Below are 113,589 nucleotides of genomic sequence, written 5' to 3' on the forward strand. Positions count from 1 at the left end.
TAGTCTCGAAGCTGTGAGGGCCGTCAAACAGGGGATCGAGCTTCTGAAATCCGCCAAGGAGGTCCATGTCGGGATCGTCGATCCGGGCACGAACGATGGCGAACCGGCCGGTGAGGTCGGCACCTATCTTTCGAGGCACGGGGTCAACTTTACCGTTGACGTGTTGAGGAGCGACGGCAGGACCGTTGCCGAGACGCTCAACCAGTATGCGGATGACCTTGCAGCGGATCTGATCGTCATGGGAGCCTATGGCCACTCCCGTATGCGGGAACGCATCTTCGGCGGCGTGACCCTGTCGATGCTGAAAAACCCTAAACGCGCGGTTTTCCTGGCAAGATAGGGTGAATTCGATAAAACAACGGATGCAATAACGGCGCCGCGAGATTTTCACGGCGCGGGCAATTCCGAGTGACGTGAGACCAGTCCGCCAGGGCAGACCGGTCGAATCTAGCAACCGGCGTGGGGCTAACACGCAACCATAAGGATTTCCTTACAAAAGAATAAACTTCATAAAACGGTTAGTCCTGAGCGATTTAGTAACTTCCACCGACGGCGGCTCACACAAGCGCCATCCATCGGACAAAAAACGAGCGCATCGCTTACCTGTATCGGCGCATAAGTCAGCACTTGGTATCAAGACGATGCCGATGGCCGGCATACAGAATTGGATTGTCGCGAGCTTCCGAGGGCTGCCGACCTTCCTCATCGCGAGCAGATCTAAAATGGATATCCTACCAGGCATCATCTCAGCTCTTCTGGCTTTGCTGGTTGGGACGCAATTTGTCAGCATAACTCTAGCGGTCTTGCGAAAGGTGTGTTGGAGAAGGTCCGCGAGTGACGTTCGTGCCGGGGTGACGATCATAAAGCCGGTATGCGGACTGGAAAACAACCTGCGCCGTACACTGCAAAGCAGTTTTGCGATCGATTATCCGCACTACGAAATTCTTTTCTGCATAGCCTCGCCCGACGACCCGGCAATACCACTCGTTGGCGAGCTTCTGGCGGCCCACAACATGGCTGATGCGCGCCTGCTCATGGGCGACGACCATTTCTCCCAAAATCCAAAGCTGAATAACCTCTGGAAAGGCTGGCGCGCTGCGAAGTATGACCGCATCGTCATTTCCGACAGCAATGTCCTTATCCCTCCCGGTTATATCGATGATCTCCGCGAGTGCTGGTCTCCGGTAAACTCATTCGTCTGTTCGCCGCCCATTGGAACTGAGACACAAGGGCCGGCGGCAGCTCTGGAGGCGGCGTTCCTCAATACATATCAGGCGCGTTGGCAACTGGTGGCCGACTTCCTGAGGATCGGGTATGTTCAAGGCAAGACGATGATGCTTTCACGCCGGGAGCTGGAGCATTCGGGTGGATTGTCGGCCCTCGGAAGCGAGATTGCCGAGGACGCAGCCGCGACAAAGATTGCTCGTCGCACTGGCAAAAAGGTTGCCGTCGTTCGTGAGCCTTTTCAGCAGCCACTGGGTCACCGAACCTACTCTCAAGTTTGGACCAGACAGCTGCGTTGGGCGCAATTGCGGCGGTCGTCCTTTCCCTTGGCCTATTCGGCCGAAATTCTAACAGGGGTGCTACCGGCGGTGGTTCTGTACAGCATCCTGGCGATGACGGACGTGATGCCGTGGATCGGACTTCCAGTGCTGATCGCATGCTGGTATTCCGCCGAAGTTGCCCTTGCGGCGGTTTATCGGTGGCCGCTGGGTCTCACGTCACCACTTGCCTGGATATTGCGCGACTTATTATTGCCGCTCGTATGGATTCTGGGTTGGTTCACGCGCGGTTTTGTTTGGCATGGCAATAGCATGACCTCGCTCAAGCGTTTGAACCTGAAACGAGAACTGTCGAAGTCCCAGACATCATGACCACCCGTCGCTCGGGTAATATCGAGCGAGGGCATCGCCATGTGTGTCTTGAGACTGTCGCGAGCATTGTTTGAAACAACTCCCGTACTGATCTGTCCTTCAGCGTTAGCACAATTACAGAATGCAAAGACGGTAGGCTGCTCACCGCGCCCGTTCCGCGAATCTTGATTTTACTGCAGCTCAGAGGATGGGTTGGCCTACCCACACCAGGCGACTTGAGGACAAACGACCTCGATCGCGGCCATTGATCTTCCGCAACGCAAGCGATCGATAAAAGAGCGAAGATTTCTTTAACAACGAGCGAGAGGAGGAACTTATGAGTGATCTGTTGATCCGCCAGGATGTGCTGACCGAACTGGAATTCGAGCCCAGCGTGAACGCGGCAAATATCGGCGTCGCAGTCGAGAATGGCGTCGCCACGCTGACCGGACATGTTGAAAGTTATGTGGAGAAGGCGGTCGCCGAAGCGGCGGCCCGCCGGGTGACGGGTGTCAGGGCAATCGCTGAGCATATCGAAGTTCGCTATCCCGAAAGAAAGAAGCGGGCTGACGACGAGATAGCCGCCCGCGCGCTCGACATCATCTCTTGGGACACGGCGTTACCCGACGGTGCGATCGATGTAAAGGTCGAGCGGGGATGTGTGACATTGAGCGGCGAAGTACGCTGGCATTTTCAACGCCTTGCCGCCGAAGCGGCGGTTAACAAGCTCGGAGGCGTCACAGAGGTCCGAAACCTGTTGACAATCCGGCCGACCGCGCAGGTCCCGGACATCAAGGGCCGTATAGAGCGGGCTCTGGCGCGCAACGCGGAAGTCGAGGCAGAGGCCATTCGGGTTGCTGTTTCCGGTCATACGGTGACCTTGGAGGGGACAGTACATGGGGTAAAGGAACGGCAGGTCGCCGAATACGCGGCATGGTCGGCTCCGAGCGTCACCGCTGTCGACAATCGGCTGACTGTGGCCTAGCGGCGGTCGCTCTGCGATTTCTCCTGACGTGCCTCAGCCTCGGTGCGATCCTGGCCTATACAGGACGCCGTATCCTCAAAAGCAGGTCTTCGAAAACGGATCATCTCCCCGGGATCGTCTTCCCACGAAAACACGGGACCACATAAGCCTCGAGTGATCCCTACCCAAAAGTTCCGCCCGAGCTGGCCACATAGTGTGCCTCTTTCCAACCCCAAGGACAGGAATTCGACATGTTGCCGCTCATGAGATTTTCGGCCCTTCTTATGGCGAGCCTTTTCGCCGTTACACTACCCGCCTCGGCATCCCCGCAAAATACCATTGCGCCGATCGCAAGACAGGTGATCCCGACAGTCGTCACCATCTCCGTACGTGGCCAGGTGCAGGAGGATATCGATCCGTTACTTAGTAACCCGACCCTGAGGGAATTCTTCGGTCTGCAAATAGACCCGGCGCCGTCGAAACATGGCTTTCGGACATCCGGTTCGGGGGTCATCATCGACGCGGCGCGGGGTTACATCGTCACCAATCACCATGTCATTGAGAATGCTGATGACATCGTCGTCACGTTGGCCGCCGGCGGCACTTTCCATGCGAAGGTGGTCGGAACTGATTCTGAGACTGATATTGCTGTCATTCAGATCACAGCTCACAAACTGAAGGCCATCGAACTTGGCGATTCCATGCGGCTACAGGTTGGCGACTATGTTGCCGCCGTCGGCAATCCGTTTGGCTTGGGCCAAACGGTGACGCTCGGGATCGTCAGTGCTTTGGGCCGGGCCGGGCTCGGGATCGATGGATACGAGAACTTCATCCAGACTGACGCCTCTCTCAATCCTGGGAACTAAGGTGGCCCGCTGGTGGACATGGATGGCAAATTAGTCGGCATCAATAGCGCAATCGTTGCGCCGTCCGGCGGCAATATCGGCATTGGCTTTGCCATACCGGTCTCGATGGCGAAAGACGTGATGGACAAGCTGATCAAGGACGGCTCGATCCGCCGCGGCCGTCTCGGCGTCGTCATTCAAGATCTCTCTCCTGAATTGGCCAAGGCTCTCGGCGTGACGGCCGACGCGGGTGCAGTTGTAAGCCAGGTCAATGGTGGTTCATCGGCGGCCGATTCTGGATTGAAGGCAGGGGACGTGATCATTGCGGTCGATGAGGATGCCATCCAGAACGCGGCCGTCCTTCGGAACATCGTTGGCGCTCACGCTCCTTCCGAGCGAGTCCAGATCCGGTTTCGGCGCGGCAAAGATGAACTGCATGTACAAGCGACCCTCTCCGACCAAGATCGATTTCCGATACCAGAGGTCAAGAAAGAGAGCCTGCAGGGGGAAGGGTACCTTTCCGGCGTCGTGCTCGCGTCTCCCGACGCAAGTAATAACCCCGAAGGCATTGCGGACGGCGCAATCGTTGTAGCTGTGGAAGACAACTGCGCAGCAGCGGATGCAGGTCTGCAAGCGGGGGACATCATCGTCGCGATCAATCAGAAATCTATCCACTCACCCATGGAGGTGGTGCGTACGGCGAAACAGGAGCGTGATGTTCTGCTCCTCAGCGTGCGACGAGACGGACAGACGCGGTTTGTCGCGATCGGTTCGTGATTTTAAAGTGAAGCGGGACACGGCCATGATTGACTCTCAGTCAGGCGATAAGCCGGTGGGAAAGCTCATCAAACCGATAAACATCACCGTCCGTCCCACCTTGCTGATATTGCTGGGCTGGGTGCTGGGAATCGGCGGGCTTGTATGTCTTGTCTATTTCGTGCTGCATTTCAACGACCTGGAGCTATTTCTCTCCTTGATCGAAAGGGCGGATGCCATTTGGCTCGGCGCGGCGCTGATATGCCAGGTCCTGACCTATATCTTCGCATCCTTGGTCTGGAAGATCGTTCTCGATCATGCACATAGCAGGCTGCCCTTCGCCACGCTCCTGAAGATCGGCTTTCTTCAGCTGTTCGCCAACCAGATATTGCCGACGAGCGGCCTCAGCGGCACGATCATTGTTCTTGGCGCCCTGAGGCGGCGCGGGATCGATGGGCCGGTGGCGCTGTCAGGCCTTCTTGTCGATACGTTGTCCTATTACGCAGTCTATCTCGTTCTTGCGCTAATCGTATTCGCCTTCATCTGGCAGCGTCACCTGACCGGAGACGAGTGGCTTCCCGTCCTGCTTGCCTTCGTCCTGCTGGCCGCAGCGATACTGGCCTGTCTTTCTCTTGTCGACCGGACCCGGGATCGGATTCTGCCCCGATTCCTGTTACGCTGGAGGACGGGTTCCTATCTCGCCGTTTGGCTGCAGGAAATGGATCCTCGGGCAATTCGCGACTCCCGGATTATCTTGTGGGCGTCATCCTGCCAATGCGCGGTGTTTCTTCTCGATGCCGCAACACTTTGGTGCATCGCCCGTTCGATCGGCGTCGACCTCGGCGCGGCCGCTGCACTAGCAAGTTTTCTGATTGCCTCGGTGATTGCCACCCTCGCTCCCTTGCCACTGGGTCTCGGCAGTTTCGAGAGCGCCAGCATCATGGCTTTGCATCTTTTTGGCGTAGGCCCGGAGGCCAGCCTTGCGGCGACGTTGATGCTTCGTGGGCTGACGCTCTGGTTGCCGATGTTCCCGGGCCTTGTCCTTATGCGCGTTGAGATGGCCCATCGGACCGAGGCATAAACGACAGAGAACGGGGCGGCAGGCATGAGGTAGAGGTGCCCGGCACCTCTGATCGGCGATCTTCCCGCGGTCTGGTGTGAAAAGCTGAATGGCGAATTAAAGCCCCACGGGTCGAAGGAGCAGACCATGTTTACCAATCGCAACGAGGCGGGACGGCGGTTGGCTCAGGCCCTCAAGGCTTATCAAGCCTCACCCTGCACAATCTTCGCTCTTCCCCGTGGCGGGGTCCCAGTTGCGGCGGAAGTCGCCAAGGCGCTCAAGGCTCCGCTCGCAATGCTTCTCGTGCGCAAGATAGGCCTGCCCGGCAACCCCGAAGTGGCGATGGGAGCCGTTGTCGATGGCCAAAAGCCGATCGTCGTTCGCAACGACGACATCATCGCACATGCAGGGATTTCTTCTGACGTGTTCGAATCATGTTGCCGGCTGGAGCTTGACGAAATCAACCGCCGACGGTTGGTCTACGCCGGTTGCCTTGCTGAAGGAAGCCTCAGCGGCCGGACCGCCGTCATTGTCGACGACGGACTGGCGACGGGTGCAACCGCGACGGCCGCGATCAGGGGACTCAGGGTCCGGAACCCTACCAGGATCATATTGGCGGTTCCGGTTGCCCCGCCTGAGGTCGTCGCCCGGTTGAAAGGCGAAGCTGATGAGGTAATCTGCCTGGAAACGCCGTGCGACTTTGGCGCCGTCGGCGACCACTATCTCGACTTTCGGCAGCTCACCGATGAAGCCGTTCTTTCTGCCTTCCTCAGGGACCGTGGGTAAATCGGCTGTTTCCGGCGAACCTTAGTCGTCCTGTTCGGCTGGACTTATCCAAAGGGCGCGCAGGGCGTTCAGGATCACCGCCACATCGATCACCTCCTGGAAGAGAGCACCCTGGATCGGTGTCAGGTAACCTGATGCCGCGGCGGTCATGCCGCCGATCGACAGGCCGATCCCCGCAAGCATGCTCTGTATCGCGATCCCGCGACAGCCTCTGGAAATCTGAATCCCCTGCAGAACGCGGTCGAGCCTTTCCACGAGCAGCACCGCATCCGCGGCTTCAGCGGCTCCGGCCGAGCCATGAGCACCCATGGCGAGGCCAATGTCATCCGCAGCAAGCGCGGGAGCGTCGTTGATGCCATCGCCAATCATCATCACCGGCCCCGCGCGTTTTCTCGGCTTTGACGATGTCGCCTTTCTGCTCGGCGGAGAGTTCCGACCTTACCTCATCGAACGGTAATCCGGAGCTGATCAGACGGGCGACATCGCTACGGTCACCCGTCGCAAGGATCATGCGCGCGATGCCGAGCCTCTTGAAGCTTGCCAGTATCCGGTCGCTTCCATCCCGCAGCTTGTCCGAGAAAAGCAGGACGCCGGCGAATGCTCCATCGACGGCGACGGCCGCCGCAACGGTCCCGGGGCGATCAGCGTGGTTGATCGTGAACCCGAACCTGGAGGCAATGTAGGCGATGCCGCCGATAGCGACCCGGCGTCCGTCAACCTCCCCAGCAATTCCTTCTCCCGGCTTTTCCGAGACATTTGTGGGATGGACGAGCTTGAGGTCGCGGGCCCGTGCAGCCTCGACCAACGCCTTTGCTGCGACGTGGCTTGATGCCTGGTCGAGCGATGCGACAAGGCGCAGCAATTCGTCTTCTGGAAGGGCCGAGTCGATCGCATGAAGGGTGGGTGTCCCTTCCGTTAGCGTGCCAGTTTTATCGATCACGAGGGTGTGGATATTGCCTAGCGCCTCCAGGACACGCGCGCCTTTGACCAGCAAGCCGATCTGCGCGGCACGCGATACGCCTGCTGCCCAGGCAATGGGGACCGCGAGGATGAGCGGACAGGGCGTCGCAACGACGAGGACGGCGACTGCCCGGACCGGGTCGCCGGAAAAAAGCCAGGCCGCGAGCGCGAGGATAACCGTTATGATCAAAAAGAAGACCGCGTATCGATCCGCAAGCCTTGCCATCGGCGCCTTGCTTCGCTGGGCAATCTCGACCAGTCTCACAATTCCGGCATAGGTGCCTTCCGACGCGGGTTTCATCGCCACCATGCTGAAGAGGTCGCCGGCATTGGCTGCTCCGCTCATGATGGCATCCCCCTTTTTTCTGGTGGCGGGCAGGGGCTCGCCCGTCAGTGCCGATTCGTCGAGGGTGGCGACATCCTCATGAACAATCCCATCGACCGGCACGAGGTCTCCCCGTCGCACGACAATGATATCGCCTACTTCGATCGCATCGGCGGGAACCTCTTGCAATTCCCCTCCACGGCGTCGGATTGCCTGATGAGGAGCCCGCGATAGGAGAGTTGTCATTTCTCGGCGAGCGCGACCTTCGGCAAGACTCTCGAGATATTGACCGCCGGAATACATCAAAGCGACGACGCCGGCGGCAAGATATTCACCGATGGCGAGTGCCGAGCCCATCGACAGTAATGCGATGATATTGAGACCGATTTCCCCTTTTCTCAGACGCACAAGGATCTGGGCAATGAGCGCCAGCAGGACCACAAGCGTGGAGACCGTGAGAGAGGTGGCAAAGAGATCGGGAAATCCGCCATGCAACCCACGAAGGCAATGGTTATCCCCAGGGCCGAGGCCCCAAGAAGATAGGGACGCAAAGAGCTTAGCCATTCATCCATGGATCATCCCGAGGCCTCGTCCAATGAGTGGGTTCTTGAAGTTTAAGAGCCTTGCTCTGATCGTTGATCTTCGCCGGAGCGGAGATTCCCAGGCGATAGACCCACCAGTCAAGATTTGCTTTGACGTGGTTGTCGGCTGATGCGATCGGCTTCAAGCTCCTCAGCGGCGTCGAACATCATCTCGTTCATGACAGAGCGCAGATCTTCCTCGGTGATCTCCTGCCCCACGCTTCGAAAATCCGCCAAAACCTTTTGAAGGATATCATCGTCACCGGGAGCGGCGCGCCCAGCGCTCCTAACCTCTTCAAGATAATCAGCAGGATCTTGTCGACCGAGTTTTGTCGCCGCCCACGTGGCGAAGAGCAGGTCCCGGCGTGTCCGCGTTTTGAAAAGCATTTGGAAGTCGAGGATATATCTCTCTTCAAGCGCGCGCCGTCTGGCTTGGTCAGCAGTCATTTTGAACCTCGTGCGTGTCGTTGAGCAACGCCTCTTACAAATATAATCAATACCGACAGTCCTTTGCCTTGCGATCGATCAAACAAGTGCTGTTGCAGATCGCTATCCTTGTACTGAATCTGCGGCGGGAGGTGAAAATGACGGACAAGACGTTGCGAAGCAGGATTCGCCGCTTTTTTCTTGATCACCTACTGCTGTGGATGCTTCTTGCGATGGTCCTGACTGTCCTTGGGATCATTTTCATCGCGCCGCGAGGTAACATCTATAATCACATCGACAGCTCGTTTCACTGGCCGGACGCGGAGAGCCGATAGCGTCAGCTAAGCAGCGCGATCCCGCAGCCCCGTTGACGAGAGTCAATGGCGATCGCGTTTCAGTCCCTGATCATCGCTTTGCTCATGATGAGCGTTAGAAGGAGAAATATCATGGACGATAGTACTCTGCGGCAGAACATCATCGATGAACTCGACTTCGAGCCGAGTATCGATGCGGCCAACATCGGCGTTGCGGTCGATGCAGGGGTCGCGACCCTCACCGGTCATGTCCCGACCTATGCTCAAAAGGCCTCGGTCGAGGCGATTGTGCGGCGAGTGAAGGGCGTGAAAGGCATCGCCGAAGAAATCGAGGTGCGCCCGTTCGGTGCCAACCCGACGGCTGATGACGAAATCGCCAAGCGTGCCATTAACACGATCAACTGGAACACGGTCATTCCGCGTGACGCCGTCACGGTCCAGGTCCAGAAAGGCTGGGTGACACTGAAGGGCAAGGTCGAATGGCAATACCAGAAAGAGGCCGCAGCCGATGCCGTGCGCGCCTTGACCGGCGTGATGGGCGTCAGCAACCAGCTTGATGTCACGCCCAAGGTCTCAATCAACGATGTGAAGAAGCGTATTGAGGACGCCTTGAAGCGGAATGCCGAGGTGGAGGCGCAGAAGATTAAGGTCAACGTCGCCGACGGCCGGGTGACGCTGGAAGGCCATGTCGATGCATGGTCGGAGCGTCAAGCCGCCGAGCGCGCCGCCTGGGCGGCAGCCGGCGTCCGCTCGGTCGTCGACCATATCCGGGTATCTTGAAACGTTGTGCCGCGGGCTGGCGTTGCCGACTCGCGGCACTTTCTTTTGGGGCTCCCATGAAAGCAATGATCCTATACGAAGTTGGAAAGCCCCTCACGCTCGTCGAACGGTCGAATCCTGTTCCGAAACCGAAGGAGTTGCTCATCCGGGTTGAGGCCTGCGCGGTATGCCGGACGGACCTACATGTCATCGACGGAGATCTCAAAAATCCCAAGCTTCCGCTCGTGCTTGGCCACGAGATTGTCGGAATCGTCGAAGCAGTCGGCAAGGGGCAGGCTGCGCCGCGCATCGGCTCCAGGGTCGGAATTCCTTGGCTCGGTCATACCTGCGGTCATTGTGACTATTGCCGTTTACACGCGGAAAATCTGTGCGATGAACCTTTGTTCACTGGCTACACGCGGGATGGCGGCTTTGCCACCCATGTCGTCGCCGACAACGATTATGCGTTTGATCTGCCACTGGATGCCGATCCCGTTTCGCTTGCGCCGCTTCTGTGTGCCGGACTGATCGGCTGGCGCGCGCTGAAAAAAGCAGGATCCGGCAAGCGAATAGGTCTCTATGGCTTCGGTGCGGCTGCCCATATCATCGCCCAGGTCTGTGTATGGCAGGAAAGACAAGTCTATGCGTTCACGCGGCCCGGAGACCGCCGAGCACAAGCTTTTGCGCTGGATCTCGGCGCAACCTGGGCCGGCGGTTCAGACGAGGGCCCGCCGGAAAAACTCGATGCGGCCATCATCTTTGCGCCGGTTGGCGATCTTGTCACCTCCGCGCTCCAGGCGGTGCGCAAGGGCGGAAAGGTCGTTTGTGGAGGCATCCACATGAGTGACATACCGCAGATGCCATATTCGCTGCTTTGGGAAGAAAGGAGTGTTGAATCTGTCGCGAATCTCACCAGGCAGGACGCTGAAGAGTTCTTTCCAATCGCAAACGAAGCAAAGGTGACGACTTATACGACCGTGTATCCGCTCGCCGATGCCAACCAGGCGCTGGCGGATCTGCGCGCGGGGCACTTGAATGGTGCCGCGGTTCTGGTGCCTTAAGAAGGCACCGAATGTCTGGGACCAGAGCCCCAGGTGCTTCCTCCACGAACGTGGGGGTACAGCATGAGTTGCTCCGCCAGTCGATATAAATCGGCTTACAGCCGTCCATTTGCCATGTCTCTTCCATCGATCGATGCTGGAACGGCGACCTCCTCCATTGGATTGCTCGGAAGCGGAAGGTCGACTTGCTGAGGAACGGCGACGTGGCGTTCTTCCGCCTCGCGATCGGCGCTTTTCGTGAGAATGAAGCCGCTAATCTTCGACTTGAGGAAACGGATAAAACTTCTCATGATCTCCACCTGATCTTGGGCGACCGCGGAACGAATTGGTCGCGATCGCGCAAACAGAGACTGCCAAGACCTTGGGGAGGCGACATTGACACGGCTCAAGCCGTTGTTCGTCTCTGGAGCAGGGTGCGGCGAGATGACGTCCGGGTAACGGCAGCCGGTCTTTTCAGCCCGTGTGAACCGGACCCGATGAAATGTCCGATCTGTCTCGTGAGACGGATCGGCGCGCTTTCCCCGGCGGGATTCTTAGAGACCGTATGTCTCATCTCCGACCGGCATAGCTTCGCGAAAACACGCGACGACTTCGCAGGCCTCAGGGTTGGGACCAGCAACGCCGGACAAGAATCGTGCCGAAAGTGAAGAGCGTCCTTACCGACGGCACATGTCAAAGCTGATGATGTGGACCGCCGCCGGTGGTGGCCTCGTAGAAACGTCTCAGTTATCTTCGCTGAGCGCCCGCCTCATCCTCCTTAAAATGACGTTTCGAGCCTTCACATCGGCTGCTTTGACCAGCGAATCCTGCAGGTCGAGAACCAGTGTCTGAAAATCGTTATGCCAGTCCGCACGCCCGACCTGTGAAGCGGAAAGCCGGGGCAGTGTCTTATCGGACGATGCAATGACAGCTTCTCGACTGCCGAGCTCGTATGTGACGTCGATGGCGGGTTGTATTACTGCAACCCCAGGCAGGCTTGCCGAAATGCGCGCTTTCAATCCCGCAATTGCCGGCAGTTCCCCATGCACCAGAAAAATGCCGCGCCGTATCGGCTTGCGCGCCTCAATCCATACCGCGAGCTCGGGTCCATCGGCATGACCGCTATAGACATCGAGCTTGCGAATGCTTGCCCGAACGGCGATCTCGTCACCCTGGATCCGAACGGTCGACGCGCCATCTTCCAAAAAACGGCCCAGCGTTCCATTTGCTTGATAACCAACCAGAAGAACGGTCCCCTCCTGCCGCCACAGCCAGTTCTTCAGCCGATGACGAATGCGACCGGCTTCGCACATGCCGCTTGCCGCGATAACGATGTGGAAGCCCCTGATGTTGTCGACCGCTTTCGATTGTTCAGCACTTTCGGTGAACCGGACATTCTTCGCCTCGATTGCGTGCCGCAGGAGATCGCCGTTCTCGAGCTCTCGCGAATGCTTCTTGAACACCTCCGTCGCCCGTGATGCCAGCGGGGAGTCGATGATGATGGGGCACTGGCTGATCTTTTTCCGATCCATCAACTCGACAAGGTCCGCCAGCAATTCCTGTGTTCGCTCGACGGCAAATGAGGGGATAAGCAGTGCCCCGTCGGGATGACGAGCCGCAAGGCAGACTTCGTCACGCAACATGTTTCGCCGGTTTTCTTCTGAAGGATCGTCACGATCGGTGTCTCCGTAAGTGCTTTCGCATATGACGTAATCCCAACCGGATGGTGCTGTCGGGTCGAACTGGAACAGCTTGTGATGAGGACCAATGTCGCCCGAAAAAAGAACTCGTTGACGGTCTGTGCCTGGACCGATCTCGAGCTCCACGGAGGCTGAGCCGAGGAGATGACCGGCGTTCCAGAATCGGAAACGGACGCTCGGTGAAATTTCGACCCATTGTTCGAAGGGATGCGCTCTCATCTGCACCAGAGTGGCCATGGCGTCGGCGGCGGTGTAAATCGGTTCGACAGACTTTCGGCCGCGACGCTCGTTTCTCCGGTTGAGCTGCTCAACTTCCATTTCCTGAATATGCCCTGAGTCAGGCAGCATCACAGCGCAGAGATCCATCGTTGCCGGAGTGCAGCAGATGGAACCTGCGAAGCCATCCTTGACAAGTTTCGGGAGGAGGCCGCTGTGATCGATATGGGCATGAGTAAGGATGACGGCATCCAGCGAGGACGGCTGGAATGGAAACGGCCGGTAGTTCAGCTCCTTCTCGGTCTTCGAGCCCTGAAACATCCCGCAGTCGACAAGGATGCGGTTGGCGCCAACCTCGAGGAGGAAACATGAGCCGGTAACGGTGCCGGCTGCTCCGTGGAAAGAAATCCTCGGGCTTGGACCTGCGTGTGGCATTTGCGGACCTTTTTGGATTAATGACTGTCGGAACATTCTATAGCCGCGGTTCGGGAAAGCAGAGTTGACAAGAATCAAGGTGAGCGATGGGCAGATCACCTACGTCTCCGTCAATATTGGGAGGAATGGACGATGAGCTTTTCAACAATCCTAACCGCGGTGAGAAGCGACGCTGGTGACGAGGAAATCCAAGCAGCAGCAAGATTAGCGCGATCTGCGGTCGCGCATCTTTCCGTTCTGCTGATCTCAATTGCTGCGCCGCCGCCGGTTGGCGCCCATATGGTGACTGTTTCAACGGCCTGGCGGAAGGAACGGCAAGCCGACCAGGCGAAACTTCGCTTACGTGCTGATGAAGTCGAAAAGCTACTGGCCGACGCGCTGACGCCGCATAACGTCACTGAGTGCTACACAGAGTTGTTCCACGTCGACAACATCGTCGGCCAAGATGCTCGCTATGCCGACCTGATGGTATTGGGGCCAGGAACCCTGCAAGACCCTGCTCTAAGGAATGCTGTCATCGACGGTGCTCTGTTCCACGCAAACCTGCCTGTTTTACTTGTTCCGAACGAGACGATTGCGACGATCGAGCCCGAAAACGTCGTGATCGCGTGGAACGGTTCGCTTGAGGCAATCCAGGCCGTCAAACGAGGTCGATCATTGCTGAAATCGGCACGTGAAGTCACTATCGCCATCGTCGACCCAGATGCAAATAATCAACAATCCGCCCAGGAACTGAGCGCCTATCTTTTGCGATCTCATGTTGATTCCCGGATCGACGTCTTGAGGAGCGACGGTCGCACAACTCATCAGGCTCTGGACGATTGCGCGCATGACGTTGGCGCGGATCTGATCATTATGGGCGCCTACGGTCATTCTCGCTTAAGAGAGCTTATCTTTGGAGGCGTGACTCGATCCATGCTCGGCAATCCCAAACGGCCGATTTTCCTGGCACGATAGCCTGCCTGCGAGGGACAGACGGAAGACGTGCCGCAAAGCCGTTTTGGGGGCAAGCCAGACAGGCATGCCGGGATAGGCGCCCGCCGTCCCGATCGGCGCAAAATCCATAGGCGGTTATCGCGGGTTTCATCTCTTGCAACTTAGATCCGACCTCAACGATCCGGAGTTACGCCGACCTTCGTCCGCTCTCGCCGCTCGGCTTCGGCCACCTTGCGCTTCACCGCTATAAAACTGTCGGGACTGACGGAAATGCTGTCAATGCCGCACTCCACCAGGAAACCGGCAAAGTCGGGATGATCGCTCGGCGCCTGTCCGCAGATGCCGATCTTGGCGCCCACCTTACCGGCCTCGGTGATGACGCTGCGGATCATCCATTTGACGGCCGGATCCTGTTCGTCGAACAGGTCCGCGAGGTCGCCGGCATCGCGGTCGACACCGAGGGTCAACTGCGTCAGGTCGTTGGAACCGATCGAGAAGCCGTCGAACTGCTGTGCAAATTCCTTCGCAAGGATCACGTTCGACGGAATTTCGCACATGACGTAAATTTCCAATCCGTCCACGCCACGCTTCAGGCCGTTCTCCGCCATGACGCTGAGGACCTTTTCAGCTTCGCCGACCGAACGGCAGAACGGGATCATCACCACGACGTTCCGGAACCCGAACTCATTGCGCAGCTTGCGGATGGCGCGGCATTCCAGCGCAAAGCCTTCGCGATAGCGTGGCGAATAATAGCGGGACGCGCCGCGGAAGCCGAGCATCGGGTTCTCCTCCTTCGGCTCGAATTCCGCCCCGCCCAGCAGGCCGGCATATTCGTTGGTCTTGAAGTCGCTCATCCGGATGATGACGGGCTTGGGATGAAACGCTGCCGCGATGCGGGCAAGGCCGCGCGCCAGATTGTCGACGAAATAGTCCGGTTTGTCGTCATAGCCTTGCGTGAGTGCCGCGATTTCCTTTTTGGCGGCCTCGTCCTTGAGATTGTCGTAGCGGACAAGCGCCATCGGATGGATGCGGATGGCATTGCTGATGACGAATTCCATGCGTGCGAGCCCGACGCCGTCGGCCGGCAGGCGCCACCAGCGGAATGCCGCGCCGGGATTTGCGAGGTTCAGCATGATCTGCGTGCGGGTGGCGGGCAGGTCGGCAATGTCGAGCGTCTTTTCTTCGTATTCCGCCATGCCGTCGTAGATGAAGCCCTTGTCACCTTCGGCGCAGGAAACCGTCACCTCCTGGCCGGTATGAAAAATTTCGGTGGCGCTGCCGGTGCCGACGACGGCCGGCAGGCCCAGTTCCCGGCTGACGATCGCGGCATGCGAGGTACGCCCTCCGTGATCGGTGACGATGGCGGCCGCACGCTTCATCACGGGCACCCAGTCCGGATCGGTCGTGGACGTCACCAGCACGGAGCCATCGATGAATTTGTCGATATCCCTGGCCGTCTCGATCAGGCAGACGCGGCCCGAGACGATCGCATCGCCGATCGACAGACCCTGCGCCAGTTTCAGGCCTTTCCGCTTGATCGCATAGCTTTTGAAGGAACCTCCCTGGCGTGTCGACTGCACGGTTTCAGGCCGTGCCTGGACGATAAAAAGCTGGCCGTCTTTTCCATCGCGGGCCCATTCCATGTCCATCGGGCAGCCGTAGTGCTCCTCGATGGCCACGGCCCAGCGGGCGAGCTGCAGGGTCGCCTCGTCTTCGAGAACGAATGCAGCCCGCTCGACCTTCGAGGTGGGCACGTTGATCGTCGGCGCGGCCCCAGAACCGTAGATCATCTTCTTGTCCTTCGCGCCGCAGGTCTTGGCGATGATCGGCCGCAGCGAGGTGTCCTGCAGCAGGGGCTTGAAGACCTGATATTCGTCGGGATCTATGATGCCCTGCACGACATTTTCGCCCAGCCCCCAAGCGGCGTTGATCAGCACGACCTTGTCGAAGCCGGTCTCGGTGTCGATCGAGAACATGACGCCGGAGCCGCCGAGGTCGGAGCGCACCATCTGCTGGACGCCGATCGACAGCGCCACCTTCATATGGTCGAAGCCCTTCGTCTGGCGGTAGGAAATAGCCCGGTCCGTGAATAGCGATGCGTAACAGCGGCGGCAGGCGTCGAGCAGCGCCTTTTCGCCCTTTATATTGAGGAAGGTTTCCTGCTGGCCTGCGAAGCTCGCGTCGGGGAGATCCTCGGCCGTCGCGCTCGATCGAACCGCGACGGCAACATCGTCGCTCCCGGCACGGCGGGACAGTGCGCCATAGGAGGCGACGATGGCATCCGCCGTTTCCTTCGGCCAATCGCCATGCAGGAAGAGCTTCCGGATTGCGGCGCCGGTTTCGGCAAGGCTGGCCTTGCCTTCCTGCCAATCGGCGACGAGCGCTACGATCGACTGTCGCAAGTCATTGGCCTCGAGATAGTTCCAATATGCATCAGCGGTCGTCGCGAAGCCTGCCGGCACGCTGATACCTTTCTGCGACAAGGTCTGGATCATTTCTCCAAGGGAGGAATTCTTGCCTCCCACCTTCGCGACATCGCTGCGGCGCAGCTCCTCGAACCAGATGACAGCTTGCATAGCATTGCTCATCGCATTTTCCTTCGAGATATTGGGATCGGATCTTGGCATATCCGACGATGTCCAAGATTAGCGGGGGAGGCCGCGCGGGCGTTGATCCTCGTCAAGGTGCATTTGCGGATGGCTGTCAATGTGGAGCGAAGTTGACTTCACAGGGAGGCGTGACATGTCGATGTCTTCGGCCCGACATGCAGTTGTCGGTGAAATTGGGTGCCACCATCTGCGTTTTGCCGTCGCTGATGTCGATGAGCTGATGATTGATCATCTCGTTAACTTCAAGACCGAGGATTTTACCTCGGTTCAGCAGGCACTCTTTTCCTATCTGAAGTCCCTGGGGACGCCCCCTAAGATCGTGAGCCTCGCGATCGCAGGTTCGGTTGAGGGGGATCGAGCCCATATTTTCAATTCGCCAAGGACGGTCAAGAAACGGGAGCTTCAATCGGCACTTTCACTCGACCGCGTCGAGGTCGCCACCGATGCCGAAGCCATTGCAAAGGTCACGGAACTGCTGTCCGCTCACGATCTGCACCAGATCGCCGGTGCGATCCAGACCGGGGGTGGCCCGAGAACGGTTGCCATCATCGGGGAGGGGGTTCGGACGGCTGTCGCCATTCCCGCAGGGCAGCAGAACCTTATCCTGTCGACCAGGGCAGGGGACATGTCTTTCGGTGCCGCGAATGATGAGGACCTTTGGTTCCTGGAGCAGGTGCATGAGGATATAGGCGACAGGACTGCAGAAAGCCTCTTGGCGGTGGATGGATTGATGGCGCTTTATAACGTAGCGTCGCGGCAAGCAGGCACAGCGCAATCCAGTTCGACGGTTCTTGATATATTGAGCGCCGCTTCCGTGCATGGCGATCCTGTCGCGATCGTCGCCTTGGAGCGCTATGCTCTTTGGCTCGCACGCTTTGCACGCGATGTAGCGCTCGCGACCGGCGCACGGGGCGGTATTTATCTTGCCGGGGATTTGCCTGCAAAGCTCGTGCAGTTTCTGGATGGCGCTGCTTTCAAGACAATCTTCGAGGCCGCACGAGGTGCATCCCACAGGATGCCCGACGCCCCAGTTTACCTCGTAACGGGCCCGAGTGCTGCGTTGCGGGGGGCTGCAATGGCCATCGCCTGAGAGGACGAGCAGGACGGCCAGCCCTGCACGTCTTGCTCTGCCTACATTCCGATCGGAGCAGGAGCTTGGGGAATGACCGGTTCCGGAATTTCGGTCATGGTGGCCTCCGTCAGCAGAAGCACGCTTGCGACCGAGACGGCATTCTCCAGGGCGACGCGCACGACCTTGGTCGGATCGATGATGCCTTCCTCCAGCAAGTCGACATAGCGGTTGCGCGCTGCGTCAAAACCGATGGCGCCTTCGCTTTCGAGCATCCGGGCTATTACAACTCCGCCATCAACGGCCGAGTTCTCGGCAATCTGGCGCGCCGGCGCTTCGAGCGCCCGCTTGAGGATCTGCACGCCCGTCCGCTCGTCGCCTTCGCAGAGATCTTCCTCCTGTTCCACGACCTTCACGCAACGTAGCAGGGCCAGGCCGCCTCCCGGAACGATGCCTTCCTCCACGGCCGCCTTGGTGGCGCTGATCGCATCGTCGAGGGCGTCCTTTTTTGCTTTCATCTCTGCTTCGGCAGGCGCCCCGACGCGGATGACGGCAACACCACCGGCGAGTTTTGCCAGGCGTTCCTGCAGTTTTTCCCGATCGTAATCACTGGTAGTTTTTTCGATTTCCTTGCGGATCTGGTCGGATCGGCCCTTGATGATCAGCTGGTTCCCGCCGCCACCGATAATTGTCGTCGTCTCCTTGTCGATAAGGACGCGCGCTGCGCTACCGAGTTGGTCGAGGGTGACGCTTTCGAGCTTGAAGCCGAGATCCTGCGAAATCAGCTGGGCGCCAGTCAGCGCTGCAAGATCCTGCAGCATCTCTTTGCGGCGATCGCCGAAGCCCGGTGCCTTCACGGCGCAATTGTGCAGGGCGCCGCGGATCTGGTTGACGATCAGGGTGGCGAGCGCCTCGCCCTCGATATCCTCTGCGATTACGAGGAGAGCCCGTCCGGATTTCGCGATCTCCTCCAGCAGACCGACCAGGTCGCCGAGAGCTGAAATCTTCCGGTCAAAGAGCAGAATTCTTGCATCCTCCAGAACGGCCTCCATCTTCTCGGAGTCCGTTGCGAAATAGGGCGAGATATAGCCCCGGTCGAACTGCATGCCCTCGACGACGTCGAGACGGGTTTCCATCGTCTTCGATTCCTCGACGGTGATGACGCCTTCCTTGCCGACCCTGGCCATGGCTTCGGCAACGAGCGTGCCGATGGTTTCGTCGTTGTGGGCGGAAATCGCTGCGACCTGCTGTTTCTCCTTGTCGGTCGTCACCGGTCGCGAAATCTCGTGGAGAGCCTTGATCGCCCGTGTGAGACCCCGGTCGAGGCCGCGTTTCAGGTCGATCGCATTCGCACCGGCGACGACGTTACGGTGACCGTCTGCCAGCATTGCATGTGCCAGGATGGTCGAGGTGCTCGTGCCGTCACCGACGACTTCGCCGGTCTTCTCCGCCGCGGCGCGCAGCATTCTTGCCCCAAGATTCTCCTCAGGATCCTTGAGGTCGAACTCTTTCGCAATCGTCACGCCGTCATTGCAAATGATCGGCATTCCCCATTTTTTCTCGATGAGAACCGACTTGGATTTCGGGCCAAGGGTGAGGCGAATGGCGTCCGCGAGCTGCGTCGCTCCCCGAAGCACCTTTCCTCGGGCTTCAGTTCTGAAAAGGACTTGCTTGTGCGGCATGATCGGCTCCTGTGGTTTTAAGGGCTACCGGGACACGTGTTGCCAGATATCTCTGTACGCCCGCTATACCGTCAGATTGAACTCACCAGCGGCGCGGGTCTTTGACCACTGTCAACGCCTCTCCGCTCGCGCGATTGACAAAGATCATCGCGCTTCGAAGCCGGCCTGATACGCTTACGCTTATAATCAACCAGGCCTATTGGAGGAATCCTCATGTCGTTCAAAACCATACTTGCCGTCGTCGGTGCCAAAGATGCCGTACCGGACATCAGCAAGGCGATTGAATTGAGTACTGAACTCGATGCTCATCTCTCGATCCTGGCGATTGGAACAGCTCTGCCACCAATCGCATCGGACTATCCCGTTGCGACCGCCTGGATCGAACAGAGGCAAGCTGAGATTAACGCACTGCTCGACGTTCGACAGAACGCGGAGGACATGTGTCGGGTGAACGGAATTTCTTTCGACACCGACTATCTATATGATGATCGCTTCATCCTCGAAAACAATCTGAGCATGCGGGCTCTCTACGCCGATCTCGTCTTGCTTGGGAATGGTGCCCGCCGAGATAGCGACATCAGGAAGGCGGTCATCGCTGGCACCGTCTTCGATGCACATGTCCCGCTTCTATTGGCGCCGGCAAAGTGGAAATCAAGCCTGAGGCCGAAGAATGTCCTTCTCGCTTGGAACTCGCGAGCCGAAGCAGCACGCGCCGCCAAGGAGGCGCTGCATATGCTGATTGAAGCCGATGCAGTGCATGTGGTGATCGTCGATCCCGATAGCTCTTATTTTAAGAATGGTGGAGAGCCGGGTGCTGACATCGCGGCATTCCTCGCCCGGCATGGCGTCAAAGTCGTTGTCGAACAAGTTGCGAGTGGCGAACGGAGCGTCGAAGACGTCCTTCGACAACACGCGCTCGAGATCGGCTGTGACATGATCGTCATGGGCGCTTATGGTCATTCGCGCCTTCGGGAGAGAGTTTTCGGTGGCGTCACAGCCTCGATCCTTGAAGACTGCGAATTTCCGGTGTTTTTTGCACGGTAATCAAGCCCGCGTTTGCGGCGCGGCTTGGATCGACAGGTCACGCAGCGAGTGGCGAACTGACGGCGATCAACATGAAAGGGTCATGTGATGAACGGAACAATTATCCCTTATAACGCGAGAATTCTTGTTGCGGATGCAAGAAAAGCTCTCCTGCTTCGCAATACCGGGACTGCCTTTAATCTGATACTCGAGGTTGAAGAGGTCATTGAGGCGCCAGACAATGCTCCAGCCCGCGAGCAGGGGACGGACAGGCCGGGCCGGGCCGCTATGGGCAGTTATCGCAGCAGCCTCGGCCAGACCGACTTCCATGAACAGGAAGAGGATCGGTTCGTCTCGATGGTCGCCGAAAAGCTGGAGGCCATTTGCAAAGAAAAGGCTATTCACCAGCTCTTCGTCGTCGCTCCGCCAAAGGCGCTTGCCGATTTGCGGCGAGCCATGCCCGAGGCGGTCAAGAGCCGGATCGTGGCGGAATATGACAAGGATCTCGTTAATCTTTCGCTAGGCGATATTCAGAAACATCTCGCGGCCTGATTTCCGGGCCGCGACGACCGCATGACTGCGGCCGGACTATCCGGCCGCAGATTCATGACACTGAGCAACGGCATCTGCGATAAGAGCCGCTACGGGAATAACGGTCAGCCGTTTGTCGCCGCGATGAAGCTCTCCGATATTGACGGTATCGGTAACAAGGATGCCATCGATGAAGGGTGCCGCAAGGCCGACCGCGGCATCCTTCGAAAACAGGCCATGCGTGGCGCAGAGCCAGATTTGAGCGGCGCCGCGTTCCGCGCAGGCCTGTGCGGCACGCGCCATCGTCGTTCCCGAGCTGATGATATCGTCGAGGATGATGACGACCCGTCCTTTCACATCGCCAGCAAAAAGGTCGCCGCTCACCACGCCCTGGCTACGCTGCTTTTCGAGAAATGCCTTGCCGATCGGCTGGTGAAGAGCCTTTTCCAGCACCTCCCGGAACATGTCCGCGCGTTTTGCTCCGCCGAGATCCGGAGAGACGACGCTTACCTTTGCCGACCGGGGTAAGTTGGCAAAAAAGGCTGCGAACGCTTCGTAGGCCGTCACGTGCATGGTGTGGCATCGGAAAGCATTCTGGAAGGCCGCCAGATTATGTGTCTCCATCGTGATCAGGCAATCCGTTCCAACTGTTTCGAAAAACCTGGCGACGTAGGCGGAGTTGAGAGGGTCCTGTTCCTTCGTCTGCCGGTCCTTGCGCATATAGGCCAGATAGGGGACGACAGCAGTCACGCGTGCCGCGCCGTTCGTCTTCAGGGTTGCGATGAAGAAGAGGAGCTTGCAGAGCCGGTCGTGCACGCTCAGGCTCCCGGATCGTTCGAGACCAGAAACGACATAGACTTCTCGCCCACGAACATGCGCCAGCGGCCGGGTCTTTTCTTCGCCGTCCTCGAAGACGCGCTCCTCGATCGGGCTCAACGAGAGACCGAGTTCCGCCGCCACACGCTCGCCGAGGTGCTTGCTGCTTTCGAAGGCAAACAGAAGGGGGGTCGGCTGTATCCAGTGGGGGACGGTTTTCGTCGCGGCCGATGCGACTTGCCGCGAGCTGACGCAGGACAAGAAGGCGTCGATATTCTTTCCATTGCTGGAAAGCGGAGCGACAAGGAGTTCCACATAGACGGATTTGCCCTCCGCCGATTTTGTGCCGAACAACGCCAGGATGGGTTCCCCGGTTTCTCCGACCAGGTCGAACAACCGGCGCAGACGCACGGCACCCCGGCGGTTCCTTGCCGTTTCCAGATGGTCACCCGTCGAAACCTCGCCGATCAGGACTTCCGCAGAGTTCGCTCCGGAGGTGAGCAGATAACGCCGCGGGGCCGACGGATCTCGTTGGAAGATGAAGCCCTGATCTGCGGCTGAGGAACCCGGGAATATCAGCGCCTTGGGAGACGGTGCGATCAATTGCTGGCGCCGGTCCAGCCATTCCTGGAGCACCGCCGATAGGCGTTCATCCACAGGGCTCGGCGCACTGTCGAGGCGTTGGAACAGGCGGGTTAGGGTTTTGTTGAGTTTCGCCATCATGGTCATGGAATGCTCCTTCTCGTCCGGAGCAGGGTAATCTGCCTGGAAGCGGCCGCGATGACCAAGGTCAAGTGACGTGTGCCCAGAGGCATTGAGGAACGTCAAGGCGCGCAGTGGCGCACAGATTAACATATCACATCATCGATCATGGAAGGGAACCAGATGCTTTCTTTGGATGAAAAGGTCGGCTTCCTGAGCAGCTCGGAGGCGTATCCGGGAGGGCGCCTTCCGGTGACGGCGCTGGAGACCCATATGTCTTGGGTCTTCTTGCGGGGGGATCGTGTCTACAAACTGAAGAAGCCGGTGGTCCGTCCCTTCATCGATTTTTCAACCCTTGCCGCACGCGAATTCAACTGTCATGAGGAGCTGCGCCTCAATCGGCGCCTGGCGCCGGATACCTATCTTCGGGTTGTCCCGTTGGTCAGCCAGAAGGATGGCAGACTTGCACTCGACGGCCAGGGAACGGTCGTGGAATGGCTGCTGGAAATGCGGCGCCTGCCGGAACAATTCATGCTGGACCGGCTTATCGAGGCTGGTGCCGTTACCGACGATCATCTGGACAAGTTGGTTGACCGCCTAGCAGCTTTCTATCGTGTCGCAGAACGTCCGGCGATCGATCCGCTTGAGCATTTCCGGATGCTGGAATGCGAGAACGAGGTCAACAGGCAGATATTGAGGCACGCGGAATTCGATGTCGATCACCAGGCGATCCGGCACCTTCTGAACGATCTCGACTGCGCTCTTCATCGCTTTCGCGAGGAGATCACGCAGCGGATCCAGGAGGGGCGTTATGTCGAGGGACATGGCGACCTGCGGCCGGAACATATCTGCTTCTCCCAGCCTATCGCGATCTTCGACTGCCTTGAATTCGACCGCCGGCTTCGCATGATCGACCCCTTCGATGAGATTGCGTTCCTGGGAATGGAGTGCGCCTTCCTGGGAGCGCCGGCTATAGCCGAGACAGTCTTGCAGCTTCTGCAGCAAGCGCTTACGGACCATGTGTCGAGCGGATTGCGGTCTTTCTACACGGCCTTCCGTGCCACGTTGCGGGCACGCATGTGTTATTCACATCTGCTGGACGGTTCAGCGGTTTTGCCCGCGCTTTGGGAGGACAGGACGAGCAGGTATATATCCTTGGCCCGTGTCGCGCTGCATCGTTGCGGGAGCCCGTAACGTACGCTCGTCAGGTCGTTTCTTGAATGGGCTGTTGTTCGAGAGATGGCATATAGCGCGATGAAAACCCGATTCCGCGGGAGATTCACACCGTTGTGTGTCCCCCCAAATTTTAATTGCATCAAAGAGACGTTCGCCGACGGGAAAGGAGGAGTATTTTCTTGCCGCATCAAATAATCAACTTCGCCTCTGATGCTGCGAGAACGAAGCTCGCGCGAGCAGCATCGTTACCTATTTGCCGGCGTATAGCTGCTGAACAGATGTCCCTCGCTGTTTGATACTGAAGGCCGCTCTTACAAGGCCACTTGTTGGTCAGGAATCGAAGCGCTTCCGCTGAAGTCTGGATCTTTTCCGGCGCGCGGCGGCCAATCTGCACGGTCACCGGCTCCATCCATTTCCCATGGTTGTCCGCGCTTGACCGCATCATTCTACCTGCTCAGTCGATCGACTGGCGCGTAACCAGCTCGATACCTGACCCAGAGGCGCGCAGCCGCGCGAGGCTTGGCTATAACAGAAGCTCAGGGTGACACGTTGCGCAGGCAATGCTTGTGGCCAACGTCGTCTCACAAGACATCCTTGCCCGCTATTCCGACAAACTCGGTTCTGAGGCCTTGATCGTGTGCTGCTTTCACAAAAATGTTGGCGCTCACTATGTCGACGACGATTGCATCGCCCACACATTGCCTCAACGGTGTGCATAATTCTTCGCGAATCCAGGCGCGGGCGGGATCCGATAAAGCGACGATTTGCCACTCGTCTTGCGTAATTCGCACAAGCCGAAAATCACAGTCCTGATGTTGCGGGAGGGCACATCCGGCACCGGCAAGCAACGCTTCATCTGTTCGCGTGGGGCTGGCGTTCATGGTTGATGCCTTTTCTCAAACCAGGCCCGTCCGACCGTCGCCTTCAGGGAGGCCTTGACCTGCCGTTCAACGTCATCCTGCAACCGCGCGTGGATCAGAACGCAGGGGACCGACTTTTTGCTGGCCTAAGTCGGATGTCTGTCGCTGCAGCCTTATCTTCCTTCTGTCGGCCGCATTATCAGCGGTCCCGGCAGACATGGACGGTGCGCATCAACATGGTGCGCACCGTTGGTTCAGAATGCGATCGTTTCACGCGGCCTTGATTTCGACTCTGCGTTCGTTCTTCTTTGCCTCGGCGCTCTTCGGGAGCTTGACCTTCAGGATGCCCTTCTCGAAGGTGGCTTCCACCTTGTCGGCGTCGACGCCCTCGGGAAGCTGGAAGCTGCGCTGGAAGGAGCCGTAGCGTCGCTCGGACACATGATATTCCTTCTGCTTGTCTTCCTTTTCTTCCTGCTTTTCTCCGCGGATCGTCAGGGCGCCGTTGGAAAGCTTGACTTCGAGGTTCTTCGCATCGATGCCGGGAATTTCCGCCGTCACTTCAAAGGCCGCGTCCTTTTCGACGACATCCACTGCCGGCGCCAGCGACCATCCGTTCAGCGGTGGGACCACCCTGCCGAACAAGGCCCGGTCGAGCGACGACCGCCAGGAGGAGGGGGTGAAGTCGTCGAACAGGCGATCGATCTCGGTACGAAGTGCTTCGAAGGGTGACCATGGGGTCCCCGCTGGCTGTACCGGCTTTTCTTCTTTCTTGACGGGCAGTTTGGTTGTTACTTCAGCCATGATTTTCTCCTGTTTCTGAAGAGGATACTGCATCAAAGCGTCGCAAGGGACCTAGTGCAGTCCACTGATTGCTCATATCGAGCGTTTTCATTAAAAATCCGATGCTGCATCGTCGCATTGACGCGCATCAAGGGCCGCATCGTAGCCTTCTCCAACACCCAACATTCCGATGCAAAAGCCGCCCGCAAGAAGGCGGTATGGCCGATACACGGACCCGACAATTCCCCGCACGACAAGGCATTCCGGGAAACGGCAGTTGTGCAGGCGCGATCGATGTGATGTGCTGCGGGGGGACTTATTGCTCACCTTTGATGCCGGGAAGCGGTGCGCAGGTCATGATCCTTGCATCCGCGGCGGCGTCGATGAAAGCCAGGCGCGCGGTGGCGTTGGATATCTGGCCCAGCACGGCGGCCGCACAAATCTCTCTTGCGAATTCGTGTTTCGTTCGGGATCCGACCCAGTCGTTCGCCAGGAAAGCCAGTGCCTCTTCCGGGCCGCGGATGATTTGAGGCGAGCGCATATCGATCTGCACATAAACCGGTTCGATCCACTCTTTAGTAATATCTGTTGCCGGGATCATTGCCGTGCTCCTTCAAGCGATTTGGTTTTGGGGATAGAGGCCCGCGCGAGAGCGGGCGCCGTCGGCTTTTGCAGCGGCGCGAAGTCCGCAGGGGTAATCGTTTCGCGTTCGAGCAGCATGTCTGCACCTTTGCACAGATCGTCGCGGTGGGAGCTGAGGATGCCTTTGGCGGTCCTGTAGGCCTCATCGATCATGGTCCGGATAGCGATGTCGACCTCGCGGGCCGTTGCTTCCGCATAATCCCTCGGGTGCAAGCCCGGTTGCTGGTCGTTCAGCCATTGCATGCGTTGCGGTTCCAGTATGGCCTGACCAATCGACGGATCCATGCCGAAACGCGTGACCGTCTCCCTGGCGATATCGGTTGCCTTGGCGAGATCGTCGGCCGCTCCGGTGGAAATTTCCCCGAAGACCACATCTTCGGCCGCGCGTCCCGCCATCAGCGCGACCATTCTTTCCTTCAGTTCTCCCGTCGTGATCAGGAACCGGTCTTCGGTCGGCCGCTGGAGCGTATAGCCGAGCGCTCCGATCGACCGTGGAATGATCGAGACCTTCTGGACAGGATCCGTCGTGGCCAGATTGGCGGCGGCGAGCGCGTGGCCCATTTCGTGATAGGCGACGCGCTCGCGCTCGGCCGGGTTCAGGAGCCGGCTGCGGCGTTCCGAACCGGCAATGATTCGCTCAACGGCGGCGACGAAATCCTCGGTGACGACGTTCTCGCCGCCGCGCCTCGTGGCGAGGATCGCAGCCTCATTGACGAGATTGGCAAGGTCCGCTCCGGTGAAACCGGGCGTGAGGCCTGCGATGTCGCCGAGCTTCACGTCCTTCGAAAGAGTGACCTTGCGGGTATGGATCCCCAGAATGTCTTCGCGTCCCTTCCGGTCGGGCCGGTCGATGACGACCTGGCGGTCGAAGCGGCCTGCGCGAAGCAGGGCGGCATCGAGGACTTCAGGCCGGTTGGTGGCCGCAAGCAGAACGATACCGACACGCGGGTCGAAACCGTCCAGCTCGGCAAGCAGCTGGTTGAGCGTCTGTTCCTTCTCGTCGTTGCCGCCGTAGCCGCCAATCGCGGACCGGGCGCGCCCGAGCGCATCGAGCTCATCGATGAAGATGATGCAGGGTGCGGCCTGGCGGGCCTGTTCGAACAGATCGCGTACCCGGGCAGCGCCGACGCCCACGAACATTTCTACGAATTCCGAGCCGGAAATGGAGAAGAAGGGCACGTTGGCCTCGCCGGCAATGGCGCGGGCGAGCAATGTCTTGCCCGTTCCCGGCGGGCCGACGAGCAGGATGCCTTTGGGGATACGGGCGCCGAGGCGACCGTACTTGTCGGTTTCCTTCAGGAAGGAGACGATTTCCTGCAGTTCCGCCTTTGCCTCGTCCGCCCCGGCGACGTCGTCGAAGGTGACGCCGGTCTTCCGTTCGAGATAGACCTTGGCCTTCGACTTGCCGATATTGATCAGCCCTCCCATGCTCTGGCCGCCGGCGATGCCGCGGAACATCAGCGCCCAGATTCCGACGAAGAAGGCGGCAGGAAGGATCCAGGAAAGAACGGTGGTCAGGATGTTGCTGTCCGTACCGCCGGAGACTTTCACGCCGGCCTTCTGGAAAAGCTCGGCGGTCGCAGGATCGACGCGCGCGGCGATGAAGGTCGTCTTGCCGTCCTGCGGCGCCTTGAACTGGCCCTCGATCATGGTTTCCGTCAGCGTGACGGACTGGATCTTGCCGTCAGAAACCATCTGCATCACGTCGGTATAGCTGAGCTGTGCGATGTCGCGATAACCAAGCCATGCTTGAAGGGCGAAGAAGAGCGTCAGCGCTATGATAATATAGCCGATATTGAAGGTTTTGCTATTCACGGCGGCCTCCGGTCATCGAGTAGACCGCAATTTCTCATGGGTACACCACCCGTGCTTTGATAAATCGCAACAAAGGGGGTGTCGGCGTAGAGATTACCCTCAGGTCACCGGTGCCGTCGACTCGACCAGCGCATCTTTCACAGCCTGTCCGAGATTGCGAAGGATGTCCCAATCGGCGGCAAGCCGTCGCGATGCCACGTGCCACCGCGTGTCGTCCTGGCGCTGTTCCGGAGGCCAGGCCGAAACCTGTGCCTGATAGAGCAACAGGGTCTGGTTGATGGTGAGCTTCCGGTCGAAACGGCGTGCCGTCCGACGGGCCGCTTCGATGAGTGCGCGGCAGTCGCCCGCGTTCCGGGAGCGTAGCCAATGCAGGGCGGCCGCGAATGCCTCCGTTGGGGCCTCGGCGGGCAGAAGCCGGCCATTCTCACCATCTCGAACCATTTCCCGCGCGCCGGGCGCATCGAGGGCCACAACGGGAACGCCGGCCGTCATTGCCTCGGCAAGCACCATGCCTTGCGTTTCCGACAGCGACGAAAAGGCGAAGACGTCCATCGCGGCATAGGCATCCGCCAGTTCCTGTCCGCGCAACACGCCCATGAAATGGACACGTTTCGCAAAGTTGGAGGAATTGAAGGAAGCGGTGAGGTGATCCTTCATCTCACCGTCGCCAGCGACCAGGAAATGGGCATTCGGTTCGCTCGACAGGAACTGCTCCACCGCATTGGAGAGATAGGTGAGGTTCTTTTCCGGCGCCAGGCGTCCCACATGCCCCACGCAGAAAGCCTGTTGCGGAATACCGGCAGCGGCTCTTCCGGACAAGCGGTCCCCCTTGCCGAAAAGCATCGGTTCGACCCCAGTCGGAATCACCTGGATGGGTCTCTCGACGCCGTTCTCGGTCAGGAAATGCGCCATGCTCTCGCTCGGGGCGATGACCGCGTTGCACAGGTCGCAATAGCCGATCATGAGGCTCACCACCAGTTTGCGAAGCGGCTGAACATCTTGGGCGACGTAATGTCCGTAAAGTTCGTAGCGCGTGTGATAGGTATACACGATCGGTAATTGCCGAGAGGCCGCCACTCTCAATGCCGCATCTCCGAGCAGAAACGGATGATGGGAGTGCACGATATCCGGACCGAAGGCGTCGAGAGCCTGATGCAGTGGGGCGATCAGCGGCAGGGGCAGCGAGAAGTCCGTATCGTTGATGTGCTTTATGGCCGGGACCCGGATTACATCCGCCTCGTCTGGGGGCATATCCGGGAATTCCGGCGCAATCACCAGGACGCGATGCCCCAAGTCTCGTAAGCCCGCCGAAAGCGAAGCGACGCTGTTCGCCACGCCGCCGACATGCGGGGTGAAGGTGTTCGTGAACATGACGATGTTCATGGCGCGTAAGCGTCTTCGCTAGATGGCGACATGGGATTTCCTATCGGCGCGCGATGGCGGGCCAGAGCGACCTGAACGGGGCGGGCAGTCCGTCGATGAGCTTGGCGGTCAGGCCGGGATCGAGTTCCTTCCACAGCAGGTCGAAAACGGCCTCCGCGGTTGCTTTCGGATCGCGCGGAAACTGGGGTGGCAGGTGCTCTGCCACATGCTGCATAAATTTCTCGACGTTTCGCGCATCGTGTCTTTCGGTGCCGAGATGCCAACCCTCGAAATAGATCCCGCGGACGAGGATCGGGAACTGGGCGGATAGGTGAACGGCCTGTTCGATTGTAAGCTGGTCGCGCAAGGCCTGGAGCACCGCGCGAAGCGCGCTATAGGCCTGATGGCGATCCTGGAAATGATGCTCGTCCTCGAGTTTCTTCAGCCAGAGGTTTGTCTGCTGAATGGTGTGATCGAGAGCCGCAACTTGAGTATCGCTCATTTTAACCTCCGGTTTTAGAACGCGCCGCATTGGCCGAGACGAGAATGCGAATACTATTGGACACGACTGCGCCAGTTGCGGACGTCCTCGGACGTCACGCGAATATGGCCGGTCGGATCGAATTGTTTTCCGTCGAACTTGTCGCTTGCGATCCGGCTGAAGACTTCGATATGTTCCTGCAGCCTGAACTCGTCGGCGCGCGGAGGATCGGCAATGGCCTCCAGCGCATTGTGGGTAACCACGACAACTTGGTCGCCGATCCCTGTATCCATCAACAAACGCCCCTCCTGTCCGGAGGATGTCAAAAATCCTGACTTCAGCTTTAGCGGCATGGTGACCTCCCTTTTGGGTTGAAAGGTCAGACTACGCGCATCAGCGGCGTCATCAGTGATCAAGATCAATCCGGGCACTTAAATCGAGTGGTCACGGATGGGATGCACGGCGAGGTCTCGCGCAGATCGGTGAGGGCGCGCGACGCGGCGCCGCTTATGGCGCGGGCGGGAGCGCCGGTGGTCCTCCAATCGGAAGAACCACCGTTTGGTTAGCTCCGACGCAAGGAGGTAGAGAAGGCTGATTGCGACGAGGCCGGCCATCATCGATGCCGGAAGAGGGACGAAGCTGAACCAGTCGGCGATGGGCAGGAAGGGCAATGCGAATGCGACCGCCACGACCAACGCCGTCAGCCCGGCAAGAATCCTCGCCGGGCGGCTCCGCCAGAAATGCTTACGCGTGCGTATGATGAAGACGATCAGCAATTCCGTCAGTAGGGATTCGATGAACCAGGCGGTCTGGAAGCGTTCTTCACCGGCGCCTGCGATCAGTATGAGAAAGCCGAAGGTCATGAAATCGAACAGCGAACTGACCAGGCCGAAAGTAACCATGAAACGGCGCACGGAGCCGATTTCCCAATGGCGCGGCTTGCGCCTGTCTTCCTCGTCAACATTGTCGGTGGCAATCGCGAAGGACGGAATGTCGGAGAGGAAATTGTTGAGCAGGACCTGCTGGGCGAGCAGCGGCAGGAAGGGGAGCGCCATTGAGGCCAGCGCCATGCTGATCATGTTGCCGAAATTGGCGCTGGTGGTGATCGAGATGTATTTCATCGTGTTGGCGAAGGTCGTACGGCCGTCTTCGACACCTTTTATCAGAACGCCAAGATCGCGTTTCAGCAGGACCATGTCCGCGGCTTCCCGCGCGACGTCCACGGCACTGTCGACCGAAATGCCTATGTCGGCTTCATGCAGTGCGGGGGCGTCGTTGATCCCGTCGCCGAGATAACCGACGACATGGCCACGCGAGCGGAGTGCGGCGACGATGCGTTCCTTCTGGTTGGGGTCGATCTCGACGAACAGGTCGACATGCCCGGCCTTCGCCGTAAGCCCGGCCGACGAAAGCTGCGACACGTCCGCGCCGGTCAGGATCCGGTCCGGCGGAAGACCGATCGAGGCGGCGAGATGCGCCGCGACATAGCGGTTGTCACCGGAGATCATCTTGACCTCGATGCCGCGCGCGGCGAGGTCCTTCAGGCATTCCCCTATCCCTTGTTTCGGCGGATCGAGGAAAAGCAGGAAACCTTCGAAGCAGAGACCAGCCTCGTCCGCCCGGCCATAGGGACCTGGTGAGGAAAGTTTCCGGGTTGCAAGGCCGAGTACGCGAAAACCCTCTTCGCTCCAGATGCGGAACTTTTCCTCGATCGCCCGTCGTTTCTCCTCGTCGAGCGGTATTTCTCCCTCGGCGCTGCGGGACATGCCGCAAATCGCCAGGACATTGGCGACGGCCCCCTTGCAGATCAACATCGTTTCCCCTTCCGGCGAAGTGACGATGACCGAAAGACGCTTGCGGAGAAAGTCGTAGGGCACCTCGTCGCGTTTCAGGAAGGCAGGTTCCCGCGGATCGATTGCCGGTGCGGCGACGATGGCCTCATCTAGCGGATTGGCCATTCCGCTCTGCAGGGTGGCGTTGAGGCGGGCAAGCAGCAGCACTCCCTCCGACGCCTGCCCGTCCGAATCCATCCATCCATCGAGATGGATGACCCCTTCGGTCAGCGTCCCGGTCTTGTCGGTGCAGAGGATATCCATGCTGCCGAGGTTCTCGATTGCCTCCAGCCGGCGCACGATGACGCCGTTGGCGGCCATGGTGCGGGCGCCGCGGGCGAGCGTGACGCTGATGATGGCGGGCAGCAATTCGGGCGTTAGCCCGACGGCAAGCGCCAGCGAAAAGAGGATGGAATCGATCAGCGGACGTCCAAGCAGGGCATTGGTGAAGAAAACCACGATGACCATGACGAACATGATCTCGGTCATCAGCATGCCGAACCGGCGGATGCCTTGAGCGAACTCGGTCTCCGGAACCTGGCGTTCGAGGCTTGAGGCGATCGCGGCGAATTCGGTGCGGATGCCGGTTTTCGCGACCAGCACCGATGCGGTGCCGCTGCGCACCGAGGTGCCAGCGAAGACGACATTGTTTCGCCGGGCGAGGGGCGCGCCGGATTCCGCGACACCCGGTGTCTTGACGACCGGGAAGGTCTCCCCGGTAAGAACTGCCTCGCTGACGTTGAAATCACGCGCTTCGAGGATGACGCCGTCGGCGGGAATCAGGCTGCCGGCGGAAAGATGCAGCACGTCGCCCGGCACGACCCCGTCGGCGAGGATGACGGTTTCGACACCGTCCCGGACGACGACGGTCTTCTGCGACAGCCGCTGCCTCAGTTTCTCGGTTGCCTGCGATGCACCGTATTCCTGGAAAAAGCCGAGCAGGGAACTGGCCAGCACGATGATGGAGATGATGATCGCTTCATGCGCCTCGCCCACCGAGGCGGAGATCGCCGCGGCCGCGACCAGTATCAGCACCAGTGGGCTCCGGAACTGCCGGCCGAGAACCCTTAGCGCCGAGAGGCTTCGGTTATTTTCGAGCGAATTCGGTCCGGTGCTCTTCAGTCTCCGAGCCGCCTCGGATGCCGACGGGCCAGCCGCCGAAGCCTGCAGCGTGGCCAGGACCACGTCTTGCGGCAGCGACCAGTATGGCGGTGTCCCGTTATCGGCGCCCGTTCCCATTCCCCAATCCTTCCCGAAGAGACTCATGACAGACTTTGGAGATGATCATGCGGAGAAGGCTACATCGCTTTGACGTTCGTCAAAGGTAGAAGCCGGGCGGCGGCACGGGCATATCCAGAGGCTGAACGACCTCGATACTGTCGTCTACCCGCTTCACGCCGGTGGTGTTTTCCGCCGCGACCCGCAGAGCCGTCTTCTCCCGCCCTTCGAGGGCCACCACACCCTCGGCGACGCGTATGGCTATCGCATCGCCCCAGCGATGCTTCGCCAGTTCCGTTTCGAGCGCATTTCGGATGTCCGCATCGGCCTTCGTCGCGGAATATCCGGCAAGTTCTCTGATGAGAGCGCCCATGATTTCGGCGGCGACCTCGACCGTGGTTTCGGGCTCCACGCTGACGGCAGGGGAGGACATCACCTCTCCCACGTCCTTTCCGAAGGACTTGGCATAATCCTCCGCCAATGTGCCGCGCGAGGGAAACAGGGTTCGCCGGAGCCCGTGATGGGCGCCGGTGTGAAACTCGCCCCGCCGCAGGACGTCGCCCACGACCGGCAGTCCGTTGACGCGCCGGTCCAGCATCGTAGTGGCCGCCTCCCAAATCTTCGCCTCCGGCCCGATCGTCGTCGGGTTGGGTGTCATGATGGATCGAACCGACAGCATCCTCGCTCCTCCTGTTCCGGGACAGCGCGAAAGATGTGAGCCGTGATCGGTCGCATGACATTGACCGGTGTCAACTGGCCCGGGTTGACCCCAGTCAATGTGTAGCCGCCGGAAAGCCGGAAGATCAAAACTAAAAATGGCTTGCCCGATGTCCGCGAGCCAGAGGTGGAGCGACGATATGGAATTGGATTATAAGGTAGGGGTTCTGGGTGCCGCAGACGTCTATCGTGCCTTTGCAGTTATCCAGCATGTCTTCTCCGATCTCGATCTCGAGAAATGGAAGGCTTTGACGGCGACGGCAGAACTGCGCAACGATTGGCTCGTCGTGAAGGATGCCCGTGGTTATATCCGCGGCCTTTGTTACGTCTTCACGCGCAGTCGCGGCGTCTCCGGATTGCAAATGGAAATTCCGATCTTCGCCTCTGTTAGCCTTTTCGACGAGCAAGGCGTCGCCAGGCGGCTTTTCGAATTTGCCAAGGCTCGCGCAAAGTTGGAAGCCTGCTCCATGATCCACTTCTGGTCCGGGGGATCAAAGAAGTGGAGCAATCTTGCCGCGCTCATTGAGGCGGATTGCTTGAACGATGGGCTGGTTTACGATTTGAGCACTGATAGCCGCAACGCGCTTCACCCGATCTTGCCGGTGAAGATGTAACCGACGCCTCGCACCGCCTTGATGAGTTGGGGGCGTTTGGCATCCGTCTCGATCTTGCGGCGCAGGCGCACGATCTGGGCGTCGATCGTCCGGTCGAAGGCTTCGAGCTGCCGGCCGCGTGTCTCGTCCATCAGGAAATCGCGGGTCAGCACCCGGCCGGGATGTTGGGCGAAGGTGGCCAGCATATCGAAGTCGCCAGTCGTCAGCTCGACCTCGTGGCCCTCATCGACATGCAATCGGCGGCGCGACAGATTGAGCGTCCAACCCTCGAAACAGATGATCTTTTCGTCGATCTCCTCGGCCTTCGTGGCGGCCGGCTGGCGTCGCCTGAGGATCGATTTTAGCCGCGCATGCACCTCGCGTAGATGGAAGGGCTTGGCGATATAGTCGTCCGCGCCGATCTCGATGCCGATGATCCGGTCGATGACGTCGCCGCGGCCGGTCAACATCATGATCGGGATGTCTGATTGGGTCCGGATCTCGCGGGCGAGGTCGAGCCCGTCCTGACCGCCGGGCAATGAGAGGTCGAGAAGGACGATGTCGACCTCGTTCCGCTTGAGATGGCGGTGCATTTCCTGGCCGTCGGAGGCGGTGCTGACGATGTATCCTTCGCCCTCGAAATAGCGTGTGAGCAGCTGGCAGATTCTCGGGTCGTCGTCGACGACGAGGATATGAGTGGAATTGGTCGGAGAGGAGCTCATTGATCGAAAACCGCCGTTACGGACTGTTACACAATCGAACCGTCTTTCACACCCTTGGCATCCGCATGTTACCTTCGCCGGATCAACTGCCGCCATCAAAACCACGGAGGCGGTATTATGTTCGCGGCAAGTTATACTGGTGCTTCACATACGCCAAAGGCAGTCCATGTCTATAGGACAAATTGCCTACACGCTCTCTTCTCCAAGCAGCCTGCCGAACATCTGATGGCGGGGCAATCGCTGTTTTTCGAGGGAGACGATGCAAACCACGTTTTCGAGGTTCTTGACGGGACACTAAGAATTTTCCGGATCATCTCCGACGGCCGGCGCGTCATTACCGGTTTTCTGGATGCGCGGGATGTCATTGGCGTGTCGCTTCGCGCACGCTACCTCTATAGCGCGGAAGCCATTACCCCTTCGACCGTAAGACGGTTGCCTCGCCGGCATTTCGACGCTGCGGTCGTATCCAACGACGAGTTGCGGCCTGAAGTCTTTGCCCGGGTATCCGATGAGATGGCGGCGGCCCAGGATCAAATGGTGCTTCTGTCATGTAAGAGCGCCGAAGAACGTCTTTGCTCCTTCCTTCTCAAATATCTGAAGCGGATCACTATTCCGGGTGAACGGCAGGCCACCTTAGAGCTCCCGATGAGCCGCCTGGACATGGCCGATTATCTTGGCCTGACGATCGAGACTGTATCCCGAACGGTGACAAAACTGATCAACAAAGGCGTTCTCAGCATCAAGGATCCCGGGGTTCGTCATTCGATCCGGATCGAGAAGCCGCGAATGCTCGCACAGCTTGCCGGCGACAGCGACGAGCATGCAGACGACTGACGGGAAGGGTCAATCCAACGGAGCGATGCCTTCACCAAATCAAAGTGAAACAGTCAAATCGACGCCGCTCACTACAGGCCTTGTTTTTCTGGTCTTTCCGCTCCAAGCAAGACGTCAGTGGATCCGGGCCGGGCGAGCGATTGTTGCACTCGTCAATGCCATCCCTGTGGAACACCTTGTATCTCAGTCACGCCGTCGACTATATCCGCAGCCGGGGCATCGTCATCGCCGACGACGTGCCTACCCAGGTCACACCACCGCCATGGGCACGTATCGCGCTGACCGCAGGCTACCTCTGGTGTCCGTCGTCGAGTGATTCAAGATTTTTTGAGCTTCGGAATGTCCGGGCCGGAGGTTAGCTCCGGCACGTAGCCGGCGAAAGCTGCCACCAGGGTGAGCACGATGCTGGCGAGAAGGGCAAGGATCTTCAGGCTGGTTCTCATGTCTCGGTCCTTTTCAGTTGGCCGGTTTCATCATCATCTGTGTGGCCAGGACGCCGGATGATGTCTCGTCAGAGCTCGGAATGTTGATCGCAGTGTGCGGTTCGACCCGGGTCGGAACGGCATCGGGCGCAGGCGACGGATCGCCGAGCGCCATGCGCATGGCGAATTTCCTGCTGCTGGTCGACGATGATTTCCTGCGCGATGCGCTTGAGCCGCTCGTCATTACCGTAGCGTAGATAGGAGCCTTTTCTTTCCTGTAAAAGGGGAACGAATGCGTAGCGATTGATGACGGCCATCAGAGTCATGATGGCGACCAAACCAATTTCCATGAGAAGTTTCGACGGGTGAGGCGATTGCCAATCGGTCGGCAGATGGCCAATAACGAGAAAAGTATTGGCTGCGCCGCTTGGGAGAACCAGCGCAACAGCAATGTGTCCCAACGTCGAAAATCTGCGCATCGTCGAGGCCGCATGACGGCGTAGCTCAGTCAGCTTATCTAGTCGCTCGCATTGTGGGCGGGCCTGACCATCGCTCACAATTAATTGGAATCCATCTGCTTCTTGGGTGCTAGGATCGAAATGAGCTTCCAGCCGAGCAGCAGAGCGGCAAGGGCAGATAGGATCAGCCAAGTCACGTTGCCGAGGAGGTCCGCGACCATCTGGACGCTTTTGCTGAATGCAAGTCCGAGCCCCATATAACCGGCAACCCAAACCGCCTCGCCCAAGATACCCCAAGTTGAGAACCGGATCCACGAATAGCCGTTCATCCCTGCAAACACATTGATCCAGGGACCAAGGGGGCTGAGCAACCAGCGGCTCAGGAATATGCCTGCATCTCCCCATCGATTTTCAAACTTCTCGGCTCCTCGGAGCGCTTTCTTCAGCCAGCCGGTCTTTTCGGCGGTCTCGAACAAACGGGTCGAGGCCATGCGGCCCAGGAGATATCCGCCCTGATCACCTGCGGCAGCGCCGGCAAGTCCAGCTGCGAAGAAAGGCAGAAACGTCAACTCGCCTTGCTCGACGAAAGATCCGATCGCGAGCATGATGAGGGAGGTGGGGAAGGGCACTCCGAAGCAGTTCACCATGAGGATCAGGAACAGGGCGACAGCGCCTTGTTCATTGACGAGGATGACCAGTTGCTCCGCCATTCTATTGCCCAGTGCGATCGCCGCCGGTTTCGGAAGCCTGCTTGCGATCGGCGGCGATGGCTGCTTCGAGTGCCTTTCGTGCCTCCTCGAATGATTTGCCTTGCTCGGCGGCGACTTCGCTCAGGGGACGTGGGTCGCGGATGCCGATCGGAAGCCCCAGCGCGGTCTGAAGAACGACCGGGGAGATCCCATAAGAATGAGCCACATAACCGAGCGGCATCCATCCTTCGATCGGCTCGTTTTGGTGGGCCGACCAATAGATCGTACGGACAACGAGACGCACCGCAAGTACTCCGGAAACGGTTGCTGCCAGCAGGAAAGCTGAAAGCAAGACCACGAAAAGTTTCCGTTCGCGAGGACCCTTCACAGATATCACCCAATCGGCTTGCGCAGCGTCAATTGAAACCGCGCAAGCGCTATCAATTTTCGTCCCGCTGCTGGACATATCCGGTCAAGACTGCACACACGCCGTTCAGAACCCGCGGTCGCGGCGATGTTCCCAAGGGCTGACATAACCATCCTTGTCCGCATCGGCAGCCTTGTGGCGAGCTTGTGCCGCGTCCATAAACTCAACTTTGCTGACGGCGTCGTTCTTGTCCGGATCCATCTCGGCGAAACGGGCTTCTCGTCTCGCTTGTATTGCAGACTGGCGCTGCTGGTTCCAACCCCACTGGGGCCCCATTCGCACGGCAAGATATTCTTCCTTGGTGATCTGGCCGTCGTCATCGGCATCCATCGCGATGAAGACGTCGTCTGCCATTGCGGCCGCTTCGTCATCGCTGATCCTGCCGTCGTCATTCTGATCAATGATCATACCACGGCCGAAGCCGGGAAACCGGCCACCGGATCCATCCATCATGCCTGGCCCCATGTGCCAGCCGTTCCATGGGCCGCCCCATTGTGCAAAGGCACCGGTAGCGGCAAAGACTGCAAACGCGGTAACGGATACGCGGATGACGTTCTGAACGTTCATGTGCTTTCTCCTTTTCCTGGTTGGTTTCCGGAAGAAGAGAGCATCCCTACGATCACCACATTGATGTTGATCAACCAACAGAAAGCTTGCCTGTTTGTACGTATTCTCCGTTTGCGATTGATCTGAATCACGGAAGAAGCAGCGATGTTTCGCTATCGTCTTCCGATGATCCCAATAAGGAGACTCGAAATGAACGGCCATCCCTCGGCCTGGCCGCACCGCGAAGATCCTGCTCAATCCCTGCAGAATTTTTGATAGAGGATTGCCATGATCTCCATAACCGCGGGATCGGCGATGAAATAATAAAGTGTGCGGTGATCCCGGCGGAAATCCACGATGCCCTCCTTCTTCAATTTGGCGAGATGCTGTGACATGGACGTCTGCGGGATGCCGGTCGCCTCTATGATCGACGATACATTGCGTTCTCCATAGGCAAGTTGGCACAAAATGAGCAATCGGTGCGAGTTTGCCAGCCCACTGAGGAATTCAGCGGCATCATCCGCCTTTTCGGCGATGGCCTCGGCAATTTTCATGGAAGCCTCTTTACATTTCATATTTGATTAATATCATAAAAACATGAATTAAATATCCGGTCAAACGACATCGTTTGCCTGAACATCATTCAAATGTAGGGCCAGCTCGGCCCAGGCGGAAGAACGTGGGACGTAATCTCGGTTGACCGGCGTCAAGGCGGTCGACGATCACGTATCCGAAGCTTGAACAAGAATATCGAAGCGGGACAGTGAACGCTGTCACGGCGACGGCGTGTGTCTGCCGTCTGGAAGATGCAACAGAAAACGAGAGAAAAGAAAATGACCCTTGATCGTTCGGTTCTCGCCTTTGCAGGCGTCATGGTGCTCTTGTCCGTCGCCCTGACCTACTGGGTGTCGGCCTACTTCGTCTGGCTGACGGTATTCGTCGGAGCCAACCTGCTGCAGTCGGCCTTTACCGGTTTCTGTCCTGCAGCCATCGTGTTCCGCAAATTCGGCATTCGCCCCGGGACTGCATTTTGAGGCTTCGCTCATGCGACTGCTGATCCTAACCGCCACCCTTCTGCTAGCAGGCACGGCGAATGCGGAGACCATGAAGGCGGAGCCCGTCACCATTACCGAGTGGAAGGCGGTCTACGGCACGATCGAGGCACGTAACATTGTCCCGGCTCGCGCCCGCCTGGGCGGCACGGTCACCCAGCTTAGCGTGACTGAGGGAGATGTCGTCAAGGCAGGACAGAAGATCGCAATGGTCGAAGACGAAAAGCTGGGCTTCCAGATTGCGGCCCTTGATGCCCAGATCGGCGCGCTGCGATCCCAACTTACGGCAGCTCAGGCCGACCTGGCGCGCGGCGAAACCCTCGTGGAGCGTGGCATCGTCACGCAGCAGCGGCTTGATGAGCTTCGCTCACAGGCAGGAGTCCTGCAGAATCAGATCACGGCAACCGAGGCCCAGCGTTCCGTTGTCATTCAGCAGCAGTCGGAGGGGGAGGTGGACGCACCCGCGGGCGGGAAAGTTCTGACCGTCCCAATGACCCGGGGAGCAGTCATCATGGCTGGCGAGCCGGTCGCTACGATCGGAGGTGGCGGGCTGTTCCTTCGCCTGTCCATCCCGGAGCGCCACGCAAGCGCGCTCAGCCAGGAAGCCGAAATCAGGGTCAATATCGATGGGCGGCAGATCGCTGGAAAACTTGCGAAGATCTATCCGCAGATCGAGAACGGACGGGTCACTGCGGATGTCGAAGCCGGCGAGCTCGATACCGCCTTCGTCAATGCGCGCGTTCTCGTGCAGGTTCCGATCGGAGAGCGGCAGGCCCTGCTCGTGCCGGCAAATGCCGTCGTCAACCGCAACGGCGTCGATTTCGTCTCGGTGCATGAAGATGGCGAGACCGTTGAACGCGCTGTCGTTTCCAGCGAGACGATAGGTCGACCCGACGGCGCCTATCGGGAAATTCTGACCGGACTTGCCGTCGGCGACGAAGTCGTCCTGCCATGACGCCGGAACCTCATCGTTATGGCATAGCCGGACGCCTGACCGGCGCATTCATCCGTTCCCCGCTGACGCCTCTCTTCCTGTTGGCTGCGCTCGCTTTCGGGTTGATCGCTCTTGTGACGTTGCCCCGCGAGGAAGAACCCCAGATTTCCGTTCCAATGGTCGACATTCATGTCCAGGCGAACGGCCTCAAGGCGGAGGACGCGGTCAAGCTGATCGCCGAGCCCCTGGAAACGATCGTGAAGGGCATCGATTCAGTCGAGCATGTCTATTCGCAGATCCAGGACGACCAGGTCCTCGTTACGGCACGCTTTCTGGTCGGCACTTCGCCCGATACGGCGGTGCTGCGTGTTCACGACAAGATCCAGGCCAATATGGATCGCATTCCGGTCGGCATCCCGGCACCGCTCGTGGTCGGTCGCGGCATCGATGACGTTGCGATCCTGTCCTTCATGCTTTCACCGACGGCGGACGCCGCCGGCCGCATCACGCCCAACGATCTGACGCGTGTCGCAAGGGAAGTCCGCACGGAATTGTCCAAGGCCGAAAATGTCGGCCTGACCTATCTGGTCGGTGAGGCGGATGAGACGATCCGTATCGCACCCGATCCGCAAAAGCTCGCCCTTTACGGCGTCACACTGCAGCAGCTTGCCCAGAAGGTTTCCGGCGCCAACCAGGCCTTTCCGGCCGGGACGCTGCGCGACATGGGCGAACAGATCGGGCTCGTTGCGGGCGAGACCCTGGAGACGCCTGCGCAAATTGGCAACCTGTTGGTCACGACCCGCGACAACCGGCCGGTCTATGTCCGCGATGTGGCCGATATCGGGCTGGCGTCGGATTCGAACGAAAGCTTGGCGTTCCGTCTCGTCCGTGACGACGCGAACCTGAAACGTCTTCCGGCCGTCACCGTCGCCATTGCCAAACGCGCCGGCTCCAATGCCGTCGACGTGGCGGGCGCCCTCATCTCGCGGATCGAGGCCCTCAAGGGATCGCTGATCCCCGGGAACATGACGGTCAGCATCACCCGCGACTACGGGGAAACGGCGAATGAAAAGGCCAACGAACTCCTCCTGCATCTCGGGCTGGCAACGGTATCGATCATCGTCCTTGTCGGCCTCGCCATTGGCTGGCGGGAGGCTGCGGTCGTGGCGATTGTCATCCCGATCACCATTCTCCTGACATTGTTCGCCTCGCAACTAATGGGATACACGCTCAATCGCGTCTCCCTCTTCGCCCTTATCTTTTCGATCGGCATCCTGGTCGACGACGCCATCGTGGTGATCGAGAACATTTCGCGACACTGGGCCATGGCGGACGGGCGCAGCCGCCATCAGGCGGCTATCGAGGCGGTCGCCGAAGTCGGCAATCCGACGATCGTTGCGACGCTGACGGTCGTCGCAGCCCTTCTCCCGATGCTGTTCGTTTCGGGCATGATGGGCCCCTATATGAGCCCGATCCCGGCGAATGCGTCCGCCGCCATGATTTTCTCGTTCTTCGTCGCGGTGGTCGTGACGCCTTGGCTGATGGTGAAATTCGCCGGCAGGACCACCGCGCATGGCGGCGACAGTCATGCGCAGGGAGGCGTGGTCGGCCGGATCTATTCGGCGATGGCCCGCCCGATCCTCGGCTCCAAGAGGAGAAGCTGGATCTTCCTTCTCGTGATCGGCGCCCTCACGCTCGGTTCGCTTTCGCTGTTCTACACGGAAGACGTGACCGTCAAGCTGCTGCCCTTCGATAACAAGTCGGAGCTTTCCGTCGTGATCGACCTGCCGGAGGGTTCTTCCGTCGAGGCGACGGATGCCGTGGCGCAAGCCGTGGCGCGGACGGCTATGGAGTTTCCGGAGGTGCATTCGGCCGGAACCTATGCCGGAACCGCGGCGCCCTTCAATTTCAACGGCCTCGTCCGGCACTACTACCTGCGCGCCGGCAGCGAGCAGGGAGAAGTGGCGCTCGAACTGCTTCCGAAATCGGACCGGCCGCGCAACAGTCATGATCTCGCCGTCGCGATCCGCCAACGCCTGGCCGGGATCGCGGTGCCCGCCGGCACGAGCCTGAAGGTTGTCGAACCGCCGCCGGGGCCGCCCGTGATCTCAACTCTGCTGGCGGAAATCTACGGCCCGGACGCCGAGACCCGGCGGCAGACGGCTGCCAGGGTGGAAGAGGCGTTCCGCGCCGTTCCCTTCATCGTCGATGTCGACAATTCCTATGGAGAGCCGGCACGGCGCCTGAGGGCGACCATTTCGACCGACGATGCGGAGTTCTTCCACGTAGAGGAAGCCGACGTGCTGGATACGCTTTCTATCCTCAACGGCGGAAGGACGGTCGGCTATTCCCATCGTGGCGGCGGCAGGCCGCCTATCCCGATCCGTCTGGAATTGCCCAAGAGCAGGCGGATCATGGACGAACGCTTCCTGACGACGCCCATTCCGGCGAACGTGCTGCCGGGTGAGCGCGGCGTGGTTGAACTCGGCGATGTCGTCAAGCGCGAGGAGGAGAAGGCGTCCTATCCAGTCTTCCGGCACAACGGCCGCGCCGCCGAGATGGTGACGGCGGAGCTGGCCGGGACCTACGAGGCGCCTCTTTACGGCATGATCGCCGTCCAACGGGCCATTGATGCTCAGGACTGGGCCGGCCTGACGAAACCGACCATCGCGCTGCACGGCCAGCCCCTGGACGAATCCGGGTCTACCCTTCTGTGGGATGGGGAATGGGAAGTGACCTGGGTCACCTTCCGCGACATGGGAGCCGCCTTCGGCGTTGCGCTTCTCGGCATCTATATCCTCGTCGTCGCCCAGTTCGCGTCGTTCAGGCTGCCATTGGTCATCCTTACCCCCATTCCGCTAACTTTCATCGGTATACTGTTCGGGCACTGGCTCTTCGGCGCCCCGTTTTCGGCGACCTCGATGATCGGCTTCATTGCGCTTGCGGGCATCATCGTGCGCAACTCGATCCTGCTCGTCGACTTCATCCGTCACAGTGCGCCGTCGGGAAGGCCGTTGACGGAGATACTGATCGAGGCGGGAGCGATCCGCTCCAAACCGATCCTGCTCACTGCGCTGGCGGCGATGATCGGCGCCGCCGTCATCCTGACGGATCCCATCTTCCAGGGACTGGCGATTTCACTTCTCTTCGGGCTCGCCTCGTCGACGCTGCTGACAGTGCTCGTCATTCCGGCGATCTATCGCGTACTGCGGACATGAGGGCGCTCGATTGCGCTTCGATTGATCATAAAACAACCTTCACAAATCGGAGATAGCTGAGACTTCAGAGCTCCCGGATCTGACACCAGCCCTCCACCGGCCCGGCTTAAGGAAATCGACGCTTGCTGCCATCTATCTTGCTCTTTCTGCGCTCCCGCTAGGCCTCGCCGCGATTGCGGAGGCGTCTACGGGTGACTCACTTGCGGAAGGAGCCACAGCGGCAGGAATGGTGGGAATGGCGATAATGGTCGCTCAATTGGGTAGCAGTGGGCGTTTCACGTTTATTTCATGACGGGTGGGGATCGACGTGACGACGGCGTTCCATAAATGGGCCGCTCCTGTCGGTCTGCTTCGGCTCGCCGCCCATCCGGTGCTTTTGGCGGGACCTTTCGATTCCGCCAATCCTATCCCCGTGTTTGCGCGTTTGTTGAACTTGATGACCGCGCCGAAAGTTGCAAGCGGGTGCTCTCGCACTTGCCCTTTTCTTCATGCTCACAATCACTGCAGTCCTGCGCGACCGTTTGCCAATCGGTTACGGACTATCGCGGCTCAGTCACGGTGCTCTTGCTTTGGCTGCGCTGGTTCTTTCGTTGCAGCATATATTGCCTTTGGGAGCCTATGCCGATGTGCCATCGCGCCTTTATTGGCTTGGTCTAACGCTTGGTTTTATTCTGTTCTGGCTATCGAGGCATTTTATGGTCTGGTGTTGATTTCCGCTTCGAATTGACCAGGTTGTGGGTTTCGCAATGATCCAGAAATGCCTCGAATTAGTTATCTGTTTCAGATGCTTCCGGAGGGCAGCCCGGATCAGCGCCAAGTGAAAATTCGGATCAATTCGAAGCGGAAATCAACATAACATAGTAATATCTTGATCGCTTGGCAGACCGAATTCCTCCGCCAGTTCGCTCAGTGCTGCGATGAACGCCTTCTCGGCGGTCGAGCCAGGCAGACGCTCCAGGCGGCGGGTTGAACGCCTATCTCGTTCATGTCCTGTCGCCGGCCGACCTCGGCGCAATCGCCACGACGGGCCGCGCGCGGGCGCGCATAGCCAAAGATGGCCGCGCTAGAAATACAACCTGCGATTTATCATCGATTAACCAGAAGATGCTGTCATTCGGGGAGGTTTGGTTTTGCGTCCTTTTAGACTTGTTGTCACGGAGAAGGATAATGCGCAAATTCCAGGGTTCAACGAGAAGCCCCGAATTCATTCCAGTTGCCTCGATGCGCAGGGTCTTTTTTCATCCATCGCCGATCGGGGCGGCTTGCACGTGGTTCTTTTCGTCAAACTCACCCATGCGGGTGCGAACCGGATGTGAACCAGCCACCAGATGGTACAATCTGCGCCTGCCGCGCGTTGCGTTGATTGGCTGCTTGATGACTGGCGCCGCATACCCTGCCTTGGCGCAGACTGCCTGGACCGGCGCAGCAGGGAACGACGATTGGTTCGACGCCGGAAACTGGGACATGTCTACCGTGCCGGATGCCTCCACCTCTATCGAAGTCGACCCCGGCAACGCAGTGATTTCCGGCAACGCCGCTGAAGGCGACAATGTCTCTATAGGATCTGGAGGGACGGTGACCGTAACAGGAACAGGATCCACGTTGACGACCACGGAAACCCGTACGGATGGGGGAACGTTCACTATCGAGGATGGCGGCCTTGTCACCAACAGCAGCGGCGTCGTAGGTGGCATTGCTACTATCTCAGGCACCGACGCTGGCGGCAATGCATCAACCTGGATCAACAACGACTATTTCGCAGTTGGCGATGGCGGGGCCGGCACACTGAATATCCTCGACGGCGGCAAGGTTATCGTCAACACCGATGCTATCCTTGGCCAATTATTCCACGGCAATGCATTGGTCTCAGGGCCCGGGTCGTCCTGGGAAAATACCGGACGGCTGACCATCGACAACGGAAGTCTGCGTATCGAAGACGGCAGCAGTGTCTCGAACACATTGGGTATCGTCGGTGATTCAGACACTGGTGATGTAGTCGTGACTGGCCCAGGCTCGAGCTGGATCAACACGGGACAGCTGACGGTCGGGAGCTTCGCTACGGGTACTATGCGCGTCGAGAACGGCGCTGCCGTCATCAGCAACCAAGGCTATGTCGGCGCCAGCGTCGGCAGCGATGGAAGTGTCACCGTGACGGGGAATGGCTCCAGCTGGCAGGTGACGGATTTTAACCTCACCCTGGGGAATTTCGGCGTCGGCTCGATGACCATTGACGACGGGGGGCGGGTGTTCGCAAAGACCGGGGTTCGGCTTGGTGTTTCGGCAACTGATGCAATCGGAACGCTGAACATTAATGGCACGCCGGGTGCTCGCGGTGTATTGGAAACCGGTGGATTTCGGGGCGGCATGGGAACCGCCGATCTCACGCTCGATGGGGGCATCGTGCGAGCCATCGATGACAATGCCGCGTTCTTTTCCAACTATGGCACTCAGCAGGTGCAGTTGGGAGCTGGTGGCGGCATCATCGATACCGATGGCCATGACATCGGCATCGCTCCTGTAATTACCGGCGTCGGCCGCTTGACCAAGGACGGCCTGGGCACCCTCACCCTGACCGGCGAAAACATCTATGGTGGCAGCACTACCATCACCGCCGGCACGTTGCAGCTCGGTGAGGGCGGAACGACGGGCTCTATCCTTGGCGACGTGACCGATAACGGCATCCTGGCCTTCAACCGTTCGGATGTCGTGACGTTCGGCGGGACGATTTCGGGAATGGGGGGCGTCTATCAGATCGGCACGGGGCAGACTATCCTCACGGCCGACAGTTCAGGCCTCACCGGTGTTTCACAGGTCCAGAACGGCATCCTTTCGGTCAACGGCATTCTTGGCGGCGCGATGGAAGTCAGAGGCGGGCGGCTTCAGGGCATCGGCCAGGTAGGAGACACCACCAACTTTGCCGGCGGCGTGATCGCACCCGGCAATTCCATAGGCACGCTGACTGTTTCCGGCAATTATATCGGCAATGGCGGTACCCTGGAAATCGAGACGGTGCTGGGGAATGACAGTTCGGCCACAGACAAATTGGTCGTCACCGGAAACACGTCCGGCAACACCAATGTTCACGTGATCAATCTTGGCGGTCTCGGCGAGCAAACTAGCGAAGGCATCAAGATCGTCGATGTCGGCGGAACCTCGGGCGGAGGCTTCACGCTTTTGGGCAGTTACACGTTCGAGGGCGATCCGGCCGTGGTCGCAGGCGCCTATGCCTATCGCCTCTACCAGGGGGGTGTGAGCACTCCCGCCGACGGTGACTGGTATCTCCGTACGGCGCTTCTGAATTCCGGCAGTCCCTGGACCCCGCTCTACCAGGCGGGCGCTCCCGTCTACGAGGCCTATGCCGGGGTGTTGCAGAGCTTCAACGAGCCCGACACGCTGCAACAGCGTCTCGGCAACCGCTCGTGGTCCGACGGCGCGGTCGCGGTGAACACGCCGCCCAATGCCGACAGTGCCGGAATCGGGATGTGGGGGCGAATCTTGGGCCGCCGTACCAGCATCAATCCGAGGGACTCGACGACCGGGGCCAACTATGACGCAGACATCTGGCAATTTCAGGTGGGGGCCGACGGACAGTTCTATTCCGGAGATGCGGGCGATCTGATTGGCGGTCTCTCGGTGCGCTACGGTACAATTTCCGCCGGTGTGTCTTCGATTTTTGGCGACGGTTCGATTAGCAGCACTGGCTATGGTCTGGGCGGATCGATGACCTGGTACGGGAAAACCGGCTTTTATCTCGATGCTCAGTCGAACGCCACCTGGTACGACAGCGACCTTTCCTCTTCCACCGCCGGTACCAGCCTGATTTCGGGCAATAATGGCTTCGGCTATGCATTCGGACTGGAGGCAGGACAACAGATTGCGCTCGGCGCCAACTGGTCAGTTACCCCACAGGCACAGCTGAGCTATTCGGCAGTCAACTACAACGACTTCACCGACCCCTTCGGCGGTGCGGTTTCCCTGACGGACGCACATAAGCTCAGGGGGCGTCTAGGGATCTCTGCCGACTACGAGGACAGCTGGGCCGACAGAACGGGCCAGACAAGCCGTCTCCATGCCTATGGCATTGCGAACCTCTACTACGACTTACAGTCGAACTCGGATGTCAGGCTTTCCGGTGTCAAGTTCACTACCGAGCAGGACCCGCTCTGGGGTGGCCTCGGTCTTGGGGGCACTTACAACTGGGGCAATGATAAATATGCCCTTTATGGCGAGGCCACGGTCGACACTAGTCTGAACAATTTCGGGGACAGCTATACCCTGACTGGAAGAATTGGTCTGAATGTCAAATTCTAGGCTGCAAGGGCTCGGTGCGGAGATAAAACCTCCTGAGCGGCAATACGAAACTGTGAAACGAAGGTGCAACAGCCTCAGGCCATCAACGCCACCAATACCCCACAGCAGCGATGCTGCCGACACCAGCACCGAGGTCTTGCAATTGAAAACTCGCAAGATTGGGAGCATTTCCTCTGCTTGGCGTAGGATTTCGCCCCCTCCCGCAAACGACCCCAGCATGTTCAATTCTGTCGATCTCACGCCGCTCCGGGATTTGGACCCCGAAGCCGAGCGTTTCATTGTCGAATAGGTCCAGGACGCGCATCGCAACATGCGCTTCGACATCATAGTACAAGTTCCAGGCAGGAAGCCGGAGCCGAGGCAGTCCAGACGATGCAACAGGCTGTTCGATACGATTTCAAGGATCGCATCGCTCGTACCAGCCGGGAACAGCGCGAGCCTCTTCGGAAAGGTCGGCGTGCACTTCTTGTCGGAGTTCTGACCTGCTACTGAGAATTGCGGCAAGCCAGCTCATTATGAACATGCGGGCCCGGCGACGCTGACCAGAATTTTCAGCAAAAGTCTCCTCATTTCGGCTGGATCGCGCATTGGCGACCACTCGAAATCTTCTTCGATTCGGCGCCGCTTGTCGCAGCGTTTGGCAACAGCCCAGGTAAAGGTCGTTTCAGTGTGAGGTGCGGCTAACATCGGGCTCCAGCCCGGGAAAACAGCGCCCGTCAACCTACTATCAGAAAATTCTGATGACTCATTTCATTACGTCCTCCTTTCGGGAGATTGACTTGTGACAAACGCAAACATCGCGGTTGCCGCTAACTTGTCTGCGTGGAACCTGAAGATTGTGTTGGGAGCGTCCGTCATGAAAATTCTGATCGCAGCATTGATCGCCTGCTCGGCAATGGGATGCACACAGACAACTCGATATGTGACCGTGCCCGGTCACGCTTACAAAACCGATCCTGCCTGCAAGCGCAGTCAACCTCCGTCCAAGTTCGACGAGCGTTGCGATTGCCCAAAGCTTGGCATCAAGAACTTCACACCTCCCAACGGCTGCTGGGGCGCATAGGGCCGGCGCAAGCAGGCAAACCTCGCCAGGCTCCTGCGGACACTATGATCTGACGTCATGCTTGAGCAAGGCCACGGCCAGATCACAGATGCGGATCATGTTGGAGTACCGAACCTTTTCGTTGAGCGTAATGTCCACCTGCGGATCATCAAGCGAAGGTGCGCTGAAAATGTGCTCGCCATCTTCAATCTCCTGTAGTCTCCGCCGAAAACGCTCTAACTGCGTTGCAACAAATTCATATTGCTGCTCATGATTGGGATTATTCATACGTGCCTCCGCTCGCTTTCCCCCTGTATTCGGAAAGAGCCGTACTGCTTTAATAGTATCTCGAAGCTGATCTTGAATTTTGTTATTATATCTCTGAACGCCTGATGATGCGACAAAAATGCTGCATATGGGAATAACGTGGATCCAAGAATATGCTTAGCACCGGCTAGCGGTGGATCGCAATTTCGCAGAAAAATACAATGTGGGCAAATGCTTGAAAGCCTTCTTCAGTTCTGGCATCTATGATTTAGCGCACACGGTTTAGGACACTATTATTCAGATAAGGAAGTACGCTCTGCTAACGTCAATACTATTTTAGCAAATTACATTGTGTTAGCGCGGAGCCAATGCCTCACGCGAGCAATTCGGACCGGCCGCTGTCGTTGCAGCACGCGCTGCACCGACACGCCCAGGATATTTACCGCGAGGTCTTCGCACGTTCCGGGCCTACGCTTGGGATGCGCGTCAAGAAGACGTTGCACACCGAATTGCGTAGGTTGCCCTCCAGCGGTCCTAAGATCGGCGACATGTGGACAGCCCGTTAAGAGACACTCGTTTTCGACGCAACTTTGGTGAACGGGAATTTGACATGGCGCAATTCCCGTCCGCTAAAGTTACCGCAATATGTGTCGGCGGCGGGAGAACGGCCTCTTCGGAGCTTGTCGCGCTCGGCGCAGAAAGATGGCTGACTATGGCACATGAGAGATCTGTGGCTTTGAGCGCTCGCGATTTGACAAAGACCTATAATACGGGTGCGACGGAAGTGAGGGCACTGAACCACGTGGACCTTGATCTTTATCAGGGTGAACTGGTTGTGCTTCTCGGACCGTCTGGCAGCGGCAAATCGACCCTGCTTAACATCCTGGGCGGCCTGGACAAGCCGACTGCTGGAGAAGTGCTTTTCCGAGATCACGATCTCACCAAGGCGAGTGATCGGGAACTCAACCTCTACCGGCGGGACCATGTCGGCTTCGTATTCCAGTTCTACAATCTAATTCCGAGCCTTACTGCGCGGGAAAACGTCGCTCTGGTCACCGAGATCGCGCCCAACCCAATGTCGCCCTCTGATGCCCTAAACCTTGTCGGCCTGCATGATCGGCAGAACCATTTTCCAGCACAGCTCTCAGGCGGCGAGCAGCAGCGGGTGGCGATCGCCAGGGCAATCGCGAAGCGACCGGATCTCCTGTTCTGCGATGAGCCAACAGGTGCACTCGACAGCAAGACCGGCATTCTGGTGCTCGATGCCATTCTGCGCATCAACAGGGAAATGGGGACAACCACGGCGCTGATCACGCATAACGCCGGAATTGCGGATGTGGCAAACCGCGTGATTTTCTTCGCCGATGGACGGATCGTCAACATAAAGGTCAACGAGACGCAACGCTCGACATCAGAACTCGCGTGGTGAGCCATGCGCAGCCTTGATCGAAAACTTCTGAGGGATTTGTGGCGGCTTAGGATGCAGGTTCTAGCGATCGCTCTTGTTGTCGCGTCCGGCACTGCTCTCCTGGTCATGGCGCTGACAACGATCCAGGCGCTACAGGAAACCACTGCCGCCTACTATGAGCGCGCACGGTTCGCCGAGATTTTTGCGCAAGCGAAGCGGGCACCGGAGCGCCTTCTCCGGGACATTACGAGCATCCCTGATGTGGCGAATGCGGAAAGTCGGGTCGTGCACGGCGCCATTCTCGATATCCGGGATTTCAATGAGCCGGTCATCGGCCAGTTTATCTCGCTTCCCGAATACGGGCCGCAACTGCACAACATGCTGGTGCTTCGCTCGGGACGTCTTCCCACAGCCGGCGCAGAGTACGAGGTTGTCGTCAACGAGCCCTTTGCAGATGCGCACGGCCTCGTTGCCGGTGATCACTTCGATGCCGTACTCGGTTCTCAAAAGCGGACCCTGAGAATTGTCGGTACCGCTCTAAGCCCGGAATTCGTCTATGCCATTGCTCCGGGCGGTTTGATGCCGGACGATAGACGCTTCGGGCTCGTCTGGATGGGCCGGGAACGCCTTGCAGCTGCACTGGACATGAAGCAATCCTTCAACAGCGTCACGCTGACGTTGCTCCGCGGAGCTGATCCGAGGGAGATCATCGCCCGTCTGGACACACTGCTTTTTCCCTATGGCGGCACGGGTGCCTACGCCCGGGAGGATCAGATTTCCAACTGGTTCCTGCAGAGCGAGATTCGTCAACAGATAAACATGTCGCGGATCATGCCGACAATTTTCCTCGCCGTCGCAGCTTTTCTGACCAACATGGTAATGGCCCGCCTTATTCAAACGGAAAGGCGAGAAATCGGTCTCCTGAAAGCATTTGGCTACAGTGACTGGGCCATCGGCTGGCACTACGCGAAGATGGTGTTGGTCATAGCCTCGATCGGCGTCCTTCTCGGCTGGGGGACGGGGGCGGTGCTGGGCCATTGGAACACCAGTCTCTATGCCAACTTCTATCGCTTCCCCTTTTTGCTTTACCGGCCCGGCCCACAGGCTTTTCTGACCTCCGCCGCCATCAGCCTCGCGGCCGCACTGGCCGGATCGCTAGCGGTGGTGATCAGGGTCATTCGGCTTCCGCCCGCAGCGGCGATGGCGCCGCCCAGCCCACCGGCATACGGTCGGGCGTCAGCGGCTTTCGATGTTCTCGACGAACCGACAAGGATAATCATGCGGCGGCTCATCCGGTGGCCGTTGCGCGCTGGGTTAACCACTTTGGGATTGGCGATGTCGGTCGCGGTGCTCGTGCTGGCTTTGCAATGGATGGATGCGATCAATCATCTTGCCCGCACAGTCTTCGAAACAGCGCAGCATCAGGACGCAACGGTCGCTTTCAGCGATTTCCGACCGGCGGGGGCCGAAATCAATTTCCGATACCTGCCGTCGGTGCTTGCCACCGAGCCTTACCGCAACGTGGCGGCGCAATTATCCAACGGTCATCGGGTCGAGCGTCAAGGAATTGTGGGGCTGCCGGAGGACGCGCGGCTCAGTCCGATCTACGACAATGTCGGAACGATTGTACGCCCTCGCAAGGATGGATTGGTGATGTCGACGAAGCTTGCCGAGCTTCTGCACGTCCAGGTCGGGGAAACGGCGCGAATACAGATACTGGAAGGAGCCCGCCCGACGCTCGACCTGCCGGTTGTCCAGACATTCGAGACCTACATCGGTACACCCGTCTACATGGAGATCGAGGCGCTGAACCGGTTGATGAGGGATGGAAGGGTTATTTCGGGCGTGCATGTCAGCCTTGATGACGCAACGCAGACTGAACTGTTGACACGGCTCAAGGAACTTCCAGGCATCACCGCTATCCTTTTCCGAAAGGCTGCTATGGACATGTTCTTTGCGACGATGGGCGAAACGATCGTGATCTTCATTGGCTTCTTTGTTACCTTCGCGGTGATCCTGTCCTTTGGTGTCAGCTACAATTCCATCCGTATCGCCCTTTCCGAGCGCTCTCGGGAGCTGGCGACGCTCGCCGTTCTCGGCTTCAGTGGGTGGGAGATCTCGTACATCTTGCTGGGGGAGATCGGGCTCCTGGCAATCGCCGCGATCCCGCTCGGTTGCCTGATCGGCTATCTGCTGTCCTGGTACATGGCTTCCGCCTTTGCGACCGAACTCTATCGGGTTCCCCTCATGGTCGAGGCGGCGACCTACGGCCAGGCCTCCATCATCACTGCCGCGACCGTGATCGCCTGCGCTGCTCTGGTTCGACGACGCCTGGACCGGCTGGACCTGATCGGCGTCCTGAAAACGAGGGAATAGTCTGGTGAACGTGGTCGGAAAACGCATCGTCATCTGGGGTAGCCTGTTCGCCGTCCTCTCGGGCGGAATTGGCTATTCCTTGCGGCCGCAACCAATCCCGGTCGACCTGGCAACGGTGCGCCGGGAGACCTTGAGAGTTGCCATCACAGACGAGGGTGAGACGCGCGTCCGCGATATCTACACACTCCATGCGCCGTTACGCGGGCATCTGCATCGCCTGACGGCGGAACCCGGCGATCCGGTACAGGCGGGCGAGACGACGCTGGCACGGATAGAGCCGGCCGCGCCCGATTTCCTCGATGTCCGCACCGAAGCCGCACAGCGGGCAGCCGTCGAGGCGGCGGCGGCGGCTCGTGAACTCGCTGTGGCAGAAATGGAGGGTGCAAAGGTCAACCTGGAATATGCCAAGGCAGAGCTTGCAAGGGCGCGACTACAGAGCGAACATCAGGCTATTTCGAAGCGAACACTCGAGGAGGCTGAGCGCATCTTCCGGGTTGCCGAAACCGCTCTCGCGACCACCGAGGCAGCACTGGAAGTGCGCGAATATGAATTTAACCGAGCCCGTTCGCAGCTTCTATCCCGCCAGGAGATCGACAGCCGTAGTGCTGCCTGCGAGTGCGTGCAGGTAAAGGCTCCGGTAGGCGGACTTGTTTTGCAGGTTCTCAGACGCAGTGAGGGCGTTGTTGAAGCCGGAACCCCCCTCGTTGCGATCGGCAATCCGCAAGATTTGGAGGTGGTGGTGGACCTCCTCTCCGAGGATGCCGTCACCATCAACGCGGGACAACGCGCGCTTGTCCACGACTGGGGAGGACCCGATCTCGAGGCCCGCGTCAAACGTATCGAGCCTTTTGGGCAGACCAAGGTTTCCGCCCTCGGTATCGAGGAGCAACGGGTCATGGTGGTTCTGGAGCTGGTCTCGCCACCGGAAAGCTGGCGCTCGCTCGGACACGGTTTCAGAGTGGATGTCGACGTGATCCTGTTCGAACGCGCTGTGCCCCAACTATCCCTCGGCGCCTTTTTTCGCGAAGGAGACGACTGGGCGGTGTTTGCCTCAGAGAACGGCCGCGCGCGGCGGCGCAAGGTTTCGGTCGGACATCGCAACACACGCGCCGTCGAGATTCTGTCCGGCCTTAACGAGGGAGATCAAGTCGTGCTTTATCCCAATAGCCAGATCGAGGACGGTTCGAGGATCGAGTTAAGAGGGCGCTGAACGCTAACGCCGCCGAGCATTCCTACCCTGGAGAGCGGCGACGAGCCGATGACCGGCGTACAACGGTCCTATCTAAAGACCCTGCCGACCAAGCACATCAGCTCGAAGCCTATGCTGTACGCTTCACCAAGGCGGAAGCATCCAAGAGAAATCGCGAAACTGAAGCCGTCGCTGCTTTTGGGATCGCCGCCGCCTTGCATTTATCAATTCGTGGGAGCCGGAGACCGAGATCTGAACCTCTTTGGGGTCAGAACAAGAGCAGTCCGAAATCGTACGCTAAGGCCGAACGGAACAGGAACGATGTTGTAGTTCGGACCTGCAGCATCCGATCTCTGTGGATTGCCATCGACATGCGCCAGTTTTGATTTCTCTGTCCGGCCCGACTCGACAACGCTCGACGTAGATTGGTCGTGAATGGAGTCGGGCGATGGCAAAGCGCAAGCTTCTCAAAGATCAAGATCGCCGGAGGCTTGTCGATATCCCAGTCGACGAGGACAGCTTAATCCGACACTATTCGTTGTCATTGGCGGATCGCCTGGAGATCGAACTGCGGAGACGTAATCACAATCGGCTCGGCTTTGCCATCCAGCTATGTCTAATGCGATACCCGGGTCGAGTGCTTGGAGCAGAAGAAACTCCGCCTCGCGCCATGCTGAGATATGTTGCTGATCAGATCGGCGACGCTCCAGACGAATTTGCCCTCTATGCACGCCGTGAAGAAACCCGTCGGGATCATATGGCGCGGCTAATGGTGTATCTGGATACGAGAAGCGCGACGCTGCAAGATCGCCGCGCCGCGCTATTGGCGGCAATTCAAGCGGCGACCATATCCGACGACGGTGCTGCGATAGCCAGTTCGGCTGTCGCCGCGTTTCGCGAACGCGGAGCTCTTCTGCCGGCGATCGACACGATCGAACGCATCGGCCTTGCCGGCCGTGCCATAGCCCGGCGCCGGGCAGAAAGAACCCTGATTGAAGACATCCCCCTCGATAGGCTTCAATCACTGGATAGGCTGTTAGAGGTTGACCCGTCGATCGGCCAGACGCGCTTTCATTGGCTGCGTTCGGCGCCAGAAGCGCCGGCTGCGTCGAACCTCGTCGGGCTGACCGAGCGGATAGCTTTTCTGCGGCGGCTGGAGATCGATCCGGAACTGCAGGCGCGCGTATCATCCGGACGGTGGGACCAGATGATCCGGGAGGGCAACGCAACGCCGGCCTGGCTTGCCAACGACTTCAACGCCAACCGTCGCCACGCTCTGATCGTGGCTCAAGTCATCAAGCTTTCCCAGAAGCTCACGGACGATGCGGTGACGATGTTCATCAAGCTGATGGGCAAGTTGTTCTCGCAAGCCAACAATCGAAAGAAGCAGCGACAGATGGACTGCAGAGCGAATACCGCCAAAGCGCTGCGCATGTTTCTGGATACGATCACCGCCCTGCAATCCGCCAACGACTATGGTCGGAACGCATTGGATGTTCTCGACCAAAGAGTCGGCTGGGACCGGCTGCTTCGGATGAAGCCTGAGCTTGAGTCGATGGTCGACGACAACGAGGCACCGCCGTTGACCGTGGCAGCCGAACAATACGCGACCGTCCACAAATACATTGGTGCATTCCTTCAGGCCTTCACGTTTCGCTCGGCGCATCGCCACGACCCGCTTCTGGCGGCAATTGCGCTGCTGAAACGGCTTTATGCCGAGAAGCGGCGGACACTCCCGGATCGCGTGCCGCTCACCCACCTCAGCCAAACTGATCGACGGCTTATCTTCGAACAAGGGAAACCCGATCGCCGTCTCTACGAGATCGCCACGCTAGCGGCTTTGCGAGACCGGCTTAGATCTGCGGACATTTGGGTCGACGGCAGCCGATCTTTCCGGCCGATTGACGAGCATCTGATGCCGCGGTCGACATTCATCACGATGAAGGAAGAAGATCGTCTCGGTTTGGGTGTCCAAGGTGACGGCGCACAGTGGCTTGCCGAAGTCTGTCAGATGCTCGAGTTCAACCTGCAGCGTCTCGCGCACAGAGCACGATCCGGAAAGCTCGAAGGAGTTCGTCTTGAGGCCGGAACGTTGATCGTCACACCAACCGTCGGCGAAGTCCCCGTGGCAGCAGAGGAACTGAACGCCGAGATCAGCGACATGTATCCGTTGGTCGAGGTTCCCGACTTGTTAAGGGAAGTGCATGAATGGACCGGCTTTGCGGATCACTTCACGCATGTTCGCACCGGCGACATCCCGAAAAATGTCTCTGCCATGCTCGCTGGTGTACTGGCCGATGCGACGAACCTCGGCCCGAAGCGAATGGCGGGCGCATCCAAGGGGATCAGCGCTCACCAGATTGGGTGGATGCGTACATTCCATGCTCGATCCGAAACATATCGTGCTGCGCAAGCATCTATTACCGATGCACATAGCCGCCATCCGCATTCCCGCCTTTGGGGCAACGGCACGACATCTTCGTCAGATGGCCAATTCTTCCGAGTGAGCGACCGAGCCGCAAAGCGTGGCGACATCAATTTGCATTACGGCAGCGAGCCTGGATCGAAATTCTATAGCCATCTGTCAGATCAATATGGCTACTTTAGCATTTTGCCCATCAGTCCGACCGAGAGCGAGGCGGCCTATGTGCTCGATGGGCTCTTCGATCAGGACACGGCCCTCGACATCCATGAACACTTTACCGACACGGGCGGTGCCAGTGATCATATCTTCGGGCTGTTCGCCTTGATCGGAAAGCGGTTCTCACCGCGACTGCGCAATCTCAAAGATCGGAAGTTCCACACGTTCGAGAAGAGCGATGCATATCCGACCCTGTCGAACCATATCGGGGCGCCGATCAACACCACCCTGATTCTCGACCATTGGGACGATCTGCTCCATCTCGCGGCGTCGATCACCACGCGGTCCGTGGTGCCGTCTACGATCCTCAAGAAACTGGCCGCATCTCCGAAGCAAAGCCATCTCGCGAGGGCGCTCCGCGAACTCGGTCGGATTGAGCGTTCGCTCTTCATGATCGAATGGTACTCAAGCCCGGCACTACGGCGGAGATGCCAAGCCGGTCTCAACAAGGGCGAGGCCGCGCATAAGCTGAAACGCGCTGTCTTCTTCCACGAGCGAGGCGAAATCCGTGACCGGTCGTTCGAAAGTCAAGCATTCCGCGCCTCGGGGCTCAATCTCGTCGTCAGTGCGATCGTGCATTGGAATACGGTCTATCTTGATCGCGCGGTCACACAGCTGAAACGAGTAGGACGAGACATTCCTGACGCTCTGTTGAAGCACATCTCACCGCTCAGTTGGGAACACATCAACCTTACCGGCATCTACACCTGGGATGCGGAACATCAGATGCCGAACGGATTTAGATCGCTCCGTCTGCCAACTGGGCTGCAGCGGGTCGCATAAGTTCTCATTCCGTTCGCCCTTAGCGTACGATTTCGCACTGCTCTTGTTCTGACCCCAGATAGCGTTTTCAACCTCAACCACGTTTGCCCCAGGGGTCGCGACGGCGCACCATGGAGCCGCCGGATAGTCGTCGGCGTAGGCAATGGAACTGTAATCCGACGATCCAAGTTCAGCACGGCCGATATCACCGATGCGAGTAATGCGTCCCTGACCATCGTTCTTGACGATGATATCGCCGAACTGTTCCGTCGTCTTAAGACGGCCGAGCGCTTCCACATTGATCTGGTAAGCTGCGTCGGTCGTTATAGGTGGCGCATTAAGCACTCCTCCTGAGACCTGCGCATTTTGTGCGCGAAGCGACTCTACAATATCATTCGCGGTGATGCTTCTGGCGGCAGCCTTGCCGGGATCGATCCAAATTCGCATGGCGTACTGGCGTTCACCGAAAACTTGGAAATCTGCTACGCCTGGCAATCGCGCTACCTGGTCACGCAGTTTTAGCATGTAGTTTGAGATGTATTCGACGCTTCTCGTTCCATCTGGTGAGTATAGATGCACGCACAGGAGCAAAGCTTGGATAGTTTTCTTGACTTGCACACCTTGCGCCTGAACTTCTACCGGCAGCCTCGACAAGGTATCCTGGACGCGGCTTTGTGTTAACAGCAACGCAGTGTTAGGATCGGTCCCGATCTTGAAAATGACGCTAGCTGTCAGTTGCCCGTTTCCGGTCGACTGGCTACTGATGTAGTCCATTCCTTCCACCCCGTTGATCGCTTGTTCAAGTGGAGTTGCCACCGTGCGGGAAACAACCTCCGCAGATGCTCCTGGATAGCGGGTGGACACCTGAATGGTCGGTGGGACGATGTCGGGATATTGTGCAACGGGCAGAAAGGACGCGGCAGCAGCACCGAATATCACGATAAAAACGTTGATGACAACCGCGAACCGCGGATGATCAATAAAGAAGTGAGAGAGTTTCATTTGCGCAAGGCCTCCATGTCCTCGGCTTAGTCACTCAAAGACGTGAGGAACTTGTTTCGACCGGGGAGTAACAACGGAACCTGTGCGGATCGTTGGTAGTCCGTCGATAACCACGTTATCACTTGGCTCTAGACCGGAGCGGATCACCCGCAAACCTTCCCACATATCGCCGATGTCAACTCGCCTCGACCTCACGACATTATCTTTATCGACTGTCCAAACGACGTGTTCTGATTGGTCAGGCATCACCGCTGAGTCGGGCACTAGAAGGGCGGGAGCTACTTGAGAAACGGCTAGCCTGAGACGCGCAAACCCACCGGGCGTCAATAGGCCATCTGGATTATCAACGGTGGCACGGGCATGTATCGTTCCACTTGAACGGTCTAGAACATTGTCAACAAAATCTAACATTCCGACGTGTTCGAGACCCTCCTCATCCGCCAGAGCGAACTTCACCTTACCGACCAGCGAACCAGTCTGCTTCCGCCGTTCACGCTGAAACGCGAGGTAATCGTTCTCGCTCATATCAAAATTAAGAAAGAGCTTGTCGGTTGAAACGATCCTCGCCAACAAAGTCGTCCCGTTCGTGGACGCTCGGCTACCTGCGATAAGATTGCCTTCCGAAACAAGGTGGGTGCCGATACGGCCGGTAAACGGCGCGGCAATGCGGGTCCGATCGAGATCAAACTGGGCATCGCGGATCCCGGCTTCTGCAGAGTCAAATGCCGCTTGTGCCGACCTCTGTTCCGCGGCCCTTTGGTCTGCATTTTGGGTTGTCCCGCCCCCAGCCCTCTGCAGGGCACTAGCGCGAGTCAGTTCGATGTTTGCGAGTTCCAGGCGTGTGCGTGCTAAGCCTAGAGCCGCGGTAGCTTCACTGAACCTAATTTCGTAGGGGGTAGGGTCGATCTGAAAAAGTAGGCTACCCTTCTGAACGATCTCTCCATCCTTGAAACCAATCTGGGTCAAAATGCCCCCAACTTGAGCTCGAATTTCGACCTCTCGGCTCGGCGAAAATTGACCGAGTAATGTCAGTCGCTTGTTGATGTCGAGTTCGATAGGAGGACTGACAGTAACCTCGACAGGTTGTGGAACGGGTGCCGCCTCGGTTTCTTGAGGTGCCATGTGCAAACTTAAGGCAATCCCACCGATCAGTGCTGAGCTAGCGATTAACAAAGCACTCGAGATCTTCGAAGATCGGGGCCCTGGCTTATTGCAAGTGTTCGATTTGCGGTTGGTGTCGATCATTTGAGCGCATCCCGCAACAGCGTCAACGGCTCGGGCGAATTTGAAAGCGGCATTGCAAATCTCCATCGGCGGACATTGGTCCTGAATTCGGTTGCGACAGGCGGTCTGACGGAGCACCATCATTAGGCGATATGAGGTGAGGGATAAACAGGATGCATTTCCGAACATTGCGGACAAAAAGGATGCCAACCATTCAAGCGCCGTTAGTTCGTTACTTTCGAACGAGCGTTTTAATTATGACCGCCTTTAAGGATCTGGGTCAGTTACTCATGCTTTTGCCATATGATTGCCAAGACAGCGGACGACGCCCTATCGAACGGCGAAGCTGGCATGCTCGACCAGCACTTCCATTTACCGAGTGGTTTAACGACGAAGGGCTTGGTTCAGGCGAGCAGGCTGACCCCAATCCGTAAGTCTCTGACTAGACTGGCTCATCGGCGATCACACGAACTGCTCTGGCAGAACGAAAATTGAAGTTTTTGATGTCCCGCGCTGATCAAAATTTGAATGAAAATCATTGTCAATAAACCGACAATGTCTACGATGTCATTCAGTGATCAATGTCAGAACTGTGCCCTGGAGACGAAACATGATTGTGCGCGATTTACAGGACCTAGCCCAGAGTGATCGGCACGTGCTTACCCCTGACTGGGAGAGCACGCGTCTCATCGTAAAGTCGGACGAGATGGGCTATTCTGTGCATCATACTGTGATCCCAGCGGGGCATGAGGTTCGTTGCCACTATCAACATCACTTCGAAACAAACTATGTGATCGCGGGCAGGGGAGAGGTCTATCACGTCGAGAGCAACAAGACGTATCCTCTAGGCGTGGGCTCCGTCTACGCCCTCGATAAACATGACGAGCATATCGTGCGGGCCATAGATACAGATTTACACCTTGTATGCGTATTCAACCCGGCAATCATGGGAAATGAAACCCATAACGCTAATGGAGGTTACGATTCGCCGGTTGAGACCGTGGATGGGCCGGTGCGCTAAGAGCCCGCAGCCGGCAGCGCCAAAACGGCTCAATGCCAGCGTCATAAAACGCTGGCATTGATTAATGGCCGGGACACTTCGTCAGTGGTAGCAACTGCCGACGATGCACGTTAGGTTCTCGGCGGCCTAATCCAAAGCAATAACGGCTTCGATTTCAACCATAGCACCGCGCGGCAGTGCGGACACTTCGTAGCAGGCGCGTGCTGGATAAGGAGCTTTGAATGCCCTGCCATAAACTTCATTGAAATCGTTGAAGCGTGAGAGATCGGTCACTAGTACGGTCGTCTTCACAGTCTTGGAAAGGCTCGTCCCGGCTGCAAGGGCGATAGCCTCGACATTTTCGAGGCATTGTTGCATCTGGTGGAGCATATCCTCCTGCATTTTTCCGGTCTTTGGGTCAATTGGTAACTGGCCAGATACGAAAAGGAGATTACCTGTCCGCACTGCCTGTGAATACGGGCCAACCGCTGCAGGGGCATTTTCTGTTGTTATCGCTTCCATTGTCATCCTTTCTGGATTTTTAGGTAAGATCTCTTTCGCCACTCCGGTGGGGTGCTGGCGCGGATGCTTTCGCTTGGGTGGCCCGATGTCGCCTGGATGTCCATACGGGGAAATCCCTTGCGCTTATCGTTCGGACTGCCAAAGACAAACGTCTGTGTCGCTTCTACGAGTTGTGGCGCATAAAGGCGCTATAACTTGGGGCATCAGGCTTAAGTTCCCCATTCTCATCCCAGTCTTCCCACCCATTGAATCGCAGTGGCTGGAGAGTATCAATGCGCTCGATGTAACGGCGAAGCTCGTCTTTGTAGGCGTTGAGCCGTTCGCTTTCTGCTGAGATCCCCGCGTAACGGATCGCCGCCGCGACACCGTAGGCGGCGAAGTGAGGGAGGACGGTGTAACCCATGTAGTGCAATGTGAAATGTAGAGGCCAGAGGATCAGATCAATATCGCCATTCCGTCCTCTCGGGCTGAACGTCGATTCCGGTCCGCCAGCTGTTACCGAGACCATGGCTCGCCGCCCGGCAAAAACCCCTTCATTGTATCGCCGCCGGCTCGTGAAAAGACCGTACACGAGAACCCGATCGATCCATCCCTTAAGGATTGCCGGCATCGAGAACCACCAAATCGGGAACTGGAAGATCACTAGGTCGGCAGAAAGCAGTTTATCGAGCTCGGCTTGCACGTCCGGGCTCGATAATCCGCCTTCGTAGGCATGACGCTGCTCTGTTTGCACATCGAACACATCGGGTCGCTTGCGGTGTTGAAAGTGCTTGGCTCCCTCTACCGGGTCGAAGCCCATTGAATAGAGGTCTGAAGCCTCCACTTGGGCGCCCTGTCGAATAAGCTCGGCAATCATTGTGTCCTTGAGCTGCCCGTTAAAGGACTTTGGCTCCGGGTGCGCATATACTATGAGAGCTTTCATTCCATTCCCTCCCTTGCGGTATAGTTATTCGTTCCTCAAAAGATCGCTGTTCATTACGGCGCCTTTTTCGGAAGCGTCCGCGCAGCTCGACGTTGAGGTGGCTTTCGGTGATCTCTGATCGAAATCAACGACTGCGATCAAGGCAAACTTCGATCACTAAAGTTGCGACGACGTCGCAGGTCAGCCTGCGTCGTATCCGCCGTCTGGATTATGGCGCTCGGCTCCGGCCAAAGCGGGGTTGAAAACGCATATGAGGTGGAGTGTACCTTTCGTCGCACGGAGCACATGCTCATCGTGTTTGTTGAGCGCGTACATCGTGCCAATCCGGATCTGATGAACTGCCCCGGTCTCAACGTCCAACACTTCACCTTCTCCGGCAATGCAGTAGTTGGTTTCCAGGTGATCCTTATAGTGGCAGGGTATTTCTGTCCCTTCCTGCACCAGCGTGTGATGGACAGAATAGCCCATTCCATCGGCCTTAATGATCAGCCGTGTGCTCGTGAATTTGTCGGTTGACACGAACTGTTCTGTGTTCCTCAAGTCGTCTATGTGACGTACAATCATTGGCTTACTCCATGTCCTCACCTGATCCTCGAAATGTCGCCTCGAGCGCTCTCGAGACCTTGAGCAGTCGTCGATCCTCTCCCTTTCGCCCGGTGACCATCAGGCCGATTGCCTTCGTGGGATCAGGTGCGATGGTCACGCTGGGAGCGTCTACTCTGTTGGCGATTTCGGTCAGTTGAAACGACAACCGATTGAAGCGTGGATACGCTTCGTCCGTCTCCGCCTCCTGAAAGCGGGGCGGCAGAATTGGGATCGTCGGTGTCAATAGACCATCAAAATTTGCCAGCCGATGATGATAGTGTTCGCTGAGCTCAGAAAGTTTCTGAAGCGCGGACAGGTAGTCGCTAGCGCGGACGTCGGCCCCGAGCGCAATTCTCGGCCCAACTCGTCGGTCGTAAAGGTGCGCCGATCGCTCCAGCAACGGGGCATGCCACGCATAACCTTCAGCAATGATTATACCGCCGTGGACGGCAATCTGCCCGTAGGTTCTCAACTCGGGGAAATCCAGTTCGACGAGCACCGCCCCTGCTTGCTTGAGCGAAAGAAGCGCATCCGCGAAAGCGGTCGCGACCTCCTGATCCGCGCCTTCCTGAAAAATATCTTTTGGGACGAGAAAACGCATACCCTCGAGTGGCAGCGCCTCGGTGAAATAAGTCTCGCCTGTAATGATCTCATCTACGCGCTGAAGTGTCGTTACGTCACGAGCAATGAAACCGGGAACGTCGAAGCTCGGCGCGAGGAAAAGCATGCCGCTTCGATCGTACCTGTGGTGGCTCGGTTTGAAACCGGCTAGACCGCAAAAGGCAGCAGGTATTCGAATGGAACCACTGGTGTCGCTTCCGAGCGCCACATCAGCAAAGCCGAGGGCAACCGAGACTGCTCCTCCCGATGTTGAGCCGCCAGCGATACGCTCACGTTTGGGATCGAGCGGTGACCGTGGTGTTCCAAAGTTGGTATTGATGCCCAGAGCACCGAACGCAAATTCGGTCATGTTCGCCTGATTGACCACTACAGCTCCGTTCTGTCGGAGCTTCATAACCAGGCCACTGTCAGCCTCTGCGGCTTTTTCGGCCTCAAGTACCCGCGAGGCGGCTGTCGTGACCCAGCCTTGAACGTCGAAGCATGCTTTGACACTTAACGAGATCGGAAGTCGCGGTGCAGATCCCGATGATGCAAGCGTTTCCCAAGCTTCAGCTTCGGACAATGCCGCGTCATCTCTTCTTTGAAGAACAGCTAGCTTTGCGTCGTCAGCGAGCTCATTCATCAGTTCTAGCTGCGCACGAATTCGCTGATGAAATCCTGTGGTGGTGAGCGGCTGGAGCGTCTGCATTGTTATCTCCTGGTCAGGCGAGGTGGACGGCACGAAGGAAAGCGCGCGTTCGCTCGTTTTTTGGCTGCGAAAGAAGGGCTTCCGGTCCGCCTTCCTCCACGACGCAGCCACCCTCCATGAAACAGACGCGGTCGGCGATGGCACGCGCAACTCCCATCTGATGGGTGACGACAAGAACGGTTAGGTCACGCGCGCTGGCCAAATCGCGCATTACACCCAGGACCTCGCCCACCAATTCGGGGTCGAGAGCGGACGTTGCTTCGTCAAACAGCATGACTTTCGGCTCGAGGGCCATCGCCCTGGCGATTGCAACACGCTGCTGTTGACCTCCAGAGAGCGTCGATGGGTAATTCGAAAGCTTCTCAGACAGTCCGACCTGAGCCAATAAGGCTGCCGCTCGCGCCTCGGACTCTTTTTTCGACAGGCCTAACACATGCCTTGGCGCGGCTGCGACATTCCCCAGAGCCGTCAAATTTGGGAACAGGTTGAAGTTCTGGAAGACCATCCCGACCAGTGACCTCATATCCCGAAGATGTCGCCGCGTGGGCTTAACTAAGTGTCGGCCGTGGTTCACTTCCCAGAGAGGTTTCCCATCAATTGAGACCTTGCCATGGTCAATATCCTGCAACGCCATGATGATACGAAGAAGCGTCGACTTGCCCGATCCGCTTGGACCGATGATCGCGACCTTCTCTCCCCTCATGACTCTAAAATTAAAGTCATTGAGAATGACGGTTTTTCCGAAGCTCTTGCAGACATTCTCAAAGGTGATCATTTCTGTCATCTGAATCTCCCGAGATGGTTCCGCAGTAGGTGGATAAACCCTGCGGCGACCGCGCTCATGATGAGGTAGCCTATCGCTGCCATAGTTATTGGCTCGACGTAGCGGAAAGATTGTGATCCCGCGTCGTTAGCCTCGAACATCATCTCCGGCACCGTAATCGCTGCTAGAATGGGCGTGTCTTTGAGCATCGTGATGAAGGTGTTTCCCAGCGCTGGAATCAGAGGAATGATCGCCTGGGGTAGGATAAGGTAACGAAGTGCTGCGTAGCGCGAGAACCTTAAGCTCTCGACGGCATCCCATTGTCCGCGAGGCACGCTGTCAAAGCCTGCACGATAGGCTTCCGCAACATAGGCGCCGTGATAAAGCCCAAGGGCGATGATGCCGGTGGTCACCGGCTGCAGGACGAGCCCAACCTCGGGCAGGACGAAAAACAGAAAGTAGACTTGGATAAGGAGCGGTGTCGAGCGCAATATTTCGATCAGGCTCTTACCAATCAGGGCAATCGGCCGGGATGATGATCGATACAGACCACACAGAATGGCTCCTACCGCCAGCGAAGCCAGAAATCCACCAATAGTCGCACTAAACGTGACGACGGCGCCTCTTAACAAGGCGGGCAGGACTTCAAGCGCAAAGTCCCAAGAAAAGATCTCCATTACTTCACTCCTTCCGCTATGCGTCCTCGGGAGAGTGAGGTCTCAATCCGCTTCATCACGGTCGAGGTGATCAGGGAAATCACCAAGTAAATCGCCAACGTTGTGAGGAGAACGCTCCCGGAGCTATAGCTCTTGGTAATGACCGCCTTCGCCTGGAAAGTAAGGTCAGGGATCGTGATTAGCGAGACAAGCGATGTCGCCTTGATCAGCTCGATCAACAGGTTGGTGAACAACGGCATCATCATGATGAGTGCTTCTGGCAGCACCACGATACGCATTGTCTGAAACCAGCTGAAATTGAGGGCAGCAGCAGCATCGAGCTGCCCCTTCGGAACTGCCTCAATGCAGGCACGAACCACTTCAGCACCATATGCTCCAAAGCACAGTCCGAGACCGAGCACAGCACATTGCGTTGGCGTAAGATCGACGCCCATATACGGAAGCACGTAAAACAACCAAAATAGTTGTGCCAGCGCAGACGTGCCGCGGAAAAACTCGATATAAACTGAAGCCGATATTCGTATCGCCGGGTTACGTGAATATCGTGCGATGCCGAAAAACATCGACAAAACTAATGCCAAGGAAGCCGACATCATCGACAGCTTTAGCGTCCACCATAGTCCGACTAGTAGATCAAACCGGTATTGCCAAATAAGTGCCATTCTCCAACTCCGCAAATTTCTCCTGGGATATGCGCGAGTGAGTAGTCAGTTCCAAAGCTTGAACTGTTGGGTGATCCTGCTCATTGATGTAGCCAATTGCACCGCCAACCGATCGTCGGACTGAACGTGTCGGCGGGAATTTTTGGACAATGTGAGTAGATTCGCTTTCATGGCGTACGTTCCCCATGCCTTAAATGACATTTGGACGAACCATACACTTTGCATGATTTATTGCAATAGATTGTATGGCTTTTTGTGTGTTAGGATTGAGCAACGGTCATACAGGTATCCAGGCTGTGTCGGCCTTTCATCGTCCTGATCATGTCTTGTCCGTCTTCTTTCCTGCGTTTATGGTGCTTTGATAAGCCGGAGTCGCAATGAATAACGTCAAAGATTACATGGGAAGTGGTGGCCAATGGGTTCCTCGGCTGGAGAGAGGATCATCCTCCAAACATCAAGCAATCTTTGATGCACTAGTTGCAGATATCGCCAATGGGCAGTTGCGCCTTGGAGATCGTTTGCCGCCGCAAAGGGCGATTGCGGCCGCTCTTGGCGTTGATTTGACCACCGTCACGAAAGCTTTTTCCAAAGCGCGAACCGATGGAATCATTCGGGCAACAACTGGACGTGGATCATTCGTTGCTATAGGCGCGGTCGACGAAAGCCGTGGGCCATATGCGAACTTCGTATCGCATGACCTGAGCAGAAATAGCCCCCCCAGACTGGCGAAAATTGATCAGGCATTGGCAAAAGAAGTTGATACCGCCCTGTCTCTTGGGACGCTTGCGGGTGTGCTGAATTATCAAGATACCGGAGGTAACTGGGCGAACCGCGCAGCCGGAGCCAACTGGCTGGCGAAGCGGCAGATCGCCAGTTCTCCAGAACGGATCGTATTAACATCTGGTGCCCAAAGCGCGTTGTTTGCGGTATGCCACCTGGTTACCAAGAAGAGCAACCATGTCTGCGTAGGTCGATTTGCGTATCCAGGGATACATACGGTGGCCTTCCAACAAAGACTCCAGCTCGTGCCCCTTGCGATGGATGGAGAAGGCATCTCTCCTGAGGCGTTCGAGGACGCGTGCCAACGTGCTCCTATCGCAGCGCTATATATCACGCCAACTTTGGATAATCCGACGACGGCGACTTTGCCTAGCGACCGTCGTCAGCAGATTGCCCGCATCGCCCGCCAGTATTCCGTCGCGGTAATCGAGGACGACCCATATCACGACCTGATACCGGGCGCCCCCTCCCCGATCGCCGCGATTGCGCCAGATGTTACTTGGTACGTCGCGACCCTCTCGAAGTGTCTTAGCCCAGCACTGCGCCTTGGATTTGTATCTGTCCCCAGCGCTGAGGCAAGCACCCAAATCGCGGCGACCTTACAAGCTATGACGATGATGGCATCGCCATTGTTCGCTTCGATTGCATCGCGATGGATTTATTCCGGATTCTTGCGTGAAGCTGCGGACGAACTCATGCATGAGAATGAAGAACGTCAGAAAATTGCAGCTCGTCTGCTGTATGATCAGCAGTATGAAACTAACAGGCATGGATCGCATTTATGGCTAAAGTTGCCGGAACCGTGGAGGGCAACTGACTTCACCAACCAATGTGAACGATTGGGTGTGATCACGCTCGGGAGTTCGAGCTTGTCGGTGAATTCCCCATTCGTGGAAGCTGTAAGGATTTCTGTTGGCGCGGCCTCGTCACAAGAATCTCTTCGGGACGCTTTGACAATCCTCCGCTCTGTAATTGTTGGCGGGCAGTCAAATGCAAACAGGGCCATGGTATGATCGTGATAGAACAAGGGAGCTGTTTCTGGCTCCCTTGTTTATATGATGCTCCATCAATCGACGATAAAGCTCTTTGCACCTTTGTCTGTGTATGAGCGATGCGCAGCATCACCGAAATCGGAGACCTCGTAACTCATGCCTGGAGTGAAGTGAAATTCACGTCCGTCCTTGAGCTCAATTGTGATTTCCCCCTCTAGGATATAGACGACATGGCCTCTGTCGCACCAGTGGTCGGCCTTGTATCCAGGAGAATATTCAATGATACGAACCCGAAGGTCCTCATTGTTGAATGTCCTCCAGTCGCAGTAACCGGTTTCACCCGGATGGCGGACAGGTTCCACTTTGGCCCAATCAATGGAATTAAACGACAGCGCCGGAATTTTCATTTTCGCTCCTTGGATAGCTACGGCATCACGCGCCACGCTTCAAATTTATTTGCAAAGATCCGCAGTGGTTGGGCTGCCTGAGGGGATGTCTTCTTTCGTGAAGCCGTAAGGCTCACCAATTTTCAGGACCTCACCGGACTTCAAAATCGAAAGAAGGTGCTTGTCGAATTCAGTCACGAAGTCTTTGTCTTCGAGACGGAACGCGTAACTTCCGATTCCCTGCACAGTCTTCCCGTCGATAATCGCCTGCTGGAAAGGCATAGCACGCTCTATCGTCGGATCATTTGCGGTCTTTAACGTGGACTGAGTGGTGACAGCGGGATTCAAGAACGCATCGACGCGGCCAGTCTTAACGGCTGCCAACAGAGAAACGATGTCGGGAAGAGTAACCAATTGCTCTTTCGTGACGCCCATTGCAATCGCGTGATCGGCGATCGGGCCACCTCCGACGAGGTAGCCGATCTTCAACAATGGATTCTTTGCTACGTCCTGGAAGCTGTGAATGCCTTTCGGATTTCCTGCTTTGACGATCAGCCCGTCATTGACGAAGTGTGTAGGCTCCGCGAAAGCGACGAGCTTGCAACGATCTGGCCTGATATAAAGGTCGGAGGCGATGATATCAAAGCGCTTCGCCTGCAAACCAGGAATGAGCGCGCCGAATTGTGTCGGCACCGCTTCCAACTTCGCATTAATGTTCATTTTCGAGAGAACCGCCTTGAGGAGATCAACCTCATACCCGGTCAATTGACCGTTCGGTCCAGTTACGATGAAAGGCTCCTGCTCGGCGAAACCGACACGAATTGCCTTGCCCGCTTTGGCGTCTTCCATCAGTCCCGCTGACGCGACCCCAACCGTCGATGCAAGTAGGCCGAGAGCAAGAATGGTTGTTCTAAGCATTATATTCCCCTTTTCTTAGTGAAGAATTCAACCATACACTCTGCATGAGGTTGTTCAAGACAATGTATGCCATGTTTGTGCGATTTTTTTGCCTGCCCATCATACAAACGTCGGGTAACGCTGATGTCCCAGTGATTTGGTTGCTTCAACCACACCCATCAGCAGGTGCCGCAGTTTCTGCGGGTTAGTTCCCTTCCCACTTGCCGTCGTTCCAGGCGTGTAGAAGCCCATGGTGGAGTCACCCGCACCGCAGGTGACATAGCCACGTTCCTCGACGGTTTCGAGCGTCGATTTGGCTTCGGCCGCACTCACCATGGCGGCGAGGGCGGAGGCGGCCAGAAGGCCGGTTTTCCAGGCTGATATAGACATGCGCGTGTTCCCTTTTTATTGTTTTCAGTCTCGGTGATGTTGTCAGGCTGTACGGGCGATCGGCTCCCGGGCGGCGATCGCGTCGATAATAGGCTGGAGGTCGGCCCAGAGGTCGTTTTCGTCCTCGAGCCCGACACTGATGCGAAGAATGGTGCCGGAATGGGCGCCGTCCGAGGCTTTCGGGGTGATCGTCATCGGTGCAAGTAGGCTGTGCGTCCCGCCCCAGGATGCGCCGATCGAGAAGGTTTTCGCAGTGGTCAGCAGGTCCGGCAGTGCGTCTTCCGCATGCGGCGGAATGACGACGCTGAAGACGCTGCTCGATCCCGTAAAATCTCGTTTCCAGAATTCGTGTCCGGCGCATTCGGGCAGAGCCGGATGCAGGACGAGGCCTGAAGGGACGAGGCCGGCGATCCGCTTTGCAAAGCTGGTGGCAATCTGCCCGGAATGCGCGAGCCGCAAGCCCATCGTTTCCATCCCACGCAGCGCAAGCGCGCAGTCATCCGGCGAGACGCCGATGCCGATCATCCGCATCGTGTCCTTCAGCCGACGATGCAGGCCGATATCCTTCACTGCGATCGAACCCATCAGCAAATCAGAATGACCGCCGACATATTTCGTCAGCGCCATCGACGAGAAATCCATGCCGTGGGCGAGGGGCTTGAAGTAGAGTGGCGTCGCCCAGGTATTATCGCATCCCGTCAAGACACCGCGCGCCTTGGCCACTGCGACGATCGCCGGGATATCCTGTATTTCCATCGTCGTTGAACCGGGCGATTCCGTCCAGATCAGCTTGACGCTCTCGTCGATCAACTCTGCGATGCCGCCGCCGATCATTGGATCGTAAACGCGGTAGCCGATGCCGCGGGGGTTCAGGTAATTCTCGCAGAAACGGCCACCGGCGGATAGGCCGTATCTGGAATAAGCACGCTATCGCCCGGCATCAGAACGGAAAGAAAGACAATCGTGATCGCAGCCTGGCCGGAGGGGACGAGGACGGTGCGTTCGCCCTGCTCCAACGCCGTTATTTTGGCCTCCAGCGTCCGTGAGGTCGGCGTTCCATGCAGGCCGTAGGTGTAACCATCGGGGCCGCGCTGGCTGCGCTTTGCGTAGGCTTCGGCGCTGTCGAACACGATCGTCGAAGCTCGGTAGGTCGGAGTCGCAAGGCTCGCAAAGCCTTCGTGGGAGACCGGGGCCCGGTTTACGCACAGCGTCTTGTCGCGCATGTTCTGTCCCTCAATGCAAGATCATACGCAATATTGACGGAGCCAGCCTAGACAAACAATTGACCAGAGCGTCTAACTCTATGCGAAAAGCTTATAGGAGGCGCAGAGTGAACTTCCGGCAGATCGAAGCCTTTCGGGCCGTGATCCTCAGTGGCACGGCCTCACGGGCGGCGGAATTGATGGGGGTTACCCAGCCGAACGTCAGCCGCCTGGTCGGCGAGTTGGAAGAGGCTGTGGGCTTTGCGCTGTTCGACCGCGTCAAGGGCCGGTTGATCCCCACACCCGAAGGTCAGGCTTTTTACCGCGACGTGGACCAGAGCTTCAGGGGCCTGGACAAGCTCCGTTCATCTGCGGCGCGTATCCGCGACTTCGGTTCGGGTCATATCCGTGTCGCAAGTCTTGCCGCCGCCGGCACGACCATCGTCCCCGGGCTGTTCGCAAATTCCGTGAAAGCTTTCCCTCCGCGGTGGTGACCCTCAGGATCATGACATCCGCGTCGGTGCGCAATCATATCGTCGATGGCGAATACGACCTGGGGCTTGCCGCCGACGAGGTCGATCTCTCCGGCGTCGAGCACCAGGTCTTCGGCAGCTTTCCGGCGCTCTGCGCTTTTCCCGCAGGTCACCCCTTTGCGACCAAAGACATTATCCGTCCGGAAGACTTCGATGGTGTCAATTATGTCGCATTGTCGCCCGAGGATCGCGCTCGGTTGCAGTTCGATCGCTTATGCGAGGCGGCCGGGGCCAAGGCGAACCTCGTCATCGAAACGCCGTATGCGATCACGGCCTGCGCATTGATCCTGGAAGGTGTCGGCGTCGGCATCGTCAATCCGCTGGCGATCGACGGTTTCGCCGAGCGCGGCGTGGTATTTCGGCAGAAGGCTCGGCTTGTTCGAGCCTTCGTCTCTGCACTGCTTGACGTCAGGAACACACGTCCGTCGCGACTACTATAAAAATTAAGGACCCAACCACACTCTCGGTCTTCATATTGAAGCGGCCAAGTTCCTAATCCAGACGAATAAAGGCTGGGGTTGACACTGTGCCTCAACACTGGCCCCAGGTCCGGAGGTGCCTTTCCTGTTGACTAGAAGGCTCGGAAGTGGCCGTGGGTGAGTCGAATGCCTCGCAACCCGGACGCCATTCCTGGAAAAGGGTGCGCGTCTTTCATTTGACGCCAAGGGTCAGAGGCGCGACTAGCGGGCCGACTAGGGCATTCGCGCTGCTTAAAAGCTTTTTGATCGAATGCCCTGCGCTTGGGGCTTGGAAACGTTCCGGGCAACTCTACGCGAGTGCCCCCAAACAATTACTATTGCTTATCACCGTTATCCAGGCGCCACATCCCCGGTGGCCCCTTAGAGTATAATGTTGATCGTTTTGCTCTCGCAGTAAGTCAGAAGCTCGTCGCGGCCTTCCTCGCGGCCAACTCCGCTGGTCTTCATCCCACCAAAAGGAACGCCGACATAGTGCGCGCTCGAGCCGTTAACCCAGATGTGGCCCGAACGGATCTTGCGCGCCATGCGAAGCCCAACCTTCATATCATTCGTCCAGACCGCGGCGGTCAACCCGTATTCGGTGGAGTTGGCCATCGCAACCGCCTGATCGAAATCCCGCCAACGGCTAACCGCCAGTACCGGTCCAAACACTTCCTTTTGCCAAAGACGCATGTCCGGTGTCACGTCGGCGTAAAGCGTCGGCTCCAGCCAGAAGCCGCGCTCGAATTGAAGGCCCGCAGGTCTGTCGCCGCCGTGAATGCGGCGTGCGCCGTCGGCGTCGGCGTTACGGCAATGCTCGAGAATGCGCTCCATGTGGCCGCGCGAATTGATCGGCCCGACATCAGTATTGTCGCTGAGTGGATCGCCCATCCGCAGCGCCTTTACGCGAGCAGCGACGGCTTCGAGCACTCGGTCGTGGATGTCATCATGCAGCAACAGGCGCGATAGCGAGCCGCAGGACTGGCCTTGCCAGGCAAAGTTCATGCCTTGGATCGCGGCTGCGGCGATCGTGTCCGGATCGCAGTCGGGGAACACGATCATCGGGTTCTTTCCGCCCAGCTCAAGGCTGACATGCTTGACCGTAACCTCTGCGGCGGCACGCTGAATGGCGCGGCCGGTATCCGGCGAGCCGATAAAGGCGATACGTTTGATGCCGGGATGTCGCACGATGGCATCACCGGTGGTGCGGCCATCGCCGGTCAGGATGTTGAACACGCCGGGCGGCAGGATTTCTTGGGCTATTTCGGCGAGGATCATCGCCGACAGCGGCGAGGTTTCCGGCGGTTTGACGATAACAGCGTTGCCCACGGCCAGCGCCGCCGCTGTCCGCGCCACGGCGAACATGACCGGGTGGTTGAACGGTGCAATGCGCGCGACGACGCCATATGGCTCATGGATCGTCAGATGCAGGTGGTCGCTCGTCGCGGGGATCGTGTCTCCGCGCAGATCGGGCGCCAGCCCGGCAAAATAGCGCAGCGATTCCACCGCCGTCGGCACGTCGATCATGCGCATCGGGCGAATGGTGTTGCCAGTGTCGCTGACCTCGACGCGCAGGATTTCGTCAGCGCGTGCGGCGACAGCATCGGCGAACCTGTTCATCACCCCGGCGCGCTCCATCGGCGTGCGCGCAGCCCATTTCGGCCATGCTTCTTCGGCAGCCGCGACGGCACGATCCACGTCCGCCTTCGTCGCAATCGGTGTGCGCCCGATCGGCTCCTCGTTGGCCGGGTTGATGGAAGTCGTCCACTCGCCAGTCTCGCCAGCGACGAGTTCGCCGCCGATGAGCATGCGCTCGGCTTCGGTTACACGGTCCATGGTATCTCCTCCCTGAGTTCCGGCTGGCAGATTAGCAGCGGCGTCGAGAGCGTCAAATATATCGAGCGCCGTCTTTCATATCCGCTACGCTATGGAAGCGTCGCGGTTTTCCTGGCGTGCGCTTGAACGGCAAGTATTGCCTATCGTGAAAGTTCGAAGCGAGAGAATGGATTATTTAAGAAGTTTCTTCGCTAATATTGTGCCCGAGTTGGAGGAGCTCGCATATGAATACGCATTCTCGCATGATCGCGCCCGGTGAACTCGAAGCGCTTGACACAATAGTGATCGGAGCCGGACTGGGTGGCTTAGGCGCCGCAGCCAAGCTGATTGAGGGCGGACGCGACAAACTCATCGTCCTTGAAGCTGAGAATAAGGTCGGCGGTGTATGGCGTGAGAACCGCTATCCAAACGTTGCCTGCGATACCCCGATCGACCTTTACGCCTACAGCTTTTATCCAGGCGACAAATGGTCGAGCAATTTCGCGCCGGGCAACGAAATCCTCGCCTATCTGCACGAATTTGCAGACCGTTTCGGGGTGACTCCGAAGATCGTTTTCGGCGCGCGTGTTGCCGAGGCGGTCTGGGACGATGCGAAGGCACTTTGGCGTGTGGCGAGCACGGACGGTCGCACATGGATGGGCCGCTACCTTGTGTGGTCGGGCGGCCTGTTTTCTCAGCCGACACTGCCGAAGATCAAGGGTCTGGAGGGCTTCACCGGTGAATCCATCCATACGACCGAATGGCATGATGGCATCGACCTGACGGGCAAACGCGTGGCGGTGGTCGGCGGCGGAGCCACCTCGATCCAGGTCGTGCCCTACGCCGCCGAGCATGCCAAGGAGCTCACCGTCTTCGTGCGCACGCCATCCTATGTGCTGCCGCGCCCGGACATCAATTTCGGCGCGAAGGACCGGATGAGCCCTGATTTCGCTCTTCAGCAAAAGGCGCGCCGTACCGAGTGGTTCAACCGCTTCGAAATCATCGCGCGCTCCCGCTTCCCGATGAATGGCCCTGTCATCGCCGAACAAGAGGCGGTGTGGAAAGAGCAATTCGACAATCAGGTGCACGACCCGCACGCACGCGAGGTGCTGACTCCAAACTACCGCTTCGGCTGCAAGCGGCCGCTGTTCAGCAGTGCTTATTACCCGGCGCTGGAACAGGACAATGTGACTTTGGTAGGTCGCGGCGTGTCACATCTGGCCGGCGATACCATTGTCGACGTCGAGGGCGATGCCTATCCTGTCGATATGGTGATCTGGGCAACCGGCTTCGAGCCATCCGGCATGCTTGGGGGGCTGGTGATCCGCGGCCGTGACGGACGCGAGCTGGAAGACGAGTGGCGCGCCATTCCGCATGCCTATTTTGGCACGATGGTGGAGGGCTTTCCGAATTTCTTCCTGATTAACGGGCCGAACGCGGGCGGCGCGTCGGTGACCGACGTTGTCGAGGCGCAGGTGGGCTTCATCCTCGCCAACATGGTTGAGGCCGATACGCGTGGCGCATCCATCGTGGAAGTCGATGAGCAGACCTACCGCCTCTTCAACGAGGACATCCAGGTCCGCGCGGACGCCAGCGTGATGGTACGCGGCAACTGCAATTCCTATTATCGCGTCGGCGGCACCGGCAAGGTCTTCACGCACTGGCCGGACACCGTCGAGGCCTTCCAGCAACGGATCAGATCGCACGCACCGTCTGGCGTGGTGTTCCGCACCGCCGAAGCCGGGCGTTAGGAGGGAGCGATGTCACTGCACCCGGTAGTCCAGGCGATCTGGGACAACATCAAGGGGAAGGGTTTCAATGGTTACTCGGGCGTCGAAGTGGGGGCTGCCCGCGCCCAGTTCTCGCAAGCCTCGCAGGTCTTCGGCCCCGGGCCGGAGATGCATGAAGTCCGAGAGGTCTCCATCCCGGTAGATGGGGACTCGATCGGGGCACGTCTCTATCTGCCGATCGCAACGCCGGTCGGGCTCTGCGTCTATTTTCACGGTGGGGGCTGGACGCTGGGTACACTCGACGATTTCGACACACTGGTTCGGACATTGGCGATACGTAGTGGGGCAGCGTTCCTGTCGGTCGACTACCGGCTAGCGCCCGAACATCCATTCCCGACGCCCGTCGACGATGCTGTTGCCGCAATACGCTTCGCCGCCGCCAACGGCGACGCCCTTGGTGGAACCGGCCTTCTCGCTGTCGGCGGCGATAGCGCCGGCGCGAACCTCGCGACGGTGGCAGCACTCGACGTGCGTGGCGAGATCGACATCGCGCTTCAGTTGCTTTTCAATCCTGTCGTCGACAGGGACAACGCTCGTCCAGGCTTCGCTACCTACGGGAGTGATTACCTTCTGAAGGCGTCCGACATCGAGTGGTTCTTTGATCATTATGCGCGCGGGATCGATCGGGCTGAACCGCGCCTTGCGCCGTTGCGAACGCCGACACTGATGGGCGCTCCGCCAGCATGGATAGGAGTCGCCGAATTCGACGTCCTGACCGAGGAAGCCGCAGCCTATGCCTCAGCCCTTGAGGCCGCTGGCACGCCAGTGAAGCTCAATCGCTATGCCGGCGTCATGCATGGCTTTGCAAGGCAGCACGGCGTCGTCGATGTCGCCGACCGAGCCGTCAGCGAGGCTGCAGAGGCGCTGCGATCAGTATTCGCCGCTTGATCTCAGGCTGCCGTGCTTAGCGTAGCGCGGCCGCTGATTTCGTCCGCGATCTTCTCCGCTATCATGATGACCGCGGCATTGATATTGCCACCGACCATGTCGGGCATCACCGAAGCGTCGACCACACGTAGCCGTTCCGTGCCGAAGACCCGCAGACCTGTGTCGACCACGCCTTCCTGAGGGTGCGCCGCCATGGCGCAGGTACCGAGCGGATGATGCGTAGTAAGGGCCCGAGCGCGGATGAAGGCATCCAGCTCGTCATCCTTGTCTGACCCATCGCTGCCGGGTGCTCGTGGCCCACCGTAAGCGAAGCCGAGCGCCGGCCGCGTGGCAATCTCGCGCGCCATCCGGATGCCTTCGCGCAGAACCTGCCATTCAGCATCGTGCTGCAGGAAGTCCTGGTGGATGCGCGGTGCGTCCAGCGGATTGGCCGAGTTCAACCAGATGCGGCCGCTGCTTTCCGGCCGGAGCAGGATAACACGCAGCCCAAAGCCGTCCTGGAACCCGTTGAGCAGGTAAGGCTTGGCGTCGAGCGGCGCACCGTTGAGAATGACCTGCAGGTTGGGGGCCGGGCCACGAGCCGATGGCGTTTTAAGAAAGCCGACGAGCCCGGACGGCAGATCGCTGGCGATGCCTGTGCCAAGCAATCCCGCCTGCAGCATACTCAGCCCGATGCGATCGTAGCGCATGGCGCGTTGAAACGGACCCGGTTCCTTGCGGCGGAAAAGGAGGACTGGTGAGACGTGATCTCGGAGGTTCTGGCCAACCTTCGGCAGGTCAGCGCGGACTTCGATGCCGTGACGGCGCAGCTGGTCTGCTGGTCCGACACCGGAGAGCATGAGCAGCTGCGGCGAAAGCGCTACGCCAGCGCTGAGGATCACCTCCTTGCGCGCCCGGACCTCGTGGAGCTTACCATCCCTAAGATATTCGACGCCTCGCGCCACATTGCCGTCGAATATCACTCGGGTCGCCTGGGCGTGCATAATGAGCTTCAGGTTCCGCCGCGCCAGCGCCGGACGCAGATAGGCCACAGCTGCACTGCAGCGCCGACCGCCGCGGATGGTCGACTGCATGACTGCGACGCCCTCCTGTTCCGCCCCGTTGTAGTCGGGGTTGAACGTGTGCCCGGCTTCTATGCCAGCCTCGATCGAAGCCTGGACCAGCGGATCGTCGTATTTGGACGGCCGCGTCGTCAGCGGTCCGCTACCGCCGCGATATTCGCTTGCGCCGAGCTCCCAGCTTTCCTGTTTACGGAAGTAGGGCAGTACGTCGGAGTAACTCCAGCCATCAAGGCCGGATGCCGCCCAGCGGTCATAGTCGCTGCGATGGCCACGCACATAAGCCATGGCGTTGACCGACGACGACCCCCCCAGCACCTTGCCGCGGGCGAATTCGACGATGCGGCTATTGAGGCGCTCTTCCGGCTCGGTCTTCAACTTCCAATCATAGAGCTTCTTGGAATAGACCATGCCCCAGCCGAGCGGGATGCTGAGCAGCGGGCTGGAATCAGGCCCGCCCGCCTCTAGTATGGTGACCTCCGTGGCGGCGTCTTCGCTCAGCCGCGCGGCCAGCACGCAGCCGGCCGAACCCGCACCGACGATGACGTAATCGGTTTCGGTGACCAGGCCTCGCGACGGATTGCCTGCCTGCATTTCATCCCCCTCAATTCAACATGTTCGGCAGTAGGAGCGCGATGTCCGGCAGCACCATGAGCAGTATGACGCCAATCAGCATCGGCACGATAAACACGAACGAGCCCGCGGTAACATCCTGCAAGGTGGTGCCCGGCGTTACGCTGCGCAGAACGAACAGGTTAAAGCCAACCGGTGGGGATATAGCAGCAATCTCGGTCTGGATGGTCACGATGATGCCGAACCAGATCGGATCGTAGCCGAGCCCCACCACTGTATGAAGGAAGATTGGCACTACGATTACGAGAATGCTCAGCGGATCCATAAACATGCCAAGGACCAGCAGGAACACGTTGATCGCGACGAGGATGACCCAAGGCGGGACATCAAGGCTGGTGAGGAAAGCCGAGATACCCTGAGGCACGCCGAGCCGGGTCAGGACGAAGGAGCTAAAGATGCCACCGATCAGCAGGAGCATGAACATGCCGGTGGTGCGTACCGTGCGGTCCAGCGCCATGTGGAAGGCGGCAAAGCGCAGCTTGCGCATGGCCAGGGCCACCGCTATCGCAGCAGCGGCGCCGACGCCACCTGCCTCGGTCGGCGTGGCAAAGCCACCATAGATCGACACGATCACCATCAGCGCGATGATCACGATCGGTGCCGCTTCGCCCGTCGCCAGCAGACGCTCGCGCATCGGCACGACTGTGGTGATGCGCGGGGCATCCTGAGGGCGCAGCATGACCTGAATCACGACGGTCAGCGTCAACAGCACCGCCATCATGAGACCGGGCAGGATGCCGGCCATGAACAGCTTGCCGATCGACGTGTCTGTGATCACGCCATAGAGGATCATCGGCACCGATGGCGGAATGAGGATGCCGAGCGTGCCACCGGCCGCCGTAGCGCCGAGCGCCAGGCGCTTGGAATAACCGTGTTTGATCATCTCCGGAACCGCCAGCGCCCCCATCGTGGCGGCGGTGACGGGGCTGGAGCCGCACACTGCGGCAAAGCCGGTGCAGGCTGCGATCGTACCGACGGCAAGGCCCCCGGGAAGTCGCCCGAGCCAAACGGCAGCCGCTCTAAACAGGCTGGCGCCAAGGCCGGACACTGCGATGATCTCACCCATCAGCACAAACAGCGGCACGACGACGAGAACGAAACTGTTGGTCTGCGAGTAGGCGACGTTGGCGAGCTGAACGATTGCGGCGGGTGACACGAAGGCCATCGTGCCGGCGATGCCGATTAGTCCCATCGAGACCGCGACGGGAATACGCAACGCCAGCAGAAAAACCAGTGCAGCGGCGAATGCCAGAAACCAGAGGAGGGCCATCAGGCGTGTCCTCCTGAGGTTTTGCGACCCTGCTCGCCGGGATGCAGCAACGAGGCCAGCAACTGCTGAACCCCTGTAAGACAGAATACGGCAGCGCCGATCGGACCGGCTATCTGGATCCACTTGAGTTCGACCGGTATCGCCAGAACCGCCATGCGATCATCGGCGATCGCGCGGCTGGTCAGATTCCAGAGCTGATAGAGGAAGATCGCGCCGAACACGATGCAGGCAATCGCCGCAACCGAGGCCAGATGCCGGCGCAACGGGGTCGGCACCAAGGGTTCGAAGAGTTCGACGGTGACATGGTGGCCCGTCGCCAGCGCGGGGCCGAACGACAGGAACACAACGTAGACAAAGGCAATTTGCGCGACATCATTCGCCCAGATAAGCGCGACACCCAGTTCACGTGTCACAATCGCGAGAATAATCACCGCCACGATGAACATGATGAGAATGCAGGCCACGATAGCGAAGAGGCTGTTCAGCCGCCTCACTACCGACTCGAATAGCGCGAAGGCGCGCAAACCTTTACTTGACATAGACGTGCTAGCCCCGTGCAGCAGCTGCGTTACTTTCGATACGACGCGAGCGTCTTGATCATCGCGGTGCCTGGCGCGTCCTTGACGCTCGCAGCGACCTTATCGAAGATAGGTCCGGTATTCTTCGCGAACTCCGCCTGCTCATCGGAACTAAGCTGGTACACCTCGCCAGTCTTGGCGAAGTCGATCAGCCCGCTTTTGGCACTTTCGCGCATTGTCGTGGCGGCAGTCTGGATCATCTCGTCGGAAACCTTCCTGATCGCTGCGCGCTGGTTGTCCGGGAGCTTTTTCCAGACGTCGAGGTTCATGACGATGGTCGTAATGTTTCCCGCCATCTCGGTATTCGTATAGAAGGGCGCTACCTCGTAGAGACGGGCTGACATGGTGATGGACGGCGTCATCAGCGCACAATCGACAACGCCATTCTGCAGCGCCACGTAGAGTTCCGAGGGCGGCAACGGCATTGGTACGGCGCCCATCGCGGCGACTTGCTGAGCTTGCCAGCGACCGGCGGTACGGATCTTCTTGCCGGCCCAATCGGCCTTAGCCTTCAGGAAGCCCTTCCGGCAGACGAGGCCGCTCGAATAGGCAGGAGCACCGAACAATGCAGTCACACCATGCTGGTTGAACACCGCGTCCAGGTTGTTCCAGATCGCCTTCATCGCCTCGCCGGTGGACGGATTATCCACCGGCAGGCCGTCGATCATCTCGGCATACCCCATTGCCGGGATCGTACCGCTGACAAACGAAGCCACCACCATTCCAGCTGGAACAACACCCAGCGAAATGCCATCGAGAGCCTCGGGCAGCGGCACGAGAGCGCCATTGGGCACGATGTCGAAAGCGACCGCGCCATTGGTGGCTGCCTTGACCTTCGCGGCCCAATCTCGCGCAAGGATTGTGAATTGGTCTTTGTCGTTAAATGCGCCAGCGAACTGGAATGTCTCGGCCTGCACGGCGGTTGCCGTAAGAGCCACTATGGCCAAGCTGGCCAACCTTGTAAGATATGCTTTCATGGTACTGCTCCTCCCTGATTGGTACCCGTGCATGTTGTTGTTAGTCTCTCGTCACCATATCTCGTCTCTCGGCTCCCGGTCCGTTCCATGGACGATCTGATGGCGCAATTCATGCCCGTCAAGATAGGCGGCCTCGCCCTTGATGAGGCCGTCCTCGAAATGGACCCAAACGGTCATCGGCAGGCAGAGCCGCTTGCCGGTGGTCTCGACGCCGAAGAAGACGCCCTTCGGTGCGCTCACGAAATAGCCGTTCCCGATGATGACGGTATCGGACACAACCCAGCGGCGCACTTCGAAGGCTTGACCCTGGAAGGTCTGCAGCCGTCCGGCGTAGAAGTCTCGAACAGGCTCCCACCCGCGAATGTTCAGGCCGGTGCCGTACATGATCTGGAACGGGTCGTTTCGTGTCATCGTCGCCATCGTGGCGTCGACATCTCCGCTCCATTCGGCACTGGTGTGGGTCAAAAGCATGCGCCAGGCATGTTCGGCGCCGGGCCCGCCGGTACTGATGACGTCCCCCGAATAGTCGAACTGCGCTACCCGCTCCGCTACTTGCGGATCCAGGGCGATGTCCACAAAATCATTGCGTCCCGCCATTTTATCAAACTCCTGGGCCTGCGGCGACGCGCCTGGCAAAGAAGTCGAGCGTACGCTGCCATGCAAGCGCCGAGGCGGCCTGCGTGTAGCTGCCACGGGCGTCGCAATGGAAGCCGTGGCCGGCATTCTCGTAGACGTAGAATTCGGCGCCCGGCTGCTTTGCCTTCACCTCGAGATAGTTTTCAGGTGGAATGCTGGCGTCGTCGGCGCCAAAGTGGAACTGCACCGGGCAACGCGCCTTCTCGCCAGCGAACTTCTGAGCCATTCCGCCGTAAAAGCAAGTGGCAGCGGAGAAGCCGTCCAGTCGCGTCGCCGTCGCGAAGGCGACCGACCCGCCGAGGCAGAAACCGACGATACCGATCTTGCCGGCCGAGCCGACCGCCTCGCGCGCGGCCGCCACGTCGAGTAAGCACTTGCCCATGTCGAACTTTGCAATCAGCGCCTTTGCCAGCTCGACGTTCTCCGGCGTGTAACCGGTTTCGAAATCGCGCTCGAAGCGGTCGAAGATCGCTGGAGCGATAGCGACATAGCCTTCGGCTGCGAACCTGTCGCAGATCGAGCGGATGTGCGAGTTGACGCCGAAAATCTCTTGCACGACAACGATGCCGCCGCGTGGTTTACCCGTGGGGTTCGCTTCATATCCGCCGAGGGTGTGCCCGTCGGAAGCTTTCAGTTCGATCTGCGACATCGTCAGTTCCTCCTCAGTTCTCAAAACGCCCGTTGGCCCGAATCGACCGGCAGCACGACACCGGTGATGCTCGGCGCTTGATCGGAGCACAGGAACGCAGCCGACATCGCCAGCTCCTGCTCTGTTACCAGCCGCCTCAGCGGGGTCGCCTCCCGCACCTTATCGCTGCCGCCCTGCCGAGCGCGGAGTTTTGAGCCTTCGCCCTTCATCGGCTGTGCCATATAGCCCGGCGCGATGCAGTTCACCCGGATGCCACGCGCACCGAAGGCGACCGCGTAGGACCGTGTCATCGACTCGATGCCCGCCTTCGACGCTTGATAGGCATAGCCCCCAACGACACGGCCCATGAAGGCCGACATGCTGCTCAAGAGCAGAATACTCGCGCCCTCTGCCAAATGCGCCGACGCCTGATCACACACAAGTGCTGAACCTTTGAGGTTCACGTCGAGTACCTTTCCGACGGCGACGGGGTCAGCAGTGCCGGGCACGGTTTCCAATAAGATCCCATGCGCAACAACAAGGCTGGTAATGTCGCCAAGTTTGGCAGCTTCCGCGAACATGGAGGCAACGCTTTTCGGATCGGTCACATCACAGCGTATGAAGGTTTGACCCTTCGCTACCGGCTGCTCGTCGAGATCGGCCACGACGACAGTCGCGCCACGCTTCTGAAACAATTCCGAGATCGCGGCGCCGATGGTGCCGGTGCCGCCGGTGATAATGGCAACGCCCTTCATTCCTTTACTTCCTCCCTGCCGCTTCACAAACCGGCAAACCCAGCCCGTGCAACCCAGTAATCCCACGCCCGGGCCAACGCCATGTCGCCTAACATCATGGCGCCAGCCTTGTCGATCTCGCCGTCCGTGAGGGGCTTGATTTCGCCGTGCTGACGCGTTGATAGGATCAACTCCGCATTGTCGCGTAGGCCGATCGAAACACGTATTACCGCCTTGATGTTCGCGGCGGCACACACGCAGCCGTGGCCTCGCAGCAATGCAACGCGGTTCTGACCGAGCGCCCGGGACAATGAGTGTCCCATCTCCATCGAATCGACCAACATATTAGTATCGCCGAACTCGGCCTGACTGTCCCAGTAACCGAGCTCCCGCCCAATCACGCTCGACATATGGAACATTGGCCGCAAGGAGATGTCGACCATTGTGAACGGGATGACAGCACGTGCGTGGTGATGCGTAACTGCGTTAACGTCTGGACGATCCTTGTAGATCGCGCCATGGATGTGCCGCTCGGCATAGGGTCGGCGCGGGTCGTTGCCGACGAGTTCGCCTTCCAACGTGTACTCAAGGATATCATCTCGTGTTACGTTTGCTGGACTACGCGACCGCGAGATGAAATAGCGGCGAGGATTGATAGGGTTACGCACACTGACGTGCCCAAAATCATCGATGATGTCCTCTCGCGCCAATATCCGATTGGCAAGCATCAGCTCAGTCAGCGTATGCTCGATTGAATCTTTTTCATGCGCGGTGGCCGGCATGGCAACTCCTCCCTTTGTGCAGAGAGAGATTACTTGCCGCGATATAGACATCCTAATATATGTTTCGGCCATCTATATAGTATGGAGGATATAGAATGCGGTCGCTGGTTTCGCAGCTTTCGATCCACAAGCTGGAGGTGTTTTGTACCGTGATAGAGCTCAACAGCTTTTCGCGAGCCTCCCAGAAACTGAACATCACACAACCTGTGGTATCAGCACATATCAAAGGATTGACAGACAAGTTCGAAACGCCGCTGATTGTGAAGAATGGCCGCCGCATCGTCCTCACCGAGGACGGCGAACGTGTACACCGCTGGGCCCGCGAACTGATCAACCGTACCCTCGAATTCGAACGTGAAATGGCAGACAGTCAACGCGGGGTCGTAGGCCGTGCTTCCATCGGTGCCTCGATGACGATCGGCTCCTATCTTTTACCCGCGCTGGTCAGCGAGTTCCGTCACGCCCATCCGCTTGGCGAGATTTCGGTTCAAGCGTACAACCCAATGGCTGCCACCGACGCCATACACAGTGGAGTGTGCGACTACTCGTTCACGATTATGGATCCACGTCATGACGTTGAAGGTTTAGACGTCAAGCGCATCGCCGATGACCAACTGGTCCTCGTAACATCGGAGCGCGTTCCGCACCTCGAGGGCCCACTGACGCCCGACGTAATTTCCGGCCTTCCTTTCGTCAGTGCGCAAGCAGGGATGCCACGTAGAGAGATTGAGGAGAGTTTGCTTGAGCACTACGGAATCCGCCGACGTAGTATCATCCTGGAATTTGGCCACGCCGAATCCCTGAAGCAGGCGGTTCAAGCTGGCGCCGGCTACGCGTTTGTTTTCCGATCATCGCTCAGGGACGAACTGACCACCGGGTTGCTTCGTGAGGTTGCGACACCTGGGATGGAGCTGAAAGTGCCAGTCTATCTAGTTCGCCGTCCCAATAAGAGGATGTCGAGTTTCCAACAGAGGCTTATGGAATTTTTGTCCGAGAAAATTTCTGCCCAGTTAGAGGGCCGGCCGAGCGGCTGATGTCTCTGTCGCTCGGCCAAGGGACATCCTGGACTAGCCGCGCCTTGATGATATTGCCTTGAACTGGCCGGACATCCTTGGGACACATGCGATCAACATCACTGCGATAAGAACTGAAGGCGCAGTCATCGTCAGTGGAATGGGGCACGCAGGAAGACAAGATTCGCAAAATGTTGGCAATGAGGACCGTGCAGGTAGTCGTCACAAATGGTTGAAACGTTGCCTCGCAATTGGCAGCTGTCACTGCGGGACTGTGGTCGCTGATGGTAATAGGCCTTACTCAACTGAAAGCGGCATTGGTGAAGCAACTTCTCGGGTTACCGCCAGATAAGCATTGCGATAGCAAGGATCATCACAAGCCCGGCGAAACTTGTATTCAAGAGCGAGCGCCGGTGCTGAAGCATATGGACCGCGCTGCAACCACAAAAAGCTCCTGCAGCCCCACCGCCTACAAAGACAGCCGCGAGCGGCCAATCGACAAATCCCGACAGGGAGTAGCTCAGGGCTGTGGTAGCGCCGAATGCTACGATCGCGACGAGCGAGGTGGCGACAGCGTTGATTGTTGCCATGCCGGTCGCGAAGATGAGGCCGGGCACGATAAGGAAGCCACCACCTATTCCAAAAAATCCTGAAACCGTTCCGGTACCGGCGCCCACGGCCAGAACCTTGGGCGCATTGCTTGCCACGAAACCAGTAGTCGCAGCGCTAACGGTGTGTCTGCGATAAAACACGTTCAGACTGATAACGATCATTAGCCCCGAAAACAAAGCCAACAGATCGGCGCCATCAAGAGCTTTGCCAATCGCCGCACCGACCCAGGCTCCCACCATCCCCGTTGCACTGTAAAGCGCAGCGTATTTCCATTGTACTGTTCCATGTCGAGCATGAAACAAGAGGCTGATGAAAGCATTGGCAGCTACTGCAACAGCGCTGGTTGCGATCGCTACGTGAACGTTGACAACCCCGACCAGATGAACAAGCAACGGTACGGCGAGAATTGAGCCACCACCTCCGAACAGACCCAACGTGAAGCCGACGAGGCACCCAGAAGCGGCGCCAAGAAAATAATGGAGAACATCTAGCGTCATTCGCAAAAGCCTGCGGTCAATGAGGTATTCGTGCGTGCTTCACTGCGGCTCGCAGTCAAAAACTACAGCAGTGTTGATCGGCTTGAGCAGGCTAGTCCGAAGGCTGTCGAAATGATCATTAGTGCTCGCAATCGAGCGCAACGAGTGCGCAGTGAAATTTGCCGATCTAGTTTCGACGATCGAAAAAGCCCGCCCGGAGGCCGAGTATCTCTTTCTGGTCAGATAGCAGACTTGCCGGCGTCTTTGTTTTCGCGAGGACTGTAACCCGCGATAGGTCGAAAATGTTCACCGTTTTCTTTCTAGATTGCTGCTTTAATGTGTCAAATGATCGACGAATCTCCCCGATAAGGGTGTTCGGTCCGGCCTGCTCCACAAAGTGGTTCAAAGACAGCGACACGCTCATCGGTGATAGCGGCAAAAAGCGATATAGCCTGATAACATAAGGGAGCGCCGCACTGCGATGTCGAGCGGCGTGCCGTCTGTTTTAACAAGGGAAAGAACGGCTTCGGCGGTTAGGGTAAAGAAACCAAGCAACTCATACGCGGCTTGTTCAGAAAGTGTTCCATGATGTTCCATTTACATTAGCAATTCCTAATGTCGGATTGCTTTATTGTTCGTGCTTCGCCTTAAAAGGGTTGGCCGAGGGCTTTCCTGGGCCCTCAACTCAGGGCGACTTTCATGCGCGTCGCCACGTGGCCAATCTCCTGTGGGCGAAACTGACCATCACCGCCTCTGCCTCTGGGCGATCCGGTAACCTAGCGTACGGCAATCCGCCCTCAGCCCCTGCGCCGAGACGAAATCCAACAGAGTATCTGCGTTGGTTGCGGTCGAACCCGATTTCTCGTGGAAATCAAGCACCGGATCAATAATTGCGCAATCCCTCGTCTGAGGATCGCTCACCACATATTGAACCGACGAGTTCTCAGATCGAAGAATGCCGCAACCTCGGGTCTGTTCATCAATTAAGCCTCCGCCAGCGCCATCCGAGGAAAGAATATGGCCCGCGACGCATCGAAATCGTAATCTCTTTCGAAATTCGCTGCTTCCTTCGCTAGCTGGATTACGGATTGGAGAATGAAGTCTACCTTGTCGTCGGACAGGAGGACGCTGAAGTTTAGCCGCGTAAAACCCGGCTTCTTCATTTCGTCACCGGACAGAATTGCTTGGCGCAGCACCTCCGATTCACGTTCGTCGATGGACAGAAGCCTTAGAACGTAAGGGCCGGCGCAAGCGCATCCGCCACGAGCCTGGATTCCGAAGCGGTCGCTAAGCATGCGCGTTATCAATTGCTGGTGGACGTAGCCACCCTTTCCGTCTCTGACCCGGAACGAAAAGATTGGCAGCCGGTTCGAAAGCGCTGGACCAAGCAGTTCGAGTTGAGGAATGTCCCTCCAGGCAGACAAGGCCTTCCGCGTCAATTCCTCGTTGCGGACTGCCATGGCTTGGAGGCCTATCGCGTGTTTTACAATGAAGGCGAGGGCGGACCTGATATCGCCGACAATGTTTGGAGTACCGGCTTCTTCGCGCGCTTCTAGGCTGTCGCTATAATCGTGCGAACCAGACGATACGAATTTGACGGTACCGCCTCCGGGCCACGAAGGCTTGGCAATAACCACTGCGTCACGCCGCACGATCAGAATGCCGGACGATCCCGGGCCGCCGATGAACTTGTGGGGCGAGATGACGATAGCGTCGATCTTTGCCGTGTCGCCCAGGTCCATTTCGATCGGCAAATAAGGGCCGCCGCCGGCATAATCCCAGACGATTTTTGCGCCAGCTTTTTTAGCCTGATCCGTTATCGACTTAACGTCGGTGACAATGCCCGTCACGTTTGAAGCAGCCGAAAAGGCGCAGACGATGAGATCCGGATTACCCTCACTCAGGGCATCCTGAAGGAGAATCGGATCAGGGCCTCCGGCAGGTACTTCTGGCACCTCGATTATTTCGGCCCCGCTCTCGCGCCAGGGCAGAATATTGGAATGATGCTCGTAAGGTCCTATGATGACCCGGACATGCTTGCCGCGGGCGAGAGTTTCCTCTACGCCAAACAACTTGACCAGACGGTTGATGCCCGCCGTGGCTCCGGAGCCCGTAAAAATCACGGCATGTTGCTTGCCGGCTCCGCAGAACTCGCCGATCTTCGAACGCGCGTCCCGACGCAAGCGGGTCATGAAGCCACCGCAATAGGACGCCTCCGTATGACTGTTCGCGTAATAAGGCAGGACCTCTTCAAGGACGAACTCCTCGACGTGACGAAGGGCCCGGCCCGATGCGACATAGTCGGCGTAAACGAGACGTTTGGGGCCATAGGGGCCATCAATCATCGCGGACGAACCGACGAGCCCCTCGCTTAGTCTAGAAATAAGATCTGCTTGCGTGAGGCTATGGCGGAAATGATCAAGAGGGGTAACTGCATTTGTCGATTGAGAGGCAAAGGCGGACATAATCGGGCTCCAAATAAGATTGACACAGAATCTATTCCGCGCGAGCGTCGAAAACATCACCTGATTTTTACAAAAATTAGCAAAAGTCGGATCATATGAACGAACGAGCAGAGAAAATCGATAGCTTCGATCTAAAGATTTTGACATGCCTGCAGAAGAACTCCAACCTGTCACAGCGCGATCTGGCCGAGGCGGTAGGGCTTTCTCAAAATGCTTGCTGGCGGCGTCTTCAGCGGCTTCATTCGATCGGGATGATCCGAGGAGCGCATAGCGATATTAACCTGAACGCGCTTGGCCTCGATCTCACAGTCTTCGTCATGGTTCGTACGCGCCACCATTCAAAAGAATGGGCCGATGATTTCCGCAAACATGTCGAGAGATTGCCGGAAGTGATCGATTTTTATCGTATCGGCGGAGATTGGGATTACCTGATCAAGGTGGTGACGAGAGGCATGTCCGGTTACGACACGTTCTACCAGAAGCTAATCACGAATTTCGATTTGGCGACGGTCACGGGTTTCTTCTCGATGGAAGCGATTATCAACAACCGCGCCGTCGATCTGAATCGAGTTCGATAATGACGTTCATTCCGTACCTTTTGCGGAACAGTCACTTTCCTCGAATCCGTATTCAGAAACCTTCGATGGTGCAGCAAATTCTGCTCCGGAAGCGGCCACACAACGAGGCGGCTCTAAAGGAGATCCACTATCATGAAACTCTACTATCATCCGCTGTCAGGTCATGCCCATCGCGCACACCTTTTCCTGTCGCTCATCGGTCAAAAGTTTGAACTGATCGAAGTTGACCTGGTGAAGGGCGAACACAAGAAGGCTGCCTTCCTTGCACTCAACAGCTTCGGCCAGGTCCCCGTGCTTGTCGACGGCGAAACCGTCATCCAGGATTCGAATGCTATTCTGGTCTATCTTGCCAAGAAGCTGAGGAAGACTGAATGGCTCGCAGAGGATGCAGTAGGCGCCGCCAGAATTGAACGTTGGCTGTCGATTGCGGCAGGCCAAATAGCCTACGGTCCGGCCGCCGCCCGCCTCAACACTGTCTTCGGTGCGAATTTTAACCCGGATGAAGTCATCGGTCGGGCTCATGACTTACTTAAGGTCGTGGAGCAAGAGCTCACGGCGCGTCATTGGCTCGCCGCCGATCATGCAACCATCGCCGACATTGCTCTTTACAGCTATATTGCACGGGCCCCCGAGGGCAATGTTGATCTGTCTGCTTATCCGAAGGTCGGCGCATGGCTGATGCGAATCGAGCAACTGCCGGGCTTCGTACCGTTCGTTAAGACGCCAGTCGGCCTAGCCGCCTAACAAGAAATTCCAATAAGGAGTCACGGCAATGGACAGCCATATAAATAACGAAAAGCCATTGCCGTGGCATAACGGCGAGCTCGAGATTCAAAGGAAAGCAGGCGTAGTGGAGAAGGCCGCCGATCTTGGGCGACGTTTTATCCGGGACCACTTGATCGAGCAGCACAGTCTCTTCTACCAACAGCTTCCCTTTGTCGTCGTGGGTGCCGTCGATGATGCAGGCGATCCGTGGGCGACGATCATCGCTGGGCAGCCGGGTTTTCTCCGCGCGACTGACGACTATACCCTTAATGTTTCGTTCCGCCGGGATCCTTCTGATCCAGCCGACCGAGGGTTCAACAATAGCGATGCTGTAGGGGTTTTGGGCATCGAACTAAACACGCGGCGCCGTAATCGAATTAATGGAGATGTCGGGAATTCGGGCCCTGCTGGATTCGACGTTAAGGTTGTCCAAAGTTACGGAAACTGTCCCCGGTACATCCAACTTAGAGATTTTTATTTTGCTCGCGAGCCGGGCCTACCGTTCGTGGGGGACGTGGAACTTCTCCCAAGATTGGACAGTGACGCAATTGAAATGATCAACTCTGCCGACGCGTTTTTTGTCGCGTCTTACTCGGAGGATGCTAGCGGGCGACAGGCAGATGGTTCCAGTCGTGGCGGGAAGCCTGGTTTCGTGCGTGTAGATGAAGACGGTAGCCTGACTATCCCGGATTTCAATGGGAACACCTTCTTCAACACGCTAGGCAACGTCCTTTTAAATGGACGCGCGGGTCTAACATTTGTCGATTTTTCCAATGGTGACATGCTGCAAATGACCGGACGAGCAAAAGTCATCTTCGACTCTGCGGAAATCGTTGCTTTCCAAGGCGCGGAGCGTTTTTGGAATTTCAAGCCGGAAAAGCTGGTACGGCGGAGAGGCGCACTCGCTATTCGTTGGATCAAGCGGGAATCCGGTGAGAGCCCGAATGCAGTTATGACAGGGGATTGGCAGCAGGTGGATGAACGGCTGCGGGCACAATCGCTTGCAGCGCAGTGGCGTTTGTTCCGTATCGAACATGCCATCGACGAAAACGATCTTGTTCGGTCATTCTATCTCACCCCGACGGATGGCGCCGGGATAATTCCGCATCAAGCAGGACAGCATCTGCCGATCCGGGTCACTCTGCCGGGTGACGAAGGGCCAACGATCCGGACCTACACCATTTCTGCAGCGCCTTCGGATGGCATGTATCGCATCAGCGTAAAGCGTCAGGGAAGGGTTTCCCAATATCTGCACAGGCTTTCGGAAGGAGCGAATATCGAGGTCCGGGCCCCGGCAGGTGCTTTCACAATTGACGCAGCGGCCTCACGTCCCGCCGTGATGATTGCCGCAGGCATCGGCATCACACCTATACTCGCTATGCTTCGTCACATCGTTTATGAAGGGGTGCGCAAACAGAGTATTCGTAGGACTTGGCTTTTCTATTCGGCGCGATCGAGGGCTGAACAGGCTTTCGGTGATGAGTTGGACGACTTGGCCGTTGCCTCTGGAGGTAATATTCGAATTTATCGTCTGCTGACCAATCCAGACGGCGCGGTGTCTCGGGTCAATTTCGATGCGGTAGGACGGATCGACCTTGACGTCCTGAAACGCTCTCTCCCGTGGGATGATTACGAATTCTATCTATGCGGACCGCCGTCTTTCATGCAGGGGACTTATTCGGCGCTTCGATCCGTCAACGTTTCCGACAGCCGAATCTTTGCGGAAAGCTTTGGTCCGGCATCAATATCTCGGTCGGCAGACACCGGATCGTCAAGCGAAAGCATGCTTGAAATTGCGACGCATTCCGTACCAGTGAGGTTCGTTGGGTCTTCAAAAGAAGCAATCTGGTCGCCCGAAAGCGGATCTCTACTGGAATTCGCCGAAGCCCAGGGTCTCTCTCCTGCCTTCAGTTGCAGGGCCGGTACCTGCGGAACATGCGCGACGCGGATCATCGAGGGCGCAGTCACCTACAAAGATAAACCATTGGTCTCCGTGGGGACCGATCAAGCCTTGATCTGCTGTGCTTATCCCGCCAATAACGGAAATGATAAAGCTGTTGGATTGCAACTAAATATCTGAGATGAGCAATAGCTCACCTGGTATGCGAGGCCTAAAATACGAAGACTGTCCTAGCCACCTAGTTGGCTGAGCATTCAGTTGAAATATCTGTTCGCCCGTAAGCGAGACACTGAAAGATCTACAAACTTCCGGACCTTCGCAGATGCCTGTCGGCCGTCGGGATGAACCACGTGTATCGGAAGTGCTTCCTCTTCATAGTCGGATAGGACGGTTTGCAATTTACTCTCACTCAAGAGGGGGGCAATTTGGTACGACAGTATTCGCGTCAGCCCCCAACCGCTTACTGCAGCAGATATCGCCGCTTCGTTATTGCTACACAAGAGACGAGGATTGATGTGAACTGCCGACTTACGCTGGCATCCGAAACGCCATTCGAGCGACGCCCATGCGTTGGTAGTAGCAACAATCCGATGCTTGGTAAGGTCGCTCGGGACAGTCGGTACGCCCCACTTTTCAAAGTACGCTGGCGATCCACATATGACTCGCCGAACTTTTCCCACCTGCGTTGCAGCAAATCCTGAATCAGGTAAATGCCCAATGCGAACTGCAACATCCACGTCCTCATCAACGATGTTTACGACACGATCGACGAAAAGACTCCGGCCTCTGACGTCGGAATAAAGATCCAGGTAGTCAGTCAGTATCGGCAAGACAAATTGAGTACCAAATAGCGCAGGAGCCGTTACAGATAGAGTTCCGGTGGGTTTGCTATATGCTCCAGCCGCGATCGCTTCCGCTTCAGACACTTCCGAAAGAATTCGCTGGCAATCCGAGAAATAACGTTCACCGGCCTCGGTTAGCTTCACCGAGCGGGTCGTTCGGATGAGGAGGCGCGCCCCTATTTCCGTCTCCAAAGCGGAGATGATGCGCGAGACCGCAGGAGGGCTCATGTGAAACTGACGTCCTGCCTCAGCAAAGCTCTTTAATTCTGAGACTTTGACGAAAACCGTCATAGCTTGCCATTTGTTCATGAGCTCGAGGTTCTTTCCCTATGGATATCCCAGTTCGAACGCTCCATTATCGGACCGCTTAGATGGATGCATTATCTGAGATCATGTTTTCGAGGGGCGGTTCTCAGTTCATCGAGCAAGCTGCGCAGATGGTCGGCAAGTAGTGGCAATCCTAGAGTGGCTAACTTGGTTTCTGCATGTGTGATTGCGAGCTCGTTTTTTTTAGATTCCGCCAACACAAACTTCACAGCGCTATCGATAATGACGTCAAAGCTACCCCCCCGTTCCGCGGCATCAATCTCCGCACCGGTCAGTGATATTTTCGTGGCTTCAGCCTTCAGTTTATCGAGCAAAGCAGAATCGCGTCGCGCTGCTGCGAGCGCTAACTCAACATGTAACCGCATGGCCGCTGTAATAGGGCGCTTGATCATAACTTTCTCCGCGCGTCCCGTTACATAATTTCTATCTTTAGAGATCGGATAGAACGCATTGTTTTTCATTCAGCAATTACAAATCTGTCGGCTGGTGGTACCGGCGAGACTCCGTCGACGGTAGATCCGCAAGGCCTAAACCTGAAGATCGTTTTTTCTCAACACTTTCTTTCATAGGCTGAAATAATGTCGCGCAGCGGAGCCCGTTAGTGCGGTCGTTGCCGTTGGATAAAACACATCTCTAGCAAAATCCTGCTGTTGCTGAGACAACGTGGGTCGGTTAGTTTCGTTAACTGAAAGACACCATCCGATATCACGATAAGATTGCGAGCGCTTTACGCGTCGATCTTTCTACGAAAATCACGACATCAAGGGGTTCAAGACTATGGTGGCGATGGATCGTGTCAAAGCGGGCTTGTCCATGCCGATTGAATGGGGCCCCTACAGTTCGGTCAATCAAGGTGTAATGCATGCGTGCGGACATGATGCCCACGCGGCGATGGGATACGCGACTGTGGTATTGCTTGCTCGTTAGAAAGAGAATTTTCGCGGAACCGTGCCGCTCATCTTCCAGCCAGCGGAAGAAGCGGAACCGCTTGGCGGTCATCGAGTAGTTCAAAGAAGGCCTGCTCGACGATGTCGACGCGGCTTCGGCATCCACGTCGATCCGTATATGCCTTCGGGAAAGATCTGGGTTGGCGCATGACCGTATACGCTCGCATCGGACATTTTCGACGTGATCGTAAGGGGCAACTCGGCTCACGCGGCGCATCCTTTCGAAGGTGTTGACGCCATTACCAACACATGCTCGATGATCGCCGAATTGCAGAAGATTGTATCTCGCGAGATCGATCCGTTCGGTCCTCATGGCTGCGCCTGCGCGAAATCCTGGAAGGTGTGGCTGCCTCGCATGGAGCAAGCGTTGACGTCCAAATTCAACGGTGAACCTGCCGTGGTCAATGACGCGAACATGGTCGAGATCATCCGCAGAACGAGCGGCGCCCTGATCGGTCACGAAAACACGATGAATGCTCCGGGATGGACGGCTGCGGATGATTTCGCTTTCTACAGCGAGAAATGCCGGTCGGTCTATTTCCGCCTCGGGATCAGAAATGAAGAGGTAGGATCAGTTATCCGCTGCATCATCCTCGCTTCCGCGTCGATGAGACAACGCTAAAAATCGGAGCAGCAGTGCTTTCCGCAGCTGCATTGGATTTCCTAGCGGCCTGATTGAGTCAGGCCACAGGACAGAGAGGGCGGCAGACCATACCTTGTTTGGTTCAAGGTTATCCTCGATCATCAATGACCTCTATGTCTCATAAATTTGCTGAACGATTGCGTAAAATGAGGTAACTCATACTGACTCACAAAGAAAAGGCTGTTTTTCCGCATCCGACTTGAAGTTTGAGTTCGCGCGCGGTCCTGAGGCGAGCGAAATCGTCGCCGGCATGATGCGAAGACCGGGTCAGCGGGCTCGACGCAACCATCAGAAAACCTTTGGTATAGGCGACCGTCTCGTAGGACTTGAATTCCTCCGGCGTTACGAAACTCATGACCGCATGGTGTTTGCGAGTCGGCTGCAGGTACTGGCCGATGGTCAGGAAGTCGACGTCGGCGGTGCGCAGATCGTCCATCAGCTGCAGCACTTCGTTGCGCTCCTCGCCGAGCCCCACCATGATGCCGGACTTGGTAAACATGGTCGGATCCAGCTCCTTCACCCGCTGCAGCAGCCGGACGGAGTGGAAATAGCGGGCGCCGGGGCGCACCGTCAGATAGTTGCCGGGGACGGTTTCCATATTGTGGTTGAACACGTCCGGCTTGGCGGCGACGACTCGCTCCAGCGCACCGGGCTTTTTCAGGAAGTCCGGCGTCAGGATTTCGATCGTCGTTGCCGGCGACGCGGCACGGATCGCCCAGATCACCTTCTCAAAATGTTCGGCGCCGCCGTCGGCAAGGTCATCGCGGTCGACGGAGGTGATGACCACGTGGGACAGGCCCATCTGCTTGACGGCCTTGGCGACGTTTTCGGGCTCTTCCATGTCGAGCGCATTCGGCTTGCCGGTCGCGACATTGCAGAAGGCACAGGCGCGGGTGCAGATCTCACCCATGATCATGAAGGTGGCGTGTTTCTTGTCCCAGCACTCGCCGATATTGGGGCAGCCCGCTTCTTCGCAGACCGTCACCAGCTTGTGTTCCTTCACGATCGATCGTGTTTCCTGGTATCCCTTGGGAACCGGCGCCTTGACGCGGATCCATTCGGGCTTGCGCATCACCTCGGTATCGGGACGATGTGCCTTTTCCGGATGGCGGACGCGCTTTTCTTCGAAAAGAGCCGTCCTGTCGAGAATGGTGACCATTGGACTTCCATTTCAGCAAGATCTTGAACCATCCCGCCGGCGGCATTTTGAGCTTCTGCCGGCGGAGCTTAGAACGTGCGGCCGCTAGTTACTGGGGAGATACGCTAAAAGCTCGTCGGCATTCATCACGTTGCAGTAGATCATATTCATGATCGCCAGTTCCTGGTCATGCAACTGGTCTGAAGCGGCTGCACACGCATCATCGATGACGATCACGTCGAAACTTTCATCCGCCAGGCTCCTCACGGTGGATGATACGCATTGATCCGTGAAGATGCCGACACACACGACATGTGTGATGCCCATGTTGGAAAGGATCAGACGCAAATTGGTGCCGGTCAAAGCGCTATCGGTGGTTTTGGTAACCTGAACTTCGCTCGGGAGCGGCTTCAACTCGTCGACGATCTGCGATGGGGTCTGATCTTTCGGCAAAAGGAGATTGTTCCAGCCTGGCTTCTTCTGGCTTAGCGACCGGTCGCGGCCATCCTCATACTGGCAGGCGATCCGCGCGAACATCGTGTCCAGGCCCCGCGCGCGAAATTCCTGGACGAGTTTTGCGATGGTGGGAATGACCAGGCCGTGCATTCGGTCGTGAAACGGTGTCCAGTCGTAAAAACGCTCGAGTTCCTTCCCTTCCAGAGTATTGACGTCTGGCCGCTCCAGGTATGTGTTCTGCACATCAATGACGAGAAGTGCGACTTTACCCCTAACCAGCATCGGATCGTCGGGTTCGGGAGCACCCTTGTAATAGAGAGAACGTCGCGAAGTTTTCCAGTTGCTCATAAATCACCCCTTCAGGATTCCAACGTTTGTCGCGCCTGACCGGGACCAGGCGCGACAAGGCAACTTCTCAGGCTGTCTTACTTGCGAAAGCCGCAGAGAGCTTGGCCGACGCATATCCGAAAAGCGTTCCTATCGTCATCGAGACGATGATCACGATCAGGACGTTTTTGAAACTGGCGGAAAGCAGCGAGGCATATGTGAATGCATCCGGCGTCTGACTGATATACGCAAACGTCGTCGCATAGCCGAGCGTCACGGCGGGAACCGAAGAAACCGGCGCAAAAGGAGACGCCAGGATATAGACTACGACGCTAATGAAGACGAGCAGGCCGACCCAGATTGGGGCCGGGAGGCCCGCAACGGGGCTTGAGAGTATGAGAAGTGCAACGATCCAGGCGACAAACACCCCGAAGGCGTTCGACGTGATGTTGAGGCCGACGGCACGGTTGTCGCCGCCGATCGCAAAAAAGGAAGCCCAAGCGACGAAGGCCGCCCAGATAAGAATGGTCCCGATCGATAAGAAACCCCAGGTAGCGATCCCTCCTAGAATTCCGACTCCGAGCGCTGTTGCAAGTACTGTAGGCATGACGTGACCCTCTAAAGGTGTTTATTTTTGCGCAACCATAACAGCGAGATTCCGCCGATCCGTCAATTCCTTTTCTCTTACGCGAGATATTTTCTCCCATAGGAGATTATTGGGGGTCTTGGAAAAAAATGACATGTGGCGCTTGATAAGTCGTCGGCAAGCCATCTAATTAGATTGCTAAGGCGGGAATAGGTAGATGGCGCGTTGCGATCTGTTGGGTGCATCGGAGAATATGACAATGAATATCGGCAGTTCGGACGAGAGCTCGGAAGGCGAGGGAAGCTTTTTGCCGGGTACCGTGATCAAGGCGCAGCGGGTTGCGCGTGGCTGGACGCTTGACGAACTCAGCAAACGCAGCGGCGTGTCGATCGCCGCCATCTCGAAAATCGAAAAAGGCCAGTCGAATCCAAGCTTTGAAAGCACGCTTAAAATAGCTCGTAGCCTACAGATGAACTTCGTCAATATGATGGAGGGAGCAAAACCAAGTGGTAGCGGGATAACGGCGAGACTGACGTCCACGAAATCCGGCCAGGTCGAAACCTACAGGACGAGCAGGTACGACTACAACGTCCATTCAACAGGATTGACCCATAAAGTCATGGTCCCCCTGCAGATGACTATCCACAACAGAGAGGCTCCGCCAATTGCCGAATGGAGCATCCATGATGGGGAAGAGTTTATCTTCGTGCTAAAAGGAACGTTGCAATTCTTTACGGAGCATTACGCGCCACTCACGCTTCAAGCTGGAGAGAGCTGCTACCTGGACAGTACAATGCGGCATGCTTTTGCCGCGGTCGGGGAAGGCGACACGGAAATTCTATCAGTCTGCCTCTCCGTTCGCCCCTTCGAGAGTCTTGAACCCTGATGAACGACCAATAACCCGACCAAACGGATTGGATTATCGCAGGTTATCACCATGAAATAAGTCGTCGGCAAAATGAAAAGCGCAATATTTTTCCTTCTGTAGAATTTTCTCGTTGACGAGAATTTTTATCGTAGTATCACTTTCGATGTCGACGGATTGCCGCGCTGTTTTAAAGCTAAAGAGCAACCACCGGGTCGAATTGAACATCAGAGGGTGATGACTATGACGAATGAACGGAAGGGTTTCATTGAGAGCCATGGGCTTTGGACGGATGAACAGTCCAAAGCTGCTGAGGAGCTTCTTCGGCGGATCGAGAAAGAGGGAATCAAAAACATCCGTGTCGGTTGGGGTGACCAGCACGGCATCGTCCGCGGTAAGACCGTGACGGCGGAAGAATTCAAGTCTAGCCTTCGCAACGGCAAGGATTTTCAGCTTGTAACTGCCATCTTCGACACCACCAATCATCCGATCGTTCCGCCATTCGGCGCTGAAAACACCCTGAACATCCCTGAAATGATCGGACTCCCCGATGGCGTGCTGGTTCCGGATCCGACCACATTCAAGGTTCTGCCCTGGGTGAAGGACACAGGTTGGGTTCTTAGCGACGCCTACCTCGCCAATGGCAAGCCGTGCCCTCTTTCGACCCGGCAGATCCTGCGCCAGCAGCTCGAAAAGCTTGCGTCGGACGGCCTCTCCATGAAGGTCGGTCTGGAGTTCGAATTCTACGTCTTCAAGCTGCTCGATGCGAAGCTTGCGCCGTCGCAGAGTGGTTATCCGCCGGAAGCTCCTGAAGTCGAGATGATCCAGCACGGCTATCAGTACCTGACTGAAAACCGTGGCGATGAGATCGAAAACATCCTGTCGTTCCTGCAGGATAATTTGCAAAAGCTCGGCCTGCCGATGGCGACGTTCGAAGACGAATGGGGACCAGGACAGTGCGAAGTGACGTTCAACCCGCTCAGCGCAATCGAAGCGGCCGACGCAGCACTTCTCTTCCGTTCGGCGGTAAAGCAATTGTGCCGGCGCAACGGATACCATGCGAGTTTCATGGCGATCCCGAAGGTGCCGAACGTCTTCCCAAGTGGATGGCATATGCATCAGTCGCTGGTAAACAGCGCCGGCGAAAACGTCTTCGTCGCATCGGAAGATCCAGGCCCGCTTTCCAAGATCGGCATGAACTATCTCGGTGGCCTCCTCGATCGTGCCCCGGGCACCGCATTGCTCACCACCCCGACGATCAACGGTTACAAGCGCCAGCGGCCGGACGGTTTTGCACCGACCAAGGCATCCTGGGCCTATGAAAATCGCGGCTCGATGCTGCGCGTCATCGGCGGCCCGAAAAACTCGGCATCCCGCATCGAAAACCGTATCGGCGAGCCGACGGCGAACCCATATCTGTATATCGCGTCACAGCTGATTGCGGGCCGTGACGGTATTGCACGCAGTTCCGATCCGGGCGACTCGGTCACCGCGGCCTATCTCGCCGACCGGCCGGTTCTGCCGCGCAGCCTGATGGAAGCGGTCACCGCCTTCAAACAGGACGACGTGCTGAAGCGCGAGTTGGGCGATACCTTCCATAACTACATGGTCATGCTCAAGGAGTTCGAAGTGAACCGGTTCCTGTCCGCCGTGACGGATTGGGAACATAACGAATACTTCGAAATGTACTGACAGCCCAAGGGGCTGCCCGGCATAAATGAGGCAGCCCCAAATCTCTGGAGGAAGCATGAAGATCGGTGCCGCACAGCTTCGCCCTGTTTGGTTGCGACCCAAGCAGACGACCGCGAAGATCATTGAAGCTATTGCCGAAGCCTCTTCGAAAGGCATCGAGCTCCTTGCATTTTCGGAATCGTTCCTCAGCGGATATCCGTTTTGGCTCTGCAGGACAGACGGAGCGTCGTTTGACAGCCCATTGCAGAAACGTGCCTACGCGCAGTTCCTGGATTCGGCCGTCGAAGTCCCGTCCGAGGAGGTTTCGTTGATCGTCTCTGCCTGCAGGGACTACAACGTATCTGTTTACCTCGGTATCAACGAGCGAGGCAGCGCCTCGGCGCGCGGGTCGATATTCTGTTCCCTGCTTGCGATCCACCGCGAGAGGGGGCTGCTCAGCACACATCGCAAACTGGTGCCGACCTTTGACGAGCGGCTGTGCTGGGCGCATGGAGACGGTAAGGGACTGGTCGTCCATCAGTTCGGCGATTTCCGCGCCGGCGGATTGAATTGCTGGGAAAACTGGATGCCGATGGCGCGTTTTGCGATGTACGCGGGCGGCGAAGACATACACGTCAGCGTATGGCCTGGCAACGCTTCGGTCTCCAATGAGGCGACGAAGCTTATTGCCATCGAAGGGCGGGTTTGGTCGCTCAACTCCACCGGCCTTCTATCACTGTCTGATGTTCCCGAAGACTTCGCTCTGTTTCAGGAACTGAAGGAGCAGGGTGTCGACAAGATTTTCACCGGCGGTTCGCAAATCGTCTCGCCCTCCGGGGAGGTCGTTGCCCAGGCAGGGGACTCAACGGAAGAGATTATCTGGTTCGATGCCGATTTGCAGACAGTTCGCGAAGAGCGCCGAAACTTTGATGTCAGCGGCCATTACTACAGACCTGATGTCTTCAGGCTGTCGATCGATCGGTCACGCCTTCAAGCACTTCACACCCATGCGCCGGAAACGGAAGAAGACAAATGAAAGCTCTGGTAATCCAAAACTCCACCGACACGCCGATCGGACTTGTAGGGCCTATTCTTGAAACGAGATTTGGCATCCAACTTAAGGTAGTCGAGGCGGAAAAGACCGACTTCCAGAAGATGAATACTGAAGACTACGATCTGGTGATCATCCTGGGCGCACCGCAGGGCGTTTACCAACGTGAAATCCCTTGGATCAAAGATGAACTTCGCTTTACCGAGGCACTCGTCGAAAAAGAAAAACCGCTGTTTGGGATCTGCTTCGGCGGTCAGATGATTGCTGCGGCTCTCGGAGCAAATGTGGAGCCCATGGGGGAACGCCATCACGGCTGGATAGAGAATGATACCGCCGTGAACGACAGTTGGTCGGGACCGTGGTTCCGCTGGCATGGCGACAAATTCGAACTGCCACAAAACGCAACCCCGCTCGCCACTTCGGGCAATGTCGTCCAGGGTTTCCAATATGGAAACGCTGTCGCAGTTCAGTTTCACCCGGAAGCAAGCCTGGAAATTGTCGAGAAATGGGTCGGTCAAAACAGGCAGCAGCTTGCCGATAGTGGTATCGATATCGAGAAATTCCTGAAGGACACCGAAGGTCAGGAACGCGCTGTCATCCCTCGTTTGACGAAGCTCCTGGAGGACGTGCTTGCACGTTGCTTCGACAAGGCAGCCTAGTCCGGTATCACCTAAATATATCAGCGTGGAAATCGGAGACAATGAACAGCAAACGTCGTGGAATGATCTGATAACGTTCATACACGGTGGCCGAAATACATAGTCAGGGGAAGAACCCCTTACTGTCCAAGGGAGAGATCAGCGTGAGCTGACGCCGAAGGGGAAGTTACCCAAAATCTCTCAGGCAAAAGGACCGTGGACGGAAAGACGCTCTGGAAAGTTGGGATATCATCCCGCGCCGACGGTGTAAGCGACGTTTTCCACGTCGTGAATCTCTCAGGCTTCACACAGAGGGGTACGAAACGGCTGCATTGCAGCCCAGCGTGCAACTCGTGGAGGAGCCATGATGACCAAAACACTACGCAGATTGCAGCTAGAAGATCTGCATTCACAAGCCGGGGCCCGCTTCGGCGCATTCGCGGGCTGGAACATGCCTGTAAGCTATCCTGCCGGTGTGATGAAGGAGCATCTTCATACACGGGAGCATGTCGGCATCTTCGACATCTCGCATATGAAACTCATCCGAATTTCCGGTTCGGATGCCGCCGATCTTCTTGATCATGCATGTCCGATCGAAGCGCGTGCCTTGCGATCGGAACAGTCAAAATACACCCTCCTTCTGTCCGAGCGGGCAGGGATTATCGACGACCTGATCGTAACACGCCTCGGCGACGAACGTTTTATGGTCGTGGCCAACGCCGGGAACGCGGCGACCGACGAAGCGCACCTGCGCGATCTGGCCTTGGGCTTGGATGTCAATATCGAACCACTGGACCGGGTATTCCTGGCCATCCAAGGGCCGGAAGCCTCCGCTGTTCTCGCCGGCATCGGTATTGAGACCGAAGATATGTTCTTCATGCAGGGCAGGGAGATACGTGACGACTGGTTCATGAGCCGATCAGGCTATACCGGCGAGGACGGCTTCGAGATTGGCCTACCGGAACATGAAGCGCGCCAACTCCTGGGCCGGCTAATGGCCGATGAAAGGATCATGTGGATCGGCCTCGCCGCCCGCGACAGCCTTCGTCTCGAAGCCGGGCTGTGCCTGCATGGTAACGATATTACTCCGGACATAGATCCGGCCAGCGCGGCTCTGATGTGGGCCATTCCGAAGGATCTGCGTGCAAGCGGCAAGTTCTTGGGTTCCGGCGCACTCAGGAAGATAATCGCCGAAGGTCCGAACGAAAAGCGGGTCGGGTTAAAGCCAGACGGCCGTCAGCCGGTGCGCGGTGGAACTCTGGTTTTCGACGAGGACGGTGAGGTGATCGGCAGGGTTACGTCGGGCGGGTTCGGGCCTTCCGCCGGGTTTCCCGTCGCGACGGGTTTCGTCGCATCCGACCGTGCCGCCATCGGCACCATGCTCTACGCCGACGTGCGAGGAACCAAGGTTCCGGTCGCGGTCCACTCGCTTCCCTTCACACTCCATCGCTATCGCAAAGGATGAAATCCATGTCGAAACTCTACTTTACACAAGATCATGAATGGATTCGCGTCGACGGCGAAATCGCGACCGTCGGCATCACCGAATACGCACAGGACCAGCTCGGCGACATGGTGTTTGTCGGCGCTCCGGACATCGGGTCTGCCATGTCTGCAGGCGACGTAGCTGTTGTCGTGGAATCCGTGAAGGCCGCCTCCGATGTCTATTCTCCGATCGACGGGGAAATCGTCGAGGTAAACGAGCAGCTCTCGTCTGCCCCGGACCTGCTCAACCGCTCGCCGGAAACAGACGGCTGGCTCTGGAAAATGAAAATCGCCAACACCGCGCAGCTCGAAGGGCTGATGGATGCAGTTGGCTACAAATCCCACATTGCTTGAGAGGATCCTAAGATGAGCAACTCGTCGTTCGCCTCCCGCCATATTGGCCCCAATGCCGCCGATACCCGTGCAATGCTTGCCGCGATCGGCATCCCGTCCATCGAGACGCTGATCACGCAGGCAGTGCCACAATCCATTAGACTACAGCGTCCGATGGGGCTCCCGGCAGCCATCGACGAACACGCCGCGCTCAGGGAACTGGAACAAGCCATGAGCCGCAACAAGGTTCTCAAGAGTTTCATTGGCGCGGGGTATCATGGCGTCCATGTACCGCCGGTCATCCAGCGCAATCTCTTCGAAAACCCGGCGTGGTATACGGCGTATACGCCATATCAGGCAGAAATCAGCCAGGGCAGGCTCGAGCTGCTTTTCCACTTCCAGACGTTGGTTGCTGAACTGACCGGATTCCAGGTCGCCTCTGCATCGCTTCTCGATGAGGCGACCGCAGTTGCCGAGGCCGTCAGCATCGCCTTGCGGTATCATAGGGATAAAAGGAGCCACGTCACCGTCGCTGGTCCACTCCATCCGCAAACCATGGATGTTATCCGCACACGCGCCGCTCCGATGGAAACGCAAATCGACGGTGAAACGATCTATACCGAAACTGCAGCTCTCCTCGTCCCCTGGCCGGACACGAACGGCGTTTATGGAGATCATAGCATCGCCATAGCCAGGGCAAAGGAAATGGGCGCGATCGTCATCTTCGTGGCCGACCCCCTCGGCCTGACAATCACCGACCCGCCGGCCACGCTTGGCGCGGATATCGCCGTCGGTTCAATGCAGCGTTTCGGCGTTCCTATGGGTTTCGGGGGCCCGCATGCCGCCTATTGCGCCGTATCCGACAAGCTGACCCGTCTGATGCCTGGTCGATTGGTAGGGCAATCGGTCGATCGTAACGGCCGACCCAGCTATCGGCTAGCGTTGCAGACCAGAGAACAGCACATCCGCCGCGACAAGGCGACATCGAACATCTGCACAGCCCAAGCGCTTCTGGCGAACATGGCCGCGGCTTTCGCGATCTGGCATGGCCCGGCCGGCTTGCAGTCGATCGCTAGGCGTGTTCACGACCTGGCCTCCCGTCTGGCGGAGGGTCTGAAGGCCGCAGGTGTCACGGTGGCTGGTGACCGGCGTTTCGACACGGTGACCGCCAAGGTCAGCGGCAGGGCTTCGGTCATCGCCTTCGAAGCGGAGGCCGGCGGCCGACTGGTTCGTGTCTTGGACAACGATCATGTGTCTATAGCTTTCGACGAGACGTCGACGCTTGAGGATTTGGAAGCACTGGCAGCATTGTTCGCTGCGAAGGCTCCCGCCACCGCCGAGCGTACCGCACCCGGCAGCCTTCGCGGCAAAGAGTTCTTAAGCCAGCTGGTTTTCCACGACAACCATTCTGAAACCGAGATGATGCGCTTCCTGCGTCGTCTTGCGGACAAGGACTTGGCGCTCGATCGCGCCATGATCCCGCTCGGCTCCTGCACGATGAAGCTAAACGCCGCTGCCGAAATGATGCCGGTCAGTTGGCCGTCCGTCGCCAACTTGCATCCTTTCGCGCCGGAAAGCCATTCTGCCGGATTTAGGGCAATGGCCGATGACCTGGACAAGTGGCTGTGCGAGATCACCGGCTTCGACGCCGTGAGCCTTCAGCCCAATGCCGGAAGCCAGGGGGAGTATGCCGGACTGCTGGCGATCCGCGGCTATCACCTGTCGCGCGGAGACGCCCAGCGCAGGATCTGCCTGATCCCGTCCTCCGCACACGGCACCAATCCGGCCAGCGCCGCGATGGCCGGCATGGAAGTCGTGGTCGTGAGATGCCTCGACGACGGCGATATCGACGTCGATGATCTGAGGGTCAAGGCGGAGCACTATGGCCATCGGCTGGCCGCGGTCATGTTCACCTACCCCTCCACTCATGGCGTGTTCGAAGAATCCGCCCGCGACATCTGCAAGATCATTCACGAGAATGGCGGACAGGTCTATTTCGACGGCGCAAACCTGAATGCCATGGTCGGTCTCGCCCGCCCGGCGGATATCGGTGCGGACGTCTGCCACATGAATCTGCACAAGACCTTCTGCATTCCACATGGCGGCGGTGGTCCGGGCGTCGGACCGATCGGCGTCGGATCGCATCTTGCGTCGTTCCTTCCGGGGCATGTGGAGCGGGGTAGCGGCCATGCGGTCTCGGCTGCTCCTTTGGGCAGCGCATCGATCTTGCCGATCACCTGGATGTATATTCGGATGATGGGCGCGGCCGGGCTGAAGCAGGCGACCGAGCAGGCAATCCTCAACGCCAATTATATAGCAGCCCGCCTCGAAGCCCATTATCCGGTGCTCTACAAGGGAAAGAACGGCCGCGTTGCGCATGAGTGTATCATCGACACCCGGGTGTTGAAGGAGCGTGCCGGCGTTTCCGTCGAAGATGTCGCCAAACGCCTCATTGACTATGGCTTCCATGCGCCGACCATGTCTTGGCCGGTCGCCGGAACACTCATGGTCGAGCCGACGGAATCGGAATCGAAGATTGAAATCGACAGGTTCTGTGAGGCCATGGCGGCTATTGCGATCGAAGCCGGCAAGGTAGAGCGGGGTGATTGGCCGGAGGACGACAATCCGCTAATCAATGCGCCGCACACTGCGGAAGACGTCCTTGCAGGCGAGTGGAATCATCCGTATTCCCGGGTCGAAGCAGCATACCCGAACGGCGATCCGGCACGCACTACCAAATACTGGCCTCCAGTGTCTCGCATCGACAACGTTGCTGGCGACAGGAATCTCGTGTGCTCATGCCCGCCGGTGTCTGAATACGCCGCGGCACAAGGCTGAGGATCATAAGCTATGTCAATCAAGACACGAACCCGGCAGGAACCCGGCGAACTGGCAGATGTTCGCCAGGATAACGAGCATCCCGCCGGTTTCGGTGAGCTCTTTAAGATCGGATTGGGACCCTCGTCATCGCACACTGTCGGCCCGATGATCGCCGCCGCCAATTTTGCCGACGGCCTTGCCGACATGGCACACCAGGTGGTCCGGGTAGTCGTGACCCTTTATGGGTCTCTGGCCTGGACGGGGAGAGGGCATGGCACAGACGATGCGGTAATACTGGGATTAACCGGCGCCCGCCCTGACACGATCGATCCAATTGCTGTGAAGCCAACTTTGGAAGGAATCGACAGCACGGGTATCCTCGTGTTGCCGACCGGCCGAAATATTGCTTTCAGCCGGAAAACTGATATCGCATTCGACTTCGAATTGGATTTTGAAGTACATCCAAACGCGATGCGCCTTCAGGGCTTCGGAAGCGATCTGGCAATACTCGCGGACGAAGTCTGGTTTTCGATTGGGGGCGGCTTCGTCATGAGGGAGGGCGAAACCCCAGCCCAGAGAAACTGGTCGCCGCCGTATACCTACCGGTCGATGGACGAACTTCTCACGCTCTGCACCGCCGATGGCGTTTCGATGGAAGAAATCGTCACCGTCAATGAATTGGCAAAAGATCCCTCCGGAAATCCGCTTACATTCGTCCGTACCGTCGCCGACACGATGTTCACCTGCATCGATCGCGGCCTTTCCACGGAAGGTATATTGCCCGGCGGGCTGAGCGTTAAAAGACGCGCGAAAAAGATCTACGACGATCTCTGCGCTGAAGACACGCCGGACTCAACCCACCAGCCGCATAGACTAATGGATTTCGTCAGCGTCTTCGCAATCGCAGTCAACGAAGAGAACGCCGCCGGCGGACGCGTAGTCACGGCACCGACGAACGGCGCGGCGGGCGTCATTCCTTCTGTGCTGCGCTACTACCGTGACTTTTGCGACAGCAGCGACGCCGGCATCAATACTTTTTTGCTGACTGCTGCGGCCATAGGCGGGATCATCAAGAAAAATGCTTCGATCTCGGGCGCTGAAGTCGGGTGTCAGGGCGAAGTTGGCTCGGCAGCGGCAATGGCGGCCGCGGGACTGGCAGCGGCGCTCCACGCCACGCCGAGTCAAATCGAGAATGCCGCGGAAATCGCCATGGAGCATCATCTGGGCATGACCTGCGACCCGATCGGGGGTCTCGTACAAATTCCCTGCATCGAACGCAACGCATTCGGCGCGATCAAAGCCATCAACGCCGCGTCTCTCGCGATGAGGGGTGACGGCACTCACAGGGTTAGCTTCGATCAGGTGGTCGAAACCATGCTCCAGACGGGGCGAGACATGAAGTCCGAATATCGTGAGACCTCGCGCGGAGGTCTTGCCAAAAATGTACCCAATTGCTGAGGAGCATAAGATGACTGCACCATACGACGCCGCCGTATTTTCGGCTATCGACCGCGAAACCAACCGGCAAGATTCGCAGATCGAGCTGATTGCCTCAGAAAATATTGTCTCCGCAGCTGTCCTTCGTGCGCAAGGATCGGTTCTCACCAACAAATACGCGGAGGGATACTCCGGTCGTCGCTATTACGGCGGCTGTGAATATGTCGATGAAATCGAGACTATCGCCATAGATCGCGCCCTCAGCATCTTCAAATGCGAATATGCCAATGTCCAGCCCCACTCGGGCGCCCAGGCAAACTCGTCGGTTTTTCTCGCTCTTCTGAAGCTAGGCGATACGTTCATGGGCTTATCGCTGGCCCACGGCGGGCACCTGACTCATGGCGCTAGCGTTACGGTGTCGGGCAAATGGTTTAATCCGGTTCACTATCATGTTCGAGAAGAAGATCACCGGATCGACATGGACGAGGTTCGGGATTTGGCGCGTACGCACCGCCCGAAATTGATCATCGCCGGCGGATCTGCCTATCCCCGTATCATCGACTTCAAGGCGTTCCGAGAGATTGCAGACGAAGTGGGTGCCTACTTGATGGTCGATATGGCGCATTTCGCGGGTTTGGTCGCAGCTGGTGTCTACCCAAGCCCATTCCCGCATGCGCATGTGGTAACGACGACGACCCACAAGACGCTGCGCGGCCCGCGCGGGGGCATGATTCTGACCAATGATCCCGACCTCGCGAGGAAGTTCAACTCGGCTGTATTTCCGGGTCTTCAGGGAGGACCTCTGATGCATGTTATCGCTGCCAAAGCAGTAGCTTTTGGAGAGGCCCTACAGCCAGAATTCGTTGAGTATGCCGAGTCTGTCGTCGCCAACGCGAAAGCATTGTCGGCAAAATTACTCGAGAGCGGATTTTCTGTCGTCTCCGACGGCACCGATACCCACCTAGTGCTGGTAGATCTGCGACCGAAAGGCGTAACTGGCCGAGACGCGGAGGTGACCCTAGAACATGCAGGCCTCACCTGCAACAAGAACGGCATACCATTCGATCCGCAGAAGCCGGCGATCACTTCCGGTATTCGGTTAGGAACGCCTGCCGGCACAACACGCGGCCTCGGCGTGGCCGAGTTCGAGGTCGTGGCTGAATGCATTGACCGGGTCATTAGAGGTCTCGTCGAGAAGGGCCCCGCCATGAATCAGAACGCGGAGAGGGAAGCGCGAGAAGTCGTGCGCGAACTTTGCCAGCGATACCCCCTGATCGGAAGATTTACCGTGTGATGGCACAAGGGGAGGAAGCATGATCGAACGGTAACTTCCGCCTGTGTTCACGCGCCCCTATCAAAACTGACGAAGTTGCAACAACGGCCCGTTCCGATTCACGCGCAAGCGCATCGTTGCGGGCCGGTTGGTCTCATTGACTTGAAAGTTAAGTAATGATCCAGGAAGACAACTCAACCAGCCTGCTGCACACGCTCAAAGGCAGTGCTTGGGGTGTGTTCGTGGTTTCAATATGGGCCGGCTGGATGGTTTTCACCCGCCTCGATCTCGTCCAATCCACGCTGACAGTCTCTGATATTACCGCGATCCGTTTCGGGAGTGCTGCTGTCATCTTGCTGCCCGTTCTCTTGCGTCATGGAGCTATCGCACGCTCGGTGGGGCTGGGTGGAACGTTGATGATGGTCGCGGGTGCAGGTGCGCCCTACGCTGCAACAGGTTTGCTATTCGCTCCAACTGCTATCGACGGAGCGCTCATCCCTGGGTGATGCCTGTCTTTGCCACATTATTGTCGGTCATTTTCCTTAGAGAAAGACCCTCAAAAGACCGGCTTACAGGACTTAGTTTGATTCCGCTCGGTGTTGCCTTGATAGTAGGATCCGGCCTTTTCAGTTGACGCAGCAAGTTTGGATTGGCGAGATGCTATTTCTGGCAGCTTCCGTTCTCTGGGCGACGTATACGGTTACCCTCGGCCGTTCGGGGCTAAAGCCTTTACATGGAGCCACCATTGTCCCCTTCTGGTCCTCGCTGCTATTTCTTCCATTCTACGCTCTCCTCCCCATGCCGCGGGGCATCATGGAGGCGAGCTTGTAACATCGCTTCCGCTGTGTTGTTTCAGGGTATTCTGACAAGTGGTTTCACTCATCGCATTCAATCGGGTAGTGGCCACGGTGGGAGCCTCGCGAGGTGCAGTTTTGCATCTCTCGTTCCGGCAATGGCAACGTTACTGGCGATTCCGGTTCTGGGGCGAGGTCCCAACGGGTATCGTACTCGTATCCCTTGGCGTTCTTCTTGGTTCCGGAACTTTCCCAAAAGCCTTACGAAGGCAGAAATCCTCTGCTTGATGGCATCGACCTGGGCGGCCTTTATGCGCTGCTCAACGTCGGATCATCGGATGGACGATGAAGCAGTCTCGCTGGCGGCGTCCGCCGCTGCTTCTCGGGATAGTGCTGGGCGATATCTTCGAGCGTTATCTGGTTACCTCGATCGATCGTTATGGCAGGAAATCGTTTGCCGACCGATCGTCATGGTGCTGTTTGCCCCCGCATTCGTCGGGGTCCTTCGACGTCCGGCTTCATAAAGGCAGATGACAGGGTCGAGAAGGATCCCGACCGACGCATCTAGGAAGCCATTGCACTCGTCTTCAACAAAGTTGCCCAACTCGGCAGTGCGGTGGCAGGCGTTGCTATGGTTTCTTGAGCAGGGCTTGGATCTGCCGGTCAGGTACTTGACCGGGTATCCGTCAGGCCGAAACGTCGTGCTTATACCAGCCCCCATTGATCCAGACTCATTTGGGATTCCCAAGACGCGTCGAACCTGAATCGATAGCGCAAACACGAGGTTTGCGATGGGTTCAGCGATTTCATTGAGGGCGGATTTTAACGGCGATGATCTTCGTCAGCTGGCTCGGCAGACAAAGGATGCCGATCAAGCACGTCGGTTGCTGGCACTGGCTACGATCTACGATGGCGGTTCCCGAGCCGATGCAGCCAGGCTCGGCAGCGTCACCCTGCAGGTTGTCCGTGACTGGGTTGTGCGCTTCAACGCGCGGGGTCCAGACGGTCTCATCAACGGCAAGGCTCCCGGCAAACAGCCGTTGTTGAGCGCTGACCAGCGTGCGGCCCTGGCTGAAGCCATCGAACGTGGTCCGACACCCTATCTCGATGGTGTCGTGCGCTGGCGGAGATGCGACCTGGGGCAGTGGCTATGGGAAGAATTCCGCGTCTCGGTCAGCGAGCAGACCTTGAGCCGTGAGGTACGTTCCCTTGGCTATCGCAAGCTCTCTGCCCGCCCGAAGCATCATGCGCAAAACCCTGATGCCATTGCGGCGTTTAAAAAAACTTCCCCGCCGCAGTGGCGGAAATCGCCAATGGTAACGCCAAAGGCAAAGTGATCGAGATCTGGTTTCAGTGTATGGTTCGCCTCCGGTTTGCAAGAAGAAACGACAGCCCCGAGAGACCCTGCTTCAGCGTATCCGGCTTGCAAATGGGCGAAATGCCCTAGCCACAATGGGAGCCGCTGGGATGCGTTCCTTACAAGACGATCAGATGCCGAGATCAATGCATTCTCCGATTTGCGCCAGAGGCAAGCAGCGATCAATCTACTGAAACCATCAGGCTGCGCATCCTGTCAGATACGCGACGCCATCGCTTTCTCCTCGCAAGTCAATCAGCCTCCTACCTCAGGCGGCGTTCGGCTGAAACGAACTGTTCTGTGTCAGGATGGCCCAGATGATGCGCGCAGCCTTGTTGGCGCCCGCCACCACGATCTTGTTGGCATGCATGCCTCGCTCGACCAGCCGTTCCATGAACGTTGAAAGGCCGTTCTCTCGCTTCTTGCGATTATGGAAGGCGGAGCGCATGCCGTGGATCATCAACGTTCGGACATAGGTATTACCGCGTTTCGATATTCCCAGCAGCGTCGTCTTTCCACCCGTTGATCGTTGCCGAGGCACGAGCCCCAGGAAGGCAGCGAGATCGCGGCCGCTCCGGAAATCCGAAATATTCGCCACAACGCTGAACAGTGCCGTGGCCACGATCACACCGACACCTGGAACCGACAGCAACGCCCTGCAGGCAGGATTGGATTTGGCGAAGGCGGTAAGCTCAGCATCTATCTCTTCGATGCGAGCATCGACTGCTTCATATTCGGCGGCCAGTGTGGCGAATAATGCCCGGCAAACCGAATTGAGTTGGATCTCCTGGCCGGTCAACTGTTCGCGCAGGAAACGATCGAAACGCATCCGGCCCGAACCAAAAACCAGACCTCGTTCGCGCAGCAGGCCTCGTACCTGGTTGATGATGGCGGTACGAGCCGTCACCAACCGTTGCCGCACCCGATGCAATGCCTGAATGTCCAGTTGCTCCTGTGACTTGATGCCCACAACATGGCGACCCGGGCGCTGTGCAGCTTCCGCGATCGCCAGTGCATCGTTCCAATCGTTCTTCTGTGCCTTGGCGAAAGGCCGCACGCTCTCAGGCGTCAGAAGCCTGACTTCATGGCCCACGGCGATGAGCTGATGCGCCAGCCAGTGCGCACCGGAACACGCTTCGAAGGCGATCTTAAGTCGCTCTGTCCTTTGTTTAAAGAATGCGATGAGCCCGGATCTGGTGAATTGTCGGCGAAGCACAATATCGCCCTCCATGCCGATCCCGATCACATGAAAGCTGTTCTTGCCAATGTCGATGCCGATCTGCTTGATTTGCATGTCATGCCTCCTTCTTGTTGGACGACGCAGCGTATTCGCCGGGGAGGAGGCGAACCATCCCACAAGACGAAGCGCGGATCGGCCAAAAGAACAAGATTACCCGGCGTTGGGCCAAGCTCGGCTCAAGGCCGACAGCACCACATGACCAGCGAACCCGCTCCGCCTACATCTTCGGCGCCATCTGCCCGAGGAAGGGCAAGGCGGCGGCTCTCGTCATGCCGTGGTGTGACACTCATGCGATGAACCAGCATCTGATCGAAATCTCCCGAAACGTCGCCGACGGTGCCCACGCGATCCTCATCATGGATCAGGAAGGATGGCATGTCCAACAACTTGGTAGTTCCAGCGAACATCACCATCCTGCCCCTGCCACCCAAATCGCCCGAACTTAACCCGGTCGAAAACATTTGGCAGTTCATGCGCGAAAACTGGCTGTCGAACCGCGTCTTCAAATCCTACGAGGACATCGTCGATCATTGCTGCTACGCCTGGCGAACTCTGCAGGATCAACCATGGAAGATCATGTCAATTGGCCGTAGAAAATGGGCAAGTGAGTTCTGATCAATGAGGGTTGGTATTAGCCACAAGGGTGGTCACCCAGTCAACAAAAATGCGGATTTTGTTACTAAGGTGCCGGTTTGGCGGGTACACAATGCATAACGGCAAGGATGGTTTCTCCCAGCCGGCAAGGATCGGCACGAGCTCTCCTTTTTGGAATGCAGTCTTGATCATAAAATTCGGTGCCTGGATTATTCCATGACCTTCTTTTGCGGCAGCCATATAGCTTCCGTGGTCACTTACTGATAGCTCGTATTTTGGTTGCAATTCATAGATTTCTGGTCCTTTTTTTAAGGTAAGCAGCGGCGCATGCCCTGAGGACCCAGTCAAGTACCCGATGATCCGATGACCTTCCTCCAAGTCAGTTGGATCTTTAGGAAGACCGTATTTCTCAACATAACCCGGCGATGCACCGTTCAAAAATTTTACTTCGGACACTCGTTTTGAAATCAACGAATGGTTCGGTGGCGTTCCGGCTCTGAGGGCGACGTCCACGTTTTCCGCAAGATAGTCCACGTTTCTGTCGCTGATGCCGACGTCTAGCGCAATGTCGGGATATCTGTCGTTGAAGTCGGACAAGTATGGAATGACTAAATAGTCAAAAAAGCCGCCTGCCATTTCCACTCTGATGCGGCCTGTCGGCTTCCCCTGCGATGCATGGAACGTCGCATCCAGCTCATCAACTTCTGCGATGATCCTTAGAGCCTGCTCGTAGTAGACAGCGCCTTCATTTGTGACAAGTACCTGCCTCGTTGTTCGGTTCAAAAGCTTTGTTTTGAGATGAGCTTCCAGCCCCTGGATATACGTTGTCACGGTCGCTTTAGGCATCCCAAGCCTCAACGCTGCGCGGGTGAAGTTCCTTGATTCAACCACGCGAACATAGACCCTCATCGCCGAAAACAGATCCATACAAAGCCTCCTATCGGCCCAAATTATTCAGATTTCTGAATAGTGCTTCTATGTGCATATGACTTATGTGGACACAAGGAACACCATACATACAACTCGTCGCCATTAGGTGCGGCGGACCAAAAGATAAGGAAAACAGATGTCAAGGCTCGCAACGATTTTTGCTCTCACTGTACTCGCGTCTTCGAGCGCCACTCTCGCGGAAGGCGATTATTACGAAGGCGGACACAAGAAAACGGACAACGTTGATACGCAGGCAACCGGGAGCACTACAACCAACCGTGCCGATAACTCGAATGACGGCCGCAAGTACCTCGACCGCGGTGATTATTACGACGGCGCAATTCGTTCCAACTAACCTCAGTCTATTCAAGACACCGATCGTCGGGCAGGTCGCAAACGATGCCGACGATCCCCCAATAAGGATCAAAACAATGAAATCAATGATGCTCACCCTCACAGCCGCTGTCCTCGCAGTATTGTCTCTTGCAACCGCCGCGTCGGCGGAGGGCGATTACTATGAAGGTGCCACCAAGGGCTCAAATCCTGAGCAACGCCGATCGCTTGATCGAATGAAAACCAATAGCGTCGGTCGCGCGGAGAAAACTGCCCGGGATTATGGAACATCCAAAGGCGGCTTTGCCCATGAAGGTGGTCGCGACAACAATCGCACTATATTTGGTCGCTGAGCGATCTGAAAATATACCGGTCGAAGGGGCAGTATATTCTGCCCCCTCGAACATTAATTTGCCGCTCGTACAACGAAACATTCAT

The 113,589-nt window shown here is 57.7% G+C and carries 108 protein-coding genes, 5 pseudogenes and 1 riboswitch (1 of these 114 cut by a window edge); of the genes and pseudogenes, 53 read left to right on the forward strand and 60 right to left on the reverse strand.

What is annotated here, in order from left to right:
• The 7 genes and pseudogenes from J2857_RS25765 to J2857_RS25795 form a co-directional block, all read left to right on the forward strand.
• Positions 1-340, forward strand: partial view of a universal stress protein gene (locus J2857_RS25765; protein ID WP_210012908.1) — the 3' end only. It extends 485 nt beyond the left edge of the window; the window shows 340 of its 825 coding nt (coding positions 486-825); its start codon lies beyond the left edge, outside the window; it ends in the stop codon at positions 338-340.
• 382 nt (positions 341-722) lie between these two features.
• Positions 723-1,874 (forward strand): ceramide glucosyltransferase, encoded by a 1,152-nt coding sequence (locus J2857_RS25770; protein WP_210012909.1) that lies wholly within the window; start codon positions 723-725, stop codon positions 1,872-1,874.
• Between the two features lie 316 nt (positions 1,875-2,190).
• On the forward strand, positions 2,191-2,838 hold the full coding sequence (locus J2857_RS25775) for a BON domain-containing protein (protein ID WP_210012910.1): 648 nt from the start codon (positions 2,191-2,193) through the stop codon (positions 2,836-2,838).
• A gap of 263 nt (positions 2,839-3,101) precedes the next feature.
• Positions 3,102-3,740 (forward strand): annotated as a pseudogene (locus tag J2857_RS25780) (trypsin-like peptidase domain-containing protein); the annotation flags it as partial.
• Between the two features lie 63 nt (positions 3,741-3,803).
• Positions 3,804-4,439, forward strand: coding sequence for a PDZ domain-containing protein (locus J2857_RS25785; RefSeq protein ID WP_432420187.1), 636 nt, complete (start codon positions 3,804-3,806; stop codon positions 4,437-4,439).
• A gap of 25 nt (positions 4,440-4,464) precedes the next feature.
• Positions 4,465-5,499 (forward strand): lysylphosphatidylglycerol synthase transmembrane domain-containing protein, encoded by a 1,035-nt coding sequence (locus J2857_RS25790; protein WP_210012913.1) that lies wholly within the window; start codon positions 4,465-4,467, stop codon positions 5,497-5,499.
• Positions 5,500-5,625: 126 nt separating this feature from the next.
• The gene (locus J2857_RS25795; RefSeq protein WP_210012914.1) at positions 5,626-6,264 is read left to right on the forward strand and encodes a phosphoribosyltransferase; all 639 of its coding nucleotides are present in this window, start codon (positions 5,626-5,628) and stop codon (positions 6,262-6,264) included.
• A gap of 21 nt (positions 6,265-6,285) precedes the next feature.
• On the opposite strand, the gene J2857_RS31095 is transcribed toward J2857_RS25795, so the two are convergent.
• The 3 genes from J2857_RS31095 to J2857_RS25805 all read right to left on the reverse strand — a co-directional run bounded on the left by J2857_RS31095 (position 6,286) and on the right by J2857_RS25805 (position 8,577).
• Positions 6,286-6,636, reverse strand: a complete 351-nt coding sequence (locus J2857_RS31095; RefSeq protein WP_245363830.1) for a hypothetical protein — start codon at positions 6,634-6,636, stop codon at positions 6,286-6,288.
• The gene (locus tag J2857_RS25800; protein WP_245363832.1) at positions 6,587-8,113 is read right to left on the reverse strand and encodes a heavy metal translocating P-type ATPase; all 1,527 of its coding nucleotides are present in this window, start codon (positions 8,111-8,113) and stop codon (positions 6,587-6,589) included. The genes J2857_RS31095 and J2857_RS25800 overlap by 50 nt, the downstream gene beginning before the upstream one ends.
• 116 nt (positions 8,114-8,229) lie before the next feature.
• Complete coding sequence (locus tag J2857_RS25805) at positions 8,230-8,577, reverse strand: ATPase inhibitor subunit zeta (protein ID WP_210012915.1); 348 nt, start codon at positions 8,575-8,577, stop codon at positions 8,230-8,232.
• A gap of 137 nt (positions 8,578-8,714) precedes the next feature.
• On the opposite strand from J2857_RS25805, the gene J2857_RS25810 reads away from it, so the two are divergent.
• The 3 genes from J2857_RS25810 to J2857_RS25820 all read left to right on the forward strand — a co-directional run bounded on the left by J2857_RS25810 (position 8,715) and on the right by J2857_RS25820 (position 10,690).
• A complete protein-coding gene (locus tag J2857_RS25810) occupies positions 8,715-8,891 on the forward strand; it encodes a hypothetical protein (protein ID WP_210012916.1) in 177 nt (58 codons plus the stop codon).
• A gap of 111 nt (positions 8,892-9,002) precedes the next feature.
• Positions 9,003-9,650: a BON domain-containing protein gene (locus tag J2857_RS25815; RefSeq protein WP_210013054.1), complete on the forward strand. Its 648-nt coding sequence runs from the start codon at positions 9,003-9,005 to the stop codon at positions 9,648-9,650.
• A gap of 56 nt (positions 9,651-9,706) precedes the next feature.
• The gene (locus J2857_RS25820) at positions 9,707-10,690 is read left to right on the forward strand and encodes a zinc-dependent alcohol dehydrogenase family protein (RefSeq protein ID WP_210012917.1); all 984 of its coding nucleotides are present in this window, start codon (positions 9,707-9,709) and stop codon (positions 10,688-10,690) included.
• A gap of 95 nt (positions 10,691-10,785) precedes the next feature.
• On the opposite strand, the gene J2857_RS25825 is transcribed toward J2857_RS25820, so the two are convergent.
• Together J2857_RS25825 and J2857_RS25830 are read right to left on the reverse strand one after the other, a co-directional pair.
• A complete protein-coding gene (locus J2857_RS25825) occupies positions 10,786-10,980 on the reverse strand; it encodes a hypothetical protein (protein WP_210012918.1) in 195 nt (64 codons plus the stop codon).
• Positions 10,981-11,412: 432 nt separating this feature from the next.
• Positions 11,413-13,020 (reverse strand): MBL fold metallo-hydrolase, encoded by a 1,608-nt coding sequence (locus J2857_RS25830; RefSeq protein WP_210013055.1) that lies wholly within the window; start codon positions 13,018-13,020, stop codon positions 11,413-11,415.
• 132 nt (positions 13,021-13,152) lie between these two features.
• On the opposite strand from J2857_RS25830, the gene J2857_RS25835 reads away from it, so the two are divergent.
• Complete coding sequence (locus J2857_RS25835) at positions 13,153-13,977, forward strand: universal stress protein (RefSeq protein ID WP_210012919.1); 825 nt, start codon at positions 13,153-13,155, stop codon at positions 13,975-13,977.
• 152 nt (positions 13,978-14,129) lie between these two features.
• Here the strand turns inward: J2857_RS25835 and ppsA are convergent, their stop codons facing one another.
• Entirely contained in the window at positions 14,130-16,544 is a 2,415-nt protein-coding gene (ppsA, locus tag J2857_RS25840) for a phosphoenolpyruvate synthase (RefSeq protein ID WP_210012920.1), read from the reverse strand.
• Positions 16,545-16,698: 154 nt separating this feature from the next.
• On the opposite strand from ppsA, the gene J2857_RS25845 reads away from it, so the two are divergent.
• The gene (locus J2857_RS25845) at positions 16,699-17,655 is read left to right on the forward strand and encodes a glucokinase (RefSeq protein WP_210012921.1); all 957 of its coding nucleotides are present in this window, start codon (positions 16,699-16,701) and stop codon (positions 17,653-17,655) included.
• 41 nt (positions 17,656-17,696) lie between these two features.
• Here the strand turns inward: J2857_RS25845 and groL are convergent, their stop codons facing one another.
• The gene (gene groL / locus J2857_RS25850; protein WP_210012922.1) at positions 17,697-19,316 is read right to left on the reverse strand and encodes a chaperonin GroEL; all 1,620 of its coding nucleotides are present in this window, start codon (positions 19,314-19,316) and stop codon (positions 17,697-17,699) included.
• A 213-nt stretch (positions 19,317-19,529) separates the two neighbouring features.
• Between groL and J2857_RS25855 the strand changes: the two genes are divergently transcribed.
• Both J2857_RS25855 and J2857_RS25860 read left to right on the forward strand, forming a co-directional pair.
• On the forward strand, positions 19,530-20,360 hold the full coding sequence (locus J2857_RS25855) for a universal stress protein (protein ID WP_245363834.1): 831 nt from the start codon (positions 19,530-19,532) through the stop codon (positions 20,358-20,360).
• Positions 20,361-20,447: 87 nt separating this feature from the next.
• Positions 20,448-20,891 (forward strand): host attachment protein, encoded by a 444-nt coding sequence (locus tag J2857_RS25860; protein ID WP_210012923.1) that lies wholly within the window; start codon positions 20,448-20,450, stop codon positions 20,889-20,891.
• Positions 20,892-20,927: 36 nt separating this feature from the next.
• Here the strand turns inward: J2857_RS25860 and J2857_RS25865 are convergent, their stop codons facing one another.
• Positions 20,928-22,415 (reverse strand): ribose-phosphate diphosphokinase, encoded by a 1,488-nt coding sequence (locus tag J2857_RS25865; protein ID WP_245363836.1) that lies wholly within the window; start codon positions 22,413-22,415, stop codon positions 20,928-20,930.
• 246 nt (positions 22,416-22,661) lie between these two features.
• Here J2857_RS25865 and J2857_RS25870 point away from each other — a divergent pair, with 246 nt between their 5' ends.
• The gene (locus J2857_RS25870; RefSeq protein WP_245363838.1) at positions 22,662-23,582 is read left to right on the forward strand and encodes a hypothetical protein; all 921 of its coding nucleotides are present in this window, start codon (positions 22,662-22,664) and stop codon (positions 23,580-23,582) included.
• Positions 23,583-23,751: 169 nt separating this feature from the next.
• On the opposite strand, the gene J2857_RS31555 is transcribed toward J2857_RS25870, so the two are convergent.
• From J2857_RS31555 to J2857_RS25920, 10 genes are all read right to left on the reverse strand, one after another.
• Entirely contained in the window at positions 23,752-24,009 is a 258-nt protein-coding gene (locus J2857_RS31555; protein ID WP_432420184.1) for a DUF982 domain-containing protein, read from the reverse strand.
• Between the two features lie 136 nt (positions 24,010-24,145).
• Positions 24,146-24,445 (reverse strand): hypothetical protein, encoded by a 300-nt coding sequence (locus J2857_RS25880; protein WP_210012925.1) that lies wholly within the window; start codon positions 24,443-24,445, stop codon positions 24,146-24,148.
• 249 nt (positions 24,446-24,694) lie between these two features.
• A complete protein-coding gene (locus J2857_RS25885; protein WP_210012926.1) occupies positions 24,695-25,225 on the reverse strand; it encodes an Hsp20/alpha crystallin family protein in 531 nt (176 codons plus the stop codon).
• A 295-nt stretch (positions 25,226-25,520) separates the two neighbouring features.
• Positions 25,521-25,805 carry a DUF982 domain-containing protein gene (locus J2857_RS25890; protein ID WP_210012927.1) on the reverse strand — a complete coding sequence of 95 codons (285 nt, stop codon included), beginning with the start codon at positions 25,803-25,805 and terminating at the stop codon, positions 25,521-25,523.
• Positions 25,802-27,661 carry an ATP-dependent zinc metalloprotease FtsH gene (gene ftsH, locus J2857_RS25895; protein ID WP_210012928.1) on the reverse strand — a complete coding sequence of 620 codons (1,860 nt, stop codon included), beginning with the start codon at positions 27,659-27,661 and terminating at the stop codon, positions 25,802-25,804. Before ftsH ends, J2857_RS25890 begins: the two co-directional genes overlap by 4 nt.
• Positions 27,662-27,760: 99 nt before the next feature.
• Positions 27,761-29,032: a glycosyltransferase gene (locus J2857_RS25900; RefSeq protein WP_210012929.1), complete on the reverse strand. Its 1,272-nt coding sequence runs from the start codon at positions 29,030-29,032 to the stop codon at positions 27,761-27,763.
• Between the two features lie 52 nt (positions 29,033-29,084).
• Positions 29,085-29,525 (reverse strand): DUF2267 domain-containing protein, encoded by a 441-nt coding sequence (locus J2857_RS25905; RefSeq protein ID WP_210012930.1) that lies wholly within the window; start codon positions 29,523-29,525, stop codon positions 29,085-29,087.
• Positions 29,526-29,578: 53 nt separating this feature from the next.
• Positions 29,579-29,920, reverse strand: a complete 342-nt coding sequence (locus J2857_RS25910) for a hypothetical protein (protein WP_348635720.1) — start codon at positions 29,918-29,920, stop codon at positions 29,579-29,581.
• A gap of 15 nt (positions 29,921-29,935) precedes the next feature.
• Positions 29,936-32,575: a magnesium-translocating P-type ATPase gene (gene mgtA / locus J2857_RS25915; RefSeq protein ID WP_210012931.1), complete on the reverse strand. Its 2,640-nt coding sequence runs from the start codon at positions 32,573-32,575 to the stop codon at positions 29,936-29,938.
• Between the two features lie 79 nt (positions 32,576-32,654).
• Complete coding sequence (locus J2857_RS25920) at positions 32,655-33,233, reverse strand: CBS domain-containing protein (RefSeq protein ID WP_210013060.1); 579 nt, start codon at positions 33,231-33,233, stop codon at positions 32,655-32,657.
• Between the two features lie 178 nt (positions 33,234-33,411).
• Here J2857_RS25920 and J2857_RS25925 point away from each other — a divergent pair, with 178 nt between their 5' ends.
• Positions 33,412-33,885, forward strand: coding sequence for a hypothetical protein (locus J2857_RS25925; protein ID WP_210012932.1), 474 nt, complete (start codon positions 33,412-33,414; stop codon positions 33,883-33,885).
• On the opposite strand, the gene J2857_RS25930 is transcribed toward J2857_RS25925, so the two are convergent.
• Positions 33,858-34,586 (reverse strand): response regulator, encoded by a 729-nt coding sequence (locus tag J2857_RS25930; RefSeq protein ID WP_210012933.1) that lies wholly within the window; start codon positions 34,584-34,586, stop codon positions 33,858-33,860. The two genes, J2857_RS25925 and J2857_RS25930, sit on opposite strands and share 28 nt — an antisense overlap.
• 117 nt (positions 34,587-34,703) lie before the next feature.
• Between J2857_RS25930 and J2857_RS25935 the strand changes: the two genes are divergently transcribed.
• On the forward strand, positions 34,704-35,420 hold the full coding sequence (locus J2857_RS25935; RefSeq protein WP_210012934.1) for a helix-turn-helix domain-containing protein: 717 nt from the start codon (positions 34,704-34,706) through the stop codon (positions 35,418-35,420).
• 317 nt (positions 35,421-35,737) lie between these two features.
• Here J2857_RS25935 and J2857_RS31330 read toward each other — a convergent pair whose 3' ends face one another.
• From J2857_RS31330 to J2857_RS25960, 6 genes are all read right to left on the reverse strand, one after another.
• On the reverse strand, positions 35,738-35,863 hold the full coding sequence (locus tag J2857_RS31330) for a hypothetical protein (RefSeq protein WP_281068648.1): 126 nt from the start codon (positions 35,861-35,863) through the stop codon (positions 35,738-35,740).
• Between the two features lie 68 nt (positions 35,864-35,931).
• A complete protein-coding gene (locus J2857_RS31560) occupies positions 35,932-36,399 on the reverse strand; it encodes a CopD family protein (protein WP_210012935.1) in 468 nt (155 codons plus the stop codon).
• A gap of 2 nt (positions 36,400-36,401) precedes the next feature.
• Entirely contained in the window at positions 36,402-37,010 is a 609-nt protein-coding gene (locus J2857_RS25945; RefSeq protein ID WP_105440361.1) for a DedA family protein, read from the reverse strand.
• 1 nt (position 37,011) lies between these two features.
• Positions 37,012-37,347: a hypothetical protein gene (locus tag J2857_RS25950; protein ID WP_210012936.1), complete on the reverse strand. Its 336-nt coding sequence runs from the start codon at positions 37,345-37,347 to the stop codon at positions 37,012-37,014.
• Positions 37,348-37,482: 135 nt separating this feature from the next.
• Complete coding sequence (locus J2857_RS25955) at positions 37,483-38,184, reverse strand: hypothetical protein (RefSeq protein ID WP_210012937.1); 702 nt, start codon at positions 38,182-38,184, stop codon at positions 37,483-37,485.
• Between the two features lie 32 nt (positions 38,185-38,216).
• The gene (locus J2857_RS25960; protein ID WP_210012938.1) at positions 38,217-38,516 is read right to left on the reverse strand and encodes an ArsR/SmtB family transcription factor; all 300 of its coding nucleotides are present in this window, start codon (positions 38,514-38,516) and stop codon (positions 38,217-38,219) included.
• Positions 38,517-38,795: 279 nt separating this feature from the next.
• Between J2857_RS25960 and J2857_RS25965 the strand changes: the two genes are divergently transcribed.
• The 5 genes from J2857_RS25965 to J2857_RS25985 all read left to right on the forward strand — a co-directional run bounded on the left by J2857_RS25965 (position 38,796) and on the right by J2857_RS25985 (position 48,540).
• The gene (locus tag J2857_RS25965) at positions 38,796-38,996 is read left to right on the forward strand and encodes a YgaP family membrane protein (RefSeq protein ID WP_210012939.1); all 201 of its coding nucleotides are present in this window, start codon (positions 38,796-38,798) and stop codon (positions 38,994-38,996) included.
• A gap of 10 nt (positions 38,997-39,006) precedes the next feature.
• A complete protein-coding gene (locus J2857_RS25970; RefSeq protein ID WP_210012940.1) occupies positions 39,007-39,969 on the forward strand; it encodes an efflux RND transporter periplasmic adaptor subunit in 963 nt (320 codons plus the stop codon).
• Complete coding sequence (locus J2857_RS25975; RefSeq protein WP_210012941.1) at positions 39,966-43,166, forward strand: efflux RND transporter permease subunit; 3,201 nt, start codon at positions 39,966-39,968, stop codon at positions 43,164-43,166. Before J2857_RS25970 ends, J2857_RS25975 begins: the two co-directional genes overlap by 4 nt.
• A 1,167-nt stretch (positions 43,167-44,333) precedes the next feature.
• Entirely contained in the window at positions 44,334-47,477 is a 3,144-nt protein-coding gene (locus J2857_RS25980) for an autotransporter outer membrane beta-barrel domain-containing protein (RefSeq protein WP_245363840.1), read from the forward strand.
• Between the two features lie 856 nt (positions 47,478-48,333).
• Positions 48,334-48,540 carry a hypothetical protein gene (locus J2857_RS25985; protein ID WP_210012942.1) on the forward strand — a complete coding sequence of 69 codons (207 nt, stop codon included), beginning with the start codon at positions 48,334-48,336 and terminating at the stop codon, positions 48,538-48,540.
• A gap of 42 nt (positions 48,541-48,582) precedes the next feature.
• Here J2857_RS25985 and J2857_RS25990 read toward each other — a convergent pair whose 3' ends face one another.
• Complete coding sequence (locus tag J2857_RS25990) at positions 48,583-48,807, reverse strand: hypothetical protein (RefSeq protein WP_210012943.1); 225 nt, start codon at positions 48,805-48,807, stop codon at positions 48,583-48,585.
• Positions 48,808-49,498: 691 nt separating this feature from the next.
• Between J2857_RS25990 and J2857_RS25995 the strand changes: the two genes are divergently transcribed.
• The 5 genes from J2857_RS25995 (at position 49,499) to J2857_RS26015 (ending at position 57,183) form a co-directional block, all read left to right on the forward strand.
• Positions 49,499-50,215: an ABC transporter ATP-binding protein gene (locus tag J2857_RS25995; RefSeq protein ID WP_210013062.1), complete on the forward strand. Its 717-nt coding sequence runs from the start codon at positions 49,499-49,501 to the stop codon at positions 50,213-50,215.
• Positions 50,216-50,218: 3 nt separating this feature from the next.
• Positions 50,219-52,570, forward strand: a complete 2,352-nt coding sequence (locus J2857_RS26000) for an ABC transporter permease (RefSeq protein WP_210012944.1) — start codon at positions 50,219-50,221, stop codon at positions 52,568-52,570.
• A 4-nt stretch (positions 52,571-52,574) separates the two neighbouring features.
• Positions 52,575-53,780, forward strand: a complete 1,206-nt coding sequence (locus J2857_RS26005; RefSeq protein WP_210012945.1) for an efflux RND transporter periplasmic adaptor subunit — start codon at positions 52,575-52,577, stop codon at positions 53,778-53,780.
• A gap of 48 nt (positions 53,781-53,828) precedes the next feature.
• A complete protein-coding gene (locus J2857_RS31565) occupies positions 53,829-54,089 on the forward strand; it encodes a hypothetical protein (RefSeq protein WP_210012946.1) in 261 nt (86 codons plus the stop codon).
• Between the two features lie 118 nt (positions 54,090-54,207).
• Positions 54,208-57,183: a Tn3 family transposase gene (locus J2857_RS26015; protein ID WP_210012947.1), complete on the forward strand. Its 2,976-nt coding sequence runs from the start codon at positions 54,208-54,210 to the stop codon at positions 57,181-57,183.
• Here the strand turns inward: J2857_RS26015 and J2857_RS26020 are convergent.
• Together J2857_RS26020 and J2857_RS26025 are read right to left on the reverse strand one after the other, a co-directional pair.
• The gene (locus J2857_RS26020) at positions 57,064-58,164 is read right to left on the reverse strand and encodes an efflux RND transporter permease subunit (protein WP_210012948.1); all 1,101 of its coding nucleotides are present in this window, start codon (positions 58,162-58,164) and stop codon (positions 57,064-57,066) included. The two genes, J2857_RS26015 and J2857_RS26020, sit on opposite strands and share 120 nt — an antisense overlap.
• A gap of 30 nt (positions 58,165-58,194) precedes the next feature.
• Positions 58,195-59,409, reverse strand: a complete 1,215-nt coding sequence (locus J2857_RS26025; protein WP_210012949.1) for an efflux RND transporter periplasmic adaptor subunit — start codon at positions 59,407-59,409, stop codon at positions 58,195-58,197.
• 589 nt (positions 59,410-59,998) lie between these two features.
• Between J2857_RS26025 and J2857_RS26030 the strand changes: the two genes are divergently transcribed.
• Entirely contained in the window at positions 59,999-60,409 is a 411-nt protein-coding gene (locus J2857_RS26030; RefSeq protein ID WP_210012950.1) for an ectoine synthase, read from the forward strand.
• Between the two features lie 126 nt (positions 60,410-60,535).
• Here J2857_RS26030 and J2857_RS26035 read toward each other — a convergent pair whose 3' ends face one another.
• From J2857_RS26035 to ehuC, 7 genes are all read right to left on the reverse strand, one after another.
• Positions 60,536-60,910: a RidA family protein gene (locus J2857_RS26035; protein ID WP_210012951.1), complete on the reverse strand. Its 375-nt coding sequence runs from the start codon at positions 60,908-60,910 to the stop codon at positions 60,536-60,538.
• A 163-nt stretch (positions 60,911-61,073) separates the two neighbouring features.
• Positions 61,074-61,832, reverse strand: coding sequence for an NAD(P)H-dependent oxidoreductase (locus J2857_RS26040; RefSeq protein ID WP_210012952.1), 759 nt, complete (start codon positions 61,830-61,832; stop codon positions 61,074-61,076).
• Positions 61,833-62,012: 180 nt separating this feature from the next.
• The gene (locus J2857_RS26045; protein ID WP_210012953.1) at positions 62,013-62,396 is read right to left on the reverse strand and encodes an ectoine synthase; all 384 of its coding nucleotides are present in this window, start codon (positions 62,394-62,396) and stop codon (positions 62,013-62,015) included.
• A gap of 4 nt (positions 62,397-62,400) precedes the next feature.
• Positions 62,401-63,726 carry an amidase family protein gene (locus J2857_RS26050; RefSeq protein WP_210012954.1) on the reverse strand — a complete coding sequence of 442 codons (1,326 nt, stop codon included), beginning with the start codon at positions 63,724-63,726 and terminating at the stop codon, positions 62,401-62,403.
• A gap of 13 nt (positions 63,727-63,739) precedes the next feature.
• Positions 63,740-64,510 carry an amino acid ABC transporter ATP-binding protein gene (locus J2857_RS26055; protein ID WP_210012955.1) on the reverse strand — a complete coding sequence of 257 codons (771 nt, stop codon included), beginning with the start codon at positions 64,508-64,510 and terminating at the stop codon, positions 63,740-63,742.
• Positions 64,507-65,166, reverse strand: coding sequence for an ectoine/hydroxyectoine ABC transporter permease subunit EhuD (gene ehuD, locus J2857_RS26060; RefSeq protein WP_210012956.1), 660 nt, complete (start codon positions 65,164-65,166; stop codon positions 64,507-64,509). The genes J2857_RS26055 and ehuD overlap by 4 nt, the downstream gene beginning before the upstream one ends.
• Positions 65,166-65,828, reverse strand: coding sequence for an ectoine/hydroxyectoine ABC transporter permease subunit EhuC (ehuC, locus tag J2857_RS26065; protein WP_210012957.1), 663 nt, complete (start codon positions 65,826-65,828; stop codon positions 65,166-65,168). The genes ehuD and ehuC overlap by 1 nt, the downstream gene beginning before the upstream one ends.
• A 377-nt stretch (positions 65,829-66,205) precedes the next feature.
• Between ehuC and J2857_RS26070 the strand changes: the two genes are divergently transcribed.
• Positions 66,206-67,621, forward strand: a complete 1,416-nt coding sequence (locus tag J2857_RS26070) for a PLP-dependent aminotransferase family protein (RefSeq protein WP_210012958.1) — start codon at positions 66,206-66,208, stop codon at positions 67,619-67,621.
• A gap of 53 nt (positions 67,622-67,674) precedes the next feature.
• Here J2857_RS26070 and J2857_RS26075 read toward each other — a convergent pair whose 3' ends face one another.
• The 4 genes and pseudogenes from J2857_RS26075 to J2857_RS26090 all read right to left on the reverse strand — a co-directional run bounded on the left by J2857_RS26075 (position 67,675) and on the right by J2857_RS26090 (position 70,496).
• Complete coding sequence (locus J2857_RS26075) at positions 67,675-68,007, reverse strand: DHCW motif cupin fold protein (protein ID WP_210012959.1); 333 nt, start codon at positions 68,005-68,007, stop codon at positions 67,675-67,677.
• A 45-nt stretch (positions 68,008-68,052) separates the two neighbouring features.
• Positions 68,053-68,904 (reverse strand): ectoine/hydroxyectoine ABC transporter substrate-binding protein EhuB, encoded by an 852-nt coding sequence (ehuB, locus tag J2857_RS26080; RefSeq protein ID WP_210012960.1) that lies wholly within the window; start codon positions 68,902-68,904, stop codon positions 68,053-68,055.
• A gap of 99 nt (positions 68,905-69,003) precedes the next feature.
• Entirely contained in the window at positions 69,004-69,273 is a 270-nt protein-coding gene (locus tag J2857_RS26085) for a hypothetical protein (RefSeq protein WP_210012961.1), read from the reverse strand.
• 42 nt (positions 69,274-69,315) lie between these two features.
• Positions 69,316-70,496 (reverse strand): annotated as a pseudogene (locus J2857_RS26090) (trans-sulfuration enzyme family protein).
• Positions 70,497-70,603: 107 nt separating this feature from the next.
• Between J2857_RS26090 and J2857_RS31110 the strand changes: the two are divergent.
• On the forward strand, positions 70,604-70,969 hold the full coding sequence (locus tag J2857_RS31110) for a LysR family transcriptional regulator (protein WP_348635721.1): 366 nt from the start codon (positions 70,604-70,606) through the stop codon (positions 70,967-70,969).
• Between the two features lie 11 nt (positions 70,970-70,980).
• On the forward strand, positions 70,981-71,448 hold the full coding sequence (locus J2857_RS31115; protein ID WP_245363844.1) for a LysR substrate-binding domain-containing protein: 468 nt from the start codon (positions 70,981-70,983) through the stop codon (positions 71,446-71,448).
• 399 nt (positions 71,449-71,847) lie between these two features.
• Here J2857_RS31115 and J2857_RS26100 read toward each other — a convergent pair whose 3' ends face one another.
• Positions 71,848-73,302, reverse strand: coding sequence for an aldehyde dehydrogenase family protein (locus tag J2857_RS26100; RefSeq protein WP_210012962.1), 1,455 nt, complete (start codon positions 73,300-73,302; stop codon positions 71,848-71,850).
• 224 nt (positions 73,303-73,526) lie between these two features.
• Here J2857_RS26100 and J2857_RS26105 point away from each other — a divergent pair, with 224 nt between their 5' ends.
• Positions 73,527-75,032 (forward strand): flavin-containing monooxygenase, encoded by a 1,506-nt coding sequence (locus J2857_RS26105; RefSeq protein ID WP_210012963.1) that lies wholly within the window; start codon positions 73,527-73,529, stop codon positions 75,030-75,032.
• Between the two features lie 9 nt (positions 75,033-75,041).
• A complete protein-coding gene (locus J2857_RS26110) occupies positions 75,042-75,959 on the forward strand; it encodes an alpha/beta hydrolase (protein WP_210012964.1) in 918 nt (305 codons plus the stop codon).
• Between the two features lie 2 nt (positions 75,960-75,961).
• On the opposite strand, the gene J2857_RS26115 is transcribed toward J2857_RS26110, so the two are convergent.
• The 8 genes from J2857_RS26115 to J2857_RS26150 all read right to left on the reverse strand — a co-directional run bounded on the left by J2857_RS26115 (position 75,962) and on the right by J2857_RS26150 (position 83,255).
• A complete protein-coding gene (locus tag J2857_RS26115; RefSeq protein ID WP_210012965.1) occupies positions 75,962-77,611 on the reverse strand; it encodes a GMC family oxidoreductase in 1,650 nt (549 codons plus the stop codon).
• Positions 77,612-77,621: 10 nt separating this feature from the next.
• Positions 77,622-78,920, reverse strand: a complete 1,299-nt coding sequence (locus J2857_RS26120) for a TRAP transporter large permease (RefSeq protein ID WP_210012966.1) — start codon at positions 78,918-78,920, stop codon at positions 77,622-77,624.
• A complete protein-coding gene (locus tag J2857_RS26125) occupies positions 78,920-79,414 on the reverse strand; it encodes a TRAP transporter small permease (RefSeq protein ID WP_210012967.1) in 495 nt (164 codons plus the stop codon). Before J2857_RS26125 ends, J2857_RS26120 begins: the two co-directional genes overlap by 1 nt.
• A 74-nt stretch (positions 79,415-79,488) precedes the next feature.
• Positions 79,489-80,454 (reverse strand): TRAP transporter substrate-binding protein, encoded by a 966-nt coding sequence (locus J2857_RS26130; protein ID WP_210012968.1) that lies wholly within the window; start codon positions 80,452-80,454, stop codon positions 79,489-79,491.
• Positions 80,455-80,526: 72 nt separating this feature from the next.
• Positions 80,527-81,072, reverse strand: a complete 546-nt coding sequence (locus tag J2857_RS26135) for an ester cyclase (protein WP_210012969.1) — start codon at positions 81,070-81,072, stop codon at positions 80,527-80,529.
• Positions 81,073-81,076: 4 nt separating this feature from the next.
• Positions 81,077-81,760 carry a dienelactone hydrolase family protein gene (locus tag J2857_RS26140; RefSeq protein WP_210012970.1) on the reverse strand — a complete coding sequence of 228 codons (684 nt, stop codon included), beginning with the start codon at positions 81,758-81,760 and terminating at the stop codon, positions 81,077-81,079.
• Positions 81,761-81,780: 20 nt separating this feature from the next.
• Positions 81,781-82,494 (reverse strand): SDR family oxidoreductase, encoded by a 714-nt coding sequence (locus J2857_RS26145; protein WP_210012971.1) that lies wholly within the window; start codon positions 82,492-82,494, stop codon positions 81,781-81,783.
• 23 nt (positions 82,495-82,517) lie between these two features.
• Positions 82,518-83,255 carry a class II aldolase/adducin family protein gene (locus tag J2857_RS26150; RefSeq protein ID WP_210012972.1) on the reverse strand — a complete coding sequence of 246 codons (738 nt, stop codon included), beginning with the start codon at positions 83,253-83,255 and terminating at the stop codon, positions 82,518-82,520.
• A 95-nt stretch (positions 83,256-83,350) separates the two neighbouring features.
• Here J2857_RS26150 and J2857_RS26155 point away from each other — a divergent pair, with 95 nt between their 5' ends.
• Positions 83,351-84,289 (forward strand): LysR family transcriptional regulator, encoded by a 939-nt coding sequence (locus J2857_RS26155; protein WP_210012973.1) that lies wholly within the window; start codon positions 83,351-83,353, stop codon positions 84,287-84,289.
• A gap of 317 nt (positions 84,290-84,606) precedes the next feature.
• Here the strand turns inward: J2857_RS26155 and J2857_RS26160 are convergent, their stop codons facing one another.
• The 4 genes and pseudogenes from J2857_RS26160 to J2857_RS26170 all read right to left on the reverse strand — a co-directional run bounded on the left by J2857_RS26160 (position 84,607) and on the right by J2857_RS26170 (position 87,821).
• On the reverse strand, positions 84,607-85,377 hold the full coding sequence (locus J2857_RS26160) for a sulfite exporter TauE/SafE family protein (RefSeq protein WP_210012974.1): 771 nt from the start codon (positions 85,375-85,377) through the stop codon (positions 84,607-84,609).
• A 399-nt stretch (positions 85,378-85,776) separates the two neighbouring features.
• On the reverse strand, positions 85,777-85,953 hold the full coding sequence (locus J2857_RS26165; protein WP_210012975.1) for a hypothetical protein: 177 nt from the start codon (positions 85,951-85,953) through the stop codon (positions 85,777-85,779).
• A 192-nt stretch (positions 85,954-86,145) separates the two neighbouring features.
• Positions 86,146-86,336: pseudogene (locus tag J2857_RS31120) on the reverse strand (MBL fold metallo-hydrolase); the annotation flags it as partial.
• A gap of 3 nt (positions 86,337-86,339) precedes the next feature.
• Positions 86,340-87,821 carry an aminotransferase class V-fold PLP-dependent enzyme gene (locus tag J2857_RS26170; RefSeq protein WP_210012976.1) on the reverse strand — a complete coding sequence of 494 codons (1,482 nt, stop codon included), beginning with the start codon at positions 87,819-87,821 and terminating at the stop codon, positions 86,340-86,342.
• Positions 87,822-87,916: 95 nt separating this feature from the next.
• Between J2857_RS26170 and J2857_RS26175 the strand changes: the two genes are divergently transcribed.
• From J2857_RS26175 to J2857_RS26185, 3 genes are all read left to right on the forward strand, one after another.
• On the forward strand, positions 87,917-88,399 hold the full coding sequence (locus tag J2857_RS26175; RefSeq protein ID WP_210012977.1) for an Lrp/AsnC family transcriptional regulator: 483 nt from the start codon (positions 87,917-87,919) through the stop codon (positions 88,397-88,399).
• Between the two features lie 132 nt (positions 88,400-88,531).
• Positions 88,532-89,143 (forward strand): glutathione S-transferase family protein, encoded by a 612-nt coding sequence (locus tag J2857_RS26180; RefSeq protein ID WP_210012978.1) that lies wholly within the window; start codon positions 88,532-88,534, stop codon positions 89,141-89,143.
• 28 nt (positions 89,144-89,171) lie between these two features.
• Positions 89,172-91,244, forward strand: coding sequence for a pyridoxamine 5'-phosphate oxidase family protein (locus J2857_RS26185; protein ID WP_210012979.1), 2,073 nt, complete (start codon positions 89,172-89,174; stop codon positions 91,242-91,244).
• A 74-nt stretch (positions 91,245-91,318) separates the two neighbouring features.
• On the opposite strand, the gene J2857_RS26190 is transcribed toward J2857_RS26185, so the two are convergent.
• The gene (locus J2857_RS26190) at positions 91,319-92,215 is read right to left on the reverse strand and encodes a LysR family transcriptional regulator (RefSeq protein WP_210012980.1); all 897 of its coding nucleotides are present in this window, start codon (positions 92,213-92,215) and stop codon (positions 91,319-91,321) included.
• A 71-nt stretch (positions 92,216-92,286) separates the two neighbouring features.
• Entirely contained in the window at positions 92,287-92,625 is a 339-nt protein-coding gene (locus J2857_RS26195) for a hypothetical protein (RefSeq protein WP_210012981.1), read from the reverse strand.
• 322 nt (positions 92,626-92,947) lie between these two features.
• Between J2857_RS26195 and J2857_RS31125 the strand changes: the two are divergent.
• Positions 92,948-93,058, forward strand: a pseudogene (locus J2857_RS31125) (ArsR family transcriptional regulator); the annotation flags it as partial.
• Between the two features lie 303 nt (positions 93,059-93,361).
• Positions 93,362-93,802, forward strand: a complete 441-nt coding sequence (locus J2857_RS26205; RefSeq protein ID WP_210012983.1) for a M20/M25/M40 family metallo-hydrolase — start codon at positions 93,362-93,364, stop codon at positions 93,800-93,802.
• 187 nt (positions 93,803-93,989) lie between these two features.
• On the opposite strand, the gene lipA is transcribed toward J2857_RS26205, so the two are convergent.
• The 3 genes from lipA to J2857_RS26220 form a co-directional block, all read right to left on the reverse strand.
• Positions 93,990-94,982, reverse strand: coding sequence for a lipoyl synthase (gene lipA / locus J2857_RS26210; protein ID WP_210012984.1), 993 nt, complete (start codon positions 94,980-94,982; stop codon positions 93,990-93,992).
• Positions 94,983-95,066: 84 nt separating this feature from the next.
• Positions 95,067-95,765, reverse strand: coding sequence for a cysteine hydrolase family protein (locus J2857_RS26215; RefSeq protein ID WP_210012985.1), 699 nt, complete (start codon positions 95,763-95,765; stop codon positions 95,067-95,069).
• Positions 95,766-95,832: 67 nt separating this feature from the next.
• Positions 95,833-96,351, reverse strand: coding sequence for a DUF1097 domain-containing protein (locus J2857_RS26220; protein WP_210012986.1), 519 nt, complete (start codon positions 96,349-96,351; stop codon positions 95,833-95,835).
• Positions 96,352-96,589: 238 nt separating this feature from the next.
• Between J2857_RS26220 and J2857_RS26225 the strand changes: the two genes are divergently transcribed.
• A complete protein-coding gene (locus tag J2857_RS26225; RefSeq protein ID WP_210012987.1) occupies positions 96,590-97,216 on the forward strand; it encodes a helix-turn-helix domain-containing protein in 627 nt (208 codons plus the stop codon).
• Between the two features lie 33 nt (positions 97,217-97,249).
• On the opposite strand, the gene J2857_RS31130 is transcribed toward J2857_RS26225, so the two are convergent.
• Positions 97,250-97,681, reverse strand: coding sequence for a hypothetical protein (locus tag J2857_RS31130; RefSeq protein WP_245363846.1), 432 nt, complete (start codon positions 97,679-97,681; stop codon positions 97,250-97,252).
• Between the two features lie 48 nt (positions 97,682-97,729).
• Between J2857_RS31130 and J2857_RS26230 the strand changes: the two genes are divergently transcribed.
• From J2857_RS26230 to J2857_RS26280, 11 genes are all read left to right on the forward strand, one after another.
• Entirely contained in the window at positions 97,730-98,887 is a 1,158-nt protein-coding gene (locus tag J2857_RS26230; RefSeq protein WP_245363848.1) for a glutamine synthetase family protein, read from the forward strand.
• Positions 98,888-98,942: 55 nt separating this feature from the next.
• The gene (locus tag J2857_RS26235) at positions 98,943-99,902 is read left to right on the forward strand and encodes a carbon-nitrogen hydrolase family protein (RefSeq protein ID WP_210012989.1); all 960 of its coding nucleotides are present in this window, start codon (positions 98,943-98,945) and stop codon (positions 99,900-99,902) included.
• Entirely contained in the window at positions 99,899-100,576 is a 678-nt protein-coding gene (locus J2857_RS26240; RefSeq protein ID WP_210012990.1) for a type 1 glutamine amidotransferase, read from the forward strand. The genes J2857_RS26235 and J2857_RS26240 overlap by 4 nt, the downstream gene beginning before the upstream one ends.
• 119 nt (positions 100,577-100,695) lie before the next feature.
• Positions 100,696-100,782, forward strand: a riboswitch (glycine riboswitch).
• A gap of 137 nt (positions 100,783-100,919) precedes the next feature.
• The gene (gene gcvT, locus J2857_RS26245) at positions 100,920-102,020 is read left to right on the forward strand and encodes a glycine cleavage system aminomethyltransferase GcvT (protein WP_210012991.1); all 1,101 of its coding nucleotides are present in this window, start codon (positions 100,920-100,922) and stop codon (positions 102,018-102,020) included.
• A 5-nt stretch (positions 102,021-102,025) separates the two neighbouring features.
• Complete coding sequence (gene gcvH / locus J2857_RS26250) at positions 102,026-102,394, forward strand: glycine cleavage system protein GcvH (RefSeq protein ID WP_210012992.1); 369 nt, start codon at positions 102,026-102,028, stop codon at positions 102,392-102,394.
• A gap of 12 nt (positions 102,395-102,406) precedes the next feature.
• Positions 102,407-105,211: an aminomethyl-transferring glycine dehydrogenase gene (gcvP, locus tag J2857_RS26255; protein WP_210012993.1), complete on the forward strand. Its 2,805-nt coding sequence runs from the start codon at positions 102,407-102,409 to the stop codon at positions 105,209-105,211.
• 12 nt (positions 105,212-105,223) lie between these two features.
• Complete coding sequence (locus J2857_RS26260; protein ID WP_210012994.1) at positions 105,224-106,651, forward strand: L-serine ammonia-lyase; 1,428 nt, start codon at positions 105,224-105,226, stop codon at positions 106,649-106,651.
• A gap of 10 nt (positions 106,652-106,661) precedes the next feature.
• Positions 106,662-107,924, forward strand: a complete 1,263-nt coding sequence (gene glyA, locus J2857_RS26265) for a serine hydroxymethyltransferase (RefSeq protein ID WP_210012995.1) — start codon at positions 106,662-106,664, stop codon at positions 107,922-107,924.
• 155 nt (positions 107,925-108,079) lie between these two features.
• Positions 108,080-108,409: a hypothetical protein gene (locus tag J2857_RS26270; RefSeq protein ID WP_210012996.1), complete on the forward strand. Its 330-nt coding sequence runs from the start codon at positions 108,080-108,082 to the stop codon at positions 108,407-108,409.
• The gene (locus J2857_RS31570; RefSeq protein ID WP_210012997.1) at positions 108,409-108,537 is read left to right on the forward strand and encodes an EamA family transporter; all 129 of its coding nucleotides are present in this window, start codon (positions 108,409-108,411) and stop codon (positions 108,535-108,537) included. Before J2857_RS26270 ends, J2857_RS31570 begins: the two co-directional genes overlap by 1 nt.
• Positions 108,538-109,488: 951 nt before the next feature.
• Positions 109,489-110,034 carry a helix-turn-helix domain-containing protein gene (locus tag J2857_RS26280; protein WP_210012998.1) on the forward strand — a complete coding sequence of 182 codons (546 nt, stop codon included), beginning with the start codon at positions 109,489-109,491 and terminating at the stop codon, positions 110,032-110,034.
• A 288-nt stretch (positions 110,035-110,322) separates the two neighbouring features.
• Here J2857_RS26280 and J2857_RS26285 read toward each other — a convergent pair whose 3' ends face one another.
• Positions 110,323-111,348, reverse strand: coding sequence for an IS110 family transposase (locus J2857_RS26285; RefSeq protein WP_210012999.1), 1,026 nt, complete (start codon positions 111,346-111,348; stop codon positions 110,323-110,325).
• 65 nt (positions 111,349-111,413) lie between these two features.
• Between J2857_RS26285 and J2857_RS26290 the strand changes: the two are divergent.
• A pseudogene (locus J2857_RS26290) lies at positions 111,414-111,909 on the forward strand (IS630 family transposase); the annotation flags it as partial.
• Here the strand turns inward: J2857_RS26290 and J2857_RS26295 are convergent.
• On the reverse strand, positions 111,910-112,815 hold the full coding sequence (locus tag J2857_RS26295; RefSeq protein ID WP_210013000.1) for a LysR family transcriptional regulator: 906 nt from the start codon (positions 112,813-112,815) through the stop codon (positions 111,910-111,912).
• A 296-nt stretch (positions 112,816-113,111) separates the two neighbouring features.
• Here J2857_RS26295 and J2857_RS26300 point away from each other — a divergent pair, with 296 nt between their 5' ends.
• Positions 113,112-113,504, forward strand: a complete 393-nt coding sequence (locus J2857_RS26300) for a hypothetical protein (protein ID WP_210013001.1) — start codon at positions 113,112-113,114, stop codon at positions 113,502-113,504.
• Positions 113,505-113,589 lie beyond the last annotated feature (85 nt).

It is taken from the genome of Neorhizobium galegae (genome assembly GCF_017877055.1).
In the GTDB taxonomy this organism is placed as follows: domain Bacteria; phylum Pseudomonadota; class Alphaproteobacteria; order Rhizobiales; family Rhizobiaceae; genus Neorhizobium; species Neorhizobium galegae_D.

What these genes read in the sequence shown, in the direction of transcription:
- J2857_RS25775 (WP_210012910.1), top strand. Translation starts at nt 2,191, where the DNA reads ATGAGTGATCTGTTGATCCGCCAGGATGTGCTGACCGAACTGGAATTC.
- ehuD (WP_210012956.1), bottom strand. Translation starts at nt 65,166, where the DNA reads ATGGAGATCTTTTCTTGGGACTTTGCGCTTGAAGTCCTGCCCGCCTTG.
- J2857_RS25865 (WP_245363836.1), bottom strand. Translation starts at nt 22,415, where the DNA reads ATGACCATGATGGCGAAACTCAACAAAACCCTAACCCGCCTGTTCCAA.
- J2857_RS26135 (WP_210012969.1), bottom strand. Translation starts at nt 81,072, where the DNA reads ATGGCGGGACGCAATGATTTTGTGGACATCGCCCTGGATCCGCAAGTA.
- J2857_RS31095 (WP_245363830.1), bottom strand. Translation starts at nt 6,636, where the DNA reads ATGATGATTGGCGATGGCATCAACGACGCTCCCGCGCTTGCTGCGGAT.
- gcvT (WP_210012991.1), top strand. Translation starts at nt 100,920, where the DNA reads ATGATGACCAAAACACTACGCAGATTGCAGCTAGAAGATCTGCATTCA.
- J2857_RS26120 (WP_210012966.1), bottom strand. Translation starts at nt 78,920, where the DNA reads ATGGCCCTCCTCTGGTTTCTGGCATTCGCCGCTGCACTGGTTTTTCTG.
- J2857_RS26045 (WP_210012953.1), bottom strand. Translation starts at nt 62,396, where the DNA reads ATGATTGTACGTCACATAGACGACTTGAGGAACACAGAACAGTTCGTG.
- J2857_RS26145 (WP_210012971.1), bottom strand. Translation starts at nt 82,494, where the DNA reads ATGAAGGGCGTTGCCATTATCACCGGCGGCACCGGCACCATCGGCGCC.
- J2857_RS25985 (WP_210012942.1), top strand. Translation starts at nt 48,334, where the DNA reads ATGAAAATTCTGATCGCAGCATTGATCGCCTGCTCGGCAATGGGATGC.
- J2857_RS26100 (WP_210012962.1), bottom strand. Translation starts at nt 73,302, where the DNA reads ATGGACCGTGTAACCGAAGCCGAGCGCATGCTCATCGGCGGCGAACTC.
- J2857_RS31330 (WP_281068648.1), bottom strand. Translation starts at nt 35,863, where the DNA reads ATGAGAACCAGCCTGAAGATCCTTGCCCTTCTCGCCAGCATCGTGCTC.
- J2857_RS26160 (WP_210012974.1), bottom strand. Translation starts at nt 85,377, where the DNA reads ATGACGCTAGATGTTCTCCATTATTTTCTTGGCGCCGCTTCTGGGTGC.
- J2857_RS25880 (WP_210012925.1), bottom strand. Translation starts at nt 24,445, where the DNA reads ATGAACGCCAGCCCCACGCGAACAGATGAAGCGTTGCTTGCCGGTGCC.
- J2857_RS25855 (WP_245363834.1), top strand. Translation starts at nt 19,530, where the DNA reads ATGTCGTTCAAAACCATACTTGCCGTCGTCGGTGCCAAAGATGCCGTA.
- J2857_RS26015 (WP_210012947.1), top strand. Translation starts at nt 54,208, where the DNA reads ATGGCAAAGCGCAAGCTTCTCAAAGATCAAGATCGCCGGAGGCTTGTC.
- J2857_RS26155 (WP_210012973.1), top strand. Translation starts at nt 83,351, where the DNA reads ATGCGGTCGCTGGTTTCGCAGCTTTCGATCCACAAGCTGGAGGTGTTT.
- J2857_RS26215 (WP_210012985.1), bottom strand. Translation starts at nt 95,765, where the DNA reads ATGAGCAACTGGAAAACTTCGCGACGTTCTCTCTATTACAAGGGTGCT.
- J2857_RS31115 (WP_245363844.1), top strand. Translation starts at nt 70,981, where the DNA reads ATGACATCCGCGTCGGTGCGCAATCATATCGTCGATGGCGAATACGAC.
- J2857_RS26150 (WP_210012972.1), bottom strand. Translation starts at nt 83,255, where the DNA reads ATGCCGGCCACCGCGCATGAAAAAGATTCAATCGAGCATACGCTGACT.
- J2857_RS25960 (WP_210012938.1), bottom strand. Translation starts at nt 38,516, where the DNA reads ATGAAAATTGCCGAGGCCATCGCCGAAAAGGCGGATGATGCCGCTGAA.
- J2857_RS25890 (WP_210012927.1), bottom strand. Translation starts at nt 25,805, where the DNA reads ATGATCCCGGCAACAGATATTACTAAAGAGTGGATCGAACCGGTTTAT.
- J2857_RS25900 (WP_210012929.1), bottom strand. Translation starts at nt 29,032, where the DNA reads ATGTTCACGAACACCTTCACCCCGCATGTCGGCGGCGTGGCGAACAGC.
- J2857_RS26195 (WP_210012981.1), bottom strand. Translation starts at nt 92,625, where the DNA reads ATGATCAAGCGCCCTATTACAGCGGCCATGCGGTTACATGTTGAGTTA.
- J2857_RS25805 (WP_210012915.1), bottom strand. Translation starts at nt 8,577, where the DNA reads ATGACTGCTGACCAAGCCAGACGGCGCGCGCTTGAAGAGAGATATATC.
- mgtA (WP_210012931.1), bottom strand. Translation starts at nt 32,575, where the DNA reads ATGGGAACGGGCGCCGATAACGGGACACCGCCATACTGGTCGCTGCCG.
- J2857_RS25885 (WP_210012926.1), bottom strand. Translation starts at nt 25,225, where the DNA reads ATGGCTGAAGTAACAACCAAACTGCCCGTCAAGAAAGAAGAAAAGCCG.
- J2857_RS26190 (WP_210012980.1), bottom strand. Translation starts at nt 92,215, where the DNA reads ATGAACAAATGGCAAGCTATGACGGTTTTCGTCAAAGTCTCAGAATTA.
- J2857_RS25845 (WP_210012921.1), top strand. Translation starts at nt 16,699, where the DNA reads ATGTCGATGTCTTCGGCCCGACATGCAGTTGTCGGTGAAATTGGGTGC.
- J2857_RS26180 (WP_210012978.1), top strand. Translation starts at nt 88,532, where the DNA reads ATGAAACTCTACTATCATCCGCTGTCAGGTCATGCCCATCGCGCACAC.
- J2857_RS25800 (WP_245363832.1), bottom strand. Translation starts at nt 8,113, where the DNA reads ATGGCTAAGCTCTTTGCGTCCCTATCTTCTTGGGGCCTCGGCCCTGGG.
- J2857_RS26175 (WP_210012977.1), top strand. Translation starts at nt 87,917, where the DNA reads ATGAACGAACGAGCAGAGAAAATCGATAGCTTCGATCTAAAGATTTTG.
- ehuC (WP_210012957.1), bottom strand. Translation starts at nt 65,828, where the DNA reads ATGGCACTTATTTGGCAATACCGGTTTGATCTACTAGTCGGACTATGG.
- J2857_RS26025 (WP_210012949.1), bottom strand. Translation starts at nt 59,409, where the DNA reads ATGATCGACACCAACCGCAAATCGAACACTTGCAATAAGCCAGGGCCC.
- J2857_RS25920 (WP_210013060.1), bottom strand. Translation starts at nt 33,233, where the DNA reads ATGCTGTCGGTTCGATCCATCATGACACCCAACCCGACGACGATCGGG.
- J2857_RS25975 (WP_210012941.1), top strand. Translation starts at nt 39,966, where the DNA reads ATGACGCCGGAACCTCATCGTTATGGCATAGCCGGACGCCTGACCGGC.
- ppsA (WP_210012920.1), bottom strand. Translation starts at nt 16,544, where the DNA reads ATGAGCAATGCTATGCAAGCTGTCATCTGGTTCGAGGAGCTGCGCCGC.
- J2857_RS26225 (WP_210012987.1), top strand. Translation starts at nt 96,590, where the DNA reads ATGAATATCGGCAGTTCGGACGAGAGCTCGGAAGGCGAGGGAAGCTTT.
- J2857_RS31570 (WP_210012997.1), top strand. Translation starts at nt 108,409, where the DNA reads ATGCCTGTCTTTGCCACATTATTGTCGGTCATTTTCCTTAGAGAAAGA.
- J2857_RS31130 (WP_245363846.1), bottom strand. Translation starts at nt 97,681, where the DNA reads ATGATTGGTGGTGTCGAAGATGGCAGTTACAAGCTGAAAATCCTTGCC.
- lipA (WP_210012984.1), bottom strand. Translation starts at nt 94,982, where the DNA reads ATGGTCACCATTCTCGACAGGACGGCTCTTTTCGAAGAAAAGCGCGTC.
- J2857_RS25980 (WP_245363840.1), top strand. Translation starts at nt 44,334, where the DNA reads ATGCGCAAATTCCAGGGTTCAACGAGAAGCCCCGAATTCATTCCAGTT.
- J2857_RS26300 (WP_210013001.1), top strand. Translation starts at nt 113,112, where the DNA reads ATGACGGCCGCAAGTACCTCGACCGCGGTGATTATTACGACGGCGCAA.
- J2857_RS26035 (WP_210012951.1), bottom strand. Translation starts at nt 60,910, where the DNA reads ATGGAAGCGATAACAACAGAAAATGCCCCTGCAGCGGTTGGCCCGTAT.
- J2857_RS25835 (WP_210012919.1), top strand. Translation starts at nt 13,153, where the DNA reads ATGAGCTTTTCAACAATCCTAACCGCGGTGAGAAGCGACGCTGGTGAC.
- J2857_RS25795 (WP_210012914.1), top strand. Translation starts at nt 5,626, where the DNA reads ATGTTTACCAATCGCAACGAGGCGGGACGGCGGTTGGCTCAGGCCCTC.
- J2857_RS26165 (WP_210012975.1), bottom strand. Translation starts at nt 85,953, where the DNA reads ATGGAACATCATGGAACACTTTCTGAACAAGCCGCGTATGAGTTGCTT.
- J2857_RS25905 (WP_210012930.1), bottom strand. Translation starts at nt 29,525, where the DNA reads ATGAGCGATACTCAAGTTGCGGCTCTCGATCACACCATTCAGCAGACA.
- groL (WP_210012922.1), bottom strand. Translation starts at nt 19,316, where the DNA reads ATGCCGCACAAGCAAGTCCTTTTCAGAACTGAAGCCCGAGGAAAGGTG.
- J2857_RS25770 (WP_210012909.1), top strand. Translation starts at nt 723, where the DNA reads ATGGATATCCTACCAGGCATCATCTCAGCTCTTCTGGCTTTGCTGGTT.
- J2857_RS25860 (WP_210012923.1), top strand. Translation starts at nt 20,448, where the DNA reads ATGAACGGAACAATTATCCCTTATAACGCGAGAATTCTTGTTGCGGAT.
- J2857_RS25945 (WP_105440361.1), bottom strand. Translation starts at nt 37,010, where the DNA reads ATGGCGGAGCAACTGGTCATCCTCGTCAATGAACAAGGCGCTGTCGCC.
- J2857_RS26185 (WP_210012979.1), top strand. Translation starts at nt 89,172, where the DNA reads ATGGACAGCCATATAAATAACGAAAAGCCATTGCCGTGGCATAACGGC.
- J2857_RS26230 (WP_245363848.1), top strand. Translation starts at nt 97,730, where the DNA reads ATGATCGGACTCCCCGATGGCGTGCTGGTTCCGGATCCGACCACATTC.
- J2857_RS25815 (WP_210013054.1), top strand. Translation starts at nt 9,003, where the DNA reads ATGGACGATAGTACTCTGCGGCAGAACATCATCGATGAACTCGACTTC.
- J2857_RS25820 (WP_210012917.1), top strand. Translation starts at nt 9,707, where the DNA reads ATGAAAGCAATGATCCTATACGAAGTTGGAAAGCCCCTCACGCTCGTC.
- J2857_RS26050 (WP_210012954.1), bottom strand. Translation starts at nt 63,726, where the DNA reads ATGCAGACGCTCCAGCCGCTCACCACCACAGGATTTCATCAGCGAATT.
- J2857_RS25930 (WP_210012933.1), bottom strand. Translation starts at nt 34,586, where the DNA reads ATGAGCTCCTCTCCGACCAATTCCACTCATATCCTCGTCGTCGACGAC.
- J2857_RS26105 (WP_210012963.1), top strand. Translation starts at nt 73,527, where the DNA reads ATGAATACGCATTCTCGCATGATCGCGCCCGGTGAACTCGAAGCGCTT.
- J2857_RS25935 (WP_210012934.1), top strand. Translation starts at nt 34,704, where the DNA reads ATGTTCGCGGCAAGTTATACTGGTGCTTCACATACGCCAAAGGCAGTC.
- J2857_RS26000 (WP_210012944.1), top strand. Translation starts at nt 50,219, where the DNA reads ATGCGCAGCCTTGATCGAAAACTTCTGAGGGATTTGTGGCGGCTTAGG.
- J2857_RS25785 (WP_432420187.1), top strand. Translation starts at nt 3,804, where the DNA reads ATGGACAAGCTGATCAAGGACGGCTCGATCCGCCGCGGCCGTCTCGGC.
- J2857_RS31565 (WP_210012946.1), top strand. Translation starts at nt 53,829, where the DNA reads ATGACCGGCGTACAACGGTCCTATCTAAAGACCCTGCCGACCAAGCAC.
- J2857_RS26270 (WP_210012996.1), top strand. Translation starts at nt 108,080, where the DNA reads ATGATCCAGGAAGACAACTCAACCAGCCTGCTGCACACGCTCAAAGGC.
- J2857_RS26240 (WP_210012990.1), top strand. Translation starts at nt 99,899, where the DNA reads ATGAAAGCTCTGGTAATCCAAAACTCCACCGACACGCCGATCGGACTT.
- J2857_RS26085 (WP_210012961.1), bottom strand. Translation starts at nt 69,273, where the DNA reads ATGTCTATATCAGCCTGGAAAACCGGCCTTCTGGCCGCCTCCGCCCTC.
- J2857_RS26285 (WP_210012999.1), bottom strand. Translation starts at nt 111,348, where the DNA reads ATGCAAATCAAGCAGATCGGCATCGACATTGGCAAGAACAGCTTTCAT.
- J2857_RS26140 (WP_210012970.1), bottom strand. Translation starts at nt 81,760, where the DNA reads ATGTCGCAGATCGAACTGAAAGCTTCCGACGGGCACACCCTCGGCGGA.
- J2857_RS26040 (WP_210012952.1), bottom strand. Translation starts at nt 61,832, where the DNA reads ATGAAAGCTCTCATAGTATATGCGCACCCGGAGCCAAAGTCCTTTAAC.
- J2857_RS26020 (WP_210012948.1), bottom strand. Translation starts at nt 58,164, where the DNA reads ATGAAACTCTCTCACTTCTTTATTGATCATCCGCGGTTCGCGGTTGTC.
- ehuB (WP_210012960.1), bottom strand. Translation starts at nt 68,904, where the DNA reads ATGCTTAGAACAACCATTCTTGCTCTCGGCCTACTTGCATCGACGGTT.
- J2857_RS26220 (WP_210012986.1), bottom strand. Translation starts at nt 96,351, where the DNA reads ATGCCTACAGTACTTGCAACAGCGCTCGGAGTCGGAATTCTAGGAGGG.
- J2857_RS26280 (WP_210012998.1), top strand. Translation starts at nt 109,489, where the DNA reads ATGGGTTCAGCGATTTCATTGAGGGCGGATTTTAACGGCGATGATCTT.
- J2857_RS25990 (WP_210012943.1), bottom strand. Translation starts at nt 48,807, where the DNA reads ATGAATAATCCCAATCATGAGCAGCAATATGAATTTGTTGCAACGCAG.
- J2857_RS26110 (WP_210012964.1), top strand. Translation starts at nt 75,042, where the DNA reads ATGTCACTGCACCCGGTAGTCCAGGCGATCTGGGACAACATCAAGGGG.
- J2857_RS25995 (WP_210013062.1), top strand. Translation starts at nt 49,499, where the DNA reads ATGGCACATGAGAGATCTGTGGCTTTGAGCGCTCGCGATTTGACAAAG.
- J2857_RS25830 (WP_210013055.1), bottom strand. Translation starts at nt 13,020, where the DNA reads ATGCCACACGCAGGTCCAAGCCCGAGGATTTCTTTCCACGGAGCAGCC.
- J2857_RS25825 (WP_210012918.1), bottom strand. Translation starts at nt 10,980, where the DNA reads ATGAGAAGTTTTATCCGTTTCCTCAAGTCGAAGATTAGCGGCTTCATT.
- J2857_RS26115 (WP_210012965.1), bottom strand. Translation starts at nt 77,611, where the DNA reads ATGCAGGCAGGCAATCCGTCGCGAGGCCTGGTCACCGAAACCGATTAC.
- J2857_RS25970 (WP_210012940.1), top strand. Translation starts at nt 39,007, where the DNA reads ATGCGACTGCTGATCCTAACCGCCACCCTTCTGCTAGCAGGCACGGCG.
- J2857_RS26170 (WP_210012976.1), bottom strand. Translation starts at nt 87,821, where the DNA reads ATGTCCGCCTTTGCCTCTCAATCGACAAATGCAGTTACCCCTCTTGAT.
- J2857_RS26055 (WP_210012955.1), bottom strand. Translation starts at nt 64,510, where the DNA reads ATGACAGAAATGATCACCTTTGAGAATGTCTGCAAGAGCTTCGGAAAA.
- J2857_RS26070 (WP_210012958.1), top strand. Translation starts at nt 66,206, where the DNA reads ATGAATAACGTCAAAGATTACATGGGAAGTGGTGGCCAATGGGTTCCT.
- J2857_RS31555 (WP_432420184.1), bottom strand. Translation starts at nt 24,009, where the DNA reads ATGATGCGGTCAAGCGCGGACAACCATGGGAAATGGATGGAGCCGGTG.
- J2857_RS25925 (WP_210012932.1), top strand. Translation starts at nt 33,412, where the DNA reads ATGGAATTGGATTATAAGGTAGGGGTTCTGGGTGCCGCAGACGTCTAT.
- J2857_RS26260 (WP_210012994.1), top strand. Translation starts at nt 105,224, where the DNA reads ATGTCAATCAAGACACGAACCCGGCAGGAACCCGGCGAACTGGCAGAT.
- J2857_RS26030 (WP_210012950.1), top strand. Translation starts at nt 59,999, where the DNA reads ATGATTGTGCGCGATTTACAGGACCTAGCCCAGAGTGATCGGCACGTG.
- J2857_RS26295 (WP_210013000.1), bottom strand. Translation starts at nt 112,815, where the DNA reads ATGGATCTGTTTTCGGCGATGAGGGTCTATGTTCGCGTGGTTGAATCA.
- gcvP (WP_210012993.1), top strand. Translation starts at nt 102,407, where the DNA reads ATGAGCAACTCGTCGTTCGCCTCCCGCCATATTGGCCCCAATGCCGCC.
- J2857_RS25870 (WP_245363838.1), top strand. Translation starts at nt 22,662, where the DNA reads ATGTCTTGGGTCTTCTTGCGGGGGGATCGTGTCTACAAACTGAAGAAG.
- gcvH (WP_210012992.1), top strand. Translation starts at nt 102,026, where the DNA reads ATGTCGAAACTCTACTTTACACAAGATCATGAATGGATTCGCGTCGAC.
- J2857_RS25810 (WP_210012916.1), top strand. Translation starts at nt 8,715, where the DNA reads ATGACGGACAAGACGTTGCGAAGCAGGATTCGCCGCTTTTTTCTTGAT.
- J2857_RS25955 (WP_210012937.1), bottom strand. Translation starts at nt 38,184, where the DNA reads ATGGCCGTTCATTTCGAGTCTCCTTATTGGGATCATCGGAAGACGATA.
- J2857_RS26075 (WP_210012959.1), bottom strand. Translation starts at nt 68,007, where the DNA reads ATGAAAATTCCGGCGCTGTCGTTTAATTCCATTGATTGGGCCAAAGTG.
- glyA (WP_210012995.1), top strand. Translation starts at nt 106,662, where the DNA reads ATGACTGCACCATACGACGCCGCCGTATTTTCGGCTATCGACCGCGAA.
- J2857_RS25790 (WP_210012913.1), top strand. Translation starts at nt 4,465, where the DNA reads ATGATTGACTCTCAGTCAGGCGATAAGCCGGTGGGAAAGCTCATCAAA.
- J2857_RS25965 (WP_210012939.1), top strand. Translation starts at nt 38,796, where the DNA reads ATGACCCTTGATCGTTCGGTTCTCGCCTTTGCAGGCGTCATGGTGCTC.
- J2857_RS26235 (WP_210012989.1), top strand. Translation starts at nt 98,943, where the DNA reads ATGAAGATCGGTGCCGCACAGCTTCGCCCTGTTTGGTTGCGACCCAAG.